This is a genomic window from Pseudoalteromonas sp. CO342X (genome assembly GCF_004208915.1).
Lineage (GTDB): Bacteria > Pseudomonadota > Gammaproteobacteria > Enterobacterales > Alteromonadaceae > Pseudoalteromonas > Pseudoalteromonas maricaloris.
Window position 1 is genome coordinate 1 of record NZ_SGPH01000012.1, and the last position, 115,343, is coordinate 115,343.

Genomic DNA, 115,343 nt, shown 5'->3' on the forward strand with positions numbered 1-115,343 from the left:
TTGGTTTTTATTTGCGCGCTATTGTTACATAAAAGGCAAGCATTTTTAACTCATTTTTTTTACTCAGCATTCGAATGTTTATTGGGTGTGCTGGAGAGAGGAAAGTAGCGCTGATTGTTAATTCTGATTTTATCTCCTGAAGCAGCTAAGTCGCTTACAAGCACCAAAAGAACTTATCAGCGCATTGTGTCTCCCTCATCACACCCGAAAGTAAATTGCCAATGAGTCATTTCAACGCATGGATGCGTGAAAAGCGGTGACAGGGCCAAGGATGGCCCTTACACCGCGGTGACGTTCATATTGGCAATTTACTTGAGGAGTCAGTGTGATGTTGGGAGTGCCTTTTCTTTTGCTTACTTGTTCTTTGGGCATCAAAGAAAAGTAAGTCGTAGCCCATGGATGGGCGTCGAAATCCGTCAGGAGGACGGGCTGACTTTACGGTAAATTTCGAGCTACCAGTCGTTAGCAACATAAACCTCCATGTTTAATATCAAAGCGCATTCATGCGCTCCTCGTTCATTCTTTTTAAACGACGAAAAAGAACGAACCAAGAAAACGTCGCCCCAGTATCACACTTAATCCTCAAATCCTAAGCCGATATAGTGCAACCGTCTTGTAAGGCACGTCCCTGTGCCAGACAAGACTTGGCCGACATCCTGTCGGCACATTGCATATCGGCTTATGTTTTTCGGGTGTGATGAAGGGGGAGCAAGTTGTCTGTTAGCTGTTCACTTGAGGAGTCAGTGTGGTGTTGGAAGTGCCCTTTCTTTTGCTTACTTGTTCTTTGGGCATGGCATCAAAGAAAAGTAAGTCGTAGCCCTTGGATGGGCGTTGAAACCTGTTATCAGAGCATAGAGGTTCTACTTACTACAGCTTGTGAATACAAAAGCAAAAAAACCAGAGAGAAATCTGGTTTTTACGGCTCATGAAAGTTCAGATTCTTGTGGGGTGTATGATTTTGCTCCGCAAATCATCATGGTTAACACTGTACCACAACATATTGACCATGCGACATAAATCAGCCCCTCAAAATTGTCGTATATAAATGTCCAAGATTTCATTTCAAAGTATGACCATGCAATGTTTTCTAGCATAGCTAATAGGTTCATTAAGCCCATGTAAAGAAAAAACCAATGAAATATTCCATCAAAATATGTCAATGCCACATCTTTGGACTGAGATATTGAGCGCGAAAACTGTACTCTAAAAATCAAAAGTAGAGCTGTAACTATATTAAATAGAAGCTGGGTTCCATAGATTATTGTTCCTTGTAAGAGCTGATTCTCAGATGGTACGGAGTCATTTATCAAGCCTAACTCGAATACTGCATGATTCAACGCTGTAAAAGTAAACATAATACCCGAAATATGAATCATGTTAACTTCCTTTATGTAAGAGCCATATAGCATGCAAGTTCCAAGTATTATTAGGCAAAGGGGGATAACGATCCGGTGATCCCAAAGTTGAATATAAAAAATGGCGATAGAAACAATGCTAAGTAGAATCAAATGTGAGAGTTTCATTACTTACCCTTTAAAATAATCGATCGGAATTATTTCAACATTATCTGAACTAACGGCATTTTTTCTTGGGGGCTTCGAGGCGCTATTTCCGCCGACTACAGATTGTATACTTTCTGAATGTAGTAAGTTTTGATTAGTCACAACGCTAGCAGTTGCTAATTTTTGAAACGCTGCTGTATTAACGCCAACTCTAAATAAAAAAAAGTAAATGCGGCTTATCAAATCAAGAAGTTTAACCTTTTTCATTATTCATCATCCTGTATTTTTGTCTTTGCAGAACTATTCAAATCACTGCTAATTTGCTTGATCTGATTAAGTAAAGATTTAGCGTCTATTTTGCAGAACATAAACCACTGAAAAAGTTGCTTTGATCTTATATCGCTTACGTCTAGCTCATAGTTACTAATGGTTTTACGATCGCACCCAAGCTTTTTTGCCATCTGTTCTTGCGAGATACCGGCCTTTCTTCTCATTGCTTTTAAATCATCGCCATTAATCACGTCCTTTTCCTTTTTTCTATGATGCGGAGACTTTTGCGCATCTAATTAAACATAATGTTAACAATAAAGTTGAAACATTAAAACAGAAAATGAACATGCTAAGTTTACTAAAAATTGATGAAGTTGTAGTCACAGCCGTGCCGGGCTATGGGTTACACGATATTTCTAAATATACCAAAGGTCAACAGGTGGTTTACATAAAACATGTTTTTGTATCCAAAATTCATTCGCTAGTGAAACCAAATATAACTGCGGAAGAAATAGACTTTTTGCGTAGGCTCGATCAGGCACATCAACACTGTTACTTTTTAGTTTATGTAAAGAGCAAAACTACAGGGCGATATGATTCTGCCTTTTTTATGGATGACGCTGAGGCTATAAAGGGACTTGAAGTGATCGAGGTAGAACCACGCTTGAAGAATTTAGATACTATCTCACAAGTGATTAGAAACGTTTTACTATAAAAAGTAGCTGTCTCCTCTTCGTTTTTAATTCTAGTCGGGTATAAGTAGCCATATTTTGCTCAAAGTCGCCTGTCAGTCAAAGTCCATATCAATTTGTCTAAATGGTAAGGCAAGTGATGAGCAAATACAGTTGGAGGAATATTTTCCTCCATTCAATCAGTTCAACTTGCTTAGCTTGACGCGAGGCAACGGGCACTTGGGGTTTCACCGGGTTCGATGATATTAATATTGACCTCTTTTAAGTCACCGATTATGGGTTTCAAAGCTTTATCAAAACGATTTGCTGCGGCTTCGATTTTTTCGGCATAGTCGTCAATGGCATCAAAATTAGCGGCGTGACTTTCAATTACTGCCTCAATCTGCTTGGCCTTTTCTTCTTGTTTTGCCAGTAGCGCTTTATTGATCACAAGTCGATCGTCGTCTTCTTGTATCGCCTCTTTACTAATGACTTCCATTTCTTTGCTGAGCAGTGCGAGCTTGTCTTCAATATCTTTCATTGGTAACTCAGAAGCTGACATATCAAGCTCTGCCGCTTTGAGTGCTTTGTATGCGGCCACCTGTTCGGCGTCCATGGTGTGTTTGATTATTGGGTTACAGTCTTGGTAAGCGATAAGCCGGTAGCTGCCTTGTGTTTGCGGCTCGGTTGTATTTGCATTGGAGTAGCCAATGCAGGCACTCAAAGCCAGTGTTACCGAAATAATGAGTATTGATTTTGTGGTTTTCATAAGCACCTCGAAGGAGTAAGTCTGATTTACAAAATTAGTCGCGGTGTAGTTTGAAAAGGTTGGTTTTAGATGCGCAAGTATTAGTAACAAAATATGAATCGGGCAGTGAGCTTAGAATTAGTTGCTACTTTTATCAGGCGCTTGGCATTGGTATTGTGCAATTTCTTCGGCGTATTTGGCTTTAACTAACTCAACATAATGATTGAGGTTTTTATCAGGACGTACGGTAAAGGTCAGCTCACTTTTATGTATCGCGGTGATACGGTCCAAGCGAAATTCACGGTAATCACTGCGGAGCTGACAAAATGCGACCAGCGTCCACTTTCCACCCCAATAAACCAATCCGAGTGGCTCGATAATACGCTGGGTTTGTTGCTTTGCAACGTCTTGATACTCAAGTTGTACACACTGCTTAGCCGCAATGGCGAGCCTAAGTGTAGCGCTAAAGGATTGTTGTTGCGGTCCGTGCTTAAAACTTGAGACCAAATAAGGGGAGTGGTCATGCTGTTGTTTGAGGTGAGCGGGTAGCACGGCCTCGATTTTGGCAATGGCCGCTTTTGCATGCGCGCTAAGTTCGGGATCCGTCCATGCTCCAACCATTTTACTACCAAGTAACAATGCGGTGAGTTCATCATAGCTAAACATCATAGGGGGCAGTGGGTAATCACCAATGATATAGCCGACACCTGCTTCCCCCTCAATTGGCACGCCAGAACTTTGTAAGTCCTGAATATCGCGATAAATCGTACGCTCAGATACCGTAAAGTGATCGGCCAATGATTTAGCGGTAACCGCTAATCGTCGACCCTTGAGCAGATCCACTAACTGAAAGAGACGTTCTGATTTATGCACGGGTTTTCCTTGTTATTCAAATCTCAGATTGATTAACCGCTACATGGGGTTTGAGAGAGCACATTACTGTGACTAATGGTGACACTCTCGCTGTCTATGTATTGCGTTAATCTTTGGCATACTTCGGTTGTTGGGAATTGCGCCGAAACCGCTTTAGCATGCTCCATCGATTGCCAATAAATAATATCTAAATACTCGCCAGTCTGACTGTCTTTAGTCAACGAACGATATAGTAACCCAGGTTGCTGTTCAACCCACTCGGTAAATGCTGGGTTTACACTCATAATGTCACTCTCTGTAGCACCAAGAGCCAATTTAAATTTTACAATCTCTACGACATTTTGTTGCATGGTCTTTCTCCTTTTTGAGTTCAAGATGAGTAAACCACGATGTTGTGTCAGGGAGTGTCAGTAGTGTTTAAATATACAGTGCATTTTATATCTAGATCTGTATTAGGATTTAGGGTACTGCAATTGGCAGGATTAAACGTGTAAAGGATAAGGAAATGAAATTAAGTACAAGCATATTTGCAACCAGTTTGGTTGCATCCGCTATCTGCGCTTCCCATGTTTTTGCAAAGGATATAAATGACAGCGATGTCAAAAAGCTGCATGTCTTGGCAAAGCAAGTTGCATCACAAAGTACCAGTGGGTCGTATACTTTTGCTATCAACTGTCATACCAACCCCAGCTTACTGAAACGTGCCGTTGAGCAAGTAAGTTGGCCTGTCGATGAAATTACCTTTGCTATTCAAGGACAATGTCAGGGCCCAATTAAGATCACGAGACGTGGTATCACCATTTCAGGGTCTGATAATACTCAAGATGTTATCTCTGCGGCGCTAAACGACGTGCAGCCGACCATATTAGTGGAGTCTGGTTCGGTTAAGCTCAATAACTTAGGGGTTGTTAGCACCGCTCAGCAAAGTAGCGTAACGGTGACGGCGCAGGGAATGGCAAGATTGGATAATGTCGCGACTCAAGTGCAAGGCACTGAGCCTGAATACCACTATATCGTGACAGATAATAGTAACCTTTACTTAAGTAATCTAAACCAAGCCAAAGTGAAAATAGCAGGGGGCGCTTTTGCTGAATTTGTAGCCGGAAATCAGGCGATGACAGCATATGTGTTTGACACCGCCAATGCTAGAAGTACCCAAGGGAACCAGTTCGACGCAGTACAAGTTGCTGGAAATGGCTACTTTTTAGCAGATGGGCAGTCGCATATAAACCTATTAATGATCTGGAGTAAAGGCGCCGCCGAAATCGACCAGCAAAGTAGTGTTGGTGAACTGATGATGGGCGGCCAAACCTTGTTTGCTGCTTATAGAAACTCGACCTTGTCAGGGCCTTACAGCTTCTTTGGGAACGTGGTTTTTGAGTTGGAGCACTCCTCTGCGACAAATTGGGTAACGCAAGAAAGGCCGCACTCACTGTTTTCTGGTAATAATGCCGTCGTGAATGGCGAACTATTTCCAAGTTGGAGTTGGCAAGGACAGGCACCACAACCTGAGTGACCTGAGCTTCAAAACAATGAGTTAGCGTATTTCTTATTCAAACCTCAGGTTGAGTAATTTATGCTACTACGCCGCTTGGTATTATGCTTTACTACTAAGCGGCAACGATTAACCTAAAGGCAGAAGAATAAGATGGATCATCAACAAGTACACGACTACTTGCTTGCAAAACCCTATACCAGCGTAAGTCAACCTTTTGGTGAAGGCGTTGAAGTATATAAAGTGAAAGACAAAATGTTCGCGACGTTGGCGCTTGGTAAAATGGGCAAAGAAGATGACGAGCATCCCCATTGGCGCGTAAATCTCAAATGCGATCCTGATGAAGCGCAAGCGCTGCGAGATATTTTTAGTGCGGTGTTACCGGGTTACCACATGAATAAAAAGCTCTGGAACACGGTGGTGCTCGATGGCTCCATTCCTACTGGAGAACTTGAGCGGATGATGGATAACTCATTTCGCCTTGTAGTCGAAAAAATGCCGAAAAAGCAGCAGGGGATTATCCTTGCGCAGCATCAATAGATGCACAAACGACTTGGTACACGGCGTTCACTTTAGGCTCTGTGAGCGCTTGATTTGCCACAACAAAATGTACGGGGAGCGAAAAGTCTAGCAAACTCGACAAGGCAACTTCTGCTCCTTGATCTGCAATGGCGTTGGTTTCAATAAAACTCACGCCGAGCCCTGCCTTAACTAAAGCCAAGCGGGAGCGCTCATCCGCAGCATTAATATTTACCGCGTTTACTTCGCTTAGCTGTTGATCAAGTTGCTTATCAAAAGGGCAGCCTTTTCCCATACGTATCCACGTCATCTGTGCTAATTCGGCTTTATGTGATGGCACAGGCCAAGATGCAGGATAAGCGGTGGTAACTGCAACTTCTGTGAGCGGTACAGCGCTAAAATGTGCAGGTACTTCGCCATAAATAACCCCACCATCAAGTAGGCCATCACTGAGTTTGTCGACGATGACACCACTTGAGAGTAATTCCAGCGAAAAAGAAAGACTTGGAAAGTGCTGGTTGAGTGTTTTTATCAGTGTGCCAAGTTTGCTCGAGGTGCCGATAGGGTGGTTCAAGCCAAGTCTGAACTCGCCTGTGAGCAGTGTTTTGGCTTGTGCTGCGGTATGCATTAAATCATTTGCACTTGCAAGCGTTAACTTAGCTTTGTCTAGCAAGATCTTACCTTGTTCTGTGAGCTGCATCCCTTTGCTAGAACGATGAAACAATACGGTATTGAGTTCTTCCTCAAGCGCTTTGATATGGGCGCTGATAGCAGGTGGTGTGGTGTACAGTCGTTTCGCTGCTGCTGTTAGATTTTGGGCTTCTGCAACCGCAACAAACGACCTTAAATGGTAAAACTCCATTGCACTAAACTCAATCACGTATTGAATACCACCAGTTTAAATGAGCTTGCTGCGATTGCCTATTCTGAAATGATGAACATCGCCTTCAAAAAATATGAATTCATTAACGCCAGTCGAGTGCGTAACGTAGTTGACCTCGGGTGAGGTTAAATAACCTGAGCTTCGGATAATTAATGCCTTTCTAGCAGCCAGTTTTAGCGCTAACTGCGTTGAATTCACTTCCAATAGCCAGCTATTGGTGCGTAAATTCGCCTAGTTATCCCCAAAACTCTCTGGCTAGATAAGACGATAGTTTAAGGTGATTAAAAAACAATGAGCTAGCTCATTCCTTATCCAAACCTCAGGTTAAATAATTATCCGCAGCTCAGATTATTTAGGACCCAAGGTATTTAAATAGGAGTTAAAAGATGAAAGTAGATGTATCACAGTATTTTGCAATGAAGCTGGCTTGCGAAACGGATTGTGCTGATGTTTATCAGGCGATGTTAACGGGGCAGCAGGATTTTGTGCTATTTGATGTCAGGTCGAATGAAGCCTTTGCCAAAAGTCATGCTCAAGGCGCAGTCAATATGCCAAGCGCAGACATAAGCGAACTGACGATGACTAAGTATGACAAGGTTACGCCAATCGTGGTTTATTGTTGGGGTCCTGGGTGTAATGGCGCAACAAAGGCCGCGTATAAGCTTGCAAAAATGGGCTATCAAGTAAAAGAGATGATAGGTGGAATTCATTACTGGGAGGATTTCGAGCGTTACCCCGTTAATCGCCGAGTGTCTCAGGCACAAAGTTGATGTAGGTGCATTTTTCTTCATCTCATGATTATACTGTTATTCATTCACGGCACATTTATCAGTGTGTAAAGTGAGTGAATAATGATAATAACAAGGGAAATATCATGCCGAAACTATTGTACTGCGCCATATTTTGCTCGTCTTTGCTAAGTCAGACATCCTTCGCCACTGACTCGGCTCAACATCAAGTTGAACAAGTTGCTCATAACCTCTTACCTAAAGTGCAGTTAGAAGGCCAAAAATATAAACCTGTAGATTTGCAGACGCGTCTTCAAGAAACGCATTTGCCGGGCTTAAGCCTTGCCGTGATCAAAGATGGTAAAGTGGTGTGGGCTGAGGGGTTTGGCATTGCAGATAAAAAGCAAAATCGAAAAGTGACCACTGAAACACTGTTTCAGGCAGGGTCAATTAGTAAGCCCGTTGCAGCGCTTGCGGTATTAAAGTTAGCACAAGACGGTAAAGTCGATTTAGATGCTGACGTTAATCAATATCTCACCTCTTGGAAAGTACCAACAAACGAATTTACCAAAGCCAATCCTGTTACTTTGAGACAGTTAATGAATCACACTTCGGGGCTCACTCAACATGGCTTTCCGGGCTACGTGCGTGGTAGTAAAATTCCAACCGATGTTGAAGTCTTAATGGGTAAAGGCAATACCGACTTAGTGACGGTTGACACTTTGCCAGGTAAAGCTTGGCGCTATTCTGGCGGTGGTTACACGGTAATGGAATTGCTCGTGGCAGATGTAACAAAAATGCCATTTGAAGAGTATGTCCAACAGGCAATTTTAACTCCGTTGGGTATGCACAATAGTACCTATGCGCAACCACTACCAAAAACGCTATGGTCAAAAGCCAGTGCTGCGTTTGACGATAAAGGCGAGCAAGTCGAGGGGGACTGGCATGTTTATCCAGAACAAGCCGCTGCTGGTCTTTGGACCACTCCGGTGGATCTTGCTAAATATATTATGGCCGTACAACAAGCGTATGCCGGCAATACCGTGGGGCCCATCACGCCAGAGCTGGCGAAGCAAATGCTTGAAGTTCATCATGACGTATGGGGTTTGGGACCAGAGCTTGAACAGCGTGAGCAAGGACTTATCTTCACCCATGGTGGTAAAAATAAAGGCTTTAGCAACCGTTTTGAAGCATATGTAGAAAAAGGCGAGGGTATGGTGTTGATGTCCAATGGCGACTCAGCGAGTACCGTATTTGGTGAGCTTCGTATTGCCATCAGCGAACATTACGGCTGGGATTTTCTACGCAGTAAAAAAATAACAGCGATTACATTACCTGAGGCACGCGCAAAGCAATTGGAAGGTCTGTATGCTTATGAGAAAGATCATCAGTTTAAAATGAAAATCACCCGAGATGGTACGCGATTTAACGTCTTAGATATGGCTCGCGATAACCTGATGGCATTCGTTGCCACAGAGGAAGACACCCTGATTGAGCTTGAAGGGGGCGCAGATGTCACCATTGAAACGAATGACAAAGGTGACATCACTGCGGTGATTTGGCGTGGCCTATATCGTTTTGAGCGGATTTAATCGGAAGCTTCACTTCAACGAGTAGCCCGCCAAGCGGGCTATGATTGGCGTTGATAGAACCGTGATGCGCCAACACAATATGTTTGCTAATCGCAAGTCCAAGCCCCGAGCCGCCAAGATCCCGACTTCTGGAGTGTTCACAGCGATAAAGTCGTTCAAAAATTTTATCTAGCTCCGAGGTTGCTACTCCTGGGCTTGAATCTTCCACTGTGATAATGGCATATGAGTCGACTAAGCGTGTATGTATTAGACTGGTTCCCGCTGCATCGGTGTAAAAATGGCTGTTCCGTAAAAGGTTCAGGATGACCTGTTTTAGACGCTGTGGGTCGCCTTCTACCAGCAAGACTTGCTCACTTAAATTACAGCGCAGAGATTGCTGCTTTTTCGCAAAAACAGGCGTGAGTTCAGAGCAGCAATCCTTGACAATGGTATTAATATCAAGCGGCCTGAGCTCTAACGACATCACATTATTGTCAAACCGAGCGGACTGATAAATGTCCGAGATTAAGGTATCTAGTTGGTTGATTTTACTATTCACTTTTTTATAGGCGACATCAATATCAGGCTCGATATTAAATTGCATCGCCTCAATTGTCAGTTTTAGTCCGGTTAACGGGGTACGCAACTCGTGAGAAATATCGGCGAGCAATTGGTTTTTTTGCTCTAAAGCTCGCGCGGCCATGTGCTGTTCTAAGGCTTCTAGTTTTTGTTTCTGGCGTTGTCTTAAAAAGTATATGGCAAGCCCTGCGAGCAGCAACAGCGCAGAGGCGATGGCCAAGCCTCGCTGCAACTTTAGGTTTTCTAAATTTGCTTGTTGCAGCGACTGTTCTTTTTGTAACAAGCTAAGCGCTTGTTCCTTTTTCACAAGTTCTATGTTTAATGCCATTTTGTACGCTTTGTTTTTATCACTAACCTTCTTTAATTCAGTTTGTGCTTGCTGATATTGTTTTAATTGAGCAAGTGCGGCTTCAAACTCGCCTGCTTGTTGATAAATTGCGGCCAGCTGTTTGTGAATATCACTTTGAGTTTGAGTGCCAAGCTGAGGTTGCTTTAGTAATAGTTCAAGCTGTTCTTTGGCGTCTTCACTTTTATCTTGAGCCAAATAGACATTAGCAAGTGCCAGCCTAACGGTGCGCTCTGTTCGGTTGGCACCGGATTTTATCGCAAGTGTAAGCGCTTCATTTGCACTATTTAAGGCTTCATTCACATCACCTTGAGCTAGTTGGACATTGACTAAATTACTTAATTGCCAAGCCGTGTCGCTGTCAGCCTCCATTTTTTTTGTTAGGGCAAGGCCGTTTAGAATAAACACCTGAGCTTGCTTATACTCTCCCTGTTGATATAAAACTTGGCCAATCTTACCGTAACTGTTGGCGATATGACGCGGATTACCTAATAGCTTATCAACCCTGAGCGCCTGCTCAAAATGTGATAGTGCAAGAGGAAATTCTTCTAAATCACGGTAGAGTTCGCCGATGTTGTACAGTGAGTTGGAGATCCCTTGCTGGTTATTGCGTTTGCGCTGAAGCATAAGAGATTGTTCATGGAAGCTGATAGCTTGCTCAATTTGGCCCATGTAATCGTAAACAATGCCAATTTGGTTATAGAAACTTGCGAGTCGCGGAACATCATTAATGCGTTTTGCAATTTGGATGGCCTGCTCGGCATGATTTAGCGCGCTACGGTAGTTTGCCCGAAAGCGGTTAATATGAGCAAGGCGATCATGAATATCTGCAATTAACCGCTCACCGGCTTGAGAGGTGGTGTTGAGTGCCAGCTTAAGCTTTTCTTCTGCCTCTGTCGCGCGATTTTGACTAAGTAGCACCGTGGCGTGACTCAATAGCAATTTACTCTTGGCATCAGGATCTGCCACTTTATCTAACACCTGATTGAGCTCATCTATCGCCTGATAAGCAGTTTCATAATGGCCAAGCAAAGAGTGAGCTTCAATCTTCATTAGGCTGAGTTTAAACCAAGCTGCTGAAAGATAAGTTGGCGTCGTGTTTTTGTTTAGGAGTGTGTCAATTTCTTCAAGCGCAACAGATGGGTTATCGGTTAACAGCAGCTTCAACGTTTCAAGCGTGGGTAATAGTGCACTGGCATGGGTGGAAAACGGAGTTAAAAGTAAAAATAGCGTAAATAGTGCTTGGACAAAAAGCAACCTAACTCTGTTTAACACTGCAAAAAACCCCATTACCAACAAATATATCTGCATTATAGTTGATAACCATGGAGCAAATATAGAGGAGTATTTACTCTAAATTTCAGATTCTATGAGTTGTTGTTGCATGTGGGCAATTAATTGTGGAAAAAAGACATTAAATCCTGACTCTAGTTGTTGATAGTGCTTTGTAATATCCCTTTCACTGCCAGCAAATTGGTTTTGAAAACGAATACGTTTAGCGATGTTATCGAGCGCATGGCCCACACCAGCTACGGATTCATAGGTGGCAAACCAATCATTTTGTGTCATTGCGCTAACGACTCGTTGCATGTGTGCGGGCATGATGTGCAAGTTATCGTGAAGCAGGGAAAAGCTCTGACGCTTAAAGTCGTCAAGCGAGGTGCTGTGATATTGCTGCCAGTGTTTAATCAAAAAGTGGTCATATAACACATCCAGTGCAATGCCTGCAAAACGGCGACGCGTGGGCGAAAAAAGTTGTTTAGCGGATTTTGTAATCGAGTGGCTATCGGTAAATTTATCGACTTGCCTATGTGTTTGTAGACCAAGTTGCACAGGTTTAGGTAGTGCTTGTATATTCACGCCTTTTTGAAAGTCACCGAGCAAGTTACCAAAGTGCGATGCGGCAGTCGGTTTGGCAAAGTACAAATGCGCCAAATAATTCACAGAAACATCCCTCCAACCATTCACTCTAAAACAGGGTACCGCATTTGTCCGCACATACAAATACCCGCATATATAAAGCACTGCTTAATTCAGGAAGGAGAAACTTAGCTTAGGCTATGCTTGTCTCCATTGCTGGAGAACATTAGGGGAAGTGTGATGGCGTTAACGGCTGAATTGAAGCACAAGACCAAGCGATTAGTGGAATCAAAAAATATGCTCAAAGGGATCACGGTTGCCTCTTTTTTAGAGTCAACCATCGTGCCTATTCCGCTTGAAGCCGTGATGGTGCCGCTTATGCAAGCAAGGCGAGAAAAGCTATGGCTAATTGCGTTAATGGCGACGGTTGGATGTGTGATTGGTGCTTTATTTGGTTATGCGTTGGGTTACTATTTACTTGATGCCGTGGGGGATTCCGTTATTGAGCTGCTGTCGAGTCAGTCTCAGTTTGAGCAAGTGAAAGCGCAGATGCAAAGTCAGGGGTTTTGGTTTGTGTTGACCTTAGGTATTGCGCCAGTACCTTTTCAGATTGCCATGTTAGCAGCAGGCGCCACAAAATTTTCACTATTACAATTTCTAATTGCAACCTGTATTGCCCGTTCACTACGTTATTTTGGCTTGGCGGCGGTCGTTTACTTTGCTGGTGATCAGGCCGAAAAGCTAATTAAAAAACATAAAATAAAAGCCGTTATTCTCACAACGGCCATTGTGCTGCTCGCATGGTGGATAGCTAGTCGCTAGTATTTTCTATACAAAAACTTTGATTCATTTTGTGAGCGTGCAAAAGCGAGTAAATCATCGCTCAGTGTTAGTGGCTCTGACACTAATGTTTGATACTGTTGATAAAAATTATGAGGGGCTCCGGCGTGCTCAAATAAAGTGAGCGCTGCTTCTCCCTTGCGTACATACTCTCTGTAATCTTTGGGTTTATTCAGTAATTGAATATAGGCAAGATAAAAAGGCTCAAATTCAGCATGTCTTTCAGAACCTGCCTGCTTTAGCATGAGATCAATATTGTACAACAGCTCGCTTTGATGCTGCATCGTCTCAATCAACTTGTTTTGATCTTGGCGGATCATTGAGGCTACTACTCGTTCGTCAAAGTTATTAAGTTGTTCGGTCACTGTTTGATAAATCTTTGCAAATTGAGCTTGATGTAAAACACTGAACTGTTGTTGCAAGTGGCGTAAAAAAATAGCTTCCTGTTCAACTAGTAAACCTCGTTGCCGTTTTGCTTCTACTAATACCGCTTGGTAACTTTGAGATTGTCTTTGAATATTTTGCAGTGTTTCAATCTGCTCAGTAATTGTTTTTATCTTAGTATTTATGGCAAGCAGCTTTTGATTGATCTCGATAGTATTCCACTTGCTAGGAGAGTGGTTAAAAAAAGAGGTGAACGATATTTCATTTTTACTTGCTGTCGTGTGCAATTGGACTAATTCATCAATCAACTCAGTAAGTGGGTAATCGATAGATAACGCACGCAGCAATGTATCCGCTTGCAATGAGTTATTAATATCTTTGGATTGTCCAGCTCCTATCTGGGCTGTAACAATGTTGCCGTTGTCATAGGCGCGTTGTGCATCGGATAGCAAAGTGGAGGCATTCAATGTTTCTAGGTATAACGCTTGCCACTTATTATTATCATATTCATTGAGCGACTTGAGCGCGTTAAGTTGGGCATCTAAATTTCGTTGCTGTTGAGCAAGGGTTAATTCTTGCTCTATCTTAGTAATTTCTGATGGCGTGCAGGCCGCTAATGCAGTTAGAAATATAATAGAGAGTAGTTGCTTCATATCGTTATTGTTTTGTATTCCTTTTGTCTAACGTTAGCATCATCACTGCAATGGGGCAATATTCCTATATTGGGTATACATTTCGATATTTGCCCACACTTGCATTGTTCAATGGCTGTCTGATCTGCATTTTGCTGGCTGTCGCTGAGTAATAACCTTGTTTATAAAAGTGAAGTGCATTGTCTTGCCAATCCAACTCGAGAAATTGACAGACTTCCTTCATCACAGCCTGAGGTATTTCTACCAGCGATTCATAATTCACAAACTTAATTTGAGTCGGATGTTTTTGCGCGGCATCTTGCAAAAACGCATAAGTATCATCATACATAGCTTGAATATCTTGCATCTGGTATGAGTAACCATGGAAGGGGCTATTCGTTTGATATAGCTGACGGAAGTTTGCGATACAAGTATCTGTTCTGTCTCGCTTCATCACGACAAATTTCGCGCGTGGAAACGCCTTTGCGAGCAAATCGATGAAGAAAAAATGAAATGGTTGTTTGTCTATAAAACGTTGAGCACCAGCAACGGACTGCGTGGTGAAGATACGGTATTGCTCAATGGCGTTAGCTTCTTCATAGGCGTGGCTGATATGTTGAATATTGCTGTCGTAGTCATGAGAAAACCTAAGTGTTTGGGGCAATATACTGGTCTCTCCCAGCGGTTGTAGTGGCAATTGCGCTAAGATCTGCTCCATTAAACTGGTGCCTGAGCGTGGTAGCCCAATGATAAATACTGGTGCAAGCGTTTGCTCTGGAGCAAAATCAATAGGCTTGTCTAGAAGCTTGCCAAGTGCTTGAAAATAGCCAGTCATTTGTTTAGATGAATAGGAAATTTCGGCACTTATCGCTTGTTTACTGGCAATAAGGCTTTGCCATGCCTTGGGATAATTTTCCTGCTTTTCGTATTCGAGTGCCTGCGCATGGTAAAGCCGTTGTAATGTAAGTGGTGCAGTTTTCGTTGTTATTTCAGTTGCTAACTGAGCGATGCGAGTCGATGCTAATTCTACAGGAGTAAGCTCTGAGTAGGCTAACTGGCACTTTGCATTACTTGGGTTTGCTTGCACTAAAGAGGCAAGCAGCGTCCGCGCTTGTGCTAATTCACCAGACATCTTTAAATGCATTGCATAGTTGAGCGCGATTTCAGGACAGTGTGGTGAGCGTGTATAGGCATGGCTAAAATGCCAACCAGCGTCAGTATATTGATTTAATCTCAGTAATATATTTGCGAGGGTATCGTGCTCAGATCCCGACAACTGTGTGTTACCTAGCAAATGCAGAATATAACGCTTTGCCACTAATGGTGCTTGGGTAAAAAGCGCAAGTTTGGCAGCGCTCAATGAGTAAAGTGCGCAGGGAAATAAACTTAGGCACTTGTCGTAAATTTTTAGCGCTTTGCTGAGGTTACCGAGAGCGATATTCAATTCGGCCAATAAGGCGTACGCGTGGTGATCGTTGGCATTGGAATTAATGCGAGCGACTAATGCGTGATGCGCCGCTTGAAATTGACGCTGTTGAATATAGCTTTGGATCTGATTGTATGATGTCATCGCAACGTAAAGAGAGTGAAGGTAACTTCACTCTCTATTTTAGTTTTTTGCTGATTATAACTCAAACTGGTAGTTAAGCTTGACCCCAACGGTACGAGGTGTTGTGACATAGTGTCCGTACACTCGCTGCTGCTCAGGCAAGGCTTTGTTTAGCGCCGCGAATTTAGCTTCACCAGCCCAAGACTTGTCGCGTCTTACCGAGGTGAAAGCAAATTTGTCAAACAGGTTGTCGACATAAAAAGTGATGGCCCATTGCTCGCTTGAAAGCTTCGCACTGAGGTTAGACAAGGCAAATCCTGGTAATACCTCTCCGTCAGCTTTGAGTCCGACTTTCGTGTATACGTCACTCTGTGCGGTTACTCCATAATTAACGTTAAGCATTTTGTCGTCGAACACTTCCTGCTCGTAGCTTAAACCGAATGAGAACTGCTGTTTTGGCGCGCCAGGTAGGCGGTCACCGTCCGCACCGTCATAGTACGGCTGGTAAAGCGCGATTTCTTCAGCGCTATAGTCACCTTCTTTGAATACCGCAAACAGGGCTGGTGCATCATCAGTTAGCTGTGCTTTTGCATAAGAATAGGTTGCATACACCGTCCACTGATCGTTCAACATAGCCCGTGTTGATAGCTCAATCCCACTAGAGTTCGCAGATCCAGCATTAGAGGTAATGATCTCTTGGCCGTTTACCGTCACGGATGAGATCTGTGCATCTTCCCAATCAACACTGAATAATGCGGCATTAAAATGCAGCTTGTTATTCAGCCATGTAGATTTTAATCCCAGCTCATAGTTAGTGGTGGTATCTGGTTTATAGCTAAGCTCATGCGGCAGTGCACAGATGATTTGTTGTTCTGGTAGTGTTTCTGGGCACGATTCCAATCCGTTACCACCGCCTAACCTAAATCCTTCACTGACAGTGAAGTACGTCAGCAGTCCATCTTGCCAAGTGTAATTGGCATTAAACTTAAACAAGCTACCATTGTCTTTGGCACTGACTTGCTCAAATGAAATTTGCTCAAGGCTTGGCAGGCCACCAGAATAGAGCGGGGTTTCAGCCGCTGACTCAGTTTTAACATCATAGCGATAGAAACGAGCGCCCACTGTGATATTAAAATCGTCTGAAAATGCATAGCCAACTTCGCCAAACAATGCTGACTCTTTGCTGGTGGCATTGGTCAGTGCAATATACTCAAGATCTTGCTCAATATTGTCGATTTCATCGCCCCAAAACGCCGTAAGTCCTGGCGTGTACTCTCTATCGTCCGAACTAATTTCTTGTTTGCTGTAATATACCCCTGCAATCCAATTTAGCGCGTTATCCCCTTTAGAGACTAAACGGATCTCTTGGGTAAAAGTGTCTTGATCTGTGGTGTCTTTAGTCAACGCGGTAAAACTAGGAAAATCCGCATAACCCGGCCAAATATCATAAAGTAGATCGGTTTGATCTCGTTGGCCTTGTTGTTCTTTGCTTGACCAACCGGATGCCGAAACTAAATCAGCAAACTCTAAATCGGCGTTGATTTCAAGGCTAAGCAGGTCGTCTTCTTGCTCGTTAGGTTCAAGCACACGGTACGCTGACTCGTATGGTTTGATCGTATCGGCAAGCGGGTGCTGTGCTGCAAGGCTTTGATATTGTGAAATTGAGTTAGCGCCATTTTCTTGCTTCTGATGAAAATAGTTCAGCGTGGTATCGATGTTCTCGCTCACCAACCAACGTAGAGAAACCCGTGAGGTTGTTATGGTTTCATCATTTGCATCCGCAACTGCGTTGATGTTTGCTTTTACATCCTCAGCATCTGACCAATCAGGATCTGGGTTTGAAACACCGGCTTGCTTAACCACATAATTGTAATCCATAAAGCCGGGGTTGTGATAGCGGTTAATGCTCGCGCGAACGGCTAATTCATCCATCACTATAGGCATATTGAAGACAGCACCTACTTCATGACCATGACTGTCACTTTCATTGATACTGAATAAGTCACCACTTAGTTTACCTTCAATAACGTCAAGCACTGGCGCTTTAAGCATGGTTCTAATCGCACCACCTAGCGTGCCTGCACCGTAAAGCGTACCTTGTGGGCCGATCAAGACTTCAACACGTTCGATATCGGTTAATCGCAAATCCACATTGATTGGGATTTCGCCGAGGTAAGTTGCCACTGTCCCTGAGTCAGAAGCACGTTCCGACGAATTAGTATTCAAGCCACGAACAATAATAGGTGAGCCCTCACGGCCACCTTGTTCTGTGATTGTCAAACCAGGAACCCATCTTGCTACATCTTCAAGGTCGCCAATATTTTGGTCGCTCATCACATCGCTGTCGACGGCAGTAATGTTTAATGGCGCTTCTTGAACTGTGCCTGCGCGTCGAGTGGCTGTTACTTGAATTCGTTCAATTGACTTTTCTTGAATCTTACTTTCTTCTGCTTGTGATTGATTAACAACAAAAAAACTCGAACTAACAGCTAGTGCGACTAAGCTTGGATGGAGCTTACTCATGGATGGTGGAACCTCAAATTAAGAATTAAACGTGACGAAATTTCAATCTTTAGAAATGGGTAACTATGCAGGTGGTGCATTTCTGTCCCGAGTTTAGAGAGAATTTCATACAACCGGTGGTGAATAAATTAGCCATGTTTTGTTCATGGTTTAGGTAAATTTAGCCACCCTGAAACTGCGGCGCATGCTAACATGCTTATTCGTATTTTGTGAATAATTATTTTGATTATTTGAATGGTTATCTCTTTTTTAGATAAGGTGATTTGCGAAAATTTTCAAATAGCTTAGAGTATTAACTCCGTATGTTTCTTTTGTACGTCGATTATCTTAAGGAAAAACAATGAAAAAGCTGATGTTTGCATTGTTGGCATCTTGTACGTTACTAGGTTGCTCTGACAGTGAAGTTGGTGATGTGTCACTCGGTCTATTTACGCTCAAAGATATAAAATTAGACTCTATGGTTGATCCCGTTGTAACGGGTGTGACCTGTCATGTGGCGAGTGTTGAAGATGATTTGAGCTTTTCGGACCCAAGCGATAGCTCTATTTCTTGCCGTCAAACGAGTGAAATAACACCGGCAATGCTGGCTAATATAGATAAAAGTGACTCAGGCGAAGTGGTATTTAAAAAATCAAAAAGTGTGTTTTTTAAAGCAATGAAGGTGAGAAGGATCTTTGATGCAAAAAACCAAACCTTGATGTACTTAGCCTATACCACTAAGGAAACCTCTGGTAGCTTTAAGCATAGTTTATCAACAGTGCCATTATGGGGAACTCAGGCTTATCAAGGCGTTAAAACCAATTAATTCGAATGTTGGCTAGCACATAAACCAACACGTTTTGATAATTGCATTTAGTAAATTATTTTTGTTTGAATTAAACCTTTTTACTCACGATTTCGACTAAGCTTAGTAGTGATAAGTTTAGGAGAAATCGTGATGTTAAAAACACGCTTTTTAGGGAAAACGGTCAATATTGCATTTGCAGTGATGACTGTATTGTTTGTTATTTTAACGTTAACAACTGATGCTCATAGCATCTCATCTCAAGCAACTCAGGTTGAGGTGTTTAGCCAAGACGAGGTGATTACCGAGTCCAAATCGAAGTAAGTTTGGCTGTGATTTATCTTGTTTTACTGATTAGTGCCATTCGAAACGATGAAAATATAATATAAATATTGCGCTCGGCTCAGTCTCTGTTGCGCGTGGGATTAAGTGCATAAATTTGCATGAAGTTTTTATGACATATACTCATGCTTCACTTACGCTCTGTATAGCGTATAAACTCTAAACTACCATCTCTGACTCATCTCATTAATAGTCTTAACTAGGCTGTCACCAAAATTGTAATTAATTTGTTGCGTTCTCCCCAGTCTGCATTAGCTTTAATTAGGGACTAAGAAAAAAGCAGCGCAGTTTGCAATCGGATATATGCAAGTTTCTGTTTTAAAAAATACGAATTTTAGCTGGCGTACTCTTTATTCGTCTGACTAAAACGCTCACACACAAGGAAGAAATATGGCACGCCAATTCGATAACTTTTATAGTCATGGGGCAATTAATTTTAGTGATTTTATTAATTGTGTTTCTAGCTTATATACTGGTCCAGACTGCTTGGATGACAGTACATTAAGACTGCTTGCTGAGATGTTGTATCGGCTTTCGCAAAACAAGCAATTTCTCGCGGCTCAAGTTGCGGGCAGCAGTAATTACCAACATCATGCCCGAGGAATGTTGGACAATGATGATCTATATGTACTTTATGAAAATAAACGACCATTTTTTAAAGTATGTGCACAAATTTGGCATCCAATGCCAAAGCGGGGGACTCAGCGCTGTTTTATTCCGCAAGTGCGAGACTACAATTTTACGGCATTGACAACCAATTATTTTGGCCCCGGTTGTGGCAGCAAGCTGTATCAATATGAATACAGGAAGGACTTACAGCAAGGGGAGCATTGTGATTTACAGTTTGGGCAGTTTTATCAATTTACCCCTGAATCTGTACTCTTTACAGAAGCGTCGAGAGATGTGATAGCGCAGGCTTTACCTAAAAGTTTGAGTATCACCATCAGCTTACAGTTGGAGCAAAGGCCACATGCTTGCTTTGTGTTTGACAAGTCATCTGGTCGCGTGCAGCAGATTATTGCTGACTCTGCATTTGGCCACAACGAAATACCTGAACCTCTGCTGCTTGAAGACTAAGCACTCTATCTAAGGTTATGAATTTTAGTTTAGGTGTAGAGAAAGTAACTTATTTTGCAGGATTCTATCTTTTATAGCTGTAACAAAAGCGCAAATATGTTACTTGTAGTTGCATCTATGAGAATAGCGTGAGCACTTTATTGCATTCTGATTTCTCAATGAATGAAGTGCTTATACCAAATTGAACAAGTGTTCAGTCAAATTGGTATGACTATTCTATCACCAGTCTGATCTGCACTGGTATTTTTAGCTTTGACAACAACCCTAATGGAGCGGCGTAATAATGAATAAAATAAGCTTGGTAGCACTCTCTGTCGTGCTAGGTTTGAGCGGATGTGCTCAAGACAAGCCGGTAACGGAAACTACATCTGTTGCTAAAACCACTGAATCAACTCTCTCTCGTGCAGAAATCGACAAAGTCGTAGAACAGTACACCAAGCAGTTTATTAACCACGAACCCGCACTTGCCACTTCGCTCAAATTATCAAGTAATGAATATGGTCACTATGCTAATAGACTGCCGGATTACTCGGTTGTCGGAATGCAGGCGCTCCAGGTGGATATGAACGCAGCCGCAGATAAATTAAAACAATTACAATCGGGCGTGGCGAACTCTGACGACTTGTTGCACCTTAAAGTAAACGAAGTTATTGCACGTTATTATGCTGGAGATAAGGGCTTCTCAGCAGGTTATATTGATACTTGGGGCGGACACCTGCCATATATTGTCAATCAATTGTCTGGCCCATTGCTGGATATTCCGAATGTGCTTAAAGACCAACATGGAATAGAGAGCGAGCAAGATGCAAAAGACTATGTTGCGCGCTTAAATGCCTTTGTTGAAGTCACGAAGCAAGTTGCAAGTAAGGTAAAAGCGGATGCCAATAAAGGCGTAATTTTACCAAAAGTATTATTTCCAAACACGCTAGGTTATTTAGATAACTTCACGGCGCCAAGTGGTGCAGAACATCCTTTGGTTGCGTCGTTTAAAGATAAACTTGCGAATATTGATGGTATTACGGATAAAGCCGCCGCTGAATATGTTGCACAGGCAACACAAATTGTTGAGCAAAAGCTTTATCCTGAATTTAAAAATGTGTCTGCGATTATGCACGCTCTAGAGAGCAAAGCGCCTGAAAATGTTGGCATTTGGGCCCAACCAAATGGCGAAGCTTTCTACCAGCATGAGATCACCTATTTGGCAGATTCTGATATGAGCGCGGAAGAGATCCACCAAATTGGCCTTGCTGAGGTGGAGCGTATTTCAAAGCGTATGGACGAAATCCTCAAGCAAAATGGCTATTCACAAGGTACTGTTGGTGACCGGATGAAGCAGCTAAATGAAGAGTCGAGATTCTTATATGCGGATTCTGACGAAGGTCGTGAAGCGTTATTATCGTTCTTGCGTGGTGAAATAGGGACAATTTTACAAAAAGCGCCAGATTATTTTTCTACTATTCCACCGCAACCTGTTGAAGTTAAACGTATACCAAAAGCCGTGGAAGCGGGTGCACCGGGTGGTTACTACAACGGTCCATCGCTTGATGGAAGTCGCCCAGGGGTATTTTCAATCAACCTAAAAGACATGAAAGCAGTACCAAGCTTTGGCATGAAAACCTTAACGTATCATGAGGCGGTTCCTGGTCACCACTTCCAAATTGCGCTTAATATGTTGCAAACAGAAATCGGTTTGATGCGTCAAAATGCCTCATTTAATGGTTATGTTGAGGGCTGGGCGCTGTATTCAGAGCTATTGGCTTACGAAATGGGGATGTATAAGGACGACCCATTTGGAGACTTAGGGCGTCTGCAAGCTGAGGCATATCGTGCTGCTCGACTGGTGGTTGATACGGGCCTGCATTATAAAAAGTGGACACGTGACCAAGCGATCACCTATTTTGCTGATGCAACCGGTACGGCGATGAGTGATGTGGTATCGGCTATCGACCGTTATATCGCTTGGCCAGGTCAAGCGCTTGGTTATAAGTTAGGTATGCTTAAGTTGGTTGAGCTCAGAGAGCACGCTAAGCAGCAGTTAGGTGATAAGTTTGATATTAAAGCATTCCACGACGTGGTGTTGCTAAAAGGCGCAAGGCCAATGGCGCTTGTTGAAGAAGACATCAAGACTTGGATTAACTCTTTGAAGTCGTAAATATACTTTTCGGCTTGAAGTCAGTACGCGATGCTGGCTTCAAGCTGATGTTATTTAAAAACCCCTATTTAATAGCGCTTGTTCATACTCACCATACTTAAATTCACTATCATAATTTGCAATTCGGCTTTGCCACGGCATTTTCAATAATTTCTTTGCTGCGATGTATATCTTTCTTTTTCAGCTCAAGTCCTGCTTCATCTTCATTTTTGACCGGTTGATAAGCGAGTTTTGCATAAAGCGCAAAGTGATCAGACCCTATGTTGTTGAGCCTTTTAATATCGATCACTGTGAAATGATGACTCGCAAACAAATGATCTAGCGGCCATCGTGCAAACGGGTACTGTGCATGAAAAGTGTTAAACATGCCTCGGCCAACTCGCGGATCAAGAAGCCCACTTATTTTCCTAAATAACCTCGTGGTTGGTGACCAAGCAACATCATTGAGATCGCCAGTGACTATGGTGGGCAAAGGCTCATTTATGACGCGCTTGGCAACCACCACCAGTTCTGCATCTCGCTCAATGGCCGTTTCGTTTTCGGTGGGGCTCGGCGGTGCCGGGTGCAAGAAATGGGTTTGGATCATGATATGGGGAGCGAGCTTGAGTTTTGCATGTATCGAAGGCACACCTTCCTCAACGATATATTCACATTTTTCCTCGTCTAGCGGGTAGCGAGAATAAACGTGCATGCCATACAAATTGGATTGTGGACATTTAACGCTGTAGGGCAGTATATCTAACAACGAGTCTAATTGTTGCTCCCATAGCTCATCACTTTCTAACGTGACTAAAAGATCAGGTTGATGTGTCCGGACTTGCTCCAATAGTAGATTAAATTTTCGATTGGTTTGCAGGACATTGGCGGTGATCAAACTGATTGTGTCAGCATCGGTTGTCGCTTTTTTTACCTCGACTGGCCAAAGCGGGGTGTAGGGTAAAATCCACCACAGTTGAAAACTTAAACAACCTAATAGAGCAATGACAGCAAGCGCGGCTACGCTTTGAAGATCAAGGTAGAAAATGGATAGCAGTAGTGTAAATGCAGTAATGACAGTGAGCTGAAGCCGTGGGAACTCCATTGCTCTAACACTCCAGTGCGGGTGCTTAGCAAGTGGCAGTAACGTAGCAAGTAGGATAAAACCACACAGCGCGACGATAACCCAAGTCATGAAATTCCTCAGCAAATAGATGAATTTAAGAAGTATATTTCATGTTAGCTGAAATCGCTGTGAATAGTATCGGGTTTAGACGGTTGCCTAAACCCGATACTCGTTCAGGGATAACTAGTCGAGATTAGTTTTGGTACGGAGTGTTTTCCGCAAAATATTCATGGCTGTCAGCATTTTGAATCGCTTGACTTGGGTTTGAGTTTGCTAAGTTTTTCGCACCAGATTGGCCATAAACGATGTCATCTGTACCAGCAACGGCATTAAAGTGACTTAGCTCATGAACAATCGTGCCCGCACGTGAATCTGTACCTAGCTCATTTGCGCTCCAAAATGCGCGACATAGATAGACTTTGTATGGTTGATTTGGGTATACATAAGCAAAGTATGATTTGTTACAACTACAGTCAAAAGTGAGATCTTGGTTGTCGATTGCATCATTGATGGCATTGAAGTTAGATTTCACGGTTGCATAACGGCTGCTTGTCGCTGCGCCAAACCAAGTTTGATAACGCGTAGATGGGTTGCTTGCTGAGTGGCTATTTAGGTAAGCAACGGAGTCATTAGTGATCTGATCTGCAGCATTTAGTGCTGACAAAATACTGGTTTTTTCACTGTTACTACAACGACCTGTAAAACAAGTGCCATCAGTACAATCAGCCGCGCCTGCCGCTGGTTTTGCATTGACTTGAACATTGCCCTTCGTCATCGCAACGCCTTCAAGCCATAGATTGACCGAATTTGAGCTGAGTTCTGCTACATCGGCACGCATCATCGATTGCTGACCCATCGTTCTTGTAGTCATGCTTGGGATTTCTTTTTTACCGAAAAGATCAAATGATTCAACATCATAACTAATTTCGTAGTTACCTGGCTGGCTAAGATCATAAAGGCCTGAAAGCTCAAATGATTTAGTGAGCGTTTCGCCAGACTTTAGCTTGATAAAGTCAGCTTCAGTAGGTGCTGGGCGTTTGTAGTGAGGACCAAAGAAATTAACTTCTTTACCATCACGCGTAATTTTGAAAATATGCTCTTCTTCAAGGTCTGTATACCAGCTTAAGATTTTCTGATTGCCTTTACCTTGATTGGTGATGTTTAGCGTCGCAACAACATCGCCATTGCTTTTTGTGTCGACATCAACACTTACCGCTAGGTCTTTATTCATTGCTTGAGCATTCAGTGATGCGGTTACGGCTGCCGCGAGTAACCCTGTAGATAGTGTGCGTGATAGTAGCTTCATTATTTCTTCCTGTTGAGGTTGCTACAGTCTCTCGGCTGGCAGGTACAAAACCAGTGGTGAGGACTGAGTTTACTTGTTGTCATTTCGTTATTTTTAAAGGTGAATTCACTCTTCACTTTTAATTAACAATAATATATTCAATGTTTCAAGCAGAATTTTTACAACAGAGCTAAAAAATTCACATTAAAAAATTACCAATAATTTCAAATAACTGTAATGTTATTGAAAAGTATGGATAAATTTAATACAAAACAGGGGTGAGGATAGTTGTGAATTTATTGTTTCATTCACATTGGTTTACATTGTAGTGTTTGAAATGGTATTCCAACCGGAGCTGGAGTGGCACTGACGTTATCTAGCAAATCATTATCAGTGCCAAACTGGGTATTAGATTTCGGTAATGATATCGTCGATAGCAAGGCGAGATTTAGGTAATTTAGCATTAAAATCACCTTCGTCTCGATAGCCCAATGCGACAATAGCAAGCGCGTCAAAGCCTTGCTCAGTTAACCCAAGCTCATTGCTGAGAATTTCAGCGTCAAAACCCTCAATGGGCACAGAGTCTATACCGAGTAGTGCGGTGCTTAGCAAAAATTGCCCAAGATTTAAGTAAACTTGTTTGCCTGTCCATGCTTTGATTGCTTCATCGCTGGTTTGATTTAAGCCGACAAAATAGCGACGGCCATTATTCATTTGTGCTTCTACCTCAGAGCCTTTTTCAAATCGGCCATCGGCACTTTCTTTGGCAAGCACTTTATTTAAATGTGCATCATCTATATTTTGTTTTGCAGCAAATACAACAACATGAGATGCATTTAGTACTTTTGCTTCATTAAATTTGTAATTCTCTTGTGTGCTTTTAGCCACTTGAGTTTTGCCAGCCTCAGTACTTGCGATGACAAAATGCCATGGCTGAACGTTGGTGCTAGACGGGCTTAGTCTTAGCGCCTGCTTGAGTAGGTCAATATCTGAATCACTAATTTTTTTATTAGGATCAAAGGCTTTTGTAGAATAACGATTGTGGATTGCATCGCGTAACGTGTACATATCAAACTCCTAATTGCTTTAAAGACATAATATGGATTTACATAATCAATAAAAAGATGATAATGAGTTAAATAGTTTCAAAAATTTTTTGAAAATGAATACACAAGATTTAATCGTCGTAATGAAAACGGCTAAACTTGGCAATATTAGTGCGGCGGCTGCGCAGTTAGATATGCAAGTTGCCACGGCGAGCGCCGCGATAAAGCGAGTGGAAAAGCACCTTGGCTTTCAACTTTTTGTGCGTTCTACGCGTAGCTTAAGGCTATCAAAGCAAGGTGAAACTTATTTGCCAATTTGCGAGCAGGCACTTGCGCTTTTGGCTGATGGCAAAAAGCAGGTGCTCGACAACGACAACGAAATTGACGGTGAGCTAAGGTTAACCGCACCGTCAGATTTTGGTCGTAATATCCTCCTTCCTTGGCTAGACGAATTACTGGATGAATATCCTAAACTTGCCCTGAAGCTTATTCTTAATGATCACAATCTCGACTTCTATCGTGACGGTGTTGATATTGCGCTGCGCTATGGTGCGCCTGAAGACAGTAGCTTCTACGGCTTTAAAATTTGTGATGTGCCACTGCTGCTTTGTGCCTCTACGGAATACTTAGAAAAACAAGGCACGCCAAAGGATCATGAGGAATTAAGCGAGCATCAAGGGCTATTCTTTTTGATCAGAGGCAGTAAGTTTGATACGTGGAAACTGACGAAAAATGAACAAACTTACAAAGTGGTGCTTAAAGGGCGTAGAACCAGTAATGATGCGGATGTGGTAAAGCGTTGGTGTGCGCAAGGAGCGGGTATTTCATTGCGCTCCGCGATAGATGTAGCAGATCAACTAGAGCAAGGCGTGGTGCAAAGTATATTAAATGACTACCGCGTTGAGTGTAAGCCGTTGTGGTTGATCTGCCCGTCAAAGCAAATGATCAACCCAAGCGTGAGAGTGCTGCGCGATAAACTAAGAGTGTACTGCCAAGCGCTTGTAGAAAAGGCCGAGCGATATAAGTAACGCGCTAGGGCTTGACTGAAGCGGTATTCTTAGGTTTGTCGGGTAAGTGGGTTGGATAACCAAACAGCGCCAACCATTTGCCTTTTAAAGTGTGTGCTTGTGAAAAGCGGTGGAACATATGACGCCACTGAGCAAAGTTAACATCTAAAGGGGTCTGCTTTGGTGCCGCACCTCTTATTCCATAGCAAATTGTTATATCTTCTCGCTCCTCAATAAAGGTGCCAAAAAGCTTATCCCAAATGATCAGCACTCCGGCAAAGTTTTTATCTATATAGTCAGTATTACTGGCGTGATGGACTCTGTGGTGGGAAGGCGTATTAAAAATTCGCTCTATCATCCCTAATCGATTAACCGTTTGTGTATGGACAAAAAATTGAAAAGCCAAGTTGATTGCGACGATGGCAAATACCAAGGTTGGGGTAAATCCAAGCAGTATCATAGGCAACCAGAACAGCCACATACCGACAATAGGGTATAGCAAGCTTTGGCGAAATGCGGTGGTAAAGTTCATGTTGTTCGAACTGTGATGGACCACGTGTGCACTCCAAAGCCAGTGAATACAATGTGATGCCCGGTGAAACCAGTAATACAAAAAATCTTGCAAGATAAACCCAAAGAGCAAAGTGAAGAGATTTAATTCGATTGTGAATAAGGCAAATTGATGAAGCCAGTAAAAGAGCGGCATCAGCACAAGCAAAGCCAGCGCGTCGCTGCCTTGGTGGAGCAAGGCGAGTAGGGCATTGAGTATTGAGTCTCGCCAATCATAGTATTTGCGATGCTTAATATATTCCCAGGCAACACAAAGTAAAAAGACGGGACTGAGTGCCAGCAAAATTAACGATACATCAATCATATACAGCTCCTTCTTTAGCCAAAGCTTTGGTACTTTATATGCACAAGGGTAACGGGTTAGTCATTGACAATCCTGCCAAACTGCGCCAACAATTTGTCCAAATACGACAAAAGGAACCGCAATGCATTCCACCTCGTTTGTATACTTTTATAGTGCGTGGGCATATCTCCATCACCATTTTACCGATGACAAGAGACTGCAAGGCGAGTTTGCTGAGCTAGTAGCGTCACGGCCTGAACGTGTAACACTCGTTGAGTATGAGCGGTTGCTTGAAGTTGGGCTGGAGTTAAGCGGCGATCCCTTAATTGGTTTTGAACTGGGTAAAGCCATTCAGTTGCATGACTATGGAGCGCTTGGTTACTTGGTCGAAACCAGTAAAGACTTGCAGCAGGCTATAACCTCATTATTGCATTACGACGCCATTGTTGCCGATATTGGCCTCGCTGTATTCACAAGTGATAGCGACAATGCCAAGTTAACTTGGCAACCAAAAACCTCGCTGGGTAAGCAAGCCATTTTGCGCAATATGACCGCTTGGGTGAGCGCTGCACGGCAGCTTTTGCGATCAACTTTATCGCCTAACCAACTCCAGCTTAGCTTTAGCGTGTGTGACTCAGAATTGCAGCGTTTGCAAACGTGGTTTGGCTGCCCCGTATCACAAAACTGCTCTGACAATGCACTGTTGTTTCCATTAGACTTTCTTACCATGCCAGTCGCTACCGTCGACAGCCTAATGCACGAACATATTGAGCAAGCGGTTGCAAAAAGCGTATCGGCGCTCTGTGATAATCATGATTTAAAAGCGCGTGTTGCTAATTTACTAGCGGCAAAGCATTCATTGGCCGAAATCAACCAAGCAAGTATGGCTAAGGCATTAAACATGAGTGTGCGTTCGATGCAGCGTAAGCTAAAAATACAACACACCAGCTTTAGAACCTTACTCGACCAAGAGCGAAAGCATAGATTTGAACAACTCATCGATAACACCAGATTGCTTGATATTGTAGACGCACTCGGTTTTACAGAGCAAAGTGCGCTCAATAAAGTTTGTTTAAAATGGTATGGGAAACCACCGTCAAAGCTAAAGTGAAGAACCGAAGGTAGGTAAGGTTTGGTTTGTTAGTTAAACTCCCAAATTCGGTACAAATATGTAGTGGGTATCATCGATTCTAGCTAAGTTGAGGTCGGGAACAATCTTTGCTAAGTTAAAGGTGCCTTAAACTTTATAAGGTATAATTAAAAGGATATTATGATGAAAAATTTATCACTTAAAGTCGTAAAGCTAAAAAGCCTCTCAAAAAAAGAGCCACTTAAACAAGAGGTAACGCCTTATATAGCTGGTGGAACTGATGTACCTAAGGACCCCATTACCTCCCACTGCTCAGACATTTGTAGTTCTGCTTGTAGTTGGCGAGGGTGTTAGTCTGTGGTTTGAATTTTTAAATAATTAATGCCTCACATTTGAGGCATTTCAGGTTTTTGAAGAAGTGTAAATCGCTGACACCCACCTCAACCAGAGCACTCACTGCTCGTGGTGTTCCTAAGCATGCCTACCACGTGCTATTTCATCCTTGATATCTGTTTGTAAACACGAGAAATCTTAATCGTTTCAATCAAATTTGATTGTATGTACTTTTATGGTTTTTAACTGTTTGAAATTTAAGTCTTTTATTCCGACCGCCGACAGCAAGAAAGATTTATCTTGAGAATCAAAATTACTCAATTGCTAAGTGCTATATTTAAGATTACAACTACTCCACTTTTATGTGGGCCCTTGAATTTGCCCACTAACCCTATGTTAAATCGTGGGGTGCCTAAACCATCATGTACTGATGTGCTAACGCATCGCCACCTAAGGATTATTTAGATGCTATCTACTCTATTCGTTGTTGATCAAAATGCAGATGTACTGCCTTTGGCAAATAACGTAGTGACGTTTGAAACGTATTTGCAAGAGTACCCAAAGCTCGGTGAATCAAAACTTCGAGTGATTAATTTATGTGACTGTGACCGTTATTTGAGCCAAGGTTATTACTGCTCTTTACTTGCTGAAGCGCGTAATCACCAAGTACTTCCGAGTCTCAAGATCATTAACGGTTTACGTGATGGCGATAATGCATTGTTTTTATCGCAAGCTTGGTTTGATAAGCGTGGGATCGCGATTACCGATGACGCTGAGTTGATCATTTGTATGGGCGAAACCCAACAGCCTGAGTTTGGTAAGTTGGCGGCGTATTTATTTCAGCAATTTCCTGCGCCTTTACTAAAAGTGACACTACAGCAGCAAGATAAAGGCGTGCGTGTGCAGGTGCAGCGTCGCGACTTTTCGACTCTGCAGGTGGCGCAGCTTGAGTTTTGTACTCAAGTATTAGGTCATGTGCATGCCACTCAGTGGAACAAGCGTAAGAGTCACAAAAAGTATCGCTGGGATATTGCGATGTTGGTGGACCACGATGAAAAATTGCCGCCAAGTAATAAAGGGGCGATCAGCCGCTTTGTTAAAGCGGGTGAAAAGCTGGGCATTAAAGTACATCCATTAGAAGCGGCTGAGTTATACAACTTAGGCCAATACGATGGGCTATTTATTCGTGAAACCACAGCGATTGATCACCATACTTATCGCCTTGCACAAGAAGCAGAGCAAAAAGATTTAGTGGTAATTGATGACCCAAGCTCGATCCTACGCTGTTGTAATAAGGTGTTTTTACATGATGCCTTTAATTACAAGAAGGTGCCAAGTTTAGAAACGCGATTTGTGAGTCAGTGTAATGAACAAGTAATCGATAAACTCATTGCTGAGTTATCGTTACCTATGGTGCTTAAAATGCCTGAGAGTTCGTTCTCAAAAGGCGTATTTAAAGTAAAAACCAAAGAAGAGCTTGGCGAGCGTTTACAAGAGCTGATGAGCGTCTCTGCGATTGTGTTGGCACAAGCTTACTTATACACAGATTACGACTGGCGTATTGGGGTGTTAAATGGCCGTGCGATCTATGCATGCCGTTACCATATGGCACGCAACCATTGGCAAATCTATAACCATGAGTCAAAACGTAATTTCTCGGGTGGGTTTGACACGCTACCAACGTTTGAAGTGCCAAAAGCGGTGTTACGCGCAGCGTTAAAAGCAGCGGCAGTCGTGGGTAATGGTTTGTATGGTATTGATATTAAAGAGCACAACGGCAAAGCCTACGTGCTTGAAGTAAACGACAACCCGAATATTGACCAAGGGGTTGAAGACAAATATCTCGGTGACGAGCTGTACATGCAAGTGATGTCTGAATTTTCAAGACGTCTTGAAGCGAGAGGTAAAAAGTAATGTTGCAAGCCGCGTTGGTGCTTGAAAAGGCGACACTGCAGGATTTGAACTCACTGAATGCGCTGGAGCAAAGCTGCTTTAGTGCAGATAGACTGAGTCGTCGCCAACTCAAGCATTACATCAATTTTGAACATAGCCTGCTGCTCACTGCAAAGTTGGCCGGGGAACTTGTGGGCTATGGGTTGCTTTGGTTGCACCAAGGAACGCGGCTAGCAAGGCTTTATTCATTGGCGGTATCGCCTCATCATCAAGGTAAAGGGATCGCACGCCAACTGATGTCTGAGCTTGAAGTCAGAGCGGGTGAAATGGGCTGGTTATATATGCGTTTAGAAGTGGCTAAACGCAATGACGCGGCCATCGGCTTATATAAACGCATGGGTTATCGTGTATTTGGCGAGTATCAAAACTATTATGCGGATCATGACGACGCGCTAAGAATGCAAAAATGCGTGCGTAAGCTGTCGCAAAAGGCGGTGTTGCACCAAGCTCCTTGGTATCAGCAAACGACAGACTTTACCTGCGGACCGGCGTCACTGATGATGGCAATGGCAAGCATAGATCCAGGCTGTATGGGCGATCAGGCCTTAGAGCTTGAGATATGGCGTGAAGCGACCACCATCTTTATGACTGCAGGTCACGGCGGCTGTCACCCATTTGGATTGGCATTGGCTGCGGAGCGCCGTGGTTTTGCGGCAGAGGTGATGGTGAATACGGCGGGCCCGCTATTTTTAGATGGCGTGAGAAGCGCGCAGAAAAAGCAGGTGATGACCTTAGTTCATGAGCAATTCCGTCAAGAGTGTGAATATCGTGATATTGCTATTCACCAAGCCGATGTAAAGCTTGAACAGGTTGAACAATGGTTGTTACAGGGCAGTGCGGTATTGGCTTTGATCAGCACTTATAGACTAAACGGTAAAAAAGCGCCGCATTGGGTGCTTATTACGGGCTTGGATGAGTTATGTTTATATCTTAATGATCCTGATGTCGAGGATGACCAAAACCCTATCGACTGCCAGCAAGTACCCATCGCAAGGTCGGATTTTGAAAAAATGATGACGTTTGGCGCAAGCAAATTAAGTGCGCTGGTGGTGTTGCACGAGTCATTTTAACTAACGTTGTCGGTTATAAGTCAAAGGGCCTGTATTCGGCCCTTTGTTTTTAGCGCTACATGGCGTTTATAGCGTTTTCAAAAACTCAACGATTTGCCACTTTTCATTGTCACTCAAGGTAGTGCCGTAAACGTGGCCACTGTTATCATTGCCCGGCATTACCTCACCGCTGACTTTGTTCACTTTGAACTCGTTCATGCCTTGATGAGTAATATAACCAACGTTGATAGGGTCGAATTCGCGACTGCCAACCCAGAAGGTATCTGGACGCGACTCTGGTGATTGTAGTAGTGACCATAGGTTTGGCACCGAGCCATTATGTAAATAAGGCGCGGTTGCCCAAATTCCATTTAACGGCCTTGCTTTGTAGACACCCGCATCGTAAAAACCATCCACGCAATCTTCGTTAGTATTGGGGGTTAACTGTTGTCTATTTGCCAAATAGACTTTGAGGCGCTCTTCAATGGATTTTTTCACGGTGGTTTTCTTACCATCTGGCCCGGTGCGTTCTGCTATTAAGCCCGCTTCGATTGCTTTGATGGGATCTTTTAGCACTAGACCCACCACGCCATTTACTGGGATATCGATAGCGCTATCCACTGCTTGGAATTTGTCTCCCGCGATAATGTCGGTTTTTGTGCCTTCCAAGAACAATGTTTTTGCCATGTGGCAGCTTGCGTTATTAGACATAGTGGGATCGGTACCTATCTCTTTTACTGGTACTTTTACCGCTTCGTAATCCTTGAGTAGATTTTTTTGGTCAATTAATTGATGGCAGTTGGCGCAATTTGCTTGGAATAGCATTTTTCCTTGTGCCGCCTTATTGGTGTCAATCCCTGGAAGGTATTGCTCAGGCCAAGCTGGTGGCAGAAGTGTTTTTACCCACGCTTCTAGTTGCCCTAACGCATGCATGTCTACCGTTGAGCTATATCGAGCATGTTTCCCCCAAACGCGCTGCCAAACCGGCGCCTCTTCAATGGATAACGAACCAAACACACCGACAACTTCACCAATGTTGCGTACTAATGGGCCGACCACAGGAATATTGGGGGCAGAAGCATTCCACTGTACAACATTTGACTGGTGCGTCCCCCATAAAAATGGATAGGAGACGGGTGCGGTGGGCGCATTTTTATTGTTAAGGTCGTCAAGCGCAAATGCCGTGCCGGCGTTTTGTATATTGCCAAACGCATCAAGTCGAGCATAGCTAGTAAAATCGTCTGGATAGTCTTCGGGCAAGTCATTAACGGTTTGTCGCTCGGCGGTTGCAAGCGCCACATGCTTGAGATCGTCTCGTAAATCATCAATCAATTCTTGCGATGCCCCTTCTTTTAATACGCGCATCGCGAAACGGCTAAACTTTTGATTATCGTTAAGGGTCGCTTCTAACGCGGCATTTAGGCGGCTAAAGAAGAGTACAAAGTTGGCGAGGGTGGGCGCACCTTCTACCAATATTTTTGTGCCGTTATAGTCAATTTGGTTAGTGTGGCAAGCGGCACAGGTCATCCCGACCCAAGCTTGTCCCGTAGTTTGATTGTTATGCACGGCAAAACCGATGGGCAAGCCTGAAGGGTTATTGGCGGCGGTTTTACTGGGCAGGTAGCGCAGCATTTCCATATGTTCGCTATCGCGAAAGAGCTTTTTACTGTTGGGTTGCTCTAACCAAGTAAACCAAGTATAGGGAATGATTTGTGACCCTTGGCCTGTAAACCAAAAGTCTTGCCGAAGTTTATCTGACCACCCTTGATTGAGCCAAACTCGCTCAGGCACTTGGCCAGATTCTGCAACTGGGTCGAGCGTTTCTTTGGGCACCGAAGGTTTTTTACTTGGTGAGCTACAACTTGCGAGAAACAGTGTGCAAGCCACTGCCGCACTTACATATTTTATTACTAGTCTATTGTTCATGTTGAACTGTCCGTGACGGTGGAAGTATCAACTACCTTAGTACAAACTTATTAACAATCAAGTTACACGACATTACACGTGCCGCTAATTCACAAGATGAGAAAGTCTCATCTTTCCAAATATGAAATATCTATGTAAATTTATTTGTTTACACTAAATTTACTTTATTTGTTTGGGAGCGGTTGTGCGTCGAAGTAGTCTTGCCATTTTTCATGTTATGGCGGTAATAGTTATCTTGGTTGGGTTACTGACAGGCCCTCGCTTGGGCATTATCAATCATGATTTTCTGGCGTTTCTTTCGCCTTTACTTCCACAAGGCGCGTTGCTGTCAGTACACGTGTTATTTGGTTGCTTACTCACCTTGATTGCGATTGTTTTTACTGTGGCAACCATTCGCGCACCGTTTCGTGGCGCACCAAGCAAGTTTGATAAAGCCGTTAACTACTTTGGGTATCTGGTTATCGTGCTGAGTATAGTCACAGGATGGTTACTTTGGCTCAATCCAGAGAGTCTCAGTCTAGTGATTCATGGGTTATCAGCGACAGCCATTTTTTTGTATGTGGTGTTACATGGCATAAAGCACACCGTGTTTAAGGGTAAGCAAGTACTGAGCGTGTTATTGCCCCGAAATGCGCTTATTTTACTCAGTTGCAGTATTGCTCTGATGTATTTTTGCGGCCTTGGCATACAGCTTATTGTTGCAGATCAGCATTTACGGTTAGAAGTTGCGCCGCTATCAACGCAAAGCCACCTCGAAATAGACGGTAAAGGAGACGAGCCACAATGGTTGCGTGCGAAGCCTATTAAGTTAACTACATTTGGTGGTGCAAACTTCTTGGATGGCAGTAGTGAGGTCGAAATAAAAGCGTTGAGCAACCATGATGAAACCTTCTTTCTGATCCGCTGGCAAGATCCGACCGAAAGCCTAGAGCATCTGCCACTGGAAAAAACCTCTGACGGTTGGCAAGTACAAGAAAATGGCTTTTATCGCTTTGACGAGCGCACTTATTACGAAGATAAATTTGCCATCATGCTATCGACTACCTGTGAACTAGGAGGTGATGGCACCGTTCAATACGGCGATGCGCCGCTTGCAGGCAAGCCCCGTAACTGGCATGGCAAGGGCTATCATGCAAGTACGGACGGCCGCACGCGAGATTTATGGCACTGGAAAGCGCTAAGAACCAATGACATGTACTTGGCCGATGATAATTTTTTTGGGCCGCCTCAAAGCGTTGCACTTGGGCAAAGACGCTACACCGCAGGGTATCAACCTGATGGCAAAGAAAGCGGTGCTTATGTGATGAATTGGCGTTGGTACTCACCGACTGAGGTTACGCCAAAGCGAATGCCAATCCCATCGCCAGATATCACTGAGCGCAAAGTCCTTGATTGGTTTGCCAGCGAAACCTACAACCCACAACGAGACATGGCGAAAATTGGCGAACAGCTCCCGTCCGTGTTGTACCGTTCAAATCGTTTTGAGGGAGATAGAGCCGATGTTAGGGCTAGGGGAGAGTGGCACGATGGTTATTGGACGCTAGAGCTGGTACGTAAACACCAAACGCATTCTCCTCTTGATGTTGAACTGCGCTCTGGTGTTTGCATGTGGGTCTCCGCATTCGATCACGCACAAATCGCGCATACTCGTCACCACAGAGCGATTCAATTGAGGTATATGCTATGACCGTTGCCTCACGTTTAATACTTAGTTTAGCGATTGCCGCTGTGGCGATTAGCTACTTGTTATTCAGCGCTCCTGAGCGAGAAGTTCCAACTCATGCACGCTTTATTAAAGTCACCAATGATATGCAGTTTTTGTCTGTATGGCAGGGTCCTTGGCATTGTGTCTATGACAAAGAGCTTAATCTGCTTTGGGAAGTAAAACGAGATGATGAGTCTATTCACGATGGCTATTGGAGCTACTCTTGGTATGACGGTCAATTTGGTCATGCTGATCAAGGTGATTGTTATTTCGAAGCATCCCACTGCGATAGCCAAGACCTGATCCGTAAAACCAACCAAGCTTCATTATGTGGTAGTGCCGAGTGGCGCTTACCTACACCTGATGAGCTGCGCTCTTTAATTCAAACACCAAATAGTCCCGGAAAGCCCCATATCGCAAGTGATTTTTTCCCACACATTAAAAATGGTGACTATTGGAGTAGTGAGGCTGGCGTGTCGTTACCCAAGTCGTTTAAGCGTGAAAAGTTAGGGGCAACGGCCGTGAATTTTCAATCGGCAGAGACGCTTTCGCTCCCTTATGAAAACGCCGCATTTGTCATGTTGGTGGCTACGCCATCAACACCACTCTCATTGGCTCAAAGTCGTGTTGAGCCTGTTACTCTAAACTAGGAACCAAGGAAATGAAATATACTCAAATGGCAACTTTTGTGGTTGCAGCTGGTCTATCTTGTAGCAGTTTTGCTGCGAGTGACTACCATCGTCTTGTGTGGGACGCCAGTCCAAGCACTTCAGCAACCATAGGATTTACACCCACGTCAGGCACTAATCATATTGTTAAATATGGCAGCACAACGGATGAGCAGAGCTGGCAAAGTGCTGCGGTCAGCGCAACGTATACCTTTGACGGTGGCCTCTCAAGTTCATTTGTGAAATTAACCGGCTTAACCCCAGATAGTGCGGTTTATTATCGTGTTTGTGATTCACAAGGTTGCGGTCAGCGTTTGTGGTTCAGAACTGCGCCGCAAACGGCGTCAGGGATCACTGCTGTAGCTGGTGGTGATACGCGCACGGGTTGGACAACACGCCGTAAAGGCAATGAGTTGATCGCTAAAATTCGACCGCTATTTATTATGCATGGTGGCGATTACACCAATGCAAACTCCGTTTCTGAAATGCGTGAATACTTAAAAGATTGGCAATTAACCTTTTCGGATGATTTGATTGATGGCCTTGCATACAAGCGAATTTATCCATTTGTAGCAACACATGGCAATCACGAAGACGATAACTACAAAACGCTATGCGAAGTATTTGGCGTAGATTATGACCAAGATGGTGCGTGTACAGCAAAAGATACCTATGGTGCTTTTAACGTGGCGGGGCTGTTAAGGGTTTATACCTTAAATAGCCAATTTAAAAATAGTGGCTGGTCGAGCTATGCCACAGCGATGAACAATTGGCTGAAAAGCGACTTACAGTCTCAGGGCAACAGCGCAACGTGGCGTATCGCTCAATATCACAAGCCGATGTATCCTCACTATTCAGGTAAGTCAGATAACACCATATTACACACTTGGTGGGCACAAGACTTTTATAATAATGCGATGAACTTAGTGGTAGAGTCCGATACTCATATCAATAAACTGACTTACGCACTAACGCCTACCAGCAATGGCTTTACAGCAACGACCCAAGGCGGCACCGTTTATGTGGGTGAGGGAAGCTGGGGTGCACCGGCGAGAAGCGCCAATGATCCAAAAAGCTGGACTATCGACCTTGCGAGTATTCAACAGTTTAAAGTGTTGAGTGTGACAAACGATAAGCTTACTGTTCGAACTGCTGAGTTTTCAAGCAATGCAACTGCCTTATCTAAAGCGCAGCGAGATGCCGATCCGCTCGCATTACCGATGAATATGACATGGTGGTATGCCGCCGAAATTGGTGATGAACTGAATCTGATCAAAGCAAGCAATAATCTATCTGTGATAGAAACTCCCGTTATTGAGCCGCCAGCTGCAATTGAACTTATCAGTGGTCAAACACAAGCGAATGTCACTGGTGCTAAGTCTTCTCAGACACTTTATTACATTGATGTGCCAGCAGGAGCAACGCAGCTAAAAGTTGAAACGGCGGGCGGCAGTGGGGATGTAGATATGTATGTGCGCTTTAATGCGGAACCAACGACACAAAACTACGATTGTCGACCCTATAAATCAGGTAATAGTGAAGCCTGTACAATTACTCCAGTACAAACAGGTCGTTACTATGTCATGCTTGAAGGCTATGAGAGTTATTCAGGCGTTGCGCTAATGGCTACGGTTTATACTGACACTCCTCCAGATCAAGGTAATAGCCAGCAATGGTTGGATCAATCCGCCAGTAAAGGTCAGTGGCAGTATTATACTTTTGACGTGGCACAGGGAACACAGAGCCTGCAAGTAAAGGCATCGGGTGGTACTGGAGATGCTGATTTATATCTGCGTTTTGGTCAACAACCAAATAGTAATACCTACGAATGTCGGCCTTATGAAAATGGCAATAATGAAACGTGCACAATCACCAATCCAAATGCGGGAACATGGCATATTGGGCTCTATGGTTACGCCGCTTTTTCAGGGTTGACTCTACAAGCAGAAAGTCAATAATCCTGTAAATGAGAGCTTGGTGGTTATTGGTGTAACGATCAAGCTCATTTTAAAACTGACCGAATATTGAGAGTAGCTTGATCATTCACAATTAATGGAATTGAGACAATAATCGAGGTACAATACCGCTGCATTTTTGGACATGCAATTGTCTTTATGCAACGACCTCTGACGCGCGCAATCGTTGCGGTTCGTAGGGAAGAATAAATTTACCACGTGTTTGGCTATGTACCGTGGTGATAACAAGGAATCAATTATGAATACAAAACTTCTCGTTGGCTTAGGTGCTGTGGCTATTGCCGTTGGTGCTTATGTAACCACTCAATCATCTTCTTCAAGCATTGCGATGGAGCAACTGGAATACGTTCCGGCTGATACCGCTGTATTTTGGGGGCAATTAACGCCTTTTGAGCAGCAAAAATATTTATCTTTTATGCCTGAAGCGCTTAGAAAAGTACAAAACCTTGAAGAAGCAACTGGGCTGCTTAGAAAAGAAAATGACAAACATCTGAATTTTCTGGCGACGTTATTAGAGCAGTACAATCTAGCGATGACATCCCCTGAGCAAATGAAAGCTATCTTAGGTATGGGTGAGACAGTTAGAAGTGTATTCTACACCGTTGGTTTGTTACCGACGCTGCGTTATGAGCTTGCAGATCCTGAAGCTTTTCAGCGCACAATAAAAATGGCTGCAAAAGATGCCGAAATCACATACCAAGAAGATACGCTTGATGGCGTCGCATTAACGCGTTATCAGCTTGAGTTCGCGCCAGAAGCTAAAATTGAGCTTATCACATCCGTGCAGGGTCAATGGGTAACGACGACATTTAACACGCCAATTAATACTGAAGCGGATTTAAAAGTTGCTTTGGGTATTGCCAAACCAGCCCAGTCACTGGCGCAATCTGGCAAACTTGAGCAATACAATACGCAGTTTGGTTTTGATGGTTCGTCAATTGCGTTTCTGAACCATGTGGCTATCGTCGATGGTATTACTGCAAATAAGCAGTCTGATTTGACTCGTATGTTAAATAACCTATTGCAGCTAGGTGGTGGTACTGAGAAATTAGCAGCGGTACGTGCTCCTGAGTGTCAGGCGGACTACAGTGAAATCGCTAACCTGTGGCCTGCAACGGTATTGGGTACCAAGAATATCAAATTTACTAGTTCCGTAATCGACTTTGAAGTTGATACTGTTGTGGTGGGTAAAGATGCTGAACTGATGAAAGCGCTTGGGTCGATCCGTGGCTTTATTCCTGCGCACGTCACCAACGGTGAAGAGAAAGTACTAGGGTTTGGCTATGGTGTTGATGTTGCAAAAGTCGCACCGCTTGTAAACACCCTTTGGGGCCGTTTTACTAAAGCTGAATTCAAGTGTTCTGAACTCGTTGCACTACAGCAGCAAGCGAAACAAAACAGCCCAATGGCTATTGCGATGATGACAGGCATGGCGAACTCGGTTAAAGGCGTGAGTGCATCTGTTTTTGATCTTGTTATGGAGCCAAATGACCAAGGCATGCCGGAACCTAAAACGTTTGATGCTCTAGTCACATTGTCTGCCGAAGATCCTTTAGTACTTGTTAATACGGTGAAAGGGCTTGCACCTATGCTGGGTCAAATTCAAATCCCAGAAGATGGTACTCCGGTTTCAATTAACCAGTACATTCCATCTCCACAGCCATTGGGTATGGATATCAAGCTAGCGGTTAAAGGCGATCACTTAGTGTTGTTTACGGGTGAAAAGGCGACAATTATTGCTGAGAAAATGGCAAGCCAAGCGCTAGAAACTAATGGCATGACGCATTTCAGTATGGATATGCAAGCGTTTTTAGCACCAATGTTAGAAGCGGCAAAAGCGACTGGTCAACCAATGCCTGAAGGTATTGATGCACTTTTACAGCAAAATATGGTGTTTGAGTTTAGTATGGATGTTGCAGATCATGGCCTTGTATTTGGCACTGATATGAAGTTGAAAAAACTATAACGAACAAAAATCAAATGATGTTAAAAATGCCGACTTTAAGTCGGCATTTTTTTTCTAAAACCACATTTGCTTTGTCAAAATTGGTAGCTTATCGTCGCTTTAATGTTTCTGCCAAGCTCTGCGGGGTCGTTTGCTTCACTTGCTGGCGCGCGCAAATAACGCTTATCCGTTAGGTTGTCTACACCAAGTCGGGCAGAAAAACCTGATAATACTCCCTCGCCTTGGTATTTTACGTTGAGGTTGTAGATAGTATAGGTTCCGGTACCGTATCCGCGTGTGATGAGATCTTCGCTAAGGCGCTGTTGAGCTCGGTAGTGTAGTAATTGAAAACCTATGTTTAGATTACTGTTCAATTGGTAATTGGTGTTCCAAGTTAGCTTATCTGCTGGCGCTTCAGAATATGGTTGGCGCGTAGGGTCAATAGTGCCTAAAAAGAAATTAGGTACACCGACGACATCCATATTCATAGAGGCGTATCCTAGGTAAAAGTCTAATTTTTTAAATGAATACTGTGCTTCAATTTCAATACCATGACTAAATAACTTACCAATATTTTTCGCACTGTAGTCACGATGTGTGGCGACAGGCACACCATTGCTGGGTTTGGGACCGGGTGAGCCGAGTTGCTTATTACCGCTTTCATCGATGTAATACATAAAAGGTACATTGTCGATGTAATTATTTATCTCACTATCGAAGTACATGGCTTTTACGCTGAAATTATCCGCGAAGGATAGGTCCTGCCAGCTCAAACCAAAACCAACTTCGTAACTTTGGGAGTCTTCGGCTTTTAAATCTGGTTGTGGTTCGCTAAAGCAAATTTTTCCACCAATGTGACACCTCCATTCGTCTTTTTTATACAACTCTTGGAGCGAAGGGGCTCGAAATGCCTCTGCGGCTTTAGCGTAAAAATTAAGATAATCCGCGACTTTAAAAGTTACTCCTAACTCGCTAGAAAGCTCAGAATCATCATTATCGGAATAGCCTGTAAAGTGATTACTTGAACGGGTGTATTTATCGAATCTCACACCACCTGTGAGGAGTAATCTCTCATTTAAAAACTGACTTTGATCGATAACAGAAAGAGACCAACTCGAGGCATCGCTATCGCCATAGTAAGTTGATTTATCAGTAGGGTTTTCGTCCCATTGTTGTTGGTCGAAGCTTTCGGACTCGTACTGCGCTTCAATGGCTAATTTGTGCTTTATCTTGCCATTGAAAGTAGCCAAGTTAGCAATTCTCAGGCCTTTACGCGTACTTTCTCCATTTTTCCCACCATCATAGTTAATTTTGTTGCTGTCGCGTTCAATATAACCTTTGGTGATTTCATCATAGGTTTTGCGCGCAAAAAGTGCCTGTACATCTAGGTCTACCAGCTCGCTAGCCCCTTGATATGTATAGTTGAGCATTCCTTCCAAGTAGTCATTTTTGTAATCTTCAGCAAGCGTGGGATAGGCCAATGCTAAGTCTATACGCTGGGCATACGGCTGATCGATTGACTCGGTTTTACTGAAATCAACTTTACTACTCAAAGTATGGTATTCATTGATGTACCATGTATTTTTAAGCGCGAGGTTTTGACGTTTTGATTGGTTTTTTATTTTACTGATCTGTTGAATGCTATCGTCTTCAGAAGCTTTGGTGTCTGCTACGACATCAATATCGTTAAACTCTACTTGGCCGAGGGATAAGACAGTATCGCTGTGCTCATTAAGATGGAATAGACTGACATTAATGTCATTGGCATCCGATACAGATAAATGGGTGACCGAAGCTTTGCCGCCAAACCCATGCTGGTCATTTAGGTAATCAGCAGCGTTTTTAGTAACTAGCCGTATACTACCTCCGATGGCTCCAGAGCCGACAGTTAAAGAGTCGGCACCTCGTAATACTTGCACTTGCTTTAATTGATCAGGGTTAATTCCTAAGGAATTAATTTGTGCGATATTTTGGCTGCCGTCCGAATCAATTTTACGTTTTACATTGTCTACAGAGATGTGTATTCGTTCACCGTATAACCCTCGAATGGCGGGTTGTCCAGAGAGCGGCGTCACGCTACCAAATAGTTCAACATTAGGGAGAGTCTTGAGTAATTGGTTTAAATCAGATGCTTGTTGCCGTGCTATTTGTTCTTCCGTTAGCGCTGAAACTGATGCGGCGACATCGTGGTTTAATGTTGCTAATTTATGTCCCAATACCTCTATTTTTTCAATATCGGAATGGGGCGATGCGGGCGTTTCAGCGTATGCGGCAAAGCCATAGAGCGTTGCAAGAATGGATAAAGAGAGAGTAGAGAGTTTCATATTATTAATCCTTAATAAAAACAATTACCATTTGCAGTTGCGGCGAGGGTGTTAGTTGTTATAAGATCTAATTGCAATAAATAATTACTTATAGTTATATATTTGAAGGCGTTACTATTCTGACTTTTAAGGAAAAAACATGAAGAAAAACAAATTGCTCTGTGGTTTAGTTACCGTACTTTTGATGTCAACGGCTGACGCTAAAACAACCGAGTTTGGTGGCGGTGCGAATATGAACAAACTTGTGGTCGCCGCAGATGTATTAAAAAACACTGAGCAGTTTGTAGGCAGTGAGATCACGCTGTCGGGTGAAGTGGTCAAGGTGTGTAAAAAACGCGGTTGTTGGATGACACTGAAAGTAGATAACGGCGAGGAAATAAACGTAAAGGTACGGGATGGCGATATGGTTTTTCCAATGTCCGCCATTGGAAAGCAAGCCTATGCGACTGGAGTACTCGAGCAGTTCGAGTTAGACATTGAGAAAACGAAGCGTTATTTGGCTCATAGAGCACATGAAAACGGTGAAGTGTTTGATGCAAGCAAAGTCACTGAGGGAATGAATCTAGTTAGGCTCAAACCGGATGCAGTAACGATTTTAGAAGCACAATAAAAGCTATTTCACAAGTACAGCGTACTCGAAGTTTGTGCGCTGTGAATTTGGACTGATCACTACTTGGTAAGTGTCAGCGCCAAGCATCACATAATTTACTTTGCCGACTTTAAGTGGCTTTGGTGTACTATCTAAGTCCATGATCCAGACACCAGTTTCCGTATCCGGAGCCAAGTTTATTAAGGTTCTTCCGGCGTTATTTGGAATATATAAAGCGGCATTGCTACTTTTACCCCAAATCGCTTTGAGTTTGTGGTTTTCCGACACTAATGTGTAATCCGCAGGACCGGAAGGGCGCATATCGGTCTGACGTTTGATTTCACACTGTTCACATTGAATTGAGGGAGCTGATAGGTGCGTTTGCAGCTGCCCATCAAAAATGATGCCTTCTGAGGCGATTCTCCACAAAGATTGACCTTCGCCCAGCTGGTGGCATCCCGACATCAGTAAGGCTGAAAATAGCAGGCTGTAATGTTTGTTGAAAATAGGCACCGGATCACCAAAAGAAACTAGTTAAACCGGTACAAATAGTAGCTAATCTTTAGCGCCAATATAAGGCCTTAACGTTAACGAATGTAAAAGGCCGCATCCTAGAAATACTTTGTGTTTAACTACTACAGCCGCTACCGCAACTTGAGCCACTACTACAACTTGAGTTTGAAGAGCTTGAGGAAGAGGTGCTGCTGTCGCCACTGTCCATTGACGTACACCCGATGTGTCCAGCATAGGTTGTAGTGCTGGAATCGCCTTTGGTAATGGGCTCTCGAAAATCGGTTGCCGAGTAGTAATAGCCATTTGGGATATTAAGTAAGGCATCCAGTGCGAATAATATAGGTAAAGCAGCTGGTCTTCGCGGGGATATGCGCTCGATGCTACAGCAGGCTCGCCATGTCTTACGTAGGCTGAGTTGAGCTTTGTTTTTCCCTTTCATTGCCTCAGATGGACAATGATGTAAGAAACGGTCAAAGGCCTCGTAGCAAAAAAAGTGATACTCTTGGGTGTGTAAAATAAATTCATGCCACAGCGCATCGACAACCCGAGAGGGCATAGCTAAGGATTGATCTTCGAGCAATAAGTTCGCTTGAAAAAACTGCTTAAGACCTAACTCAACTTGTGTCAGTTGCTCATTAGTAAGCTCTGGATAATGGTGGCTGAGTTTGGGTCTTAAATGTGTGAGGTCGTAATCTTGAATAAAACTACGTCTACGTGCCGTCGTTTTTACTTTTTGATATTGTAATACGCCAACAAAGGCTACGAACGCCGCAACAAGTATAAGAAATCCAATCATGTTATTTCCCTATATTTTTACGTTCTAGACTGACCGAATGTATAGAATGTGTCAATAACGGGAAATATTAGAAGCAAGATTGCTTGCCTCTAATTGATTTGATTGTAAGTTTCTTAAATAACCTGAGGTTTGGATAAGGAATGTTCCAACTCATTGCTTCTAAAGAATAACTTGGTTTTTTCCTTGTCTAGCCAGAGAGTTTTAGGGAAAACAAGGCGAATTTACGCACCAATAGCTGGCTATTGGAAGTGAATTCAACGCAGTTAGCGCTAAAACTGGCTGCTAGAAAGGCATTAATTATCCGCAGCTCAGGTTAAATACTCTGTTTGACGTATTCTCCGGGGGCATCGTAAATCCCCGGTTGTTCATCACTTTGTGCGGCACGAGCTGGGACTTGCTCTGGGTTTATTTGATGTAGCCACTGCGCCCAATGCGACCACCATGACCCGCTTTCATGCTTTGCCGAAGCAAGCCACTGGGCGGGGTTTTCTTGGTCTTGTCCATCAAACCAATAACCATATTTGTTTGCACTTGGCGGGTTGACCACTCCGGCAATATGGCCAGACTCACCAAGCACAAAGGTGAGCGGGCTGCTGAGCTTTTTAGTCCCCTCAAAAGTGCCTTGCCACAGCGCAATATGATCGTCACGGGTAGAGAGAAAGTAGACAGGTTGCTTTACTTTACTGAGGTCAATTTTAGTGCCACGAATACTGACAGACTTGTCTTCAATAAGCTGATTATTGAGATATAAGTCTCGTAAAATAAAGTTGTGGCAGGCCGCTGTTAGATTTGTACTATCACTATTCCAGTAGAGTAAATCTAAGTCGGCGGGCGCTTTGCCTTTGAGGTAGTTATTGACGAAGTAATTCCAATACAAGCTGTTTTCTCTCAGCATACTAAAAGAAGTACCGAGCAGGTGCCCTGACATCACGCCATTTTGATTATTATACTGTTCTAGCGCATTAATGGTGGGCTCATTGATAAATGCGCCAAGTTCTCCAGGCTGCGAGAAATCTAAAATTGTGGTCAGCAAGGTTGCACTTTTTACTCTTTGTTTGATGCGCTTAGCAGCAATATAGGCCATACACGTAGTGAGTAGAGTACCGCCGATACAATAACCCACAGTATGGATTTGCGTTTCGCCTGTTTGTTTTTCTGTTTGCTCTAAAGCACATAACACACCGTCGACGACATAGTCGTCAAACGCAATATTTGCCATGCTTGGATCTGGGTTTTTCCATGACATCATTAGCACGGTATACCCTTGTTCAAGTGCCCATTTAACCATCGAGTTATCTGCTCTCAAGTCCAAAATATAGTATTTATTAACAAATGGCGGCACGATAAGCAGGGGAGTCTTGTGCACTTGCTCCGTAGTCGGATGATATTGGATCAATTCAAACAAGTGGTTTTGGAATACCACTCTACCCGGTGTACAAGCCAGGTCTTCTCCAAGTGTATACGCATTTTCATTGGTCATGCTGACTCGGAGCATTTCAGTACTTTTGGTTAAATCTTTTTTTAAGCGCGCCAGTCCATCGAATAGATTCTGCCCGTTACTTTCTAGCGTCAGCTTGAGTAATTCTGGGTTGGTTGAAACAAAGTTGCTCGGTGATACTGAATTAACGGACTGTCTTGCAAAAAACGCTAATCGCTCTTTAAGTTTTGGGTCGAGACCTGGAGTATTTTCAATGGTGTTTTGTAGTGATTGTCCAAACCAAAGATAGCTTTGTTTTAGGTAGTTAAACCAAGGGTTCTCTTGCCAATCTGGGTCTACAAAGCGTTTGTCTCCACGCTCAGGGCTAATAATGTCTTCTTTCTCATCGGTAGTTTGCGGCATAAAACTGTTTTGAAAAATAGCAAACTGAGTTTGCCACCACGCATTTTGCTGTTTAATAAAGGTTTCCGGTTGCTGATTGAGTGCACTGAGCCAACTTTGTAAGTCGGCTTGGTTTTGCTCATTTAATGCATTTTGTAATGGATTCTCTTTACCAAAATTTGTCGCTGCGAGCTGCCACAATTCTTGGTTATATTGCCACCACGCAGTTAACCCTTGCTCAATATTTGCTTGAGTGCCCATACAGGTAGATCCTTTGTGTTGTTTGAACGGGTAAGGCGACCTAAGTCGCCCAAAATTGCAGGTTATTGCGCTTTCGCGGTTTTTAGGGTTTCTTTACCAAGAGATTCTAAGCTGTCTTTAAATTCTTGACCTAATTGAGAAAGCTTTTGACCATCTTGGATCATCTGTTGGCTTAGAGCGTTTAACGCGTTCAACTGACTTGCGTTAAAATCCATCATAGATTTTGCATCTTTGATTTCAGTCGCTTGCTTTAGCTGCTCAATGGATGTTTTAGTGATCTGTTCAGCCGAGTGCAGCTGAATTTTAGAGAGTGCTTCGATGTTTTTTGCTACGATTTGGTTAAACTGTACCGCTGGTGCAAAGAATTGCTCAGTTTGTTCGTTGAATGTTTTGAATAAATCGCTGTACATGGTCTTTTCCTTGTTATCGATTAAATTAACACAATGGATGATAGTGATTAGTTAGCACCACCGAACATCAGGTACAGCTCGCTCCCTCGGTGGTATTTAACCTGAGGTTATTTAGGTTATTGCATATATAGGCCGCCATTGAGCGACAGGGTTTCGCCAGTAATGTAACCGGCTGCTTTTGATGCTAAGTAAGCAACTGCAGCTGCAACTTCGTCAGGCGTGGCTAAACGTTGCATCGGTACTTGTGCTTTTATGCTATTTAATACGTCTTCACGCATGGCGCTTACCATAGGCGTTTCTGTGTAGCCTGGTGCTACTGCATTGACGGTGACACCGCTTCTTGCACCTTCATAGGCTAGCGCTTTGGTAAAACCAATCATGCCTGCTTTTGCGGCGGAATAATTAGCCTGCCCAAATTGACCTTTTAGGCCATTAACGCTGGAGATATTAACGATACGGCCTTGCTTATTTGCGCACATTGCCGCAAAGACTGGGTTGGTCATATTAAAGAGAGAATTTAAATTGGTGTTGATCACCTCGCTCCATTGCGCGTGGGTCATTTTTTTAAACGCTGAGTCGCGTGTGATCCCGGCGTTGTTTACGAGTAGATCGATATTCCCAAATTCTTGTAAGACCTGAGTCATCGCTGTGTGGCACTGCTCAGCATTAGTCACATCCAAGAATAAAGGTTTTACTGCCGCTGGGTTTATTTGTAGCGTGTTAAGCCAGAGATCAAAGTCGGCCTCATTACGCCTTTCGCTTGCTATCGCTACAACAAAAAAATCTTTTTCAATGAGTGTTTTCGTAATAGCAGAACCTATCCCACCAAAGGCACCAGTTACCACCGCAATTTGCTTGTTTTCCATAACGCTCCCGCGAAAAAAGAGGCTATACCAACATACTTCCTAGCCGAGTTAGCTTATCGAGTATTTTTGCTGGTATTTATGACAAATTGGTCGTGAGTTGATGTCAGTTTGAAGACAGCGGAAACGAAATTAGGAACGCACAACGTAAATTTAATTAAGTTTTTTCCAGCTTTTCCGATATGTATAGCAAACAGTGTCTATCCCAAGGAGTGAAAATGGATATTCAAATACATCAAGGTAGCTTATCACCGCTAAAGCAACAGACTGAATTGAAATCACAAGGCTCGGCCCAAGTTACTTCCAACCAGATAAAGACGAAATCACCAAGCGATGCGGAAGAAAAGCAAGAGGTACCCGCGATGCTCTCCAAAGAGCTTGATGATGAAGCAGCAGGTTATAAAGAAGATAACCCTGTATTTAAAGAGGATTATGAAAACTTAGAAAAGGCAATGGACCTTATTCAAGCGCAAATTCGTAAACTCCAAGAAAGAATTAATAAGCTGATGCAATCCCGAGAACAGCGATTTTTAAAAGTCGAACAGCACCCAGATGCGATTAATGATGAGCAGCAAGCTTTAATCGAACACGTAGGCAGTAAAAAGTACCGTGACCAAACAAAAGTAGATGAAGTGGAAGTGCTTGAAGAGCAGCTCTCTGAATTTAAACAGCAAGAAGCGGAGCTTCGCATTCAGATGTTAAAGATGATTTTGGCGGAGCGAGAACGGTTGGAAGAGCTTAAACGCAAAGGAAAACGGTAACTTTTTACCACTAAAAGGTAACAGTATGTTGTATAAGTAATTTTTGAGAGTTATATTTTATTGGATAATCTTTTGGAAATAATGCGTGGCGTGCCAACGATATCCATTTAGAGCAATAAACGCACTAGAAAAATAAAGTGTATCATATTCGGGAAATAAGGAGTTTAGAACGTGCAATATCAAGAGTCAGAGTTGTTTTATAGTGACCTTTTTGATGAGCTTTTCCCCATACTACGTTCAATCACGGGGCCAGGCTTGCGTCAGAGTTATGATATTTTCTCTCGTTATATGCCCTTGACAGTTCAGTCTATCCCGACAGGTACCTCGGTGTTTGATTGGACAGTTCCACAAGAGTGGCACTGTAATGATGCATACCTTCTAGATCCGGATGGGCAAAAAGTCGCCGATATGAAACGTTTAAATCTAGAAGTGGTAAATTACTCTGAGCCTGTAAATAGTGAGATTGAGCTCGAAGAATTGCAAAACCACCTATACAGCCTTCCTGAGTTACCGAATGCTATTCCATATGTAACTAGTTATTACAAAAAAAGGTGGGGGTTTTGTGTATCTCAGAATACTCGGGATAAGTTAAAACCCGGCACATATAAAGCGGTCATTGACAGCGAATTTGTTGATGGTCATTTGGATATTGCACAGACTGTCCTTGAGGGAGAATCAAAAAAGGAAATCCTGCTAAGTTCTTATTTATGTCATCCATCAATGGCAAATAATGAAATCAGTGGGCCTTTGGTGCTGCTCGGTTTATATCACCGAATTAAGCGCTGGCCACAGCGACGTTATTCGTATCGCTTTGCTTTGCATCCTGAAACAATTGGTAGTTTAGGGTTGCTTCATTTAGAGGGCGATTACTTAAAGGAAAATTTAGTTTCAGGTCTTGTAATCAACTGTATGGGTGGTGAGCCTGAAGAATTAGTATTCAAGCATAGTCGTAACGATAATGGATTGTTAGATAAACTGCTATATCACCTTAATGAACATGGCTTTCACCACCAAAACATTCCGTTCAGCCCATTAAGTGGTTCAGATGAGCGTCAATACAATTCACCAGGTTTTCAATTTCCAGTATGTTGCGTGAGTCGATGTTTTCATGCAGGTTACAGTGAGTATCATACTTCGTTAGACGATAAAGAAAATATGGGGATTAAACCGATATTGGATAGTATCGACAAACTTGAGAAGATTCTCATTGCGTTGGAGCAGACAGCAACGTTCGAGAACAAGTTTCCTTATGGTGAACCAAATTTAGGCAAGCGAGGGCTGTACCCGACATTGAGCTTTTTCAGCAAAGAAAGAGTTGGCCAATTAGAAGAGTTGAATCATATCAGGATGTTACTCAATTATAGTGATGGAAAGCATGACACGATAGATATTGCGAACTTATCGGGTTGTAGCGTAGTAGATATGGAAAGTGCGATCAGTAAATTAGAGCAACAAAGCGTTCTTGAAATGCTTTAGAAACGGAATGATAGCCAAGCTTTAAGCTTGTGCTATCATTTTTTAAAACTAGTTATTATACAACTTCAACATCATACTTTTTAAGTATGTTTTTCCCTTCGCCGTATGAACTAAAGTCTATGATATCTTCCATTTCTAACATGATATCAAATGCATCTTCTAATTCTGCAACGAGTCCCATGTGACCGACTGAGTCCCACTCAGGAATTGCTTGATAGCCGAAGTCATCGGTGAGCTGTGCTTCAGTGATGTCAAAAGCTGTAATAAAGGCCTGATTGTACTTTTCTAAGTTACTCATTTATTGTTCCTATTTGACGACGAGCAATAACTATTATTGTGAAAGAATATTCGTTGACTATCAATAGCATCTATAAAAGAATGTCAGTATCTTGATATATTAAAACACACTTGCCATGACAGAATACTATAATGCACTCGTAGTGGAAAAAAAATCTCCAAGAGAATTTGAATATCGAGTTAAAAGCTTGCCAGTGACACATCTACCTAGTTCTGAAGTACTCGTAAAAGTGCACTATTCTTCTTTAAATTATAAAGATATTTTATCCTGTCAGGGCAATCCTGCAGTGACTCGCCGCTTCCCTCATACTCCGGGGCTTGATGCAAGTGGGGTAGTTGAGCAATCAAATTCAGCTTTTTTTAAAAAAGGCGATAGAGTAGCTGTGTTTTGTACGCCATTGGGGATGAATTATCAGGGCGGTCTTGCAGAGTATATATGCGTACCTGCTGAGTGGCTCATCCGATTGCCAGAAAATATGTGCCTAGAGGAAGTAATGGTATATGGAACCGCAGGGTATACAGCAGCACTTGCCGTTGAAGCAATCGAAAAGCATGGTATCGACAAGTCAGCTAGTAAGGTTCTGGTAACTGGAGCTAGTGGTGGTCTTGGCAGTATCGCAGTATTACTTCTTAAGCATCTTGGTTATGACGTTGAAGTGAGTGTAACTCGGGAAAACGGTAAAGTTTTCCTTGAGAATTTAGGGGTCACCGCTATTGTTGATTTAAATGCGTCAGATGTGAAGACGACACAAAACTTATTGCCTTCAAGGTGGCAGGCAGTCATTGATGTGGCTGGTGGAGATGTGCTCGCTTGTATTTTAAAGCAGGTATCAGAGAATGGCATTGTTGTGAGCACAGGGCTTGTTGCGGGGACGCATTTTGAGACAAATGTATTACCTTTTATTCTTCGTGGGATCAGTCTAATAGGTATCAACGCGGAAGGAACCTCGGTCGAAAGTAGAAAAAGTCTACTGATAAAACTGGCCTCAATTTGGCGAAGTTCTGCGCTTTGCGATGTCTACACAAAAGTGAAATTAGCAGGGGTCAGTTGTGCTATTGAAAACTTTAAGGAGCAGAATATATATGGCAGAGTTGTAGTGGATATGGAAGCTAAATGATGATGAAAACTGCGGAACAAATATCTACCGCTTTGGATATAACCGCCCCTTTTTTAATGATCGATAATTACGAGTTGATTGAGAAAGGGAAAACGGCTATTGCGACAAAGTCTATCTCCGTTGATGATTGGTTTTTTGAATGTCATTTACCAAAATCTGGAGTCATGCCGGGCACATTGCAGATAGAAGGTATGTTACAAACGTTGGTGCTACTGATTTACGACTCATTTGAGCACGGAGAACATCGGGCTTATGTAAACAATATTAACGTTAAACTGATGAAAGCAGTCACAGTGGCCACTTGCTCGGAATTACGCTATGAAGCAACCATACTTTCTATGAGAAGGGGGATATGTAAGGGCGAAGTAATTGCTTTGTGTGACGGTACAAAAATTTGCGCAGGCACATTTAGTTATGCATCTCCACACTTAATGGCAGTCCCTAAGTCAGCTGAATGATTTACGACCAATAGCCTGAAATAACTGTTGGTCGTAAAAGGGCATTAATTATCAGTAGCTTTGGGTATTAATTAGCGCGTTTAACTCTTTGGTATACAGCTTATCTGCTACCTTGCCGGTTATCACTTCATGCTCTTGTTTCATCGGTCCATAGTAATCAACATATCGGTTATTTCCACTATTTAGATCTTGCAACATCATTTCATGTGCACAGAGTAGGTTGATGCTGTGAATGAGAAGAGGTCTTTTTAGTGTGGATAGGAGTTGGGATTCAATAACTGCTGCTTCTCTAAAGGCTCTATCTCCAGTATGGGTTAAAGAAGAAAAGTCACAAGTATCTAAGTCTCGAACATAAAACTGAGTTTCAATGTGCTGCTCTTTGCTGTTTTGTAAGAGCAGTGAACCTGAAAATGTTTTGACGTAGCGATAATCAACATCGGCACAATGCTCTGCATGGTGAATGCTTGAGAGTGATTTTACATAGTGATGCCCAACGCAGATTAGCTGAGTGTTGTTATTTATCACCCACTCAAAAATGGAATCGGGTCCAGTACTTTTAGCGATATAATTTTGTGTGAGAGAGGGGTAGGCGTGACCAAAAACTAAAAAGGAATAAAATGGTTGTTGAACTCTATGTTGCGGATATTGGGCTAACAACATTGCACCAAAAACACCGGTTTGTACTTCACTCTTGTAGGGAGAAAACGCTTTACTGTGAGGAAAACTAAAGTAAAACGAAGAAATAAGTAAAGATTCATTAGGTTTGAGTTGTTCTACCAATGAATCAACAATATATACTGCCGCTTTGTGCGCTTCTGTGTGTTTTACACCTGTTGCAGCAATCAGCATGCGAAAATCAACTGACAACCAATATACATCACTTTGACATTGATTAAAGCTCAATTGTACCGCTGATACGATATTATCAAGCGCTTGAGTGACAGAATGATGATTATGTTCAAATTGCATCTTTAATCCAATTACTTAGTGAGAAATGTTACTGCTTTTTGAGCTATTGATTTTGCGTCCAACCCTTGCTCGCCAAGCATATAATCGTAATCACCTGTTTTTATGTATGCATCGGGTAGGGCAACAGAAAGGTGACGAATACCACTGCCCAGAGGCGATAAATATTCAGCAATGGCGCTACCAAGGCCTCCAATTTTAGAGTGTTCCTCGACGGTGATAATAGGTCTGCCTTTGGCGATGATTTCTTGCAGTCTAGCTTCATCCAAAGGTTTGATAGTATGCATGTTAATGACGGATGCCGATATTCCTTGCTCCGCGAGTAATTCGGCGGCCTGCAAAGACTGGTAAACCATTGAGCCACAAGCGATAAGAGTTACATCACCCCCTTCCCTAAGCAGAATTGATTTTCCTATTTCAAATTGATAATCATCTGTGTAGACGATTGGACAGTTTGCTGTGCCTGTGAGGCGTATATACATGGGGCCTTTGAAACTAGCAGCGGATTCTACTAACTTCACGACTTCAACACAGTCTGCAGGGGACACAACGGTTAAATTTGGGATAGCACGCATGACCGCCATATCTTCGATTCCGAAGTGAGAGTTCCCCAAAAAGCCCATGCTTATCCCACCACCGATTGCGACAGCTTTAACATTTAGCTCCATGTAACCCAAATTCATTCGAATTTGTTCGCTTGCCCGCATGGCGATAAAGGGTGAAAAGGAAGAGGCAAAAACATTGTACCCCTCCTTTGCAAGTCCTGCTGCTACGCCAATCATGTTTTGCTCTGCAATACCAGCATTAAGAAACTTATCTGGGTAGGTCGTGCGAAAACGTTCTAACCCAGATGAACTCGCCAAATCAGCTGACATTACCATAAGGTCATCGTGCTTATCTGCTATGGCAAGAATTGCTTGACCATACACCCCTCTCGGACCGAGTCTCGCCCACTGGCGTGCGCTTTTAGACGTTATTTCCATTGTCGCTCCTTTCGTTATTTGAATTATTGAGGGCAGCGACAGCTGCTTCGTAATTAGTTTTAGTTAGACGATTGTGATGCCATGCGTTATCGCCTTCCATAAAAGAAACACCTTTTCCTTTAATCGTATTAGCGACGATGGCTTTAGGCTTATTTAGAGGAGCTTCTTCAAAAGCTTCAACAATGGCATCAATATCATGACCGTCAACTTCAATAACATGCCAGCCAAAAGCACGAAATCGTTCTGCCATATTGTCGATGCGAAGTACATCTTTTCCAAAGCCATCATTTTGTTGTTTGTTGTAGTCTATGATAGCGGTTAGGTTGTCCAGCTTTAGGTGGGATGCCAACATAGCAGCTTCCCATACGGAGCCTTCATTGGTTTCACCATCACCAACTAATGTATAGGTATGAAAAGGCTTTGCTTGTTTTTTAGCCGCGAAAGCGATTCCCACCGCCATTGATATGCCGTGACCCAAACTACCATTAGAGGACTCAATCCCTAAATCAAGATTCATCACGGGATGGGCGATTAGATCACTGCCATTTTGTTGAAAGGTATCAAAAACTTCTTGAGAAATGATGCCTGCGCCAAGCAGTGCAGGATAAAATCCAAGTACACCGTGGCCCTTACTTAAGATGAAACGGTCTCGTTCTGGCCAGCGAGGATCTTGGGCGTCAAAATTAAGTACTTTTCCATAGAGTACCGCCATGACATCAGTCATAGACAGAGCACCACCAATATGAGTAGATGTGCCACTGTGATAGCTAATATCGAGTATCTTTTGCCTCATGGTTCGTGCAAACTCAGTTAATTCTGGATAACTCATTACATTCCTCTTTAAATTAAACCGCCATCAACGTTGAGCACTTGGCCTGTGATGTGCGTCGCTAAATCACTACATAAGAACAAAGCTGTATTTGCAATGTCTTGAGGTATCGCAGCCTTTTTCAGTAAACTTTTAGCGACTAAGTCTATTCTTGCTTGGTCATCCATCTCTTCAGCCATATCGGTGCTAGTGACACCAGGCGCAATAGCATTCACCCTAATACCGCTATCTGCAAGCTCTACTGCCATACTTAGACTCGCGCGCTCAAACGCAGATTTGACACTTCCGTACGCTAGTGTACCGCGATCAATTTGATGCGTTGCACTTGAAAGAATATTGATTACACACCCTTGTTTTTGTCGCTGCATTAGTCTTGAAATCTGCTGAGTTAGCAATAACTGATTGAACAAATTCACTTCAAATAGCTGTTTAACATCATGCATTGAAGTCATTTGAAACAATCCACCCATTGCAACTCCAGCATTATTTATCAATATATCGACCGTTTTAGAAATTGCTCTAATATCTTTTATCGAGGATTTGACACTATCTTCATGGTTTAGATCTAATTTCACAAAGTGCAGATTATCTTGATGTGTCAAACTTGCCTTTGCGGTTTCAATGTCTCTGACAGCAGCGATTACCGTGCAACCATGTGCCAACAAGGTCTCGCTAATCGCTTTGCCGATCCCCCTGTTTGCGCCAGTTACAACGGCCACTTTATTTTTAGCAAGTTGCCCTGCAATGTAAGGTATCATATGACTTTCCTGTAAATAGGCCCACGTTCGTACACATCCTCAAGCAGCAGCCAGTCATCACTTTCCAAAGAGTTCCCGTCAGGAAAAGGAGGCACTGCGCCGGAACCAATTTTGGTTAATACGCTAGGGTGAGTGTAGTAGGCAGTAAGACATTGTTGGACGATATAATTGACTAAATAAACATCCACTCGCTTAGCTTTTTCAATGCAAAGTAAGTAGCTTTTTTCATCAAGGAAGGACAATGAGTTCGAAAACTTTTCTTGCGCAACATTATTCAAAATGAATAAAAACTCTTCAATTTGCTGTGGTTCTAATAGGTTTGCTACAGCCTTATCTATATGCAGATCCATCGCAGAGGGCATATTAAGGCTTGTATCTGAAGGTAAAATAACATCTAGAAATTGCGATAAACTCATTATACTACCCAACTCTTTATATTTTTACTGATGTGGTCACAAAACTTTAGAGTTAAAGCTTGGGCGGTAGCGACGGGGTTGACAGCTCCTGATGTGATAAAAACGCTGCTGTCGACGATGAAAAGGTTGCTTACCTCATGTGCTTGCCCATGCTCATTGACCACTGAATTTGTTTTATCTGCTCCCATTTTGGTTGTTCCCATTAGGTGCCAACCCGCATGTTTCACAGGATAATGAGCTGCTGAAATTTTCGCTCCGGCTTCGGCGAATAACTTTTTAGTTTGTTCGATACCATGCTCGAGCATTTTTTTTGTATTTTCATGTAGAGAATAGTGCACTTTGATACCGGGCATACCAAAACTATCCGTTTTCGAATAATCAAGCTCTATACGGTTTTCAGGATCTGGTAAATCCTCAGAAATGACGGCAATGCCCATATTATGGTTAAAATATTGCGAAAAGGCCTGATGATGGTTTTTTCCAAGAGGAATTCTTCTCGTTATGTATCCGGAGCACGCGCTATCTACTGCTGAAGAGCCCCTTAATACGTGCAATGTGTAGCCGCGTTTAAAGCCTCTATCTTCTTGCGTTTCATAAAATTGTTGAGAATAAATACTACAGCCCTGTGGACCGATGCTTGTATCAAGTGGTTCATCAAATACACCTTCGACATATGCGAGTGGATGTAGCATCAAATTGCGGCCAACGAGGTCATAGTTGTTTAATAGCCCATTAGGGAAAAGTTCGGATTTACTATTTAGTAGTAATCTAGGTGTACCTATCCCGCTACAAGCGAGAATGACAAGGGATGCGGCTAAAAATTGCTCATCTCCATGTTTGTCATAATATTTTACTCCTGTTGCTTTTTGTTCTTTATCAACTGGAATATCAAAAACACGGCATTCAGTCATTACTTGAACGCCTTGTAACTTTGCTTGCGGCCAGTAAGTAATATCAACGCTGCCTTTGGCACCTTGACTACACCCGGTATTACACGGGCCCAAATTTATGCAAGGAGGTCGGTTTTGGTGGTTTTTGGTATTGATAGCACTGTATGACGGCCACCAATGCCAGCCAAGCCGATTAAAAGCTTGAGCCAATTTTTTCGCACCTCGCCCCATCGCGACTGGCGGCAATAAGTTTTCATATTCAGGGTATGCAGTATCTCCAACTAACCCTGCAACGCCCATCATCTCTTCATTTTGATTAAAGTAAGGAGTGAGCGTCTGGTAGTCAAATGGCCAATCCTCTGCAACCTTATCAAGCTTATATGTGGCAAAGTCAGAAGGGTGAAAGCGCGGAAAGTGCCCTGAATATAAGATGGTACTACCACCAAAGCCATTAAAATTGGCAAGAGATATAGCGGAATTACTGTTATCAATTGGGTAATCAGCCTTGTTGGCTCTAACATTCGGGTCAAAACTCGCTGACCGTTGCTTATCTCGCTCCCAATCCGCTTTGGTCGTGGGGTATTGGGCTGGGTTAGATTCGCGACCTTGCTCAATACAAACTATAGATAGGTTGCTATCCTGGCTGAGACGCCAAGCAGCGGCTGCTCCACTTGCACCAGAGCCAACAATAATAATATCTACTTTAGCGGTCATAACTCAGTTTTCTTTTTTGGCAGATATTGCTCGAGGATTTCCGGGATGGTAATCATCATATCGGCCTCACAGGCTATTTCGCCATTAACCTTTGCCACGCCCCTGCCTTTACAAATACCTCTTTTCCAAGACAGTACTTCGGTTTCAATTTCAAACTTTTCACCTGGTTTTACTTCTCTTTTATAGCGCACGGTGTGTTGCAAGGCATGTGTTACTTTACCCTTTAAGCCGGGAAGAGTAGTAATCGCGACCGTTAGCATTTGCGCTAACGCTTCGAGTTGCAGGGCGCCAGGCATATTTGGACCATCAGGAAAGTGTACAGGGAAGTACCACTCATTCATGGTTAGATTTTTATAGCCTTTGGCATATTTCCCGGGAATAACTTCCTCAACATGGTCAATCATGAGAAAAGGGTAGCGGTTAGGTTGATATTCTTGTAGTTCAACACAGTTTAAACTGAATTTTTCCATTTTTTACAAAGCCTTGTTTAAATATCTTAGTCGATAGTTACGATTCGGGATAATGTCGTTATTATATCGTATCCATCCCATAAATTGTGCATATTCAGTGCGTTACCTATGGGGACTATACGATCAATTCCACTACAGCCATTGCTATAGATAAACTCAGCAATAGTACTTTTCTCAACGCCTAAATAGCTCAAAGTTTGCACTTTCTCGTTGATTAGCGGGGCAAGCTGCGCTATCGATTTAATTCTGGTTTCGTAGATTAAGCCACTCGTACCACGGAAGCTTTGTTGAGAAATATTGATGGATTTTACTTCAATCCTAGTAAGTTCAGGTGAAGCAATTTCAATATTGGCGATATCCTCATGGTCAATAGCTGCATTACAAGTATCCACAAACTTATTTAGTACCTGAATGTCTTCAATCGCGTATTTATCTGCCGCAATGTCAGCTAAGCATTGCCAAAGTCGACTTTTTGCTTCTATAACCGAAGAGTCATCACCAAGCCAAACACACAGCTGAGGTGATGAGCAGCCCGCTTGATCTAGCTGATATATATCATTATAAAAATGGTGGCAGTGGGTATTGATAAGGTCGTCAGAGCAACAGCTAATGTAGGCAGCATCAAGCAAACATAGAGAGTAGCGATCTGCAAACGCTATTTCTCTAGAGCGAGGAGGCGTGGCAAATTGGCGCATTTTATTAATGGTATGATCACCGCCCCAAATCACTCTTCCTGCTGCTTGGCTGAGCCAAAATGCAGTGACATCATCATTATGAGCATAGCGAATAAGAAAAACTCGTTGGGCGATTGATTGGTACTCAGACTCTAATAATAATTGCGAGAGAGTTTGTAACGCAATATCTGTGCTGCGGTTTGATTTAGATGACAAGCGCAAAACACAGCTATTACCTGCAAGTAGCGCAAATGCGAGTGAATAAGCAAAGTTTATCGGTACGTTTGCTGGGCAAATATGAAAGGTTAAACCCAGCCCTACAGATAGTCTGTTTGAGTAGGGGCCTGTTTTCATTGATAAAAGGTTGGCTTTTCTTAGCCAAAACGCGAGCGCCATTAGATCTGGAAGCGTATTTGCCTCTGGATGTCGTCGTAGCCTTGCTGAAAGTGTATTTAAAAACGATATGGTTTGCTCTTCCCAAGCCCTTGTTGGTTGAATATGAAAATCAGATGATGAACCAACTAAGGTGGTAAAGTGAGCTTGAATGTTATTTGGAATAAGTATCACTGCACCCTCTCACTTCCGCTTGCTTTACTCTACCCAGTACATCAAAATAGGTACCTTTCCAGCCGCACTGGCAGTCATCTTCTCCAAGCTTTACACCGATATCTTCACTTAAGATGCTGTGTCCAGGGTAGCTATGAGGGAGTGCAGAAATTAATTGAATAAGCCCCAAATTACCATCTTTAACTGGTTGTAATGTTTTAAAATCTCTAATTATTACTTCAGACCATGATGAGCAGTGGAAGTGGCCCTGTTTACACTCCATAAAGATAGACCCTGTTTGCTCAATCATACCGTAGTAATTGTGTACACTCTGGATTGCAGTAACGTTAGCTAATCTAGACTTAAAATGTGACTTGGTTACCTTATTTGCTTCTATTTTCTTCCAGCCACCACCATGAAGCAAAATACTTTCGGATAAATCAATTTTTTTGCACAATTGCTCTAAGGCTTCAACAAAATGAAGCCAAACTATATAAGTAAAGCCAAAGATAAACTTTTTCTGTCCTTGATATTTGTCTATGAATGCGTTGAGAGCATCAAAGTTTATTGTCATATCATCATTCAATGCGTAAGTGATGTCTCGCCCATACATTGAAAACCCTAAGATACCCGCAGTACGAGCCGAAAACTTTGTTCTATTTTTGACGGTAGACGGACAGTCGATAACTAGCATTGGAAGGCGCTGTTTACCAATTAAGTGAGTAACTAGTTTAGAGAGTATTTTTACTTGCAGCGCTGATGTTCTTTTATCTAGATAAATTTTGGAAACGGATTGTCCAGAGGTTCCCGAAGACATCATCGTCTTAATAACACTTTCTTGTGGTACACTTTTTAATTCTTGAGATTTAAATAGTCTGACTGGCAGAGGAAAAAACGGACTAAATGGGTGGCTATTTAAGTCAATATTAGGCATAGACTGCTTAAGCTTTGCAAATGGCGGACATTGAGACAAATGAAGTTGATCTAGTTCAGCCAACTTTGATATTAATACAGATTGCTTTTGCTGCTTAGGCCATGCGTATGGTGGCCAATCAGATAATATTACTTCATCTACTTCATAAGACATTGATAATCTACCTTGCCACTTTCTAATCGAGGAATGTGTGAAACAGTTTGAATTTTGATGGCTGTAAAATTAATGGAAAATAGTTCTGCGAACGTTTTTTTAAGTGTTCGTAGATCAATTTCTTCGCCATTTACAATGGCAATATTTAGCTTATCATCAGTGCCAAAAGCGACACTTTCATACCCTAATTCTTGCAACGTTGCTTCAACATGACTCAGAGATATACGATTTCCAAACACTTTGATAAAGCGCTTTAAACGGCCCTCAATGTAGAAATAGCCCTGTTTGCAGCTTGCTAAATCGCCTGTTTTCAAAATGCCTTGGTTTTCATCACCTTTAGATAAGTCGAAAATAGTTTCAGCGTAACCTAAGCATACATTATCTCCCTCATAGACGAGCTCGCCTATGTCGCCTGACTCTGTGATGTCGTTACCTTGCTCATCTTGGAGCCATAGTTTTCCTCTCGGAATTGCCTTACCGATACTGCCAAGGTGCGTATTCAAATCACTAGGCTGCATATAAGATATCCTCGGTGAAGCCTCTGTTTGACCGTACATCACCCAAAAATTAATACCCATTTTGTTCGTCAATGTTTGTATCTTTGACAAATATCGCTCTGCTAATTTACCACCTGCTTGTGTCATCGTTCTAAGATGGGGCAATTTCATGGTATCAAGCTTCATTCTCAGTAGTGATTCATAATGAAATGGTACTCCTGAGAAACTGGTAATTTCGTGAGCCGTCATATTTTCCCAAAATGACTTGTCCATTATCGTTTCATTTGTCAGATAAATTGAGGCACCAGCAAGTAAATGGCTGTTTACAATAGATAATCCATAAGAATAGCTTATAGGCAAATGTACAATAGCGCGCTCTAATGGGGTGATAGATAAATATTCTTTGATAGCTTGCGCGTTACTCAATAGGTTTTGTCTAGAAAATCTAACGAGTTTTGGTGAGCCGGTTGATCCCGAGGTTGAAGCCAAAAATGCCAATTGGGGGTGTAAAGAGTGAGGTTTATTTAAGGGGTCACATAGTAATTGATATTGATCCTGTGAGCTTAAAACTGTGTACTTAGAGAAAATACTTGCTTTCTTTGCTTTGGTTAAAACATAGTCAGGTCGGTATGTGCACACTAGCGTTTCGAGCTGCTCAGTTGCCATATTTGCACTTAAAAACAGTACTACGACTTCAGCCTCTATTGCTGCTAGGTAATGAACAAGGCATGGGTAATCATTATTTCCGATGATAAAAAGTAAAGCCTTTTGCTGTAAGGGTTTTGCTGCATTTGCAACATCATCAAGCAGCGCTCGATAAGTATAGGGTTCGCCGTTTTCAGTGATCACGGCAATGTGTTCTGGATACTGTTTGTTGATTACACTTTGAATCTTGGTCATAGGCTAAACTTTTGACGTTAAAACTGCTAATGGCATTACGCTTATTCTACAATAAAAATCCTGCAAAAATCGCGCCGATATCAGATGAGTATCACATGCTCAACGTGAACATATAAATAAAATATAGCGGTACGTTTAAAGCTGATATGAACTCAATGAATAGCGCTTACAACACCTGTAATGTTAGCTTAAACAAATAAAAACATTAACTTATAAGAAGAAGATAGAAAAGCATAACGTTAAAATCAGCGAAAATTCATCCAAATTTCATGGCGTCACTCTCACTACTTGCTAGCTTGAACACCCTTTGTAATTGATTTCAAAAGTTTAATTAGTAATAGGGAGCTAAAAATGGATAACAAATTATTGACGTCTGAATGGTTGATACTGTTCGTAACTTTAGTAATGGTCAGCAAAAGCCTTGCTCAAGACGCAGAAGTATCTTTAATAGGTCCTTATCTTGGCCGAACACCTCCTGGGGACACACCTCAAGTATTTGCGCTTGGCACGGTGTCAACAGAGCACAGGGATCACAATGCGTTTTTCTCTCCCGACATGAAAACTTTTTATTTTACGCGAAAGGATCTGAATGTGAACCGTTGGAGTTTGATTGCATACGAGCAGCGAGGTAAACAGTGGCATGAAACGGTTGTTGGTCCAAGAGTTGGCAGGCCATTACTAGCACCAGATGGCGTGACCATGCATATGGGGAAATATGTTATGACGCGTCGAGAGGGGAGCTGGTCTGAAGCCAAAAGTCTAGGCCCTATGTTTGATAAAGAAAGCTGGGGGATCATGCGGTTAAGTGCATCTGCGAGTGATACGTATGTGTTTGACGATTATAAAAGTGGCGATGTTATTAGGATCTCTGAGGTGAAAGACGGTCAACGCCAAAGACCGGTTAAATTAGGTCCTGAAATTAACACTGGTCTATATAATGCACATCCATTTATCGCGCCCGATGATTCCTACATTATATGGGACGGGGTTCGAGATTCAGGGTTTGGTAACTCGGATCTTTATATCAGCTTTCGTTTGAAAGACGGTAGTTGGGGCGAAGCGATTAATTTGGGAGACAAAGTAAACACGAGTGCGCGGGAGGCGTCAGCGAGTGTAACGCCCGATGGCAAATATCTGTTTTTTAACCGTACCACACCTTCAAGAGATGCTGATATTTTTTGGGTTGATGCTCAGGTAATCGAAACGCTAAGACCTGCCAATTAACTTATTGGTATACAGCGCACAGTGACTACTTTGGTGTGCGCTTTATTCTTTTCTTTAAGTTAGTCAGAGTAAGTTGCTCAACAATGCTATCTACAAAATGAGCTTGATCTCCTGTGATGTTGAAAGGCAATGCTTTAAACCTAAACTCGTCACTAAATCCCTGTTGAATAGCCTGTTTGAAATAGTCCTGAGCCTTGTCATTTTGCTGATGGTAAAGGCTGATGAGGCCGAGGCTAAAGACTAATTCAGGGTCTTGGTTGCCGGCCTTTATCTGGTTGGCAATATCATCGGTATATTTACTTATTGATTGATGCTTAGCAGTGAGGAGTGACAAGTATAATTGACTGAATAATGCGTATCTACCGTGCTTTTCAACAGTCAGCGCTAAAACATTGGTCGCTTTATCATGATGATTGTTACTTAGATAAGAAAGGGCTGCGAACCAGTTTAACGTCTGAGTATTTGGCGCGGCTTTGGCTAATAAGTTAAGGTGTTGGATGGCTTTTTTATGCTGCGTTTGTTGCTGTAAAAACTGGACGTGTTCTAGTTGTATCCAAGGAGATCCCTTTACTTCAGGGCTGGCGTTGATAAGTACCTTGTTAAACCAGTTGGCCATATGCATTTTTCGCAGGCAGTGGAGGTAGCTAGCAACCACCTTAGGCTCGCTGGGAGAAGCCTCATAAGCTTGGCGTGCTAGTGGGTATGCATCAATGGTGTTGCCTTGCAAGAGATAGATCTCGGCTAGGTGTGACTTTACCAAAGGCCAATTAGGTGTATTTGCTATGGTGTCATTTAGAAGTTGTTGTGCTTGATGGTAATGTCCTTGAAGAGTATGGACTCGAGCCAAAAGCAGATTTGCCGATGGACTATCGGGTGTTAAATCCAGCGCTTTTTCTGTATTGATCCGGCTTTTCGTCAGCGCGTCTGCAACCTGATTATATAAGCTATAGTCACTCAATAATGCTCGACTCAAGCCCTTATAACTCTCATCTACGTCTTGTGATGTAATGATGCTTTGCTGATACAGCGCTATCGCCCGTAAATTATCTTCTAAAGTTTGTTGGGTAAAGTGTTGCTGGGCGATGCTCAATGCTGTGTCCGAGCTTGTTGAAGAAAATGGTGAGGTAAAAGGGGAGTGATATATACCGATTATACACGCCAGAGCTAGGCCGATACTTCCGCCGGCTAGAGTAGTAAATCGCTTTACTGCTGGCGCTTGCGGTTCATGATTTATCTTATTAACGGTTGCGCTAAAGCGGTATCCGAAGCTGCGTTCAGACACGATATATTCTGGTTTATTGGCATCATCTTCAAGGAGCTTTCGTAGCCTTGCTATTTGTTTTTTAATCGCATCATGAGTCACGACTCGACCAAGCCAAACTTGTTGTTCTAATTGCTGGTGGCTCACAAGGTGAGGTGCATGCTCAATCAGGTTCAGCAACAATCTATGTGCGAGCGGTGTCAGTACATGAGATACATCGCGATGACTGATGGTGCGAGAAGATACATCAAAATCCCATTTTTGATTCAACTGATACTGCAAGTCATAAATCCTGTATTTTTTATTTTATTGATTTAAGTGCTTTTAATTGTTCTGTCACGCAATGTCACCAAAGCGCACTGGCAAGCCAATATTAGATACGTAGAGTAAGACTCGTCATAACAATAAACAAGGATTTACATGAAAGCATTACCCCATTTACTGTTATTTTTATGCTTGTTTTCTATGCCTGCTCAGGCGACGACTCAACTGCAAAAACAACTAGATGACTATATCGCGCAGTATCACCAAATTAAAGAGTTTGATGGTGCCGCTTTGGTTGCTCGAGGATCTGAGGTGTTACTGCAACAAGGTTATGGGTTTGCCAACGTAGAGTGGCAAATAGCAAATCAGCCCAATACTAAATTTAAGCTAGCATCAGTGACCAAACAGTTTACCGCGCTTTTGGTATTACAACAGGTTGAGAAAGGAAAGATTGAGCTTGATGCTAATATTTCCAGTTATTTACCTAAATACCGAAAGGATACGGGAAACCAAATTACCATAAGGCAATTACTTAATCATACGTCAGGCCTACCTGATGTGTTTAAACACCCTGAATTTCGCCAAGTGCAAAGTCACAACCCTTATAACCGCGATGAGTTTATCGACCATTTCTGCTCAGGAGACTTGTTGTTTGAGCCGGGCTCTGCGTTTCGTTACAGCAATGCCGGTTACACTATACTTGGGCGTATCCTTGAGCTTGTGAGCGGAAAAAGTTACTGGCAACTACTTGAAAAGCAAATATTAGTACCGTTAGATATGAAAGAAACTGGATTTGCCGATCATAAGCAGGTAATTAAAGGCCTAGCGAATGGTTACGATACCACGTTGAAGGGGTTCAAACATGCCGATTTTATTGACATGACAGTACCTTTTTCCGCGGGCGCAATGTATTCAACGGTGCAAGATATGTATAAGTGGGACCGGGCATTATACACAGATAAACTACTAACGCCTGAGACCAAGACATTGTTATTTACTCCCTCTAAACATAGAAATTACGGGTTTGGCTGGGAAGTCACCGACAAAGAAGATGCCAGTCAAATTAAAATGCTGGTTCACCATGCTGGTGGCATCCTAGGGTTTGGGGCTAAGATTGCAAGAGTATTGGAGGACAAAACGGTTATTATTTTGCTGGATAATACAGGTGGCGCGCCATTGACACAGATGGTTGATGGCATACTTGAAATCCTTGCAGGTAGGGCTGTAGCAGCGCCTAAGTTAAGTCCATATCGGCTGCTTTTTGCAACGATTCTATCTGACGGCGTTGAAATTGCGATTAAAAACTATCAACAACAGGTTCGCGAAGGGAAGGGGCTGAGTGAGCGCCGCCTAAATCGCTTTGGGTATCAATTATTGGAAGTCGGTTATTACGACGCCGCAATTGAATTTTTCAAATTGAATGTTACGGCACACCCAAAAAGCGTGAATACCTATGACAGTCTTGCCGAAGCCTATCTTATTAAAGGAGATAAAACCAATGCAGGTGTTACTTATCGGCAGTTATTGCAATTAGATAATAACCATGAGGCGGCTAAGAGGTTTGTAGAATCAACCTTGAAGTGAGCGCAGCAGTCAACTTTTGCGATGTCTGTTACCGAGCATAGTTTTCCGATGATAAAGTGCCTCAATTATATAGCGCCTAGCCGTACGTAGGCTTAGGCGCTATTTATCCATTATGGCGGTATTTTAGAGCGTAAACTTGTCGACTTGTGACTTTAAGTCGTGGGCAAGTTTACTCATTTCATTACATGCCGTCGCGGTTTGGTTGGCACCTTCGGTCATTTCAACGGCTGAATAATTGATAGTTTCGATATTTTTGTTCAGTTCCTCTGAAACCACAGATTGCTGATGACAAGCTGACGCTATCTGCGTACTCATTGCTGCGATGCTATCAATTTGAGATTCAATTTGATGGATCATATTACCAGCGACTTCTGATTGCTCAACACAAAGTGCAATACCTTGTTCACAGCTCTTGGTTGCCACGCCGGTTTCCTTCGACTTGGCTTGTAGGTCGTTGACGATTTCAACAATTTGCGTGGTTGAATCTTGAGTGCGCTGAGCCAGTGAGCGAACTTCATCCGCAACAACGGCGAAACCACGTCCTTGAGCGCCTGCACGAGCGGCTTCAATAGCGGCATTTAATGCCAATAGATTCGTTTGCTCCGCGATTTCTCTGATTACATCAACAACCACATTAATGTTGTGTGAGTTTTTCTCGAGATTGTTTGCCAGCTCGCCTGCAAATGTGACCGTTTGTGCAACTTCTGAAATATGATTAATATTTGATTTAAGTGCGTCGCTGCCTTCTCTGGCTTTTTCGCTCGCCTGATTTGCTGACTCAGCACCCATTTCTGTGCTTTTTGCGACTTCACTAATTGCTGCTTGCATTTGTGTCATCGCGGAGGCGACGGATTGCAGCTCATTTTGTTGTACATTCATCCCTTGCGCATTTTGGTAAGAAATGGCATTCACTTCTTCTACTGCTGCAGTTAATTGAATGGCAGAGTCATTGATTATGGTGATTAAGGCGTGTAACTGTGAACGCATTTTTTCCAAAGATTGGGTCAATAAACCTAGCTCGTTTTTACCCGTATCTTCAACGGCAATCGCGTGATTTAGCTCACCACGCGCTATTTTACTAGCAAGATCCACGGATAAAGCGAGCGGCGTCTTAATTGCTCTACTCAACAGCATGCAGATAACTACTATGGTTACCGCCACGAGTAATCCAGAAATCGCCAAAGTAAACAGGGTACTATTGACTGCTGATATAGCTGAACGCTCGGACTTTTCAACACTGCTATCATTTAACGCTTCCAGCTCGCTAAGCTCAGACATGGCGTTGGCAAACAGGGGATAGCTATCTAAAATGATCCGATTCGCTTCTTTGGCATCACCATTGATGATGAGGCTCTCATAACGATACGTGGCATTGACGTATCGCTGCCAAGCGGTAATAAACGCATTGAACAGTGCTTTTTCTTCTTTGCTGACTGGTAATGATTGATAAAATAATACCTTATCATCAAGTGACTTTTTCAAGTCTCTTAAAATGGCGAGCCAATTTTGAACTTCTGGATCTTCAGGGTTCAATGCAGTACTAAACTCATCTTTACGTATTGTTGCTAAGTCAATTTTAATGTCTTTGATGGTTTCCATCGAAGGAATGCTGGTTCTGACTATGTCGTTCAGATTGGCGTTTACTTCTTTCATTCCTTGGTAGCTCATCAAGCCAACTCCAATGAAAATGACAAAAAGTAAGGTGAAACTTAACGTTATTTGGTTAGAAATAGATAGTTTTTTTAACTGCATTATTGAAGCTCAATGAATCCATGGATGATGATTGATATTTAAAGGGGCGGTATTGTATTTGAAAAGCAGGTGATATTAATAATTAAATGTTTTTTGCTAATGTTTGCAGTTTGTATTATTTGTTGATTATATTTTGTGTTTTAAATTTGTGATTTTTTAGCTGAAAGTCAGTGTGGTTTTTTATCCTTTTTTTGTGGTTTTATTTTCTAAAAAATGTCCAGTTTTTAACTTTGTCACATCACTTACTTTTTTGTTTTAAATCTTTGTTTTATGTGGCTTTATAGGTGGCGTTGAATGATGAGATTGGAGTGTGTAGGCTAGGTGAATTAAAATTCACCAAAATTTTAGTTGTAGAAATCTGCATAATATTGATTTAGTTCAGTTGTTATGAAGTAATAGAAGCGCTAGGACTATTTAGACTTCATACCTTTTATCTCGTTGCCTAGTCATTTCATCAAGTACCATTTGGATCATCTGTTGTTTTATATCAGCATACTGTGATTTAAGTTCGTCAAGTTGCTGGGTTAAAATCTCAATTTCTTTTTCTGTTTCATTATCGCGATACTGTTTTGCGCCGGTATGCTCATATCTCAGGATATCTTCTTGTGTTGTTGGGATATCAGCATCACTTACCGTGGATACTTTTATGGCCCGTTGTAGAGGTGTTTTTTTTAACTCGCTAATAAGCTGTTGTAAATGTTGGATTTGCTCTTTCATTAGGGCTTCTGACTGTTCTAACATTTCATATTGTTGCTTAAAATTAGGGTTGTTACCTTTGTATTTCTTTGCCATTTTATCCATAAACTCAGTCAGTATGGTTTCATTTTCAGGTTCAGGTTTTGCTTCCGTTTCCTCTGTGGAGTTACTTGTGGCAGTGGATGTTTCGTTGTTTGCGTTTAGTGCGTCGGCAAAGTGATGTGGCTTCATTTGAATTTCCATAACGTTATCCTTGTTATCTCTATTTCTAACTGTATCGGAGTATTTTCTGATTTCTTTAGCTGTTTGGTTAATCCCCGCTAAGCTAACAAGGTTGGATATAAGGAGTCAGTGAAATGAAGGTATGGTTGGTTATTAGTATTTTGTTTTTTAGCAGCAACAGCTTAGCTAAATGTGAAGAGCAAGTATTTAGACAGTTTGATTTTTGGCTTGGAGACTGGTCGGTAACGAGCGTAGGAGGCCTTGAGTCTGGACGTAATCGCATTACCCGTGAGTATGATGGTTGTGTCATTAAAGAAAGTTATACCACTGAACTTGGGTATCGTGGTGAGAGTATAAATATTTATGATCCATCCACTCATCGTTGGCATCAAACTTGGGTGGATAATAGCGGGCTGTTGTTACGGTTGGATGGTGAGTTTCATGAAGGGAAAATGGTATTACAAGGGGATAGGAAAAATGCAGCAGGTATTAAGGTGACGGATAAGATAACATGGACTGCGAATCCCGATGGTACGGTACGTCAAGTTTGGCAGAGTAAGCAAGGGGTCGATAAGTGGCAAATAGTATTTGATGGATTATACAAAAAGGAGACTGAAAAATGAGAAAACTGATTATTAGCTTTATGTGGTTTGTTAGCAGTATTTGCTACGCACAGTCGGAAACGATCACACAGCAAGCGCTGATGGTAAATCAGATGTCTGCAGATGCTTACACTATAGTGGACGTACGAAGCCCTGAAGAGTTTGCCGCAGGACATATCAAAGGGGCAATAAACATTCCCTTTAACGAGATTGAGACGCATCAGGAAGAACTGACTAAATTGACTGATACACCACTCGTTGTGTACTGCCGCTCAGGGCGTAGGGCTGGCATATTTATTGAGGCACTGGCGCCAAAAGGCTACACCTTAAAACACCTAGAAGGTGATATGAATAAGTGGCTGGCGGAGTCTTTACCTGTGGTGAAAAAGTAGGGGCTCCCTACTTTTTGAGTAAATAGCAGAGGGTAAAAGGCGAAACTCAATAGGGGTTGGTCGCTGGCACGTTTGAATAGCACTTAAAATAACTTCATATAACTAAAAAAGGGACTTGAAAGAAGTATTAATATAAATGATAATCACTATCGTTTTCAAAATGAAGTTAATTTAGGGAAAAACGATGCGCTCTTCATCTCCACGTACACTAAACCATTCTTTAAAACTCTCTCTTTGCGCCACTTTTGTGCTGCTCTCACTACACGGCAATGCACATGCCGCTGAAGTTGCTGATGATACGCTAGCTGCTGATGCTGTGGGTGATGGCAGGGCTCAAGAACTAGAGCATATTTATGTGACTGGCACGAGTGTAAAAAATTACACAGAGTCTGCGAACAAAGCAGCATTAAAAATGATTTTATCACAGCGTGAAACGCCTCAAGCGGTAACCGTTATCACAAACCAAATGATGCAAGATTGGCAAACGGTTAACATTGATGAGATCTTGGAACATGCAACGGGCTTTTATGCAAAGCGTGGAGCCAGTCTCGATAGGACACGTTTTTCTGTACGTGGCGGTGATGTCAATTTAATCCAAATAGATGGTGTACAACAGTTTCCTGGTGGCCGAAGACCAAATGTAAATGGGGATGCGGTTGCTTACGAGCGCGTGGAGATTGTACGTGGTGCAAATGGTTTATTAACTGGCGTTGGTGACCCAACCGCCACCGTAAACTTAGTAAGAAAACGTGCAACAAGCGATGAATTTAAGGGCAGTGTGGCGGTTTCGGCCGGTAGTTGGGATAATTACCGTGCAGAGGTGGATGTGGCGAGCGGGTTAAACCAAGAAGGCAGTATTCGCGGCCGCTTTGTTGCTGCACATTATGAAAGAGATTCTTATATTGAGCGTTATAGCCAAGAGAAGACGTCCATATATTCTACTATTGAGGCAGATCTGACCGATTACACCTTATTACGACTCGGTGTGGAATATGCTGATACTGCTTCAAAAGGGGCGATAAATAGTCACTCTCAACCATACTTTTACGCTGATGGCAGTCGCTATCAGGGACGCCGTGGTGACACCGGGATGACGGCAAAATGGAGTAGCTGGCCAATTGAAGAATACACCTATTTTGTTGGGCTTGATCACGCGTTTGAAAACGATTGGCAACTTCATGCCATCGCGACTTACAATACCATTGAGATGCAAGGTGGGCAGCTGTTTTTCGTCTATCCTGATGGGCCTATTAACCCAGATGGTAGCAGCGATAATGGATTCGGTTACAGTGCTGTAATAAGTAGCTCCGAAGATGAACAAAAGACAATAGACTTGTCACTCCAAGGCCCAGTAGAGCTATTTGGTCGTACGCACGATGTTATTTTCAGCTACAACCAATTCAAGCGAGAGCGTACGTCATTTGGTAATGAAGCAGACCAAACCACGATTTCATTAGAAGGATTAAATTTTCACGATTGGACTGGTGACGTGCCGCGCTATCCGTTTAAAGATTTAGGTCGTGATAGTTTGACGGTAACAGACTCTAATGGTGGGTTTGTGGCCGTGCGTGTTAACCCGCATGATGATGTTAAACTTATTGTTGGCGCTAGGATCACCAATTGGGAGTACGATATTGACCTATATGATCCTAACAACGGTAAGTTTCTTCGTAACCGCTATCATGAAAAGGTGGATACAGAAGTCACCCCTTATGCCGGAGTCGTGGTTGATATCAATGAACAATATAGTGTTTACGCAAGCTACACAGAAGCATTTCAGCCGCAAGCCTATTTTGATATCAATGATAAAATGCTCGACCCAAGCACAGGCGAAAGCTATGAGCTAGGGGTAAAAGGTGAGTTGCTTGATGACACCTTGAACTTTACGGCAGCGGTGTATCGCAATGTTGAAAATGGACTTGCGATTGCCGATCCAAATTACCCAGACAGCTATCTAACTCCGCAGGGCAATAGGCCATATATTCAGCGCGGTGAAGGCGATACGACAGAAGGCTTTGAAGTTGAATTTACGGGCTCTATCAATGAGCAGTGGAATATCAGCTTAGGGCTGTCAAAACACAAAACTGAATCAAAAGATGGCAAAGAGCTGTTAACGGATCAGCCCAAAGAGCTGATCAATCTGTATACCACCTATGACTTTAGCGCGTTTGTTGACGGCTTTACTGCGGGGCTTGGAATTAATTGGCAAGGTAGCTTTTATGCAATACCACAAAGGCCATTGCCGGGCGGCGGTAGCGAGGCGTATAAGATCACACAATCTTCCGGTGCGTTACTTAATTTAATGGCAAGATATGAAGTGAGTGAACAACTTAGTGTGTCGCTTAACTTCAACAATCTACTGGATGAAAGTTACTACAACAGTATTTCATCTTGGGACGGCTACGTAATGCACGGCGAACCGTTCAATTGGCAATTAGGGATGCGCTATAGCTTTTAGTGAGTCAACCTAAGCTTGGGTGACGTAAGCTTGAAATACGGAATGCACCGCCGAAGCGGTGCATTTTTTTGCCTCAAATTCTTTGCTTCAAATCTTTTGCCTCAAAACAATAAGCAAATTGGCATTAGATTTTGCATTGTTCCGCAACTTCGTTATTATATAAAGCATATATGATATGTATATGGTTTATATAAATGGGTATCGTAAAAATTTCAGATGAACTACACGATGAGATCCGTGAAGCGAGCACTGTGATGTCGCGCTCAATCAATTCACAGGCTGAGTTCTGGATTAAAATTGGGCGACTTGCCGAGCGCAATCCAACGCTTACTTTTACAGAAATCATTACGGCAGAGATGTCGCGAGTGAAGTCACAACAGCCAAAAGGAAATTGAGATGCAAGGGGTTACCTTCAAAACCGCTGATGAGATCCAATTGATGCGCGAAAGTGGACGATTGCTTACGCAGGTGTTTGACTACATTGATAGTTGGATTGAACCCGGAATTTCTACGCTAGAGATTAATGATAAAGTGCACAACTTTATTGTTGATGAGCTTAAAGCGCGTCCTGCCAGCCTTGGTCAATATGGTTATCAGTTCGTCCTCAATAGCTCTGTAAACGAGGTTGTGTGCCATGGTGTGCCGAGTAAATCACAAATCTTAAAGTCTTCTGATATTGTAAACATCGATATTACGCTTGAGAAAAATGGCTTTATCAGCGACTCCAGCAAAATGTACGTGATGCCAGACGCATTACTCCCAGCCAAAAAGTTAGTGGCAACGACTTACCAAGCGATGTGGGCTGGGATAAAAATGGTTAAACCTGGAGCAAAACTTGGGGATATCGGTGCGGCTGTACAGCAAGTGGCAGAAAAAGCCGGTTACACTGTGGTACGTGAGTATTGTGGTCATGGGATAGGTAGAGAAATGCATGAAGCGCCAAATATATTGCACTATGGCAAAGCAAATACCGGGATGACGCTAAAGCCTGGGATGACCTTTACCATTGAGCCGATGATCAATCAGGGAAGCGCAAAAATTAAAACCAAAAAAGATGGCTGGACTGTGGTAACCCGAGATAAAAAGCTATCGGCGCAGTGGGAGCATACGGTGTTGGTAACAGATGACGGTGTTGAGGTGTTAACCCTAAGAGCGGAAGAAGCGTAAGCAGTGTTGTACTTACGCTTTTTTTAACATCAAGTGGGTATAACGACCTAGAGACGCGTAGGGCTCTTTACGATTGTATTTAAGCTCCAAGGCGAGCAAAGCATCAAAACCTTCATCCGCCTTACTCAACTCCCTTAAGTAGTCATGAAAACAGCGAACACCGGTTTTTTGCATAACGCTGAGTTTTGCTTTATCAAGCCAAGTTGCCATATCAGTTTGGCTAATTGGTTTATTGGGACTGAGACCTACTTTTTGCTTTACCTTAAGGTCTTTTTGCACATAGTCGAAGTTACCGTACACCATATTGGCCATCAGATGCGCCTCATGGTTGAAATACATTAGCGAAAGCAAGCCAGTTTCGCTTAGCTGCGACTTTAGCAGCATAAGCGCACTTTGTTGCTCAACCAGCCATTCAAGCACCGCATGGCACAATACTAAGTCGAATTGTCCTAAGTTCAGCGTATCGAGCGCTTGCAGGGGCGCGTGGATAAAATGAAGGTGGTCATTTAGTCCAGCTTCATGCGCGCGCGTTTTGGCAAGTTCAAGCATCTCTTCTGAAATATCAATCACAGTGACATGGTGGCCAAGCGAAGCTAAATAGAGCGCCAATTGCCCTTGTCCGCCGCCAACATCTAATATGCGTTTGCCACTTGATTGCGTTAGCCAGTCAACTTGTGCGCTTAAGTCACGCTTGAGCACCGCTTCTCTGATTTTACCTTTATTAGTGCCATAGATATTGTTTTTAAACTTGTGCGTTAGTTCAGCAAAGTTTCTATCTGTCGGTGCTGGTTTTTGTTGCTGCTTTTTTCTAGCCATATGCAAGATCACTTAATTAAGCAAAGTGCTATTAAACCGGGTTGTCGATATCAATAAATTCAACATCCAAACCATATTGCGCAGCCAAATATTCACCAAGTGCCTTCGCGCCGTAACGCTCTGTGGCATGATGTCCTGCCGCGATAAAGTGGATCAGCTGTTCGTTTGATGAATGAATGGTTTGCTCTGATGCTTCACCCGTTAAGTAGGCATCAATGCCTTGGCTTGCCGCGAGATCGATAAAGCTTTGCCCACCACCTGTACACCAAGCGATGGTGCTGATCGGGTGATCGCCTGCAACATTTAAGAGCGGCTTTCTACCGAGTTTCTCTGCAACTAAAGCGGCAAAATCAACAGCAGTCATTGGCGTCGTTAATTTACCTTTTACCGCTACGCTATTTTTATTCCAAGGTTCAAGCGGTCTTTCATATTCAAGCCCAAGTAACTTACCGAGCTGTGCGTTATTTCCGAGTTCAGGATGAACATCCAGTGGAAGGTGGTAAGCGATTAAGTTGATGTCATTGGCAAGCAGGGCTTGTAGGCGGCGCTTTTTCATGCCAGTGACACATTGATCTTCCCCTTTCCAAAAATAGCCGTGGTGAACCAAAATGGCATCTGCACCACGTTCAATAGCGGCATCAATTAAAGCTTGGCTGGCGGTAACACCCGTGACGATTTTTTGGATTTCGTCTGTTCCTTCCACTTGCAGACCATTTGGACAGTAATCATTAATTTGAAATGGCTTCAGTAATTCCGTTAATTGATTCACTAATTTGGTTCGTTTCATAACACCCCCTAACTCTCAGATAGCGCTAGTTTAACTGGTTTTACGATAGATCAAAAAGGGAGAATATCGTGGGGGTGGAAAAGAAAAATGAGCCGCTCGTCCATGAGTGAGCTCATTGGGCTAGTAACTGATTGTTATTAAGGGTTTGTCACCTCTACGTCTTGTCCTGTTTGTAGACGCTCTGCGCCGCGAACCGCGACTTTATCACCGGGATGTAAGATATCGCTGGTGCGGGGAGTAATTTCAACCCATTGGCCTTTGCCATTACCGACGGTGACAGGAATTTGTTCGGCTTTATTTTGCTCATCTATTTTGACGATATGGGTGCCTTGCTTACGTAATATTAAGGCGTCCCGGTCAACTAGCAATACGGGTTGTTTGCTGGTGAGCGGCACAGCCACATCAACTAATTGACCAATCGCCCACGTATGGGTTTGATCTGCTGCCAGTGCTGCACGCACTTCAACGGTTTGTGAGCGCGGATCGGTTGAGGGGATCACAGCTGTAACTTTTGCTGACGTATTATCTGGCTGCGATAAGTCACCAGAACGGATTGGCAGCACTATGCCTTTTTGCAAAAACTTCAAGTACTTAACTGGCACATATAAGCGAACTTCAAGATGATGGATATCTAATATGGTGAGCAGTTCATCGGCGCGGTTTATTTCTCGTCCCGCGCGTTTAAAACGTTCACTGATAACGCCATCAAATGGAGCACGGACCGTTGCGCGGGACAACTTATCGTCAATAACCTTAAGTTCGACTTCTGCTAAGGCGATATCCGACAGCGCTAGGTCATGTTTATTCTGCATTTCATCGACTTGGCTCTCTGCCGCACTGCTGGTTTTTGCGAGCTTTTTTAATCGAGTCAATTCTTGTTGATATAAGCGTAAATTGATCTTGGCTCGATTTAATAATTCGGCTTGGCGGGCTTTATCGAGTTCCAACGGGAGTGTGTCCATACGCACTAAGATTTCGTCTTTTGCGACACTGGTACCGGGTTCTGCTACGTACAACAAACGGCCACTAACTCCAGCGGTCAGCGTCACATCGTCTTTTCCATACAGTGTGCCACTAACTTCAATTTCGCTCGTGAGAGGGGCTTTTGTCACTTCAGCGACGGTGACTGGCACGACGGCGAAGGCTTGTGGTGCAACGATCCCAGCACACAGTGCTAGGGCCTGAAGTGTCTGTTTTATCGGGTTTTTCATTCTGTTCTCACTACTCACTGATTGGCAACTAGGCTGAGCGGGGCTTTGGCCGTTGATTTGTTTGTTTCGGATGGCGGAGTTTGCCGCCCAAGTTGCAATAAACTCGGCATCAACACTAAGGTAAATAGTGCACTGATAGCCATGCCACCGACGATGACGGTCGCAAGGCCGCGGTAGATTTCTGAGCCGACGCCTGGCATGAGCATGAGTGGCAGCATGCCAAACAGACTGGTTAAGGTGCTCAAGTAAACGGGCCTTGCTCTTAGTAACACCGCTTGTCTGACCGACGCCTCACGGCTCATGCCTGATGCCATCGCAACGCGAGTCTGATCCACCAGCAAAATGGCATTATTTACGACCAGCCCAAGCAAGATGATAAAGCCTATCATGGTCAGTAAATCCAAGGACTGGAAGGTAAAGAGGTTTAAAATATACAGAGCCAGCACGCCACCTGCGATAGCCAGTGGCATCACTAACAATACCAAGGCGCTGTCTTTGGCAGACTTAAATAGCGCGGTCATCAACAAAAACAAAATGAACAACGCAAGGACAAAATTCAGTGCCATTTCTTCCATTGCGGAATTCATCTTTTGCGCATTCCCCGCCAAAATAGCACCAGCACTGGCCGGCAGGCTTGCGCGCACTTTTGGCATTACCTGCTCACTCAAGATGGTTTGCACTTGCTGCAGGCTCATATCAGCCGGAGGTGTGACAACTATGCTGACCGTGCGACGGCCGTTGACACGTCGCAGCTGCGTCGGGCCAACTGTACGTTCTATATTCGCCAACTCGCCGAGAGTTTGAATTCCTGACTGAGGTGTTACGATGGGCAAGGCTTTTAGTTCCTCAGGGCTTTGCCAAGGGATACCACGAAGGATAACGTTCATACGCTCGTTACCATCAAAATACTCATTGACGAATAATCCACCGGTATAAGCTTGTACTGCTTGAGACACATCTCGACGCGTTAATCCCGCTTGGGTGATCCTGCGATCGTTAGGCGTTAATCTAAGCTCTGGCTCTGCCATATCCAATCGCGGCTGAGGTCTGGCAGTTGCCTCTGGTAGCGCGGTTTGTACTGCCTGCAAAGCCACTTGAGCTGCTGAGATTAAGTCGTCCATATTGGGACCTGTGAGGTCAATATTAATATCGCGACCATCGCCGCCATTGGCTACTTGGATCATGGAGCCGCGAAAGAAAAACACTTGAGTATCGGGAAGGTCGACGAAGATTTCTTCTCTGGCCACTTTCATCAGTTCTTCAACACGTTGAGGGTCGGCTGAATAGATAAAGCCGCCAGCATTAGAACCAAACGCATAGAAATTAAAGTCTTTAATACCTGGTTCTTTTTCGCCTTGGTAATAGGGCATTAAGCGCTTTTTCACGCGCAGCAGCAATTCTTCTTCCATAAACTGTACGTTGCCACCAGGTGGTGTCACTAGGTTAAAGAAAAAGCCGTCGGTAGGAGCTCTTGGCATAAAGTCAGTTTTTGGCAGCATGGTCATGGTTGCAACCACCGAGCCACCCAGTAATACGCCAATCCAAGTAAGTTGCTTTACTCTGTTATTGGTCAACGTCATGATGAAATTGGTGAGTTTTTGCCAGTATTGATGATAAGGATCTGGTTTTAGTTCAGAGTCTGGCCACAAATGATTTGCCAGTGGAATAAGGGTAATAGCACACAACATTGACGCAATAACGGCAATCGAGAGTGTCAGTGCTAAATCGGAGAATAGCTGTCCCTCAATACCCGCCATAAAGAGAATAGGTAAAAAGATGGCGACGCTGGTGGTTGTCGAAGCAAATAATGCTCCGGTCACTTGGGCCGCTCCTTTTAAGGCGGCTTTTTTGTTATCGAATCCTTCTGCTCTTAAGCGTGAGATATTCTCCTGAACTATGATAGCGGCGTCTAGTACAAGGCCTACTGCAAACGCTAACCCTGCCAACGAGATCACATTCAGACTGCGGTCAAAGATATTCAGTGCGAGAAAGGCGACCATCAATGAAATGGGGATTGTAGCTGCAATCACCAAAGTTGCTTTTAAGCCTCTAAAAAATAGCCACAGAATTAAACAAGATAAGAGTACCCCAAGGCCTAAATTACTTTTTACTAAAGAAAGTGCATTACGAATGTGGACGGAGGCATCAAAGCTGAGCTCAATCGACAAGCCATTCTCAGCCAGCGGCCCTTGGTTTAATTCATCAATTGCAAGGTTGATTTCATCAAGTAAGGCAACGGTATTTGCCTCGTTGGCCCGTGAGATCCGAATATAATAGGCCGGTTTACCATTGCGGCCACTCATGCCTAAACGGTCTGAGAAGGTGCGTTCCACACTTGCGATATCACCTAAGTAGATTGGCCTGTCTCCTGAATAGCCGACACGCATTTGGGCCATACTGGAAAGGTCGTATTGGCCGGTGAATCGCACGGTATATTGACGACGTCCAACGTTGGCAAGACCTCCAGAAGTATCGCGAGAGCTCGCAAGTACATTACTGATTTGATCTAAACTAATACCAAGCGCTGCGGCTTTGTGCGGATCGAAAGTAATACGCAGCTCTTTTGGCCGCTCACTTGCAAGATCAACGCGTGCCACACCGGGAATACGTGCAAGTCTTGGTTCAATAAACTCGTCGATTTGCTTTTGAAACTGCGCCATATCAAAGTCGAGACTATTTGATTGATAGTCTTTGGGCGTGACCAACAAAGTGGCTGCTGCTTCACCGTTATTACCGCCGGCGAATACGACTGGGTCTAGCGCATCAAGTGGCAACGGCGGAGCCTGATTTAAGCTTGTTAGCACATCAAGCATCGCTTGTTGCATATTCGCACCCACCGCAAATGTTAGCGTAATAGAGCCATTACCACGATTGATGTTGGTATTAACTTCAAGTGCACCGGGTGTGTTTTTTACCGCATTTTCTAGCGGTTCGATGATCACTGATTCTATTTCTTCTGGAGCGGCTTGGCGCCATCCCGAGAAAATCGTGATCTGTGGTTGCTCAATATCTGGCGTCAACTGAATGGGCAGTTTAAATATACTTAACAGCCCAAATAAAACAATCAACACCAAGATGACAATTACACTCGCTGGATTTTTTAGCGAACCGCGTGTCACGTTCATTTGATATATTCCAATCTTGCTTTTTCTGCATTGTAGTGGGATGTAAAAAAAGTGCCAGTAAGGTGAAATTCACGTTTGCTAAAGTTAGCGCTAAACCGGCGAAAATAAGCGATAAAGCGCATTTCTGTAATACCTTGTAACGCTTTTTTATAGTTTGAAAAACTTTTTGATCTGAATTAAGGGCAATTGAACTTGTACTAGTAAGATCAATAGAAGTGGCTAAACTTAGCTGAGCATGATCAGTTCTTAGCAATAATTGATAAATGATGTTCATAAGGAGGTTATATGTACGTTGCGTTAAAATGGGACCATATTATTGGAGCACATTTTGTTCAGTGGATCGTTGTAAAATGCAGTGGCGTAATGGACAAATTTGGGTTATCGCAAGCCTTACCCCCTCGGCGTGATATTGCCTATTTCACCGATCCCCAATCTGCTGAGCAAGATGCTAAACAATTTGCGGATTACAAAAATACTGGGCAAATGGCGCATATTGAAAAAAAATACTCACCCAACTTGGGGGAGCACCATGGTTTTTGTCACTATGCGTGGGATCACACCTATCTGAGTGAATTAGTAAAACACGCTGTGCTTTATTGGGAAGATGGCAAACACTTCTCACCTGAGCCATATAGAAGCGATATTGCCTATTTTATCGATCCGCAAACAAGTGAAATGGATAGTATTTTCTTTGCACAATATAAATTAGAGCGAGCAAGGCTGCTGAGGCAAAAGCAAGACGCAGGTTAATACCTATTGGTATAAGCATATCGACTCACCTCACCGACGGGGGAGGTGAGTTTGTTATAGCAATTACTGAGCGTTATCTACATCACTTTGTGAGTACACTGGGTAGTCACTGGGTTTAAAGCGATTAAGGTTATTGAGGAAGCGACTGTCTTTAACGGGCAAGGTGGCAGAGCCATAATCATATTGATTGAGCTTTTCTCGTAACTCCGTGTTCGAAATTCCATCTCCAGCCATTTTGTACCAACTGATGATAGCGGGTGTGACAAAGCGGTAATAGTGGTTTTCAGCGATTTCGTTTGATTTGGCGAAGCGCAGTGCATGGGTCAAAATGCCGTCTTTATGATAGACAATTTTTAAGTGGCCATTCTCGAATGGTAGCTCATTAGCAGGTTTAGTGAATAAGTCGCCATGTGCGCTATAACTACCGTGTGTAACTATCCCATCTCGAGTCCATATCGCTGCATACTCCCAATCATGGCGGTGACCACCACCAAAGTAATCAAACACTTGATCTTTTTTGAAGTAAAGTGCATAGAAGTGTCCACAATACTCGCCGCTAGTCGTTGTTTTACAAGCGTAGCGATGCACAGTATTAGAAGTATTTAAAAATTGATTATCTCGGCAATCACCTGTGATGCGCCCCGATGTTTTTAGCCCTGAATTTTGCACGCCAGTTCTACTGATCCCTGCGCTAGGCAGGCAACCATCACCGTCAAAATCGAACACAGGTTCAGTACCATTGATAATGTAGGGGGCTGGTAGGGCTTCGTCTAATGCCGCAAAGTCATTGGCGTAAGCGTATTGTGTACACGCTGCAACAATTGCGAGGGACAATAAAGGGAGTTGTGTTGTTGTCATACTGCTTTCCTTAATAAATGCAGTTGTGCCGTTTTGCACAACCGCTATCGATTAGAATCTAAGATTAAAAAAGAAGTATGACTTAAATGTATATTTAATGTTAAGTTTTTTGTTGGTTGTTTAGCTTTTTTTGAAAGTCAGATCTGACAATTTCAAGTGCAGCCATGACTTCTTCTGCAGGAAGATCATGCTCTTCTAACAACATAATAAGGTCGACGGCAAGTTTTACATGAGTTGGCGCTTGTTCTAGAGGGGTACTCATACTTGAAATTGTTCCTTTTTAGCGATTTGTGCAATGGCAAAGTCAATCGCACTTTCTACCGCTTGTTCCATTTTTACACGCTCGGGCTGAGGCAGGTAAAACTCCATGTCGACATCGTAGCGAATATAACGCGATGGAAGTTGGTTCAAAACAGTACAACAAAAGTCGGCCATTACGTCTTCATCATAGATTTTATCTAACTTACGACGGACGATATGTTCGACTACCAGCTTTTCATAATAATTATGAATATCATCATGTAACTTCATACAGCCTCCTGCATATTCCTTTTAAGTTTATATCATAATAGCGGGGTTATCGAACAAAGCCAAAAAGGTTTGTTGATGTATATCTACAAGATGATCAACGTCGCGCTGATAGCCCCCACCTAGAGCAAAAGCTAATGGAATATTGAGGTGATGAGCATACTCAAAAACAATCGAATCCCGAGCCCTAACACCTTGCTTTGAAACACTAAAGTGTCCTAGTTCATCGCCTTGATACACATCTGCGCCGGCGTTATAAAGGATGATGTCTGGCTGGTATAATCGAACCGCCAGTTGTAAGGCTTCGCGGACGGTTGCCACATATTGCGCGTCCTGTGTATTCACAGGCAAGGCAAAGTCCAAATCGGATTGCGGTTTAACGCGAGGAAAGTTACTTTCACAGTGGATGGAGCAGGTAATGATATCGTCTCTATCTGCAACGATCGTTGCAGTGCCATCGCCTTGATGCACGTCACAATCAAAGATAAGCACTCGCTCAACCCGTTGATGGGCAATGAGCGTTACTGCGATTACCGCCCAATCATTAAATATGCAAAAGCCGCTGCCAAAATCACGATGTGCGTGATGATAGCCGCCGCTTAAGTTTGCTCCAAATCCATATTCGAGCGCATACTTTGCTGCCGCTAAACCGCCACCTAGAGAAATCAAAGTGCGTTCAACTAGTTGTTCACTCCAAGGGAAGCCCATTTTCTTAATGGCTTTTTCGCTCAACGTGCCGTTTAGAAAGGCATCAACGTAATTACTGTCGTGGCAAAGTTGCAGTGCATCAGCTGTGATTTTTTGCTCGGGCTCTTTGATAAATTTAGCAAATTTACTGGCGTTTATTCGTTGGTATAATTTTTTATACTTGCTGATAGGGAAGCGATGCTTTTCAGGTAGATTTAGCTCGCTATAAATAGGGTGGTAGTAAAGCATTAACGGCTCTGACTTTTCTCAACTTCTTGAATTTTTTGCTCGGTGGCGGAAATGGCCTTTCTGCAGCGGCCAAGGCGGGCATGAAGGGCTAATATTTCGGCATTGAGTTTGGCAGCTTGAGTGGGGTCTGCTTTGTCCATCTGTAGTCTTCTGAGATCAATCATTTCTTGCAATCGACGCTCAAATTCATGATTTTGAGATAGTTCCTGATATAACTCATGGGACGACTGCATAATCTTCTGCACTGCCTTCTTATACACTTTGGCTTTTTTTGGTGTATTCAGTTTGTTTTCTTTCGCCCAGACCGGGGTTGATTTTAACACCTTCAACACGGCTTCCATTTGCGAGCCTATCCGCTCGATGGCAAATGTAAAGGCGTGGCGCTGCTCACTTGGCGGCAGGTGAGACATTGCTTCTGCTATTTCTTCAACATAGTCGCTGAGCTTTAAGCTTTTAGTTCGAAATACACGGGCATCAAATAAGCTGGGCTGTGCCTGCATATAACGATTCTTATCAAACCATTTCGCGGAGTCAAATTGCGCTGCTTGTTGCTTTAAGCGGCTGACTTGTTGCTCAAGCTTGATAAGTCCTGTACTCACGAGAAATAAGCCTCAAAAATGAGCTTGCCAGCAAGTACAATAACCACAGTGTTAAAGAGTGGTTTGATCAGTTTGTTGCCAAACTTAATTGCAGAATGCGCACCAAGCCAAGCACCAAACATTAAAAAGGCGCCCATGGTGATACCCAGCATAAAGTTAACATGACCCAAGGCTACAAAGGTGATAAGCGAAATAAAGTTGGAAACAAAGTTCATTGAACGAGCAAGACCACAGTTTAAAAGTAAGCTCATTTTATAGAGCATACTGTTAGACGCAGTCCAAAACGTGCCAGTACCAGGTCCAGCCATACCATCAAAAAATCCCAACGATAAACCTTGCGCCCATTGCTTGATTTTGAGTGCTCGATTTGCTTCTGGCAAAGTATGGGAATCTGTTGGGCTTAGTCTACCGACTAAGCTATAAATTGCGACAGCGATGATAATAACGGGAATAAGTTTATTTAAAAACTCGATACTTAGAAAGTCGACAAGTAGTGTGCCCAATACGGCACCTATCGCAGTGGCAATAATAGAGCCAATCCAAAAGCTAGGTTTGAATAACTGCTTTTTGTAGTAGGTAAAGCTCGCGGTTAAGGAGCCAAAACTCGCGGCAAGCTTGTTTGTACCTAAGGTTAAATGCGGAGGAAGGCCAGCAGTAAGCAAGGCAGGTACGGTTAGCAGCCCACCACCACCTGCAATTGCATCAATAAATCCAGCAGCCAGTGCGACTAAGCAAAGTAACCCCCAAGTAGTGGGATCTAAAGCGAGTTCAAACATTATTAATCAATTTGCCTTTTGTATGGTGGCAGAGTATCAAGCATGGCTTTGCCATAACGTTTTGTAACTAAACGTCTATCTAAGATGGTGATACGGCCGGAGTCTGATTCTTTACGCAGCAGTCTACCACAGCTTTGTACTAATTTCTTTGCAGCATCGGGTACAGTGATAGATAAAAATGGATTCCCCCCTTTACTTTGCACAAATTCCGCTTGAGCCTCTTCAATAGGAGAGGTTGGCACGGCGAAAGGGATCTTAGTCACCACTAGGTTCTCTAGGTATTTTCCGGGTAAATCTAGCCCCTCGGATAAGCTTTGTGTACCAAATAAGATACTGCCGCGACCTAAGTCGATATTTGCTTTGTGACGAGTGAGTAAGGCATCACGGGAAAGCTCACCCTGCACCAAAATATTGAGATTTTTACCTCTTAATTTTTCTACTACATGGTTCATTTGCCAATAAGAAGCAAACAGTACAAGGTTAGCCTTACTGGTGTCTAAGTAGGTTGGCAGGGCATCCGCTAAATAATCGCTAAAGGCTTTATCCGTTGGATCTGTTTGAGTTTTTGGCAAATGCAATGTTGCTTGATTGGGATAATCAAACGGAGAATCAGCCTTGATATATTTAACACCAGGCTCTTTTGCCAACCCACTTTCGTGGGCGAAATGATCAAATGTGCCTAAAGCACTGAGGGTTGCGGAGCAGAGCACCGCGCCTGCACACTCACGCCAGAGGTTATCCTTCAAATAATAGCCGACTTCAATCGGACAATCACAAAGTAAATGGTCGTGATGGTGTTTGTATTCTAAGCGTTTTATCCACCTTGCATGTGGCACGCTGTCGCCTTTTCGAGCATAGCTAAACCAGAGTTTGTTGAGTTGTTCAAGCCGGTTGATATATTGACCGCTTTCAACCAATAACGGGTCGGCTAAAAATGCTTGCACATCGCCGTCTGAAACATCGCCCGACAGTGCATCATGCATCTTGGTAAGACAACGCAGTGCATCTTGCGTGGCATCAGCGATATCTTTTGCTTTTACGGTGAGCGCTTCAGGTACTTCGCCATGACTAAAGCGGTAGGTATCGTCATCGTTATAGGTAAAGTCGCTCTGATCGAGTATATCTCTTACTGCTCTGAGATATTTCGCCGCGTCATTGGCTGCATCGTTCAGTTTGAAATTCTGCCCAATGGCTTTTTGCGAAACCACGGTGTTTGCCATCTTTCCGCTAAACTTAAGTAGCTTTTCAAGCCACTCGATAGTGCCTTTAATCGTTGCCGCTGCAGAAGAAAAATCTCTGGTAATATGAGGCAGGTGGTGCGCTTCATCAATTACGTAAAATGTTTCTTCTGGTTCCGGTAATATCGTCCCGCCACCTAGTTCTAAGTCTGCCAGTAACAAAGCGTGATTAATCACTAGCACATCCATTTGTGCAATCTTTTGTCGAGCTAAATGAAAAGGGCATAAGTGATGAGATTTTAATTGCCGTTGGCAGGCGTGTTTATCACAAGCGATAACATTCCAAACTTTATCTGGAATTGTGTCTTCCCAGCTATCCCTGTCACCTTGCCAGCGCTTTTCTTGGTATGCAAGTGCTAACTCTCTTAAGCATTTTTGCTCCATTTGAGAAAGCGGGCTGCTGGTTGTCGGCATCATCGACATTTGCATCTCATCATCGCTGACGGCAGCCATCAGTTTTTGTACGCAGATGTAGCGTTGACGGCCTTTTACAAGGTCAAATTTAAAGTCTATACCTGAATGTTCTTTTAAAAATGGCAACTCTTTGTTGATCAGTTGTTCTTGTAAAGCGACGGTTGCAGTTGAAATGACGAGTTTCTTTTTACTTGAGAGTGCAACAGGAAGCGCGCCGAGTAGATAGGCTAAAGATTTTCCAGTACCCGTTCCTGCTTCAATCACGCAAATACGTTGAGTGCGGTGATAATCACCAGAGAGTGTTTTTGCTATTTCGGCGACCAGATAATTTTGACTCGGACGAGGACGAAAGCCATCTAAAGCGGAGGCGACATTTTGATGTGCTTGGCGGATGGTTTTTTTTAGTTTGTCTGAGAGCATAATCTATTTAGCCTAGAGTTCTGATATGAAGCAAGCCTACCACTTGAGTCTCGATTTTTAGTTAATCACTGCGTTAATGGATAGGTTTTATTCTGTTTGTGACTTTATGTTCAATAAACAGGTGGATATAATCACAGTGATTCGTCTATTTTAGGGTGGTATTGGAGTTGGCACAAGCGATATATCAGGGCTTTGTTTTATCGAGACAGCAGATGCAGGTAAATGGCCAACTGCGCTTGTGTTATTGGCTCAAATCGCAACATCAGTTACTCAAGGTGTGGGTAGAGGATGAGCAGCCACTCTTTTTCATTAAACAAGATAAAAAAACGGAAGTAGAGCTGTTGCTAAGTCGCGCTCAGCTGCAGTTTAGTATCTCGCCAAGTCAATTAAAGCACTTCGATCAAGCCCCTGTTTGCGTTGTGAAATTTCGTACCTTGAATCACTTCTATGAGGCAAAACAGCTACTTGAAAATAAAGTCGCATTATATGAAGAAGATATTCGCCATGCCGACCGCTATTTAATGGAGCGCTTTATTCGCGGAGCCGCTTGGGTCAAAGGAAAAGCTACGCAAAAACCGGGCTATATCGAAATTACTCAGGCGCAATTTAAGGCTTGCGATGATTATAGACCACACCTTGAAATGCTTTCTATCGATATAGAATGTAACGGCGAGGGGGTCTTATTTTCGGTGGGTTTAGTGACCGATACAAAAAAGCTGGTGATCATGATAGGTGAGGCGCAACATGCTGCCGTCAATGTAGTTTGGGTTGAAGATGAAATTGCGTTATTAGAAGAGCTGGTCAAGCAAGTAAATCGTTTAGACCCTGATGTGTTAATCGGGTGGAACGTGATTGAATTCGATGCCGCAATACTTGTGGAACGCGCGCAGGCTAACGGCGTCGCACTTGCGATAGGGCGAGATGGCGGAGTGATGTCAACCTTCAAAGGTAACTATACCCGGGTGTTTATTCCGGGGCGAGTGATACTAGATGGCATTGATATGATGAAAAATGCGACCTATCACTTTGAAACATTTAAACTGAGCTTTGTGGCTGAGAAGATTTTGGGTGCTACCAAGCTTATCGCACAGGACGACAGGCTTGAGGAAATCATCAGGCAGTTCCATCATGATAAACCGGCGCTCGCAGCGTATAACTTACAAGATTGTCAATTGGTGCTCGACATTTTTAGTAAACTTAACTTACTTGAATTTGCCCTCGCTCGAACTCAGTTGACGGGTTTGGAACTCGAGAAAATGGGCGGCTCAGTCGCCGCGTTTACCAACTTGTATTTACCGTTACTGCACCGTAGCGGTTACATTGCACCAAATTTATCTGAGCATGGCATTAACTTTGACAGTCCCGGCGGTTATGTCATGGACTCAAAGCCAGGCCTCTATCAAAATATTTTGGTACTCGATTTCAAAAGCCTTTACCCCTCAATTATCCGCACTTTTTGTATTGACCCTATGGGGTTAATAGAAGGGTTACAGCATCCTGAATATGCCATAGAGGGCTTTAATAAAGGTAAATTTAGCCGCACAGAACATCATTTACCGGGTTTAGTCGCTGCGCTCTCCAGCGCACGTGAACAAGCTAAATTAGACAAAGACATGATGCTCTCGCAGGCGATTAAAATCATCATGAATAGTTTGTACGGCGTACTTGGGTCTAAGGGGTGTCGGTTTTACGATCCTCGTCTTGCGAGTTCAATAACGATGCGCGGTCATCAGATTATGCAGCAAACGCGAACTTGGATTGAACAGCTTGGATATGAAGTGATCTACGGTGATACCGACTCAACTTTCGTCTGCTTACCCGAGTCTTTGCGTAGCGAAGCGTGCCAAGCAATAGGCAAGCAGCTGATGGCTGAAATTAACGAGCGCTGGCGCGCACTGCTGATGGAAAGCTTTGGCCTCCACAGTCATTTAGAAATAGAGTTTGAAACACATTATAGCCCTTTCTTTATGCCCACCATTCGTGGCCAAGAAGTCGGCTCTAAAAAGCGATATGTTGGACAGATCACCGAACTTGGCAAGCAAAAGCTGGTTTTTAAAGGAATGGAGACCGTGCGTAGCGATTGGACGGAAATTGCAAAGGAGTACCAACAAGCAATTATTCGCGCGCTGTTTGATGGGCTCGACACCGTTGAGATCACCCACCAATACATAAATGAGATTTTCGCTGGAAAAGTAGACGAAAAACTCATTTATAAAAAGAAGCTTGGTAAGTCTGTTGAACTATATACAAAAAATATTCCTCCCCAAGTAAAAGCGGCGAAACAAGCTATCGAGGATGGGTTGTTGCAAACCGCCAAAAAGGGGGTACAAATACCGTACTACTTAAGTACCGATGGACCTAAGTTCGCGCAGCAAGGCAAGCTCGTAGATATTGATTATTATCAATATGTTGAAAAGCAAATTCTGCCGATATATCAGATGCTTCCCAATGCTTCTAAGCTATCAATTCGCTCTGATGGGCAGCAAAGTTTCGATTTGCTTTAATCGAGATCGTACAATCAGACTGCCAGCGTCTTCCAGTCTTAAAATTAATTAGTCAGTTAAATACACTAAAATAAAGTTCCTTTTTTGTTAACTTAAAAACCCTTCTTTGCTCATTTATTACTCTATTGTTTTGTTTTAAAGGATTTTAAAGTTTTAATTTTAACCAAAATAATTTTTTATTATTTTAATTCAATTATTTATGGATGGTTTTTATTGTGCCTTATATTGGTAATTGCAAAAAACAGTATAATTAACCTTGATCATTGGTCTGGTGTTTGTTTAATATCTTGCCCCTAATGTTGCTATTTTAGAAATTAACAAGGCAACAAAATAATAATTAATACAAGCTGTTTACAACAAAACAATCCAGGGTGATTCACATGCTAAACAATAAGTTAACTAAGGCGGTTCGCTTAGCGATCGCGTTTGGTGGCGCTAGCGCTGCCGTATTTGCAACCAATGCAGTTGCTGAAGAAGAAGGCGCGAAAAGTGTTGAGCGCATTGAAGTTACAGGTTCTCGCTTAAAGCGCACTGACCTTGAATCTACTGCTCCAATCACTGTTATCGGCGGCGAAGCGCTTGGCGATATGGGTATCAGCAACGTTGGTGAATTTGTTCAATCAAACCCAGTTATGTCTGGATCGCCAGCAACAACAACGCGTAACAACGGCGGTAGCGGTGGCGTATTTGTAGAACTACGTGGTCTAGGTTCAGAACGTACGCTTGTACTTATCAATGGTCGTAAGCCTGTAAGCTCAGACTTCCAGAATATTCCTGCTGCAATGATCGACCGTATCGAAATTCTAAAAGATGGTGCTTCGGTTGCATATGGTTCGTCAGCAATGGCTGGTGTTGTAAACATCATCACTAAAAAAGAACTTACAGGTGTTGAAGTTAAAGCAACAACGTCTTGGTACGACATGTTTAGCGGTGGTAAAGAGCAAAGCTTCCAACTAGTTGGTGGTAAAGAGTTCGATACAGGCCATATCACAGTAGGTTTCGATTATACCAAGCAGGATCCAATCTATCAGGGTGATGTGAAAGACGTTAACTTCTTCCAATATCCTTGGCAGGTGCTTTCAGAAGAAGGTGCTAAGAGTTTTTACGAGAACGGTTTAATCCCAGATGGTGACAATGCGAACGTATTCATTTTAGGTTCGGGTTCTACTCCTTGTGGTAATTTCTACGTTGAAGGTAAAGGTAACTTTACTAACGATAAATGCCCAAGTGGTGGCGACGGTAAGCCTTCTCTAAGTGACATGCGTCCATTTGTCGGCGGTGGTGAAGTAAACGATACTTACAACTACAACCCGGTAAACTTAATGCAAACACCTTTTGAAGTGATTAACTTCTTTGTTGATACTTCATTTGAGTTAAACGATGACCTTGTCGTATATACAGAAACACGCATCAATAAGCGTACTTCAAAACAGGAACTTGCGGCTGTACCTTTCGACACAGCCTATGATCCAGGTTATGTAGTTACACTTTCAAATGGTTCGACGGCTAACGGTGTATCAGCTGATAACTACTACAACCCATTCGGTGAAGATGTTTATCGCTCTCGTCGTCGTATGCTTGAAGGTGGTCGTTACTTCGAACAAGATTATGTTCGTTTCCAACAAGTTGCAGGTCTAAAGGGCGCAATTAACGATAACTGGCAGTTCGATGCTTACTACAACTATGGTGCAAATAGCCTTCAAGATACTGACTTTGGTCAGCTTTACGGCCCACACCTAGCAAAAGCTTTAGGCCCATCATTCAAAGATGACGCTGGCAATGTGGTATGTGGTACGCCTGACGCACCTATTTCTGACTGTGTATCGCTAAATGTATTTGGTGGCCCAGGTACTGTGACTCAAGAGATGCTTGACTACATTACTGCACCACTAGGCGATCACTACAATGATTCATTCCACCAAGTTCGTGTAGACGTATTTGGTGAGCTATTTGAAGTTCCAGCAGGTTATGTTTCAAGTGCATTTGGCCTTGAGTATTACACCACTGAGTTTGAACAAGTAAATGATTCTGGTAAGTTCTTTGATTCAGTGACTGGTAACACCAGCAAGCCACTAACAGGTCTATCTAAGAACTACACAGCTGCGTCGGCAGAGTTCTTAATACCATTAGTACGTGATTTAGGTGTTGAATCTGCAGATTTGACGCTAGGTGCACGCTATGACGACTTTAGCACAACAGGTTCAAACTTCTCTTGGATGGCTAAAATTGAGTCAAATATTTTTGATGGCTTAAAGTTCCGTGCAAACTATTCAGAAGTATATCGTGAACCAACACTAAGCGATTTGTATTCGCCAGAGCTTGATTCATTTGAAAGCGCTTCAGATCCGTGTTCTGCGGCAAACATTGGTGGCTTATCTGCAGCAGGTCAGGCTAAATGTCTTGAAATGGGTGCTCCAGCTGGCGGCCACAACAGTGCTGATGCGCAAGTTCGTACACGTTTAGGCGGCAACACAGGTGTCCAATCTGAAGAAGGTGAAACATTCACTATTGGTTTTGTGTGGGCTCCTGACTTTGTTGAAAACTTAGGTATTACTATTGATTACTGGGATATCAACATTGACGGTAAAATTGGTTCTCTAGCAACTGATGATATTCTGCAGGGTTGTTATGCCGGCCTTATCGAAGATATGTGTGCAAAAATCTCACGTGGCTTTGATGGCTCGGTTGATCGTGTAGACAGTCGTACAACAAACTTACAAAGCATGACTGCTCGTGGTATCGATCTTGATGTGAACTATTCATTTGACACAGACTTCGGTGCATTTGTAGCTAGCGTATCATGGACTCACTTCTTAGAGCGTGGCGAAGAAAACTTTGATGGTGAAACAGGTACATTTATCGTTGAAGATCTAGTTGGCAGATTTGAAGATGATACGTCTTACTTTGAAGACAAAATCTTATTCAATCTACGTTATGACCTAGACAATCTACGTGTTGTGTGGGCTGCGAACTATCAGTCTGGTCTTGAGTACGGTGACCTAACTTACATTAAGCGTGATAATTATGATTCATTAGCAGGTTTAGTTGCTAAAGTTGATTCATATGTGTACCACGATTTAACAGCACAATACTCATTTGATACAAACACAACGGTGCAAGCTGGTATTCGCAACCTAACAGACGAACTACCTCCTTATATCGAAACAGCGTTCAACGCGAACACTGACGAAAGTAACTTCAAGCTATTCGGACGTCAGTTCTTCTTAGGTGTAACTCAGAAGTTCTAACCGAAATTTAGCAATTTTGACCCAAATCGGCCTCTGTTGAGGTCGATTTTTTAAATTCCCCATTCTAGTTTGCCTCCTTCAGTACTAAACCCATCCAATTTGTAACAAGTGCTTCGGTAGTTGTTTTTTTATTGCAGATATGAATTCTCAATGTTTATTGAATGTTGTTCCTTGGTGTGTGTAAATGTAGTGTTTGTACCTTTATTGTTGCGTAAAGAGTGATTTTTTGCGATGAATTACAAAAGTGATAAAAAAAATGAACTTATTTTTACTTTTATAACATCATGAAAAACAAAAGAAAAAAACTATTTTCATGTTAAAATAAAGCGTTTTTTGGTTTGTTTTATGAAATGATTGTTGACCCTATGTTGGTACTAAAAGTAGTATAGCTCTCGACACGATAACTCAAGCGATTTTAGGTACTAGATTTAAATTCTTTTAATCTGTTGTTTTTATTGAGTTTTTGTTCATTAAAATAAAAATCAGGGATCATCAATCATGTTGAATAATAAAATAAGTAAAGCTGTTCGTTTAGCTATTGCCTTCGGTGCAGCATCGTCTGCTGTGTTAGCGAGTACTGCTGTTTCAGCTGAAGAAAACACTGAAGAAGTGGAACGTATTCAAATTACAGGTTCAAAAATTAAGCGTATCGCTGCTACTGCGCCGACGCCTGTCGTTGTTATTGGTCGTGTTGAGCTTGAAAATGCAGGTGTCAGCAACGTCAATGATTTCCTATCTGAAATGCCAGCTGCAGAAGTTGGTCTAAGTCCTGAAAACTCTAATAACTATATCTATGCCAACGGTCTAAATACAACCGACCTGCGTGGTTTAGGTTCTAGCCGTACTCTTGTTCTAGTGAACGGTCGTCGCTTTATCGGTGGTTCTGCAGGTGATAACACTGTAGATTTGAACAACATTGCGACTTCAATGATCGAGCGTATTGAAATTTCAACTGGTGGTGCATCTGCGGTTTACGGTGCTGATGCCGTAGCTGGTGTAGTGAATATTATCACGCGTAAATCATTCGATGGCATTGAAATTGATGCTGCAACGACTCGTCCATTTGAAGGTGGAGGCGAACAAACGTTTGGCTCTCTTGTTTTTGGTAAAGAGTTTGATGGCGGTGGGTTCATCTTTAACTATGACTTTGCTGATCAAAAGCAAATGGCTAAAAAAGATAAATCATGGTGGTATGATAATCCGGTCTCTTTTGTACCTAACCCGGATAACAGAAGCGGTGAAGACGGCGTTCCTGCCGAAATTAAATATGAAGGCAGAAAGCATTACGGTCTTTATGATGAGTCGAGTGAGTTTACTTTAGGCGGCAAGCGCTGGACATTCGACGAAAATAAAAATCTACGAGAGTTCGATATTGGTAGCGGTTATTTACCAAGCGACCCGACAGCTGGCACTTATCGCTATTATCCTGGTGAATATAAAGATGGTATCGAAGAAGGTCTTGATGAGTTCTTCCGCACGCCTTTAACGCGCCATACATTTAACCTTGCTGGTAACTACGAGATAAACGAAAATCACAAATTGACCTTCGATACTATCTATTCTATCAGCGAAGCTTTCGGCCAGGGCTCACCTGTATTTTGGCGTACAGGCGATATTGTTATTCGCAAAGATAACGCTTTCATCAAAGACGATCTACGTCAGCTGATGGAAGAAAATAATGCAGAATCAATTTCTTTACGCCGTTTAGGTGATGACTTCGGTTCAAGAAAATACAATCAAGATCGTACTACTTTCCGAACGTCAATTGGACTTGATGGCTACATTGATGATAATTGGTCGTACTCTACATACTTCCAGCACAGCCGCTTACAACAAGATACGTCTTGGCACGGCGAAGTGTTAATCGATAACTTCCAAAACGCGCTTGACGCAGTTGTACGCAATGGTGAAATTGTTTGTGCGCAACGTGATGATGACGGTAATGTTGTTGGGTCGATTTTTGGTTGTTCACCAATCAATGTATTAGGTGCGCCAGGTCACTCACAAGAGACTATTGATTACATCTCTACAGTAGCGACTGCGGAACATGGTGCTACCCAAACAAGCTTTGGAGCCACAATAACAGGTGATGTTTATGAACTACCAGCAGGTCCAATTGGTACTGCATTCAGTTTCGAGTGGCGTAGAGATTCAGCATACGAAACGCCGGGAACCGGTATTCGTAAAGGTCTAGTGTTTGGTAACTCTGGTTTAGCATATTCTGGTGCAGTGAACGTGAAAGAATACGCAACAGAAGTTATTATTCCGCTAATTGCCGATCATGAATGGGCACAAGAATTAAACCTTGAGCTTGCGTATCGTTACATGGATTATTCATCTACAGGTGGTGATTCTGCGTATAAAGTAGGTCTGACTTATCAGCTTAATGATGACATTCGTTTCCGTGCAACTAAAGCAGAGTCGGTACGTGCGCCAAACGTTAATGAGCTGTATTCAGCAGCTGGAACCCAGTACTGGTCATATGGGCGCTTTGATCAATGTGCTGCGGACGAGATTGCGAATACAGATGACAAGTATCGTGATAATGTAGTCAAAAACTGTGCGGCGGCAGGTATTCCAGATGGATGGATGCCGTCTCAGCAGTGGTTAGATAGCGGTAGTATTGAAGGTAAGCTTGGCGGTAACAACCAGCTAGACAACGAAGTTTCAAGCGATGTTGTGTTTGGTTTTGTGTATACACCAACTTCTATTGAAGGCTTTGATATCACTGTAGATTACTGGAGCTTTGAGATTGAAAATGCAATCGAGAACTATGACTATGGCGAGTTACAAAGAAACTGCTACCGTGCTGATAGTCTAGACAACCCATTCTGTGGCTTTATTACTCGTGGTGCAAACAACGAAGTTACTAGCTTCTTCCAAACTTCTCTGAACGCAGCTGAAGAGAAGAAGAGCGGTGTTGATATCGAGTCTGTATACGACTTCGAAACTAGTATTGGTGAGTTCGGTGTCAAGCTGACAGCGACTTATGTTGAAAACTACGAAATTAACCAAACAGGTAACCCTATTGACCTGTTAGTTAAAACGGGTGAGCAAGATCACATGAGATGGCGTGGTCGCTTGAATACTAGCTATGAGTACGGAGATTTCAGAGCTGTATTAGTTGCAAACTACCGTCATAGTACTGTAGACGAGCGCAATGGTTGGAACATCGAGCAACATAACTATAACGATATTCCTTCTTATACAACGTTCGACTTATCAATGAACTATCGAGTACTTGAAAACGTAGATCTACGTTTCGGTATTCAAAATATGTTCGACAGAACACCACCTAGACATCCTCTAGCGTTTGAAGACACTAGCTGGTACGATCCAATCGGTCGTCGCGCTACTGTTGGTGTGAACATCAAGCTATAATTTTTATAGTGATAAAAAGCCGCTCATTGAGCGGCTTTTTTGTTTTTGAAAACTTTCCAGTCCAAAAATAGATAATTTAAATAATTGAGTTGGTTTAATGGGCTATTGGATAAAGATCTACCTGTGCTTAACTATATAAGTTATTCGTTATCCAAAAGTCATGTCTGCTAACTTACATCGACGACCTTACTGGCTTTACGATAACGTATTTTGAAGCCACTCCAGGCTGGTAGTTCCCACCTTTTTGGGGCGTCTTTCCTTGTACCGTTGATATAAGTAAGTTCGATTCTTTTTCCTTTAAAATTATAACTTACTGCCATTGTCAGCGCTGGAATCGACCATGTTAGCGGAAACTTTTCAACAAATGGTGTTAACTCCCACGTTTCAATTTCTTTGAATAACAAGTCTTGTTCGCTGATTAGTTCTATATCGTCATAGCTTTCTATACCAAGTGCTGTGAGTTTTTCACTTAAAAAGGAGTTGAGTGTGGGCACAAGTTCATCGCGCTCATGAAATTGGTAGAACAATGCAGTCTGCTCAATACTGGCTTCTATCTGCTTGGCCAAACCTGAAAACAGCGTATTATTTTGAATAAGAAATACTAAGGCATAAATAACATCCTTGGAGTTATCAAGGCGCTTGGTTTGTTGGCCTAAAGCTTCGTCACTGTAATGTGTAATAAATTCACCCCAAAGCTCACCATTATCAATATAAGCTGAGCGCAATGTTTGGCTGCCGAGGCCCATTTCAAGTAATTGCTTTTTTGTTAGTAGCGCATTACACATCGCGAGTGTCTTGGCTTGCTTGGTACCTTTACCTGCGAGTGAAAAAGTATCTAATACCAGTAGTGCTTCTGCCTGTTCCGGTACGCGAGTATGGTTTGAAGGCATGACTTCAGCTAAGCCATTATTAAAACCATTACGACGGTTTTGCTTATTGATATAAACCCAATGTGGCATTAGCTTAGCTAACTCAATGACCAGTTTGTCATGGTCAAAACTGGCTGCTTTATCTAAAGGAGGTAGTGCAAATGCTTCACGCAATTGCATGCTAAATTGCTGTGCTTCTGTGAGCGCCTCAGGCGTAATATCAATTAATTCTTCAGTTTGTCCTCTCACCACCGCGATAGCGATTTCTATATCTGAGCCTCGAGTAAATCGGCTATTTAATCTTGTTAAGCGCTCTACATCATTAGGTAGCTGGTAGACTCGGGCAGGCACAGACAGTAGCGAAATAAGGTCAATAGCCGCTTGACGTAGCGTGTTTGAAGCCAATTTATGGATCACATAACCAAACTCAAAATCGACTGGAAGCGGGTACAGCAGCTTGCCAAGCGGAGTTGCTATATTTTGTTCATCAATGGCTTCTAATGTAATTAGCTGTTGTGTAGCTTTATTTAGTGAGCTTTCAGGAAGTGGGTCAATAAAATCAATAGACGAGACGCCTGTTGTTGCGCAGCCCGCCGCAAGTACAAGCTCTGCCAATGATTCTCTTTGGATCTCAGGCGGGGTGCTGTCTATCAAAGGCGCATATTGGCCATATAACCGGATACATAGTCCCGGTTGCGTACGTCCTGCGCGTCCTAGACGTTGCTTTGCTGAATCTCTTGCAATAGCATCTAAGCCTAATACGGTTTTTCCAAGGCGCAAATGAGTACGACGCTCAAGCCCTGAGTCAATCACACAAGTGACATTGGGAATAGTGAGCGAGGTTTCGGCAACATTGGTTGCGAGAATAATTCGACGTGTATTTTGTGCGGTTAATGCGATGCGCTGAGCCTCGGGGCTGCAGCCACTATATAAGCCAACGATAGTCGCTGGCAGCGCTTTCACTTTAGCTAAGCTTGCTTGGATCTCGGCCTTGCCAGGTAAAAAGACTAAAATATCGCCTTGGCAATGTTCCAATGCGTATTGGCAAGCTGCAAAAATGCGAGTATCGAGTTGCTCTTTCTGGGGCATAGTTCTTGGATCAGGGGCGTGAAAACACTCTTCAACGGGGTAAATGAACCCTTCTGACTCTAAGATAGGGGCGTCTAAATAAGAGGCTAATTTTTGGCTGTTTAACGTCGCCGAGGTAACAATTAGTTTGTGTGATTGAGCCTGCCTTAAGAGCGCTAATAATAAGTCCATGTCCCAGCGTCTTTCATGAAATTCATCCAACATCACGGCGCTGAATTCTGCAAGTTTGCTCTCAAAAAACCACCTTAATGCTACACCAGGCGTTGCATAAACTACCTGAGTGTTAGGTGAAAACCTCCCTTCAAACCGAATAGCAAAGCCGACCTTATCGCCAAGCGGTGAGCCACTTTGAGCCGCGACATATTCAGCTAAAGAGGTACAAGCAATACGCCGAGGCTCAATGACTAATACTCTGCCATGTTGTGAGGCCCAAAGCGGAAGTTGGGTTGATTTGCCTGAACCTGTTGTGGCACATACTACAATCGCATTTTGTTCGTTTAGTGTTTGAGTAAACTGAGGCTGTAAAGATTCAATGGGTAAAGACATAGCAGTTCATTTGCATTTTTTCGCCATAGTAACAAAGTTTGCTTGAAAAAGTGGGAGTCAGTACCAATTAATATTTGAAGACTTATTCAATAAAGGCCAAAAGCCATGATAGAAATAGTGCTTATTGTCGGCCTTATTCTATTTGTTTCTCTATATTGGAACTGGGAAAAAATTCAAAGACTGCAGTGGCAAAGGAAATACCAAGATCAAACGCTGAGCGCGTCAGATAAGCAAGTATTGCTAAAATACATGCCTATTTATCGTAAGATGACAGATGCTGACCGCGCACTGCTGGAAAAACATATTGTCTGGTTTCTTGGCGAGAAGCGCGTGTTGGGTAGAGATGGGTTAATAGTATCACGACCGATGACCTTAATTATTGCCGCAGATGCCTGTTTACTGGTTCTTAAGCAAGCTTGGCCACTCTATCCCAACGTCAAAGAAATATTACTCTATCCCAGTAGCTATTACGCGCCACAAACTTCTAGAGATGGTGCAGGTTTGGTTAGTTTTCACCAAACAGTTCGTCAAGGAGAGTCTTGGCCTGGAGGTACTTTAGTGCTGAGTTGGCACGATGTACTTGAGGGAAATCGATTGCCTGAGGATGGTCACAACTTGGTGTTTCATGAGTTTGCCCATCAACTTGACCAACAAACTGGTGCGACGAATGGAACGCCTGCATTACCTGTAGGAATGAGTTACCAAGACTGGGGGAGGGTGCTATCAAAGGCTTACCAGCACTTAAAAATGCAGCTGTCTTACAATATGCCTCATGCTATTCATTCATACGGCGCAACAAACGAAGCGGAGTTTTTCGCCGTGGTAACAGAAACATTTATTGAAAAGCCCCATGAACTCAAACAGGAAAACCCAGAGCTATATAATTTGTTGAAAGACTACTATCAGTTTGAGCCAAGGGATTGGCAACGACATTAAAGCATATAAATAAAAAAACCGCTCAGTTGAGCGGTTTTTTCTTAAGAGCGTCGATTAAGAAAAGCTAATTTCTTTTCTTTCGCGCTTTTCTCTTCTTTGACCTTCAGGACGGCGTTTATCGCCACCGCCACTACGTGGGTCTTTAAAGCTACGCTTACGGTCTCTTTGCTCTTCACCTCTACCCTGACCTTGGTCAGCAGGGTGAGTGCTCTTAGTCATGTTCATAGGACGTTGACAGATGTGAACGCTCTTGAAGTGGCTAAGTACATCACTTGGCATATTCTGCGGCAATTGAACCGTGCTGTGTTCATTGAACAGACGGATTTCACCGATGAACTTGCTTGAGATATCCGCTTCGTTTGCGATAGCACCAACGATGTTCTTAACTTGAACACCATGGTCACGACCCACTTCGATACGGTAAGTATCCATTGGACCTGATGCACGGTCACGGCTACGAGATTTGCGTTCACCACGCTCGCCACGTTCACCACGGCTACCATCTCTTTCGCGACGCTCGCCACGACGGTCGTCACGTTCTCTACGCTCACGTTGTTGAATTTGAATATCTTCAACTTTCAGCGGCGTTTGCTGCTGTGCAAGACACAATAGTGCTGCTGCTAAGTCTTCTTGGCTCAGCTCTAGCTTTTGTGCAAGGCCTGATGCCACGTTTGAGAAGAACTCAATGTCTTTGTGCTCAAGCGCTGTAGAGATCTTAGTCTCTAATGCACCAATACGCTTTTCTTCAACAACTTTCGCACTTGGTAATTCAACCTGTGCAATATCAGAGCGCGTATGGCGCATGATGTTTTTAAGTAAATAACGCTCGTTGTTCTTAACGAACAAGATTGCTTTACCTTGACGGCCAGCACGGCCGGTACGACCGATACGGTGAACATAAGCTTCACAGTCTTGTGGGATATCGTAGTTAACAACAAGGCTTAGACGCTCTACGTCAAGACCACGTGCCGCAACGTCAGTTGCGATAACGATATCTAGTAAACCGCTCTTTAGACGGTCCACTGTGCGCTCACGCGCCTGCTGGTTCATGTCGCCGTTGAGCGGTGCAGCTGAGAAGCCTTCACGCTCTAGTAGCTCTGCAAGCTGAACAGTGTCATTACGTGTACGTACGAACACGATAGCGCCGTCGTAATCTTCCGCTTCTAAGAAACGTACGATAGCTTTGTTTTTGTGTGCAGTTGCACGCCAGTAAACTTGCTCGATCGTAGATACTGTAGAGTTACGCGGAGTGATTTTAACTTGTTCAGCGTTATCTAAATATTTATTACAGATTGATTGGATCTGCTTTGGCATAGTCGCAGAGAACAAACAAGTTTGCTTCTCTTCCGGTGTTTTCTCCATGATGCTTTCAACATCATCGATAAAGCCCATGCGTAGCATTTCATCTGCTTCATCAAGTACAAGTGCGTTTAGACCAGAAAGGTCAATCGTCTTGCGGTTGATGTGGTCAATCAAACGACCTGGTGTTGCCACAATAATTTGGGCACCACGGCGTAGAGCACTTAGCTGAATGCCGTAGCTTTGACCACCATAAAGCGCTAATACTTCAACGCCTTTAGTATATTTAGCATATTGCTGAAATGCTTCAGCAACTTGAATAGCTAGCTCACGCGTTGGCGTAAGCACAAGAATTTGCGGTTGTTTAACGGATGCGTCTACTTGGTTTAACAATGGCAGTGCAAATGCTGCCGTTTTACCTGTACCCGTCTGCGCTAGTCCCAGTACGTCTTTTCTTTCTAGCAATAACGGTATACATTGAGCTTGGATCTCAGAAGGTGTTTTATATCCCAGCTCTTCGACTGCTTTTAAGATTGCAGGAGAAAGGTCTAAAGATTCAAACGTAACTGGTTCTGACATTAATGCGCCTCAACTATTTTAAAGAGGCGCGCATTGTACAGGAAAGATAAAATAAAAGCTTGCATAAAATCACACTATTTTATATGTGCCTGATATTGGTTAAAATTTAATCTATATGATTTTGCTAATTTACTGGTAAAGGCCTAAATTTGCTTTTGCATAGGCTTCAAATTCAGTAAAGCCACCAATGTGATCTTGGTCGATAAAAATCTGTGGTACGGTAGGGCAAGGTTTACCCGCTGACTTTTCAAGGTCGGCTTTACTTACGCCTTCCTTGATAATGTCAACATAGCGAAAATTGAAATCATCACGCTCTTGCGTTAAACGCTCAGCCACTTCTTTTGCACGAACACAAAACGGGCAACCTTCACGACCAAAAATAACAGTAAACATATTCTTTCTCCTCTAAATGATTAGCTTCAGTATAGAGGATTAATCATGAAGGTAAATTGAATTAAAATGATGAAATTAATTCAAAAAATCGATTAGCTTCGATAGACGGTTTTGATCAAGTGGAAGCCGAACTTGGTTTTCACTGGGCCGTGCACTTCAAATAGCGGCTTTTTGAATACCACATCGTCAAAGGCCTTCACCATATCCCCTTTATTGAACTCACCAAGGTCGCCGCCGCGCTTTTTGGAAGGACAAAGGGAATGTTGTTTAGCCAATTTGCCAAAGTCAGCACCTTTGGCTAGTTTGGCTTTGATGTCTAAACACTCTTTTTCGGTTTTTACTAAAATATGATAGGCGCACGCTTTAGGCATGAAGGGACTCTCATTATAAAAATAAATGCGATCATGCAGAGCTTGTGCGCCTAAGGCAAGTTAAAATGTTACGCTGAAGCCAATAGAAGGACGCATTTCAAAGTCATCGCTTTCCTCTTCTATATATAAATCATTGATTGATTTGACTCTATCGTAGTCAAGGTCTACATAGGCTGTATTGTCTTGGCCATATGCATTCATTAGCTCCAAGATTAGCTTGCCATCAAGCCCAAATAATTCTGTTTTGCGTTCAAAACGAATATCTAGGCGGTGATAAGTGTCAAAACGCTCTGAGAATGGGTCGCCATACACTGGCAAGTAGCGGTTCGCAAATTCAGGGTTCTCTTTTACACCCACAATTGGGGTATAGGCTTGGCCGCTGCGAGCGGTAAAGTTAAAGCCTCCAGACCATTTTTCACCAAAGTCATAGTGAAACACGGCATTCAGAATAAAAGGGGTATCGGCATAATAGTCACGCTTAATGCCGGTTAGCTCATCCTCACGCTCACTTTTTGCAAGGCTTACAGCAACCCAACCATACCAATCATCGGTTTTGTTTTTGTTAACAATAAAATCAACACCGTAGGCTGTACCGGAAGTCCCATTGATGTAGTTTACTTGAGATAAGGGGGCGCTTTTTGGCAGATCATCCATGGTTTTATAATAGGTCTCGACGGAATATGACCACTCATTTTTCAACTCCTGTTTAAAACCTAAGGTATAGTGAGTTGAACGCTGTGCTTCAAGTTCCGGGTTACCAACAACAGGTAAAATGTATTCAAGATCTTGAATGCGGCTGTAAGTGCCAGCCTTGGCTGAGATCACTGTGTCATCGCTATAGAAGTAATTGAGCGCAAGGCGTGGATGGACAATCGTCTCATCACTGTAGTCATAATATTCACCCACTATTCCTAGTTCACTTTGCCAGTTTGGTGAAAATTGCCAAACGTGATTAACCCCAATAAAGGCAGAATCTGTTCCTGCACTCGATGTGCCCTTAATCCTCTCACCTTTATTTAGATCACAGTCAGGGTCAAACTCGGTGCAAACATAATTAAAAGCGTCGTAGCGGTAGGTAGATTTTTTGTCGTAGTAGCCGGCATCTGCAATGACACGTTGCTCTTTATTTAGCTTATAACTGGCTCGTACTTTATAACTGAGTTGTTCTTCTTCAAAATTTTCAAAGTAGCCATCAGATAAAGTCGCGCGTTGACCGTAGCGCATAGTGGCTTGGTGATTGAGATAACCGACGCCTGCGCGAATATGTAAGTCTTTGGCGTAGTGATCCCACAATATGTTCTGACTATTAAATTTACGAATATAGCGAGCATCGCCCTGATATTCTGGAGTTTTAAGAGCAAGATCTGACGCACCTGAAAACCCAGCCGCAACCGAATCCTCCGCGCCATTGATATTTACCGTTAAGGTATTATTTGCATTGATATCCCACAGCCACTTGGCTTGATAGTCGTGATCATCCGGTGGATCGTTAATGGTGATCCCTGTTGGCTTGCCATCATCGTCCTCAAGTTCCTCGCCATCACTGAAAAACAGCGGTAAGGTACTTTTTCTTGCTGACACATAGAATGCAGAATTTTCAGTTGCTTTACCTTCAACAAAAATACCTGCGTTAAACATGGTTAAATCAAGTGTGGTGGCAATATCTTGGTATTTTGGATTACGCAGCGTGACGTCAAACACGGCACCAGTGGCATTGCTGTAACTGGTACCAAACCCAGCAGAATTTAGCTGAAAATCTTGAATTGTATTGCGGTTGAAAATAGAGCTGCCGAAATCGTGAAAGATATAACCTGCGGGCATAAAGTCCACTTCAAAGATATTGTCGTCAGGAGAAGAGCCTCGCACGGCAGGAGCGCCCATAGAGCCACCCGCAGCAACAACACCAGGTAGAGCAAAAGCAGCCCTGAGTGGGTCGCCCATGGCTCCTGGCATGTCTACGAGTTTTTGTGCATCTTCGGTAATTTCTGAAATAACTGAGCTGCGTTTATAGATAACTTCGATGTGTTCAATTTTCTCCTCATCGGCTAATGCATGATTGGCAAGGGTAGTGCAGAGCACGAGGAGTGAAATTTTACTGAGCGTAAAGCGTGGGGCGTGGCGCATGGTCGGCTTCCTATTCATCCTTTGTTAAGATGTGCGTTAGCCTAAACGAAATAATTGTTGATTAATTTCAGAGAGTCGTAATTAACTGTAAGCGGTTTACTGAGGTTTCTTACAATCTCGCTCTGATCCCTATCTCGGATGAGTAACCAACAGAGCGCTCAGTTATTTTGAAGTCTTCATCAAGTACATAATATGTAGGGTAAGCCTGCACTTTATACGCTTGTGCCGTGCTCTGATTGCCGAGTAATACGGGCATATCTAATTGTAGATCGCTGACAAACTTTGTTACTTCTTCGGTGGAACGATAATCCAACGCAATCGCCACTGCTTTGACTTTGCCTTGCTGATGTAGTTTATCAATATTCGGCATGCTCACTCGACATACGCCGCACCAAGGCGCAAAAAAATACACGATACTTTGTTGACCTTTAAGCTGAATAGACGAATAAGTTTGCTTGGATTGTAAAATGGGCAGGTGAAATGGCGGCGCCGTTTGCTCTCCCGAGTCGGCAAGCATGTTTCTTTCTTGATAGGCTGAGACGGCGAAAAACACCAGCACAATGATGAAAGCTTGGCCAAGTAGCTTGAGCATACAAATGATCCCGTGATAACAGTAAGCAACAATAAAGACCGCAGTGTAGCGATCTTCATTGCAGCGGATCAATGTATTTGAGCTTAACCGTAGGGGTTGTCGCCTAGGTAGCGTTTCGCTTTTTGCTCTTTTAATTTCGCTAAGTCAACGAGTACCAGACCATCGATACAGTTATTAAAGTCGGGATCTATACTAAAGCTCAGAAAGTTCACGCCTTGCTCTTCGCAAAGCTCCGTATATTGCTTAAATAATGTAGGAACTTGAGCACCCATATTAGCAAGAATATGTTTGAGCTCTGCGAAATCTTCTTTGATGTCATCGCCACTGAACATGTGTTGATAACGGTTAAGCTGATCATTACTTAGCTTCATTTCGTTGTTCGGCGTGGCGATACCTGCAAGGTTTGAAAAGTAATGTTGGTAGTGATACACCAACATGGCTTTTGCTTCATCCGGTAACGCGTTTGAGAGGCTGACTGCACCAAACATATAACGGTGTTCTGGGTAGCGCTTTACGAATGCACCGATCCCATACCATAGGTAATCTAGGCTCTTGCGACCCCAGTACTTGGGCTGCACAAAGCTGCGACCAAGTTCGAGGCCTTTTTCAAAGTATGGGGTCATGGCTTCACTGTACGAAAACAAGCTGTCGGTATAAAGCCCGGATTGCCCGTGTTCTTCTATCACTTGCTTGGCACTTGCAAGGCGATAGGCACCCACCAGCTCAAGTTGTTTCGTGTCCCATAACAATAAGTGGTGGTAGTGCATATCGTACTTATCGATATCACGACGGTTACCACTCCCTTCTCCCACGGCCCTAAAGGCAATTTCTCTAAGGCGTCCAAGCTCTCTAAATATCACTGAGCTGCCGGTGTATTGGTAAACGTATATTTGCATGCCATCGGGTGTTTCACCGATACACTCGCACGCTTCCACTGCCTTTTTAAGTTCTTTGCGATTTTCTGGAACTGCAATAGGGGTTTGCGTTTTGAGTGGCAGTGGCTTTTTACTGGCAAGGCGATAAAGTTGCTTGCGAATAAGTGCTACTATCTCTTTGTCTTTTAGGTTATCAATAAGATAAGACTCTGGAGGAATGCTGGCGCCTATTTCAAATTCTAGCGATTTTTGCCTTTGTTTAAACATCTCTTTGACCAATAATAAACTGGCTAAAGGCTTATAAATCATACTGGTGCCGTAAAAGAGCGGACTGTTTTTCGCTTTGATAAAAATGGGTAGAATGGGGCAATTGGCTTTTTTAGCCATTCTTAAAAAGCCAGAGTTCCATTTGCAGTCTTTAATACCGGTTGGGCTTAAGCGAGAAACTTCACCAGCTGGGAAGATAAGTAGCGCCCCTTCCGATTTTAAATGCTTGTGAATGTTTGCCAGCTCTTGCTTTTTACTGGTTCCTGAGAGGTTATCAACAGGCAGTAATAGTGGATGCATTGGCGTAACCGACATCAACATCCGGTTAGCAACAACCTTTAAGTCAGGCCGTACTTGCGCCAGCACTTTGATTAGTGCCAGTGCATCTAAAGAGCCAATAGGGTGGTTTGCGACGATCACCACCGGACCTTCGCTTGGGATATGCTCTATTTGCTTTGGTTTAAAGCGAGCGTCAAAATCTAACTCATCGAGCACTTGTTCAACAAACTCGAGCCCCTGCAAATGGGGGTAGGTGTCAGCAAACGCGACAAACTCTTGCTCATGCAAGAGATAACCAAGCCCTTTTTTTACTAAACCTTTTACCTTTGGGGAGTTTTCAAGTTGTGGAAGATTTGCTTCAATGACTTTATCTACACTGATCATTTTTCATCACCTGTTGGCGCTTTTTTGCAAGAGTAAAAACTATTAATGACAAGCATGTTGCATTGGTATGTCATTTATTTTGCAGTGATAGCGTGTAGCGAGAATAAAGGAACAATATGGCTTTACTTATTTGTGTTACTGGTCGTAATAATGACAAGTTAGTTGCTAAGTTAGCAGCACTGTTGCCGCAGCAAACCTTGCTTGAATGGCCCGTTGATGATGTTAGCTTATTAAAGGAGGTCGAGTTTGTGCTGGCATGGAATGCGCCAGAGACGTTATGGTCACAGCTTCCTAATTTAAAAGTAGTGCATTCCTACGGTGCCGGTGTTGATAGCATTCCGATGCAGCTATTACCACCACATGTAGAAGTTGCGCGTATCGTTGACCCAAATTTAGCGGATGATATGGCTGAATATGTATTAGGCCAACTATTAAGCCATAAGCTTAGAGTTAGAGAGTACGGGGATAACCAATCTCAGCAAATATGGAAGCCAAGGCGCGCAAGAGCAGGTCGCACGGTTGGTATTATGGGGATGGGGCAACTTGGCCTTGCGGTCGCGCATAAGCTACACGTAAATGGATTTAACATCAAAGGTTGGTCCGGCTCTGCAAAACAACTCGACAATATTGAGCACTTCAGTGGGCAAGATGAGCTAGCTGCTTTTCTTTCAGGTATTGATTATCTTGTGTGCCTGCTACCATTGACTGAACATACCAAGGGGATATTGAACGCCAAGCTGTTTGCACTCGCGCCAGATCATTGCGTACTCATTAATGTTGCAAGAGGTGGTCATCTTAACGAGACGGATTTACTCAATGCGCTAGCGGCTGAGACGTTTGGCGGAGCTATTTTAGACGTATTTGACACTGAGCCGCTCCCTACATCACATGCCTTTTGGCAGCAGCCAAACATTAGTATTACTCCCCATGTTGCTGCATTAACCAGTTTAAATACGGCTGCTGAGCAAATTGCTAACAACTATTTAGCCATGCAGGAGGGCAAAACACTTGTTCATTTAGTTCAGAAAAAGCAGGGTTACTAATTGATTACATGGTTGTAATTAACCACAGAGCAAGGTGTAAAGAGAATAGTGTAAACTACTGTATAAAAAAACATCTTGAGTGTTTATGAATGATGCATTAATTTAACAAAAAAACAATAATAAAAAGGTCTAACCCATGAAGCAAAGTCAAGGTGGCGCGAAATTATCACTTGTTGTGGTTTCGGTTATTTTGTTAGGTGTATCGGCTTGGTTTAATCAAGCTAGTGCAAGTGAACTTCAGGGGACGACACCCACCGCAAATAGCAAATAAGCCGAGTGTTACTCGGCTTTTTGTTTTTTTAACGTTTAGCGTGACGCTCTCTATTTTCATGTTTTTTCTCTTCGCTCTTTCTTAGTAGTACGTAAGTAGAGCCGCTACCACCATGGCATTTTAGTGCAGAGTGAAATGCCAACACTTGCGGCATTTCTTGCAGCCATTTATTTGTATAGCTTTTCAGTACAGCGGGAAAGGGTTTACTGTTTAAACCGATACCATGCCTTAATAACAACACTCGGATGCTTTTTGCATGGCAATCGGTAACAAAGTCAAACAAGGCTTTACGGGCATCATGAAAGGGTTTGCCATGTAAGTCTAAGGTAGCATCAACTTGGTATTTACCTAATCTGAGATTTTTGTATACACCATCTTGGACGCCACTTTTTTTATAGGCGAGTAGATCGTGTGGATCTAATAGATCGACGTACTCTGTAGATAAGTAATTAGGATCAAACTCAAGTTCTTGCTCGGCGGCCTCGCGTTTTGCGAGTTGCGAAATAGTAGGTTCGTTTTTGTGACGGCGTAATTCTGCTTTTTTGTCTTGGGCGAGCGGAGTGACGTCGCCCATTGAAGCTAAAAATAGCTCTTCATCAGTCATGGCCATACTGCTTCTCCATTAACAAGCAATGATGGCCATGATTTTAGCGCACCGAAGTGAAATAGGGAACTAGTCGCTGGGAACTAGTCGCTAGGAACTAGTGAACTTCCAGCTGACCAAAGGTATAGACTTTGAATAGATAAAAAGTATTTATCAAAATCAAGCTAAGGTTAGAAATTACACTGGTGTTCATCAGATCAAGGCTAAACGAGATAAAAAGTACGCCACATGCGCACACAGCAGCTACTCTTAGTAGCGTTTTATGGTTAATAAAAAAGGCACCAAAACCTAAAGTAAGTAATATTAAGTTAAGTAGCCAGTCGAGCTCGTTTGCCATTGTCTGTTTGGTTCTCCAAATGCGTTTAAAGGATCGCCATTATGGTGATCATTTATGCTTCATTCAACTGATAAATTTTATGATTTTCACATTAGAAATTTTAATGGATTAATGGTGGCTGAATACTTATGTAGCAGCGCTTGCATAAGTCGTTACAAATACCCAGACGCACTTTTTATTTCTTTGCGAATAGTCTCAGCTATAGTTAAGTATCTTCATGATTATCATAAACAAGTTGATGAATCAGCGCAGATTAAGAAATGCATACCTATACTTACTTACATATGTACAAACCTAAGAGAGTTCCGCATAAGGCGATAATAAAAAGCCGTAGGCGACAAAAATAATTAAGGAAAGGCAATGAAAATGCTCAAGTACTACCTGTTTGCAAGTCTCTGTTTAGCCGCACTTACGATCCACAGTATTGGATCTTGGCTAATGTTGCCGCTTGCGTGGTTTACCGTCTCTATTTCTTTAGTTACTTTTGCTTATGCAACCAACTATCCGCACATATTTAGAAAGCACGGTACAGGCAAAATTCCTTGGTATATAACCTGGCTATTTTGGCCTTACTTAGGCTGTGTACATTTATACAATGCAATTGAAAGAGGTAGAGATGTTGTTGATGCATTTCAGCCGCTTACAGATAATTTATTTGTTGCTTGTCGGTTATTTCCAAGCGATGTGGATATGCTTAAGGCGGAAGGGATTGAAGCTATTTTAGACGTAACTGCGGAGTTTGATGGGTTAAACTGGTCTGCAGAACAACAAGGTTTACATTACCTCAATATTCCAGTGTTAGATCATCAAGCGCCTACCTCAGAGCAACTAGCGCATGGTATGGCATGGATAGCGGCGCAGCACGAGCTAAAGCGAAAGGTTGTGGTGCATTGTGCGTTAGGTCGAGGACGCTCAGTGTTCTTTTGTACTGCTTATTTACTCGCGACCAACCCCGATTATACCGTCCGAGAAGCACTCGAAAAAATTCAAAACCGCCGTGAAACGGCAAGGTTAAACAAGCATCAGCTAAAAGGGCTGACAAAGCTACATCACAGTCAAAACTTTACCCATAGTGAGCAGGCGGCGTTAGTTATTAACCCTGTATCAGGATCAGGTAAATGGTTTACCTATGAAAATGACATTGTGGGTATGCTGACGGAAAAATATAACTTATCGATTCACTTTACAGAGAAAGAGACAGATGTTGCAGCTTTGGCTAAACAGATCATGTCTGATAAACAGCCAAATATCATCATCGCAGGGGGCGGTGATGGCACATTAGCAAGTGTTGCTCATGGTGTTCATCAACACGATGTACTGTTTGGTATATTGCCTTTAGGTACTGCAAATTCCTTAGCGACCGTGTTACTCGGTTCATTGTCAAAAATAGATCCCATTAACCGTGCCTGTGAAGCAATTTTAGCGGGTAAAACTAAGCCTATTGATATAATGAACTGTAATGGCCGCACCGCGCTTTTAGCGGCAGCCGTTGGCTTTGGTCAGGAAATGATAGAAAAGGCTGGGCGTGAAGAAAAGAATAACTCGGGGCAATTAGCCTATATTCGAGGCCTTTGGCAGGCGGTAAGTGAGAATAAGCCCCTTAATTTTAGAGTGAGCTTTGATGGCGCTGAGCAATCTCAAATAGAATGTGTTAGTCTGGTTGTAGCGAATGCAGCACCAAAAACCACAATTCTTGCTCAAGGTCATGGAGAGCCAATCTATGACGATGGCAAACTAGATATTACGATTTTACCGGTTGAGCCGGATGGTGCGCAGAATCTTACGGTAGCCGAACTTATTTTACCTAAATTAGACGGCAAACCTTCTAATATTCGCACCGAGCAGTGCGAAAAGATAAACATAGAATTTGAGCAAGAACAACACTTTGCACTAGATGGTGAAGTGCTTAGTGCAAAAAGTATTGAAATAGTGATCCAGAAACACGCACTGAACGTAATGGTTCCGAATTAGGTATTTCTCGGTCATTCATTAGTGTGTAGTGTGTGAGATAAAAATCAAAAGTGGAAACACTATTGGAGTATTGAGAGAGGGACTCAATTGAAAACCGTTTTATTAGTAGATGATGATCATGATTTTGCAGAGCTGGCCTGTCGCATTGTCGAATACTTAGGCCATGACGCGTGTTTAGCGAATGACTTAGCGTCGGCCAGACAATGGCTAGAAACACAAAGTTTTGATCATATCTTTCTTGATTTTATGCTGCCAGATGGCAGTGGTTTACATTTAGTTGATGAAATCAGAGCAGCAGGGATCCGTACACCAATAACTATGGTTACGGGACATCCATCAGTAAAGTCAGCATTGTCGCAGCTTTGTCATGATGGGTTAAATTATCTCACTAAACCAGTTGATGCAGACGATTTTAGAAACGCATTAAGCCCTTCTAAGAACAAAGCCAAGCGAACCGAGAGTCAAGCACATTTTGGTGTGTTGCTGGGCGAGTCTACCAAAATGAAACATCTATATAAGATGATAGAGCGCGTTGCGGGTACTGATGCTAATGTGATGTTGATGGGGGAAAGCGGTGTAGGTAAAGAAATGTTTGCCCGCGCAATTCACAATGCCAGCACAGTGACAGGGGACTTGGTTAACGTAAACTGTGGTGCAATTCCGAAAGACTTGATCGGTAGCGAACTATTCGGTCACGAAAAAGGCGCGTTTACGGGAGCAAATGCTCAAAAAGTCGGAGTATTTGAACAAGCAGAAAATGGCACTTTGTTTTTAGATGAATTAACCGAAATGCCAATAGAGCAACAGCCAAACTTGTTACGTGTACTTGAAACGCATACGGTGACACGGGTCGGTGGCACAAAGCCGATAAAAGTAAACTGTCGGGTAATATCAGCGACTAACCGTAGCGTTGAAGATATTGCTACCAATGATGTACTGCGAGAAGACATTTATTTCCGATTGGCGGTATTTCCAATCCATATTCCACCGCTGAGAGAGAGAAAAGAAGACATTCCATTACTCGCCGAGCATTTTCTCCAGGGTTTGAATAAAAAAGGTAATAGTCAGTATGTAATTAAGGCGGCAGATATGAGCCGCTTGGTTGAATATGATTGGCCCGGTAATGTACGTGAACTCAAACACACAATCCATCGTGCCTATATTATGGCGGATCACGATGACCATAGCTTAGTATTTGATGCGAACTTCGCCTCACCATTCGCACAGGCGAAACGCATGGTGGAGCATGCGCAGTTAAATCGCGCTTCAATTCCACCACAGGTGGGCACGTCAAGCAGAGCAAATGCGATTCAAGTACCAACGCCTGAAATGAAGCCAGGTAAAACGATTGAAGAAGTAGAAAGAGAATTGATCTATCAAACGTTAGAATCAGTAGAAGGAAATAAGACGCTGGCCGCGCGAATGCTTGGGATCAGTACAAAAACGCTCTACAACCGTTTAAACGCTTATGAGGGAGAAACACAGTCATAATTTCGGGGGAGGAACAATGACACAACATGATCAAGGTACGCTCGCGAAGTTAGTGCATGACGCACGCAAGCCTTTGAATCAAATTTCAATGAATTCAGAGTTGATCAAACTTATCGCTGAACAACCTGATTCTCAACAACAGATAATCGAGATAGCAAATACGATTATTAAAGCAACCAAAGAGTGTAGCGAGCTGTTACAGACGCTGGTGGAGCAAGGAAATGATGAGTGAACAATGAGTCCAAGTTTAGTTATTTTATGAACTTAAGTAATAAACTTAACTTTATCTGGTTTGCGGTTGTTGTGAGTGTTGGCCTTGTAGCGTCCAATGCCCTAATCGGTTTTAACAATGTTAAAGAATTAAACCAAGTTCAAGAGAGTATCCGAAACACCAGCGAAGTAATGATGTCTCTGGATCAGCTGCATATTGCGATGTTAAATGCGGAGGCAGGACAACGAGCATTTTTAATCTCAAATAAAGAAAGCGATTTAGCACCTTTTATAAAAGCATTGCAAAACCTTGATGAGAGCATAGCTAAAGTTGGTCAGAATCACTCTGAAAGCGATGTACAGCAGCAAAAAATTAATCGTTATATCGAAGGGGTAAAAGCGCGATTTAAAACTTTGCAAAGTACGGTGATTGTTGCACGTAATACCGATACAGGTAATGAAGCTTTATTACTTGACCGAGCTGCGGATTCTGGAGGGGATCTACGAGAAGAGTTCACTCAGATCATGGCCGCAGAAGTGGACATCCGGACTATTCAGCTGAATCAGTTAAAACGTGTCCGCAAAGAAGCGCAAGTTAATATCGTTGTATTTACTTTGCTGAGCGCCGTGATGATTTTTGCTATTTTGCTACTTTTGGTCGTCAATCTACGCAGCGCAAAGAAAGCAAAGAGCGAGTTAGAAAAAGCAAACGATCATTTAGAAGAAAAGGTGCAAGCGCGTACCGAAGCACTAGAACATTACGCTGAAGAGCTAAATCGTAGCAACCGAGAGCTCGAAGACTTTGCGTTTGTTGCCTCTCACGACCTGCAAGAACCACTAAGAAAGATCCGCGCTTTTGGTGATCGCATCGAAAAGAATTATAGCGAGCACCTTGATGACAAGGGCAAGGATTATTTGGCTCGAATGACGAGTGCCGCACAGCGGATGTCAACGCTTATCACTGACTTGCTTGAGTTATCCCGAGTTACCACCAGAGCAAAGCCTTTTGAAGAACAGGATCTCAACCAAGTTTTACAGTTTGTGTTGGACGATTTAGAAATTGCAGTTCATGACAGTAGTGCGAGCGTGAACTCGGACGTGTTACCGACAATAAAATGTGATGCTAGTCAAATACACCAGCTGTTTTTAAATCTACTTTCCAATGCTATTAAATTCAGAGTAGAAGGGCGCGATCCGATTATTACAATCGCGGTTGAAAGCAGCCAATTGATGAGTCAAGATGCTTATACTTTTGTGGTAGAAGATAATGGCGTTGGCTTTGATGCTGAATATGCTGAGAAAATATTCTCGCCTTTTCAACGACTACATGACAGAAAAAAATATGCTGGTACTGGCATTGGTTTAACCGTGTGTAGACGCATTGTTGAGCGACACGGCGGAACGATTTCAGCGACCAGTGAAGATGGTAAAGGTGCTAAATTCACGATCACATTACTCGCTGAACCAACACCAATTATTCAGGAACTGAAGAATGAACTATAAAAAAACTCAGCCAATCCATATTTTGATGGCGGATGATGACGAAGATGATCGCTTGTTGGCTCAAGACGCTTTAGAAGAAAGCCGAGTACTCAATGCATTTCAGTTTGTTAAGGACGGGGTTGAGCTTTTGGAATATTTGAGAAATGAGGGAGAGTTTACTGATAAACAACGATATCCAAGACCGAACCTCATTTTACTTGACCTGAATATGCCAAGAATGGATGGTAGAGAAGCGTTACAAGAAATCAAAAAAGATCCAATACTACGTTCTATACCCGTGGTTATCTTAACTACTTCCAAAGAGGAAGAAGACAAACTGAGAGGGTATGACTCAGGCGCTGCATCTTATATTACTAAGCCCGTGGATTTTGATGGTTTAGTTGATTTGATGAAACATTTAGGCAAGTACTGGATTGAAATAGTAGAGCTGCCAAATTAATCCCATAGCGCTTGTGCAAACAAGCGCTACCTCACCGCAAGTCGTCCTATACTTGTTTCAACATAACGTGACGACCCAAACGAATTAATATCACTTCATTTGTGGAGGCTAGTATGACAAAGGAGTCGGTCAGTGAAGTCAATGTGCTGCTCATTGAAGATGACGAAGACGATTATATTTTAACCTTAGATTATTTACAGTCTATTCCTAACTTTAAATTTAATCTCGTTTGGCAAAGCCAATACCATCAAGCGCTAGAAGCACTGGAGAGTAATGGCTTCGATCTCTGCTTATTGGATTATCAATTAGGCCCACAAACCGGTTTGAGCGTGTTAAAAGAAGCCAGAGCAAGACAGGTTCATACGCCGATAATCATGCTGACGGGGCAATCAGATGAAGTGTTAGATAACGAAGCCCTAAAAGCGGGTGCTGAAGACTTCGTGCTTAAGTCAGAAATAAGCAGCGCTCGATTTATTCGTTCCATTCGCTATGCTTTGGCACGCAAAGAACTTGAACGTGAACGCCTGGAGCGATTGCGAGTCGAGTCTGACAGTCGAGCAAAAGACCGCTTTTTGGCACATTTAAGCCATGAGTTGAGAACGCCGTTAACGTCTATTCTAGGTTACACCAATCTCCTCTTATCTCGGGAAGAGTTGCAGAATGTTAAGCCTGAGCTTTCTATAATCAATAACAATAGCGAGCACTTACTTAATTTATTAAATGATGTACTCGACCTATCCAAGCTAAATGAAAATCGGTTACAGCTAAATAAACAAAGCACGTGTTTGAATAGCTTTCTAAGTGATTTATATAGTCTGTTTAAAATGGCCGCAGCCAAGAAAGGCTTGAGTTTTAGCATTGAAGCTAAAACACCACTTCCTCAAGATGTAAAGGTTGATAAAACACGACTAAAACAGGTACTTATCAACATTATTTATAATGCAATTAAGTTCACAAGCTCCGGTTTCGTGAAGGTTGAGATCACGTTACAAGCTGATGCAAAACTTGAGTTCAAGGTGATTGATACAGGTATTGGTATTCCTTGCGAGAAGCTTAAACGTATATTTAAACCTTTTGAACAAGTACAAAACGTCACAACGCGCACGGATGAAGGTGCTGGTCTTGGTTTAGCTATTAGCTCTGCACTCATTAAACTGATGGGAGGCGAGCTTGCGGTTGAGTCAACCTTGGGAGAGGGGAGTGAGTTTGGTTTTAGTATTGATCTTGGTGCTATCGATGAAATGACTCTGGCGCCATTGATGCTAGATAAAACCCAAAATGCGACCGATAACTCGCTTCCATCTGATTTGCAAGGGCATATCCTTATCGTTGAAGACATTAGTGAGATCCAGATGTTGTTGCGCACCCTGATTGGTCAAACCGGCGCAACCGCTGAAATTGCGGGCGATGGCATTGAAGCGCTTGCGATGCTTAAGGATGATCCAGATAAGTATGACTTAGTCTTTATGGACTTGCACATGCCAAGAATGGATGGTCGAGACACTATTGTTGCGCTCAGAGAGCGTGGTATTGACTTACCTGTTGTCGCACTAACAGCGGCCGCTCAAAAAGGCACAAAAGAAGAATTAATGGCGCTTGGCTTTAGCGATATGATGAGCAAGCCTGTTAATGTCTCTGAGTTAGGAGAATATTTAGCTCACTACTTGAGTGACGAGTTGGCAACATCTAGCGATGATGTGGCGCAAACTACCGGTACTTTGCGGTTTTTAGTGGTAGAAGACGACGCAGATACACGCAACCTGCTTAAGCTGTTACTTAATTCACTGCAAGTGAATGTGGTTACGGCAGAGTGCGCGCAAACTTGTTGGCAGCATTTTGTTGGTCCTGAGCGCTTTGACACGATTTTACTGGATATAGGTCTGCCCGATAAGTCTGGGCTTACGCTTGCGCGAGAGATTAAAGCACAAGATCCTAATCAGCATATCGTGATTGCAAGTGGTTTTGATCCAGAGCCGG

The 115,343-nt window shown here is 42.9% G+C and carries 100 protein-coding genes (1 of these 100 running past the window's edge); 43 read left to right on the forward strand and 57 right to left on the reverse strand.

The features are described from left to right. Positions 1 to 923: 923 nt before the first annotated feature. The 3 genes from EXT47_RS03895 to EXT47_RS03905 form a co-directional block, all read right to left on the reverse strand. Positions 924 to 1,376 (reverse strand): hypothetical protein, encoded by a 453-nt coding sequence (locus EXT47_RS03895; protein ID WP_226898891.1) that lies wholly within the window; start codon positions 1,374 to 1,376, stop codon positions 924 to 926. A 150-nt stretch (positions 1,377 to 1,526) separates the two neighbouring features. Continuing rightward, positions 1,527 to 1,769, reverse strand: a complete 243-nt coding sequence (locus tag EXT47_RS03900; RefSeq protein ID WP_130125922.1) for a hypothetical protein — start codon at positions 1,767 to 1,769, stop codon at positions 1,527 to 1,529. After that, positions 1,769 to 2,023, reverse strand: coding sequence for a helix-turn-helix transcriptional regulator (locus tag EXT47_RS03905; RefSeq protein ID WP_130125923.1), 255 nt, complete (start codon positions 2,021 to 2,023; stop codon positions 1,769 to 1,771). Before EXT47_RS03905 ends, EXT47_RS03900 begins: the two co-directional genes overlap by 1 nt. Positions 2,024 to 2,118: 95 nt before the next feature. Between EXT47_RS03905 and EXT47_RS03910 the strand changes: the two genes are divergently transcribed. Beyond that, on the forward strand, positions 2,119 to 2,487 hold the full coding sequence (locus tag EXT47_RS03910; RefSeq protein ID WP_130125924.1) for a hypothetical protein: 369 nt from the start codon (positions 2,119 to 2,121) through the stop codon (positions 2,485 to 2,487). 170 nt (positions 2,488 to 2,657) lie between these two features. Here the strand turns inward: EXT47_RS03910 and EXT47_RS03915 are convergent, their stop codons facing one another. From EXT47_RS03915 to EXT47_RS03925, 3 genes are all read right to left on the reverse strand, one after another. After that, positions 2,658 to 3,212 carry a hypothetical protein gene (locus EXT47_RS03915; RefSeq protein WP_130125925.1) on the reverse strand — a complete coding sequence of 185 codons (555 nt, stop codon included), beginning with the start codon at positions 3,210 to 3,212 and terminating at the stop codon, positions 2,658 to 2,660. A gap of 117 nt (positions 3,213 to 3,329) precedes the next feature. Then, positions 3,330 to 4,064 (reverse strand): YafY family protein, encoded by a 735-nt coding sequence (locus tag EXT47_RS03920; protein ID WP_130125926.1) that lies wholly within the window; start codon positions 4,062 to 4,064, stop codon positions 3,330 to 3,332. 32 nt (positions 4,065 to 4,096) lie between these two features. Next, positions 4,097 to 4,414: a hypothetical protein gene (locus tag EXT47_RS03925; protein ID WP_039496744.1), complete on the reverse strand. Its 318-nt coding sequence runs from the start codon at positions 4,412 to 4,414 to the stop codon at positions 4,097 to 4,099. Between the two features lie 155 nt (positions 4,415 to 4,569). On the opposite strand from EXT47_RS03925, the gene EXT47_RS03930 reads away from it, so the two are divergent. After that, positions 4,570 to 5,580, forward strand: coding sequence for a hypothetical protein (locus EXT47_RS03930; RefSeq protein ID WP_039496747.1), 1,011 nt, complete (start codon positions 4,570 to 4,572; stop codon positions 5,578 to 5,580). A gap of 132 nt (positions 5,581 to 5,712) precedes the next feature. Continuing rightward, positions 5,713 to 6,099: an MmcQ/YjbR family DNA-binding protein gene (locus EXT47_RS03935; RefSeq protein WP_130125927.1), complete on the forward strand. Its 387-nt coding sequence runs from the start codon at positions 5,713 to 5,715 to the stop codon at positions 6,097 to 6,099. On the opposite strand, the gene EXT47_RS03940 is transcribed toward EXT47_RS03935, so the two are convergent. Beyond that, positions 6,077 to 6,958 (reverse strand): LysR family transcriptional regulator, encoded by an 882-nt coding sequence (locus tag EXT47_RS03940; RefSeq protein ID WP_130125928.1) that lies wholly within the window; start codon positions 6,956 to 6,958, stop codon positions 6,077 to 6,079. The genes EXT47_RS03935 and EXT47_RS03940 overlap by 23 nt on opposite strands. Positions 6,959 to 7,347: 389 nt before the next feature. On the opposite strand from EXT47_RS03940, the gene EXT47_RS03950 reads away from it, so the two are divergent. Together EXT47_RS03950 and EXT47_RS03955 are read left to right on the forward strand one after the other, a co-directional pair. Then, positions 7,348 to 7,731, forward strand: coding sequence for a rhodanese-like domain-containing protein (locus EXT47_RS03950; protein ID WP_039496749.1), 384 nt, complete (start codon positions 7,348 to 7,350; stop codon positions 7,729 to 7,731). 104 nt (positions 7,732 to 7,835) lie between these two features. Then, the gene (locus EXT47_RS03955) at positions 7,836 to 9,281 is read left to right on the forward strand and encodes a serine hydrolase (RefSeq protein WP_130125930.1); all 1,446 of its coding nucleotides are present in this window, start codon (positions 7,836 to 7,838) and stop codon (positions 9,279 to 9,281) included. On the opposite strand, the gene EXT47_RS03960 is transcribed toward EXT47_RS03955, so the two are convergent. Both EXT47_RS03960 and EXT47_RS03965 read right to left on the reverse strand, forming a co-directional pair. Next, the gene (locus EXT47_RS03960) at positions 9,235 to 11,442 is read right to left on the reverse strand and encodes a tetratricopeptide repeat protein (RefSeq protein WP_240701591.1); all 2,208 of its coding nucleotides are present in this window, start codon (positions 11,440 to 11,442) and stop codon (positions 9,235 to 9,237) included. The genes EXT47_RS03955 and EXT47_RS03960 overlap by 47 nt on opposite strands. Before the next feature lie 96 nt (positions 11,443 to 11,538). Beyond that, the gene (locus EXT47_RS03965) at positions 11,539 to 12,129 is read right to left on the reverse strand and encodes an ACP phosphodiesterase (protein ID WP_039496754.1); all 591 of its coding nucleotides are present in this window, start codon (positions 12,127 to 12,129) and stop codon (positions 11,539 to 11,541) included. Positions 12,130 to 12,285: 156 nt separating this feature from the next. Here EXT47_RS03965 and EXT47_RS03970 point away from each other — a divergent pair, with 156 nt between their 5' ends. Further along, positions 12,286 to 12,867: a YqaA family protein gene (locus tag EXT47_RS03970; RefSeq protein ID WP_039496756.1), complete on the forward strand. Its 582-nt coding sequence runs from the start codon at positions 12,286 to 12,288 to the stop codon at positions 12,865 to 12,867. Here the strand turns inward: EXT47_RS03970 and EXT47_RS03975 are convergent. The 3 genes from EXT47_RS03975 to EXT47_RS03985 all read right to left on the reverse strand — a co-directional run bounded on the left by EXT47_RS03975 (position 12,864) and on the right by EXT47_RS03985 (position 17,973). Continuing rightward, on the reverse strand, positions 12,864 to 13,922 hold the full coding sequence (locus tag EXT47_RS03975) for a hypothetical protein (protein ID WP_039496757.1): 1,059 nt from the start codon (positions 13,920 to 13,922) through the stop codon (positions 12,864 to 12,866). The two genes, EXT47_RS03970 and EXT47_RS03975, sit on opposite strands and share 4 nt — an antisense overlap. Positions 13,923 to 13,986: 64 nt before the next feature. After that, on the reverse strand, positions 13,987 to 15,471 hold the full coding sequence (locus EXT47_RS03980) for a sulfotransferase (RefSeq protein ID WP_130125931.1): 1,485 nt from the start codon (positions 15,469 to 15,471) through the stop codon (positions 13,987 to 13,989). A 54-nt stretch (positions 15,472 to 15,525) separates the two neighbouring features. Beyond that, positions 15,526 to 17,973: a TonB-dependent receptor gene (locus tag EXT47_RS03985; protein ID WP_039496759.1), complete on the reverse strand. Its 2,448-nt coding sequence runs from the start codon at positions 17,971 to 17,973 to the stop codon at positions 15,526 to 15,528. A gap of 340 nt (positions 17,974 to 18,313) precedes the next feature. Here EXT47_RS03985 and EXT47_RS03990 point away from each other — a divergent pair, with 340 nt between their 5' ends. From EXT47_RS03990 to EXT47_RS04000, 4 genes are all read left to right on the forward strand, one after another. Further along, the gene (locus EXT47_RS03990; protein WP_010375897.1) at positions 18,314 to 18,778 is read left to right on the forward strand and encodes a CreA family protein; all 465 of its coding nucleotides are present in this window, start codon (positions 18,314 to 18,316) and stop codon (positions 18,776 to 18,778) included. Positions 18,779 to 18,907: 129 nt separating this feature from the next. Further along, entirely contained in the window at positions 18,908 to 19,081 is a 174-nt protein-coding gene (locus EXT47_RS23810; RefSeq protein WP_162484726.1) for a hypothetical protein, read from the forward strand. 408 nt (positions 19,082 to 19,489) lie between these two features. Next, the gene (locus tag EXT47_RS03995) at positions 19,490 to 20,176 is read left to right on the forward strand and encodes a hypothetical protein (protein WP_017216280.1); all 687 of its coding nucleotides are present in this window, start codon (positions 19,490 to 19,492) and stop codon (positions 20,174 to 20,176) included. Between the two features lie 283 nt (positions 20,177 to 20,459). Further along, the gene (locus tag EXT47_RS04000) at positions 20,460 to 22,328 is read left to right on the forward strand and encodes a DUF885 family protein (RefSeq protein WP_130125932.1); all 1,869 of its coding nucleotides are present in this window, start codon (positions 20,460 to 20,462) and stop codon (positions 22,326 to 22,328) included. A gap of 109 nt (positions 22,329 to 22,437) precedes the next feature. Here EXT47_RS04000 and EXT47_RS04005 read toward each other — a convergent pair whose 3' ends face one another. The 3 genes from EXT47_RS04005 to nfsB all read right to left on the reverse strand — a co-directional run bounded on the left by EXT47_RS04005 (position 22,438) and on the right by nfsB (position 25,783). Next, the gene (locus tag EXT47_RS04005; RefSeq protein ID WP_130125933.1) at positions 22,438 to 23,499 is read right to left on the reverse strand and encodes an endonuclease/exonuclease/phosphatase family protein; all 1,062 of its coding nucleotides are present in this window, start codon (positions 23,497 to 23,499) and stop codon (positions 22,438 to 22,440) included. A 124-nt stretch (positions 23,500 to 23,623) separates the two neighbouring features. Continuing rightward, positions 23,624 to 24,736: a M35 family metallo-endopeptidase gene (locus tag EXT47_RS04010; RefSeq protein ID WP_130125934.1), complete on the reverse strand. Its 1,113-nt coding sequence runs from the start codon at positions 24,734 to 24,736 to the stop codon at positions 23,624 to 23,626. A gap of 387 nt (positions 24,737 to 25,123) precedes the next feature. Next, a complete protein-coding gene (nfsB, locus tag EXT47_RS04015) occupies positions 25,124 to 25,783 on the reverse strand; it encodes an oxygen-insensitive NAD(P)H nitroreductase (protein ID WP_130125935.1) in 660 nt (219 codons plus the stop codon). A gap of 94 nt (positions 25,784 to 25,877) precedes the next feature. Here nfsB and EXT47_RS04020 point away from each other — a divergent pair, with 94 nt between their 5' ends. Then, entirely contained in the window at positions 25,878 to 26,789 is a 912-nt protein-coding gene (locus EXT47_RS04020) for a LysR family transcriptional regulator (protein ID WP_039496764.1), read from the forward strand. Positions 26,790 to 26,793: 4 nt separating this feature from the next. Here EXT47_RS04020 and EXT47_RS04025 read toward each other — a convergent pair whose 3' ends face one another. Continuing rightward, positions 26,794 to 27,642: a sterol desaturase family protein gene (locus EXT47_RS04025; protein WP_130125936.1), complete on the reverse strand. Its 849-nt coding sequence runs from the start codon at positions 27,640 to 27,642 to the stop codon at positions 26,794 to 26,796. 121 nt (positions 27,643 to 27,763) lie between these two features. On the opposite strand from EXT47_RS04025, the gene EXT47_RS04030 reads away from it, so the two are divergent. The 3 genes from EXT47_RS04030 (at position 27,764) to EXT47_RS04040 (ending at position 32,067) form a co-directional block, all read left to right on the forward strand. Then, entirely contained in the window at positions 27,764 to 28,732 is a 969-nt protein-coding gene (locus EXT47_RS04030) for an AraC family transcriptional regulator ligand-binding domain-containing protein (protein ID WP_039496766.1), read from the forward strand. Positions 28,733 to 29,509: 777 nt separating this feature from the next. Then, the gene (locus EXT47_RS04035) at positions 29,510 to 30,958 is read left to right on the forward strand and encodes a RimK family protein (RefSeq protein ID WP_039496767.1); all 1,449 of its coding nucleotides are present in this window, start codon (positions 29,510 to 29,512) and stop codon (positions 30,956 to 30,958) included. Beyond that, positions 30,958 to 32,067, forward strand: coding sequence for a GNAT family N-acetyltransferase/peptidase C39 family protein (locus tag EXT47_RS04040; protein WP_130125937.1), 1,110 nt, complete (start codon positions 30,958 to 30,960; stop codon positions 32,065 to 32,067). The genes EXT47_RS04035 and EXT47_RS04040 overlap by 1 nt, the downstream gene beginning before the upstream one ends. Positions 32,068 to 32,133: 66 nt before the next feature. On the opposite strand, the gene EXT47_RS04045 is transcribed toward EXT47_RS04040, so the two are convergent. After that, on the reverse strand, positions 32,134 to 33,972 hold the full coding sequence (locus EXT47_RS04045; RefSeq protein ID WP_130125938.1) for a di-heme-cytochrome C peroxidase: 1,839 nt from the start codon (positions 33,970 to 33,972) through the stop codon (positions 32,134 to 32,136). A gap of 184 nt (positions 33,973 to 34,156) precedes the next feature. Here EXT47_RS04045 and EXT47_RS04050 point away from each other — a divergent pair, with 184 nt between their 5' ends. The 4 genes from EXT47_RS04050 to EXT47_RS04065 all read left to right on the forward strand — a co-directional run bounded on the left by EXT47_RS04050 (position 34,157) and on the right by EXT47_RS04065 (position 40,287). Beyond that, complete coding sequence (locus EXT47_RS04050; protein WP_130125939.1) at positions 34,157 to 35,659, forward strand: ethylbenzene dehydrogenase-related protein; 1,503 nt, start codon at positions 34,157 to 34,159, stop codon at positions 35,657 to 35,659. Beyond that, positions 35,656 to 36,327: a DUF1566 domain-containing protein gene (locus EXT47_RS04055; RefSeq protein ID WP_130125940.1), complete on the forward strand. Its 672-nt coding sequence runs from the start codon at positions 35,656 to 35,658 to the stop codon at positions 36,325 to 36,327. Before EXT47_RS04050 ends, EXT47_RS04055 begins: the two co-directional genes overlap by 4 nt. An 11-nt stretch (positions 36,328 to 36,338) precedes the next feature. Further along, positions 36,339 to 38,303 carry a pre-peptidase C-terminal domain-containing protein gene (locus EXT47_RS04060; protein ID WP_039496771.1) on the forward strand — a complete coding sequence of 655 codons (1,965 nt, stop codon included), beginning with the start codon at positions 36,339 to 36,341 and terminating at the stop codon, positions 38,301 to 38,303. Between the two features lie 256 nt (positions 38,304 to 38,559). Continuing rightward, positions 38,560 to 40,287, forward strand: a complete 1,728-nt coding sequence (locus EXT47_RS04065) for a hypothetical protein (RefSeq protein WP_130125941.1) — start codon at positions 38,560 to 38,562, stop codon at positions 40,285 to 40,287. A 74-nt stretch (positions 40,288 to 40,361) separates the two neighbouring features. On the opposite strand, the gene EXT47_RS04070 is transcribed toward EXT47_RS04065, so the two are convergent. Further along, positions 40,362 to 42,590 carry a TonB-dependent receptor gene (locus tag EXT47_RS04070; RefSeq protein ID WP_130125942.1) on the reverse strand — a complete coding sequence of 743 codons (2,229 nt, stop codon included), beginning with the start codon at positions 42,588 to 42,590 and terminating at the stop codon, positions 40,362 to 40,364. A 139-nt stretch (positions 42,591 to 42,729) separates the two neighbouring features. On the opposite strand from EXT47_RS04070, the gene EXT47_RS04075 reads away from it, so the two are divergent. Further along, positions 42,730 to 43,200 (forward strand): DUF4920 domain-containing protein, encoded by a 471-nt coding sequence (locus EXT47_RS04075; protein WP_039496774.1) that lies wholly within the window; start codon positions 42,730 to 42,732, stop codon positions 43,198 to 43,200. Positions 43,201 to 43,203: 3 nt separating this feature from the next. On the opposite strand, the gene EXT47_RS04080 is transcribed toward EXT47_RS04075, so the two are convergent. From EXT47_RS04080 to EXT47_RS04100, 5 genes are all read right to left on the reverse strand, one after another. Next, positions 43,204 to 43,692: a hypothetical protein gene (locus EXT47_RS04080; RefSeq protein ID WP_017216263.1), complete on the reverse strand. Its 489-nt coding sequence runs from the start codon at positions 43,690 to 43,692 to the stop codon at positions 43,204 to 43,206. Between the two features lie 115 nt (positions 43,693 to 43,807). Beyond that, positions 43,808 to 44,488 (reverse strand): hypothetical protein, encoded by a 681-nt coding sequence (locus tag EXT47_RS04085; protein ID WP_130125943.1) that lies wholly within the window; start codon positions 44,486 to 44,488, stop codon positions 43,808 to 43,810. A 313-nt stretch (positions 44,489 to 44,801) separates the two neighbouring features. After that, entirely contained in the window at positions 44,802 to 46,568 is a 1,767-nt protein-coding gene (gene phaC, locus EXT47_RS04090) for a class I poly(R)-hydroxyalkanoic acid synthase (RefSeq protein WP_130125944.1), read from the reverse strand. A gap of 62 nt (positions 46,569 to 46,630) precedes the next feature. After that, positions 46,631 to 46,978 carry a phasin family protein gene (locus EXT47_RS04095; RefSeq protein ID WP_017216260.1) on the reverse strand — a complete coding sequence of 116 codons (348 nt, stop codon included), beginning with the start codon at positions 46,976 to 46,978 and terminating at the stop codon, positions 46,631 to 46,633. A 116-nt stretch (positions 46,979 to 47,094) separates the two neighbouring features. After that, positions 47,095 to 47,844 (reverse strand): SDR family oxidoreductase, encoded by a 750-nt coding sequence (locus EXT47_RS04100; RefSeq protein WP_039496779.1) that lies wholly within the window; start codon positions 47,842 to 47,844, stop codon positions 47,095 to 47,097. Between the two features lie 215 nt (positions 47,845 to 48,059). Here EXT47_RS04100 and EXT47_RS04105 point away from each other — a divergent pair, with 215 nt between their 5' ends. Both EXT47_RS04105 and EXT47_RS04110 read left to right on the forward strand, forming a co-directional pair. Next, positions 48,060 to 48,602, forward strand: a complete 543-nt coding sequence (locus EXT47_RS04105) for a hypothetical protein (protein ID WP_039496781.1) — start codon at positions 48,060 to 48,062, stop codon at positions 48,600 to 48,602. A 171-nt stretch (positions 48,603 to 48,773) separates the two neighbouring features. Then, positions 48,774 to 50,078: a DUF4910 domain-containing protein gene (locus tag EXT47_RS04110; protein ID WP_039496784.1), complete on the forward strand. Its 1,305-nt coding sequence runs from the start codon at positions 48,774 to 48,776 to the stop codon at positions 50,076 to 50,078. 55 nt (positions 50,079 to 50,133) lie between these two features. Here the strand turns inward: EXT47_RS04110 and EXT47_RS04115 are convergent, their stop codons facing one another. After that, positions 50,134 to 50,376 carry an acyl carrier protein gene (locus tag EXT47_RS04115; RefSeq protein ID WP_039496786.1) on the reverse strand — a complete coding sequence of 81 codons (243 nt, stop codon included), beginning with the start codon at positions 50,374 to 50,376 and terminating at the stop codon, positions 50,134 to 50,136. Positions 50,377 to 50,518: 142 nt separating this feature from the next. Between EXT47_RS04115 and EXT47_RS04120 the strand changes: the two genes are divergently transcribed. Beyond that, positions 50,519 to 51,493, forward strand: a complete 975-nt coding sequence (locus EXT47_RS04120; RefSeq protein ID WP_165383792.1) for a YhdH/YhfP family quinone oxidoreductase — start codon at positions 50,519 to 50,521, stop codon at positions 51,491 to 51,493. Continuing rightward, entirely contained in the window at positions 51,490 to 51,951 is a 462-nt protein-coding gene (locus tag EXT47_RS04125) for a 3-hydroxyacyl-ACP dehydratase FabZ family protein (protein ID WP_052258352.1), read from the forward strand. Before EXT47_RS04120 ends, EXT47_RS04125 begins: the two co-directional genes overlap by 4 nt. A 51-nt stretch (positions 51,952 to 52,002) precedes the next feature. Here EXT47_RS04125 and EXT47_RS04130 read toward each other — a convergent pair whose 3' ends face one another. From EXT47_RS04130 to EXT47_RS04175, 10 genes are read right to left on the reverse strand one after another with little or no spacing between them, the layout of a single operon-like run. Continuing rightward, on the reverse strand, positions 52,003 to 52,920 hold the full coding sequence (locus EXT47_RS04130) for an AAC(3) family N-acetyltransferase (RefSeq protein ID WP_039496789.1): 918 nt from the start codon (positions 52,918 to 52,920) through the stop codon (positions 52,003 to 52,005). Positions 52,921 to 52,931: 11 nt separating this feature from the next. Further along, positions 52,932 to 53,900, reverse strand: a complete 969-nt coding sequence (locus EXT47_RS04135; protein ID WP_039496791.1) for a transketolase family protein — start codon at positions 53,898 to 53,900, stop codon at positions 52,932 to 52,934. Beyond that, positions 53,884 to 54,729 carry a transketolase gene (locus EXT47_RS04140; protein WP_052258354.1) on the reverse strand — a complete coding sequence of 282 codons (846 nt, stop codon included), beginning with the start codon at positions 54,727 to 54,729 and terminating at the stop codon, positions 53,884 to 53,886. Before EXT47_RS04140 ends, EXT47_RS04135 begins: the two co-directional genes overlap by 17 nt. An 11-nt stretch (positions 54,730 to 54,740) precedes the next feature. Next, complete coding sequence (locus tag EXT47_RS04145) at positions 54,741 to 55,487, reverse strand: SDR family NAD(P)-dependent oxidoreductase (protein WP_130125946.1); 747 nt, start codon at positions 55,485 to 55,487, stop codon at positions 54,741 to 54,743. Next, positions 55,484 to 55,903 carry a hypothetical protein gene (locus EXT47_RS04150; protein ID WP_130125947.1) on the reverse strand — a complete coding sequence of 140 codons (420 nt, stop codon included), beginning with the start codon at positions 55,901 to 55,903 and terminating at the stop codon, positions 55,484 to 55,486. The genes EXT47_RS04145 and EXT47_RS04150 overlap by 4 nt, the downstream gene beginning before the upstream one ends. Then, on the reverse strand, positions 55,903 to 57,507 hold the full coding sequence (locus EXT47_RS04155) for a GMC family oxidoreductase (protein ID WP_130125948.1): 1,605 nt from the start codon (positions 57,505 to 57,507) through the stop codon (positions 55,903 to 55,905). Before EXT47_RS04155 ends, EXT47_RS04150 begins: the two co-directional genes overlap by 1 nt. After that, on the reverse strand, positions 57,504 to 57,977 hold the full coding sequence (fabZ, locus tag EXT47_RS04160; RefSeq protein WP_039496798.1) for a 3-hydroxyacyl-ACP dehydratase FabZ: 474 nt from the start codon (positions 57,975 to 57,977) through the stop codon (positions 57,504 to 57,506). Before fabZ ends, EXT47_RS04155 begins: the two co-directional genes overlap by 4 nt. Positions 57,978 to 58,003: 26 nt before the next feature. Beyond that, complete coding sequence (locus EXT47_RS04165; RefSeq protein WP_130125949.1) at positions 58,004 to 59,218, reverse strand: acyl-CoA reductase; 1,215 nt, start codon at positions 59,216 to 59,218, stop codon at positions 58,004 to 58,006. After that, positions 59,199 to 60,284 (reverse strand): acyl-protein synthetase, encoded by a 1,086-nt coding sequence (locus tag EXT47_RS04170; protein ID WP_130125950.1) that lies wholly within the window; start codon positions 60,282 to 60,284, stop codon positions 59,199 to 59,201. The genes EXT47_RS04165 and EXT47_RS04170 overlap by 20 nt, the downstream gene beginning before the upstream one ends. Further along, positions 60,269 to 61,681, reverse strand: a complete 1,413-nt coding sequence (locus tag EXT47_RS04175) for an AMP-binding protein (protein WP_130125951.1) — start codon at positions 61,679 to 61,681, stop codon at positions 60,269 to 60,271. The genes EXT47_RS04170 and EXT47_RS04175 overlap by 16 nt, the downstream gene beginning before the upstream one ends. 351 nt (positions 61,682 to 62,032) lie before the next feature. Here EXT47_RS04175 and EXT47_RS04180 point away from each other — a divergent pair, with 351 nt between their 5' ends. Then, positions 62,033 to 62,905 (forward strand): PD40 domain-containing protein, encoded by an 873-nt coding sequence (locus tag EXT47_RS04180; RefSeq protein WP_130125952.1) that lies wholly within the window; start codon positions 62,033 to 62,035, stop codon positions 62,903 to 62,905. A 25-nt stretch (positions 62,906 to 62,930) separates the two neighbouring features. Here EXT47_RS04180 and EXT47_RS04185 read toward each other — a convergent pair whose 3' ends face one another. After that, complete coding sequence (locus EXT47_RS04185; RefSeq protein WP_130125953.1) at positions 62,931 to 64,448, reverse strand: winged helix-turn-helix domain-containing protein; 1,518 nt, start codon at positions 64,446 to 64,448, stop codon at positions 62,931 to 62,933. Between the two features lie 138 nt (positions 64,449 to 64,586). Between EXT47_RS04185 and EXT47_RS04190 the strand changes: the two genes are divergently transcribed. Then, positions 64,587 to 66,014 carry a serine hydrolase domain-containing protein gene (locus EXT47_RS04190; protein WP_130125954.1) on the forward strand — a complete coding sequence of 476 codons (1,428 nt, stop codon included), beginning with the start codon at positions 64,587 to 64,589 and terminating at the stop codon, positions 66,012 to 66,014. 123 nt (positions 66,015 to 66,137) lie between these two features. On the opposite strand, the gene EXT47_RS04195 is transcribed toward EXT47_RS04190, so the two are convergent. Both EXT47_RS04195 and EXT47_RS04200 read right to left on the reverse strand, forming a co-directional pair. After that, complete coding sequence (locus EXT47_RS04195) at positions 66,138 to 67,766, reverse strand: methyl-accepting chemotaxis protein (RefSeq protein ID WP_130125955.1); 1,629 nt, start codon at positions 67,764 to 67,766, stop codon at positions 66,138 to 66,140. 414 nt (positions 67,767 to 68,180) lie between these two features. After that, positions 68,181 to 68,705 (reverse strand): hypothetical protein, encoded by a 525-nt coding sequence (locus EXT47_RS04200; protein ID WP_130125956.1) that lies wholly within the window; start codon positions 68,703 to 68,705, stop codon positions 68,181 to 68,183. Between the two features lie 113 nt (positions 68,706 to 68,818). Between EXT47_RS04200 and EXT47_RS04205 the strand changes: the two genes are divergently transcribed. The 5 genes from EXT47_RS04205 (at position 68,819) to map (ending at position 73,303) form a co-directional block, all read left to right on the forward strand. Beyond that, positions 68,819 to 69,307, forward strand: coding sequence for a hypothetical protein (locus EXT47_RS04205; RefSeq protein ID WP_130125957.1), 489 nt, complete (start codon positions 68,819 to 68,821; stop codon positions 69,305 to 69,307). After that, positions 69,304 to 69,678 (forward strand): rhodanese-like domain-containing protein, encoded by a 375-nt coding sequence (locus EXT47_RS04210; protein ID WP_130125958.1) that lies wholly within the window; start codon positions 69,304 to 69,306, stop codon positions 69,676 to 69,678. Before EXT47_RS04205 ends, EXT47_RS04210 begins: the two co-directional genes overlap by 4 nt. A 184-nt stretch (positions 69,679 to 69,862) precedes the next feature. Beyond that, the gene (locus EXT47_RS04215; RefSeq protein WP_130125959.1) at positions 69,863 to 72,136 is read left to right on the forward strand and encodes a TonB-dependent siderophore receptor; all 2,274 of its coding nucleotides are present in this window, start codon (positions 69,863 to 69,865) and stop codon (positions 72,134 to 72,136) included. A gap of 194 nt (positions 72,137 to 72,330) precedes the next feature. After that, positions 72,331 to 72,531: a ParD-like family protein gene (locus EXT47_RS04220; RefSeq protein WP_010375827.1), complete on the forward strand. Its 201-nt coding sequence runs from the start codon at positions 72,331 to 72,333 to the stop codon at positions 72,529 to 72,531. A gap of 1 nt (position 72,532) precedes the next feature. Continuing rightward, positions 72,533 to 73,303, forward strand: a complete 771-nt coding sequence (gene map / locus EXT47_RS04225) for a type I methionyl aminopeptidase (protein WP_039496821.1) — start codon at positions 72,533 to 72,535, stop codon at positions 73,301 to 73,303. A gap of 12 nt (positions 73,304 to 73,315) precedes the next feature. On the opposite strand, the gene EXT47_RS04230 is transcribed toward map, so the two are convergent. The 4 genes from EXT47_RS04230 to EXT47_RS04245 form a co-directional block, all read right to left on the reverse strand. Next, positions 73,316 to 74,119 (reverse strand): methyltransferase domain-containing protein, encoded by an 804-nt coding sequence (locus tag EXT47_RS04230; RefSeq protein ID WP_039496822.1) that lies wholly within the window; start codon positions 74,117 to 74,119, stop codon positions 73,316 to 73,318. A 31-nt stretch (positions 74,120 to 74,150) separates the two neighbouring features. After that, on the reverse strand, positions 74,151 to 74,906 hold the full coding sequence (locus tag EXT47_RS04235; RefSeq protein ID WP_039496825.1) for a Nif3-like dinuclear metal center hexameric protein: 756 nt from the start codon (positions 74,904 to 74,906) through the stop codon (positions 74,151 to 74,153). A 137-nt stretch (positions 74,907 to 75,043) separates the two neighbouring features. Continuing rightward, positions 75,044 to 76,117 carry an efflux RND transporter periplasmic adaptor subunit gene (locus EXT47_RS04240; RefSeq protein ID WP_039496827.1) on the reverse strand — a complete coding sequence of 358 codons (1,074 nt, stop codon included), beginning with the start codon at positions 76,115 to 76,117 and terminating at the stop codon, positions 75,044 to 75,046. A gap of 14 nt (positions 76,118 to 76,131) precedes the next feature. Further along, on the reverse strand, positions 76,132 to 79,242 hold the full coding sequence (locus EXT47_RS04245) for an efflux RND transporter permease subunit (RefSeq protein WP_039496829.1): 3,111 nt from the start codon (positions 79,240 to 79,242) through the stop codon (positions 76,132 to 76,134). Between the two features lie 285 nt (positions 79,243 to 79,527). Here EXT47_RS04245 and EXT47_RS04250 point away from each other — a divergent pair, with 285 nt between their 5' ends. Then, positions 79,528 to 79,992: a hypothetical protein gene (locus tag EXT47_RS04250; RefSeq protein ID WP_130125960.1), complete on the forward strand. Its 465-nt coding sequence runs from the start codon at positions 79,528 to 79,530 to the stop codon at positions 79,990 to 79,992. 63 nt (positions 79,993 to 80,055) lie between these two features. On the opposite strand, the gene EXT47_RS04255 is transcribed toward EXT47_RS04250, so the two are convergent. The 7 genes from EXT47_RS04255 to dinG form a co-directional block, all read right to left on the reverse strand. Continuing rightward, complete coding sequence (locus EXT47_RS04255) at positions 80,056 to 80,850, reverse strand: NPP1 family protein (RefSeq protein ID WP_130125961.1); 795 nt, start codon at positions 80,848 to 80,850, stop codon at positions 80,056 to 80,058. A 100-nt stretch (positions 80,851 to 80,950) separates the two neighbouring features. Beyond that, positions 80,951 to 81,112 (reverse strand): DUF2496 domain-containing protein, encoded by a 162-nt coding sequence (locus EXT47_RS04260; RefSeq protein WP_010375809.1) that lies wholly within the window; start codon positions 81,110 to 81,112, stop codon positions 80,951 to 80,953. Beyond that, the gene (locus EXT47_RS04265) at positions 81,109 to 81,381 is read right to left on the reverse strand and encodes a late competence development ComFB family protein (RefSeq protein WP_039496836.1); all 273 of its coding nucleotides are present in this window, start codon (positions 81,379 to 81,381) and stop codon (positions 81,109 to 81,111) included. Before EXT47_RS04265 ends, EXT47_RS04260 begins: the two co-directional genes overlap by 4 nt. Positions 81,382 to 81,408: 27 nt before the next feature. Then, positions 81,409 to 82,314 (reverse strand): histone deacetylase, encoded by a 906-nt coding sequence (locus tag EXT47_RS04270; RefSeq protein WP_130125962.1) that lies wholly within the window; start codon positions 82,312 to 82,314, stop codon positions 81,409 to 81,411. Beyond that, complete coding sequence (locus EXT47_RS04275) at positions 82,314 to 82,913, reverse strand: primosomal replication protein (RefSeq protein WP_039496840.1); 600 nt, start codon at positions 82,911 to 82,913, stop codon at positions 82,314 to 82,316. Before EXT47_RS04275 ends, EXT47_RS04270 begins: the two co-directional genes overlap by 1 nt. After that, positions 82,910 to 83,689, reverse strand: a complete 780-nt coding sequence (locus EXT47_RS04280) for a TSUP family transporter (protein ID WP_010606576.1) — start codon at positions 83,687 to 83,689, stop codon at positions 82,910 to 82,912. Before EXT47_RS04280 ends, EXT47_RS04275 begins: the two co-directional genes overlap by 4 nt. 2 nt (positions 83,690 to 83,691) lie before the next feature. Next, entirely contained in the window at positions 83,692 to 85,761 is a 2,070-nt protein-coding gene (dinG, locus tag EXT47_RS04285) for an ATP-dependent DNA helicase DinG (RefSeq protein WP_099029414.1), read from the reverse strand. 167 nt (positions 85,762 to 85,928) lie between these two features. Here dinG and EXT47_RS04290 point away from each other — a divergent pair, with 167 nt between their 5' ends. From EXT47_RS04290 to EXT47_RS04300, 3 genes are all read left to right on the forward strand, one after another. Continuing rightward, complete coding sequence (locus EXT47_RS04290) at positions 85,929 to 88,265, forward strand: DNA polymerase II (protein WP_130125963.1); 2,337 nt, start codon at positions 85,929 to 85,931, stop codon at positions 88,263 to 88,265. 380 nt (positions 88,266 to 88,645) lie between these two features. After that, entirely contained in the window at positions 88,646 to 91,513 is a 2,868-nt protein-coding gene (locus EXT47_RS04295) for a TonB-dependent receptor (RefSeq protein WP_039496845.1), read from the forward strand. 498 nt (positions 91,514 to 92,011) lie between these two features. Next, entirely contained in the window at positions 92,012 to 94,894 is a 2,883-nt protein-coding gene (locus EXT47_RS04300; RefSeq protein WP_130125964.1) for a TonB-dependent siderophore receptor, read from the forward strand. A gap of 167 nt (positions 94,895 to 95,061) precedes the next feature. Here the strand turns inward: EXT47_RS04300 and EXT47_RS04305 are convergent, their stop codons facing one another. Continuing rightward, positions 95,062 to 97,398, reverse strand: a complete 2,337-nt coding sequence (locus tag EXT47_RS04305; protein ID WP_130125965.1) for a helicase-related protein — start codon at positions 97,396 to 97,398, stop codon at positions 95,062 to 95,064. A gap of 105 nt (positions 97,399 to 97,503) precedes the next feature. Here EXT47_RS04305 and EXT47_RS04310 point away from each other — a divergent pair, with 105 nt between their 5' ends. Beyond that, positions 97,504 to 98,334, forward strand: coding sequence for a M90 family metallopeptidase (locus EXT47_RS04310; RefSeq protein ID WP_130125966.1), 831 nt, complete (start codon positions 97,504 to 97,506; stop codon positions 98,332 to 98,334). 54 nt (positions 98,335 to 98,388) lie between these two features. Here the strand turns inward: EXT47_RS04310 and EXT47_RS04315 are convergent, their stop codons facing one another. The 6 genes from EXT47_RS04315 to EXT47_RS04340 all read right to left on the reverse strand — a co-directional run bounded on the left by EXT47_RS04315 (position 98,389) and on the right by EXT47_RS04340 (position 105,497). Beyond that, positions 98,389 to 100,212, reverse strand: a complete 1,824-nt coding sequence (locus EXT47_RS04315) for a DEAD/DEAH box helicase (protein WP_130125967.1) — start codon at positions 100,210 to 100,212, stop codon at positions 98,389 to 98,391. Positions 100,213 to 100,341: 129 nt separating this feature from the next. Continuing rightward, positions 100,342 to 100,605: a GrxA family glutaredoxin gene (locus EXT47_RS04320; protein ID WP_010378880.1), complete on the reverse strand. Its 264-nt coding sequence runs from the start codon at positions 100,603 to 100,605 to the stop codon at positions 100,342 to 100,344. Positions 100,606 to 100,697: 92 nt separating this feature from the next. Then, positions 100,698 to 100,976 (reverse strand): peptidylprolyl isomerase, encoded by a 279-nt coding sequence (locus tag EXT47_RS04325; protein WP_010378882.1) that lies wholly within the window; start codon positions 100,974 to 100,976, stop codon positions 100,698 to 100,700. Between the two features lie 60 nt (positions 100,977 to 101,036). Continuing rightward, positions 101,037 to 103,100 (reverse strand): TonB-dependent siderophore receptor, encoded by a 2,064-nt coding sequence (locus tag EXT47_RS04330; RefSeq protein ID WP_130125968.1) that lies wholly within the window; start codon positions 103,098 to 103,100, stop codon positions 101,037 to 101,039. Positions 103,101 to 103,209: 109 nt separating this feature from the next. Beyond that, positions 103,210 to 103,692, reverse strand: coding sequence for a TlpA disulfide reductase family protein (locus EXT47_RS04335; RefSeq protein ID WP_069020178.1), 483 nt, complete (start codon positions 103,690 to 103,692; stop codon positions 103,210 to 103,212). An 83-nt stretch (positions 103,693 to 103,775) separates the two neighbouring features. Further along, positions 103,776 to 105,497: a lysophospholipid acyltransferase family protein gene (locus EXT47_RS04340; RefSeq protein WP_039496858.1), complete on the reverse strand. Its 1,722-nt coding sequence runs from the start codon at positions 105,495 to 105,497 to the stop codon at positions 103,776 to 103,778. A 116-nt stretch (positions 105,498 to 105,613) separates the two neighbouring features. On the opposite strand from EXT47_RS04340, the gene EXT47_RS04345 reads away from it, so the two are divergent. Next, a complete protein-coding gene (locus EXT47_RS04345; RefSeq protein WP_039496859.1) occupies positions 105,614 to 106,540 on the forward strand; it encodes a glyoxylate/hydroxypyruvate reductase A in 927 nt (308 codons plus the stop codon). Positions 106,541 to 106,676: 136 nt separating this feature from the next. After that, the gene (locus EXT47_RS24180) at positions 106,677 to 106,811 is read left to right on the forward strand and encodes a hypothetical protein (RefSeq protein WP_010378895.1); all 135 of its coding nucleotides are present in this window, start codon (positions 106,677 to 106,679) and stop codon (positions 106,809 to 106,811) included. A 28-nt stretch (positions 106,812 to 106,839) separates the two neighbouring features. Here EXT47_RS24180 and smrA read toward each other — a convergent pair whose 3' ends face one another. Together smrA and EXT47_RS04355 are read right to left on the reverse strand one after the other, a co-directional pair. Then, positions 106,840 to 107,421 (reverse strand): DNA endonuclease SmrA, encoded by a 582-nt coding sequence (smrA, locus tag EXT47_RS04350; protein ID WP_039496860.1) that lies wholly within the window; start codon positions 107,419 to 107,421, stop codon positions 106,840 to 106,842. A 91-nt stretch (positions 107,422 to 107,512) separates the two neighbouring features. Beyond that, positions 107,513 to 107,752, reverse strand: coding sequence for a hypothetical protein (locus EXT47_RS04355; RefSeq protein ID WP_010378899.1), 240 nt, complete (start codon positions 107,750 to 107,752; stop codon positions 107,513 to 107,515). Positions 107,753 to 108,112: 360 nt separating this feature from the next. On the opposite strand from EXT47_RS04355, the gene EXT47_RS04360 reads away from it, so the two are divergent. The 6 genes from EXT47_RS04360 to EXT47_RS04385 all read left to right on the forward strand — a co-directional run. Then, a complete protein-coding gene (locus tag EXT47_RS04360) occupies positions 108,113 to 109,723 on the forward strand; it encodes a diacylglycerol kinase family protein (protein ID WP_039496862.1) in 1,611 nt (536 codons plus the stop codon). A gap of 87 nt (positions 109,724 to 109,810) precedes the next feature. Beyond that, positions 109,811 to 111,214, forward strand: coding sequence for a sigma-54 dependent transcriptional regulator (locus EXT47_RS04365; protein WP_039496864.1), 1,404 nt, complete (start codon positions 109,811 to 109,813; stop codon positions 111,212 to 111,214). A 16-nt stretch (positions 111,215 to 111,230) separates the two neighbouring features. Continuing rightward, positions 111,231 to 111,446 (forward strand): histidine kinase, encoded by a 216-nt coding sequence (locus EXT47_RS04370; RefSeq protein WP_010378905.1) that lies wholly within the window; start codon positions 111,231 to 111,233, stop codon positions 111,444 to 111,446. Next, a complete protein-coding gene (locus EXT47_RS04375) occupies positions 111,443 to 112,927 on the forward strand; it encodes a sensor histidine kinase (RefSeq protein WP_130125969.1) in 1,485 nt (494 codons plus the stop codon). Before EXT47_RS04370 ends, EXT47_RS04375 begins: the two co-directional genes overlap by 4 nt. Further along, complete coding sequence (locus EXT47_RS04380; protein ID WP_010378908.1) at positions 112,917 to 113,366, forward strand: response regulator; 450 nt, start codon at positions 112,917 to 112,919, stop codon at positions 113,364 to 113,366. Before EXT47_RS04375 ends, EXT47_RS04380 begins: the two co-directional genes overlap by 11 nt. A 113-nt stretch (positions 113,367 to 113,479) precedes the next feature. Further along, positions 113,480 to 115,343, forward strand: the 5' portion of a protein-coding gene (locus EXT47_RS04385; protein ID WP_039496869.1) for a response regulator. Its footprint extends 89 nt past the window's final position; only the first 1,864 of its 1,953 coding nucleotides appear in the window; its start codon is at positions 113,480 to 113,482; its stop codon lies beyond the right edge, outside the window.

What these genes read in the sequence shown, in the direction of transcription:
- EXT47_RS03895 (WP_226898891.1), bottom strand. Translation starts at nt 1,376, where the DNA reads ATGATTCATATTTCGGGTATTATGTTTACTTTTACAGCGTTGAATCAT.
- EXT47_RS03900 (WP_130125922.1), bottom strand. Translation starts at nt 1,769, where the DNA reads ATGAAAAAGGTTAAACTTCTTGATTTGATAAGCCGCATTTACTTTTTT.
- EXT47_RS03910 (WP_130125924.1), top strand. Translation starts at nt 2,119, where the DNA reads ATGCTAAGTTTACTAAAAATTGATGAAGTTGTAGTCACAGCCGTGCCG.
- EXT47_RS03915 (WP_130125925.1), bottom strand. Translation starts at nt 3,212, where the DNA reads ATGAAAACCACAAAATCAATACTCATTATTTCGGTAACACTGGCTTTG.
- EXT47_RS03925 (WP_039496744.1), bottom strand. Translation starts at nt 4,414, where the DNA reads ATGCAACAAAATGTCGTAGAGATTGTAAAATTTAAATTGGCTCTTGGT.
- EXT47_RS03930 (WP_039496747.1), top strand. Translation starts at nt 4,570, where the DNA reads ATGAAATTAAGTACAAGCATATTTGCAACCAGTTTGGTTGCATCCGCT.
- EXT47_RS03935 (WP_130125927.1), top strand. Translation starts at nt 5,713, where the DNA reads ATGGATCATCAACAAGTACACGACTACTTGCTTGCAAAACCCTATACC.
- EXT47_RS03950 (WP_039496749.1), top strand. Translation starts at nt 7,348, where the DNA reads ATGAAAGTAGATGTATCACAGTATTTTGCAATGAAGCTGGCTTGCGAA.
- EXT47_RS03955 (WP_130125930.1), top strand. Translation starts at nt 7,836, where the DNA reads ATGCCGAAACTATTGTACTGCGCCATATTTTGCTCGTCTTTGCTAAGT.
- EXT47_RS03970 (WP_039496756.1), top strand. Translation starts at nt 12,286, where the DNA reads ATGGCGTTAACGGCTGAATTGAAGCACAAGACCAAGCGATTAGTGGAA.
- EXT47_RS03975 (WP_039496757.1), bottom strand. Translation starts at nt 13,922, where the DNA reads ATGAAGCAACTACTCTCTATTATATTTCTAACTGCATTAGCGGCCTGC.
- EXT47_RS03980 (WP_130125931.1), bottom strand. Translation starts at nt 15,471, where the DNA reads ATGACATCATACAATCAGATCCAAAGCTATATTCAACAGCGTCAATTT.
- EXT47_RS03985 (WP_039496759.1), bottom strand. Translation starts at nt 17,973, where the DNA reads ATGAGTAAGCTCCATCCAAGCTTAGTCGCACTAGCTGTTAGTTCGAGT.
- EXT47_RS03990 (WP_010375897.1), top strand. Translation starts at nt 18,314, where the DNA reads ATGAAAAAGCTGATGTTTGCATTGTTGGCATCTTGTACGTTACTAGGT.
- EXT47_RS03995 (WP_017216280.1), top strand. Translation starts at nt 19,490, where the DNA reads ATGGCACGCCAATTCGATAACTTTTATAGTCATGGGGCAATTAATTTT.
- EXT47_RS04000 (WP_130125932.1), top strand. Translation starts at nt 20,460, where the DNA reads ATGAATAAAATAAGCTTGGTAGCACTCTCTGTCGTGCTAGGTTTGAGC.
- EXT47_RS04005 (WP_130125933.1), bottom strand. Translation starts at nt 23,499, where the DNA reads ATGACTTGGGTTATCGTCGCGCTGTGTGGTTTTATCCTACTTGCTACG.
- EXT47_RS04010 (WP_130125934.1), bottom strand. Translation starts at nt 24,736, where the DNA reads ATGAAGCTACTATCACGCACACTATCTACAGGGTTACTCGCGGCAGCC.
- nfsB (WP_130125935.1), bottom strand. Translation starts at nt 25,783, where the DNA reads ATGTACACGTTACGCGATGCAATCCACAATCGTTATTCTACAAAAGCC.
- EXT47_RS04020 (WP_039496764.1), top strand. Translation starts at nt 25,878, where the DNA reads ATGAATACACAAGATTTAATCGTCGTAATGAAAACGGCTAAACTTGGC.
- EXT47_RS04025 (WP_130125936.1), bottom strand. Translation starts at nt 27,642, where the DNA reads ATGATTGATGTATCGTTAATTTTGCTGGCACTCAGTCCCGTCTTTTTA.
- EXT47_RS04030 (WP_039496766.1), top strand. Translation starts at nt 27,764, where the DNA reads ATGCATTCCACCTCGTTTGTATACTTTTATAGTGCGTGGGCATATCTC.
- EXT47_RS04035 (WP_039496767.1), top strand. Translation starts at nt 29,510, where the DNA reads ATGCTATCTACTCTATTCGTTGTTGATCAAAATGCAGATGTACTGCCT.
- EXT47_RS04040 (WP_130125937.1), top strand. Translation starts at nt 30,958, where the DNA reads ATGTTGCAAGCCGCGTTGGTGCTTGAAAAGGCGACACTGCAGGATTTG.
- EXT47_RS04045 (WP_130125938.1), bottom strand. Translation starts at nt 33,972, where the DNA reads ATGAACAATAGACTAGTAATAAAATATGTAAGTGCGGCAGTGGCTTGC.
- EXT47_RS04055 (WP_130125940.1), top strand. Translation starts at nt 35,656, where the DNA reads ATGACCGTTGCCTCACGTTTAATACTTAGTTTAGCGATTGCCGCTGTG.
- EXT47_RS04060 (WP_039496771.1), top strand. Translation starts at nt 36,339, where the DNA reads ATGAAATATACTCAAATGGCAACTTTTGTGGTTGCAGCTGGTCTATCT.
- EXT47_RS04065 (WP_130125941.1), top strand. Translation starts at nt 38,560, where the DNA reads ATGAATACAAAACTTCTCGTTGGCTTAGGTGCTGTGGCTATTGCCGTT.
- EXT47_RS04070 (WP_130125942.1), bottom strand. Translation starts at nt 42,590, where the DNA reads ATGAAACTCTCTACTCTCTCTTTATCCATTCTTGCAACGCTCTATGGC.
- EXT47_RS04075 (WP_039496774.1), top strand. Translation starts at nt 42,730, where the DNA reads ATGAAGAAAAACAAATTGCTCTGTGGTTTAGTTACCGTACTTTTGATG.
- EXT47_RS04085 (WP_130125943.1), bottom strand. Translation starts at nt 44,488, where the DNA reads ATGATTGGATTTCTTATACTTGTTGCGGCGTTCGTAGCCTTTGTTGGC.
- phaC (WP_130125944.1), bottom strand. Translation starts at nt 46,568, where the DNA reads ATGGGCACTCAAGCAAATATTGAGCAAGGGTTAACTGCGTGGTGGCAA.
- EXT47_RS04095 (WP_017216260.1), bottom strand. Translation starts at nt 46,978, where the DNA reads ATGTACAGCGATTTATTCAAAACATTCAACGAACAAACTGAGCAATTC.
- EXT47_RS04100 (WP_039496779.1), bottom strand. Translation starts at nt 47,844, where the DNA reads ATGGAAAACAAGCAAATTGCGGTGGTAACTGGTGCCTTTGGTGGGATA.
- EXT47_RS04105 (WP_039496781.1), top strand. Translation starts at nt 48,060, where the DNA reads ATGGATATTCAAATACATCAAGGTAGCTTATCACCGCTAAAGCAACAG.
- EXT47_RS04115 (WP_039496786.1), bottom strand. Translation starts at nt 50,376, where the DNA reads ATGAGTAACTTAGAAAAGTACAATCAGGCCTTTATTACAGCTTTTGAC.
- EXT47_RS04125 (WP_052258352.1), top strand. Translation starts at nt 51,490, where the DNA reads ATGATGATGAAAACTGCGGAACAAATATCTACCGCTTTGGATATAACC.
- EXT47_RS04130 (WP_039496789.1), bottom strand. Translation starts at nt 52,920, where the DNA reads ATGCAATTTGAACATAATCATCATTCTGTCACTCAAGCGCTTGATAAT.
- EXT47_RS04135 (WP_039496791.1), bottom strand. Translation starts at nt 53,900, where the DNA reads ATGGAAATAACGTCTAAAAGCGCACGCCAGTGGGCGAGACTCGGTCCG.
- EXT47_RS04140 (WP_052258354.1), bottom strand. Translation starts at nt 54,729, where the DNA reads ATGAGTTATCCAGAATTAACTGAGTTTGCACGAACCATGAGGCAAAAG.
- EXT47_RS04145 (WP_130125946.1), bottom strand. Translation starts at nt 55,487, where the DNA reads ATGATACCTTACATTGCAGGGCAACTTGCTAAAAATAAAGTGGCCGTT.
- EXT47_RS04150 (WP_130125947.1), bottom strand. Translation starts at nt 55,903, where the DNA reads ATGAGTTTATCGCAATTTCTAGATGTTATTTTACCTTCAGATACAAGC.
- EXT47_RS04155 (WP_130125948.1), bottom strand. Translation starts at nt 57,507, where the DNA reads ATGACCGCTAAAGTAGATATTATTATTGTTGGCTCTGGTGCAAGTGGA.
- fabZ (WP_039496798.1), bottom strand. Translation starts at nt 57,977, where the DNA reads ATGGAAAAATTCAGTTTAAACTGTGTTGAACTACAAGAATATCAACCT.
- EXT47_RS04170 (WP_130125950.1), bottom strand. Translation starts at nt 60,284, where the DNA reads ATGTCTTATGAAGTAGATGAAGTAATATTATCTGATTGGCCACCATAC.
- EXT47_RS04175 (WP_130125951.1), bottom strand. Translation starts at nt 61,681, where the DNA reads ATGACCAAGATTCAAAGTGTAATCAACAAACAGTATCCAGAACACATT.
- EXT47_RS04180 (WP_130125952.1), top strand. Translation starts at nt 62,033, where the DNA reads ATGGATAACAAATTATTGACGTCTGAATGGTTGATACTGTTCGTAACT.
- EXT47_RS04190 (WP_130125954.1), top strand. Translation starts at nt 64,587, where the DNA reads ATGAAAGCATTACCCCATTTACTGTTATTTTTATGCTTGTTTTCTATG.
- EXT47_RS04195 (WP_130125955.1), bottom strand. Translation starts at nt 67,766, where the DNA reads ATGCAGTTAAAAAAACTATCTATTTCTAACCAAATAACGTTAAGTTTC.
- EXT47_RS04200 (WP_130125956.1), bottom strand. Translation starts at nt 68,705, where the DNA reads ATGGAAATTCAAATGAAGCCACATCACTTTGCCGACGCACTAAACGCA.
- EXT47_RS04205 (WP_130125957.1), top strand. Translation starts at nt 68,819, where the DNA reads ATGAAGGTATGGTTGGTTATTAGTATTTTGTTTTTTAGCAGCAACAGC.
- EXT47_RS04210 (WP_130125958.1), top strand. Translation starts at nt 69,304, where the DNA reads ATGAGAAAACTGATTATTAGCTTTATGTGGTTTGTTAGCAGTATTTGC.
- EXT47_RS04215 (WP_130125959.1), top strand. Translation starts at nt 69,863, where the DNA reads ATGCGCTCTTCATCTCCACGTACACTAAACCATTCTTTAAAACTCTCT.
- EXT47_RS04220 (WP_010375827.1), top strand. Translation starts at nt 72,331, where the DNA reads ATGGGTATCGTAAAAATTTCAGATGAACTACACGATGAGATCCGTGAA.
- map (WP_039496821.1), top strand. Translation starts at nt 72,533, where the DNA reads ATGCAAGGGGTTACCTTCAAAACCGCTGATGAGATCCAATTGATGCGC.
- EXT47_RS04230 (WP_039496822.1), bottom strand. Translation starts at nt 74,119, where the DNA reads ATGGCTAGAAAAAAGCAGCAACAAAAACCAGCACCGACAGATAGAAAC.
- EXT47_RS04235 (WP_039496825.1), bottom strand. Translation starts at nt 74,906, where the DNA reads ATGAAACGAACCAAATTAGTGAATCAATTAACGGAATTACTGAAGCCA.
- EXT47_RS04240 (WP_039496827.1), bottom strand. Translation starts at nt 76,117, where the DNA reads ATGAAAAACCCGATAAAACAGACACTTCAGGCCCTAGCACTGTGTGCT.
- EXT47_RS04245 (WP_039496829.1), bottom strand. Translation starts at nt 79,242, where the DNA reads ATGAACGTGACACGCGGTTCGCTAAAAAATCCAGCGAGTGTAATTGTC.
- EXT47_RS04250 (WP_130125960.1), top strand. Translation starts at nt 79,528, where the DNA reads ATGTACGTTGCGTTAAAATGGGACCATATTATTGGAGCACATTTTGTT.
- EXT47_RS04255 (WP_130125961.1), bottom strand. Translation starts at nt 80,850, where the DNA reads ATGACAACAACACAACTCCCTTTATTGTCCCTCGCAATTGTTGCAGCG.
- EXT47_RS04260 (WP_010375809.1), bottom strand. Translation starts at nt 81,112, where the DNA reads ATGAGTACCCCTCTAGAACAAGCGCCAACTCATGTAAAACTTGCCGTC.
- EXT47_RS04265 (WP_039496836.1), bottom strand. Translation starts at nt 81,381, where the DNA reads ATGAAGTTACATGATGATATTCATAATTATTATGAAAAGCTGGTAGTC.
- EXT47_RS04270 (WP_130125962.1), bottom strand. Translation starts at nt 82,314, where the DNA reads ATGCTTTACTACCACCCTATTTATAGCGAGCTAAATCTACCTGAAAAG.
- EXT47_RS04280 (WP_010606576.1), bottom strand. Translation starts at nt 83,689, where the DNA reads ATGTTTGAACTCGCTTTAGATCCCACTACTTGGGGGTTACTTTGCTTA.
- dinG (WP_099029414.1), bottom strand. Translation starts at nt 85,761, where the DNA reads ATGCTCTCAGACAAACTAAAAAAAACCATCCGCCAAGCACATCAAAAT.
- EXT47_RS04295 (WP_039496845.1), top strand. Translation starts at nt 88,646, where the DNA reads ATGCTAAACAATAAGTTAACTAAGGCGGTTCGCTTAGCGATCGCGTTT.
- EXT47_RS04300 (WP_130125964.1), top strand. Translation starts at nt 92,012, where the DNA reads ATGTTGAATAATAAAATAAGTAAAGCTGTTCGTTTAGCTATTGCCTTC.
- EXT47_RS04305 (WP_130125965.1), bottom strand. Translation starts at nt 97,398, where the DNA reads ATGTCTTTACCCATTGAATCTTTACAGCCTCAGTTTACTCAAACACTA.
- EXT47_RS04310 (WP_130125966.1), top strand. Translation starts at nt 97,504, where the DNA reads ATGATAGAAATAGTGCTTATTGTCGGCCTTATTCTATTTGTTTCTCTA.
- EXT47_RS04315 (WP_130125967.1), bottom strand. Translation starts at nt 100,212, where the DNA reads ATGTCAGAACCAGTTACGTTTGAATCTTTAGACCTTTCTCCTGCAATC.
- EXT47_RS04320 (WP_010378880.1), bottom strand. Translation starts at nt 100,605, where the DNA reads ATGTTTACTGTTATTTTTGGTCGTGAAGGTTGCCCGTTTTGTGTTCGT.
- EXT47_RS04325 (WP_010378882.1), bottom strand. Translation starts at nt 100,976, where the DNA reads ATGCCTAAAGCGTGCGCCTATCATATTTTAGTAAAAACCGAAAAAGAG.
- EXT47_RS04330 (WP_130125968.1), bottom strand. Translation starts at nt 103,100, where the DNA reads ATGCGCCACGCCCCACGCTTTACGCTCAGTAAAATTTCACTCCTCGTG.
- EXT47_RS04335 (WP_069020178.1), bottom strand. Translation starts at nt 103,692, where the DNA reads ATGCTCAAGCTACTTGGCCAAGCTTTCATCATTGTGCTGGTGTTTTTC.
- EXT47_RS04340 (WP_039496858.1), bottom strand. Translation starts at nt 105,497, where the DNA reads ATGATCAGTGTAGATAAAGTCATTGAAGCAAATCTTCCACAACTTGAA.
- EXT47_RS04345 (WP_039496859.1), top strand. Translation starts at nt 105,614, where the DNA reads ATGGCTTTACTTATTTGTGTTACTGGTCGTAATAATGACAAGTTAGTT.
- EXT47_RS24180 (WP_010378895.1), top strand. Translation starts at nt 106,677, where the DNA reads ATGAAGCAAAGTCAAGGTGGCGCGAAATTATCACTTGTTGTGGTTTCG.
- smrA (WP_039496860.1), bottom strand. Translation starts at nt 107,421, where the DNA reads ATGGCCATGACTGATGAAGAGCTATTTTTAGCTTCAATGGGCGACGTC.
- EXT47_RS04355 (WP_010378899.1), bottom strand. Translation starts at nt 107,752, where the DNA reads ATGGCAAACGAGCTCGACTGGCTACTTAACTTAATATTACTTACTTTA.
- EXT47_RS04360 (WP_039496862.1), top strand. Translation starts at nt 108,113, where the DNA reads ATGAAAATGCTCAAGTACTACCTGTTTGCAAGTCTCTGTTTAGCCGCA.
- EXT47_RS04370 (WP_010378905.1), top strand. Translation starts at nt 111,231, where the DNA reads ATGACACAACATGATCAAGGTACGCTCGCGAAGTTAGTGCATGACGCA.
- EXT47_RS04380 (WP_010378908.1), top strand. Translation starts at nt 112,917, where the DNA reads ATGAACTATAAAAAAACTCAGCCAATCCATATTTTGATGGCGGATGAT.